Source organism: Clostridium sp. AF37-5 (genome assembly GCF_003477605.1).
Lineage (GTDB): Bacteria > Bacillota > Clostridia > Lachnospirales > Lachnospiraceae > Eubacterium_F.
This window is the reverse complement of the sequence record NZ_QUDR01000011.1, coordinates 1-103082: the sequence shown is the minus strand read 5'-3', so window position 1 is coordinate 103082 and position 103082 is coordinate 1. Positions and strand designations below refer to the sequence as shown.

At 40.6% G+C, this 103082-nt stretch carries 100 protein-coding genes and 2 tRNA genes; 71 read left to right on the top strand and 31 right to left on the bottom strand.

The features are described from left to right. Positions 1-327: 327 nt before the first annotated feature. From DW019_RS08725 to dnaA, 9 genes are all read right to left on the bottom strand, one after another. Positions 328-415: transfer RNA gene (locus DW019_RS08725), tRNA-Ser, on the bottom strand. 78 nt (positions 416-493) lie between these two features. Next, on the bottom strand, positions 494-1048 hold the full coding sequence (locus DW019_RS08720) for a Fe-S-containing hydro-lyase (protein ID WP_117479242.1): 555 nt from the start codon (positions 1046-1048) through the stop codon (positions 494-496). 16 nt (positions 1049-1064) lie between these two features. Next, positions 1065-1907 carry a fumarate hydratase gene (locus DW019_RS08715; RefSeq protein WP_118443128.1) on the bottom strand — a complete coding sequence of 281 codons (843 nt, stop codon included), beginning with the start codon at positions 1905-1907 and terminating at the stop codon, positions 1065-1067. A 2-nt stretch (positions 1908-1909) separates the two neighbouring features. Beyond that, on the bottom strand, positions 1910-4420 hold the full coding sequence (gene gyrA, locus DW019_RS08710) for a DNA gyrase subunit A (RefSeq protein ID WP_118443127.1): 2511 nt from the start codon (positions 4418-4420) through the stop codon (positions 1910-1912). 14 nt (positions 4421-4434) lie between these two features. After that, positions 4435-6360 (bottom strand): DNA topoisomerase (ATP-hydrolyzing) subunit B, encoded by a 1926-nt coding sequence (gyrB, locus tag DW019_RS08705; RefSeq protein WP_117479245.1) that lies wholly within the window; start codon positions 6358-6360, stop codon positions 4435-4437. 17 nt (positions 6361-6377) lie between these two features. Beyond that, entirely contained in the window at positions 6378-7460 is a 1083-nt protein-coding gene (gene recF / locus DW019_RS08700; protein WP_117479246.1) for a DNA replication/repair protein RecF, read from the bottom strand. Then, entirely contained in the window at positions 7457-7669 is a 213-nt protein-coding gene (locus DW019_RS08695) for an RNA-binding S4 domain-containing protein (RefSeq protein ID WP_022376211.1), read from the bottom strand. The genes recF and DW019_RS08695 overlap by 4 nt, the downstream gene beginning before the upstream one ends. A 13-nt stretch (positions 7670-7682) precedes the next feature. Further along, positions 7683-8783, bottom strand: a complete 1101-nt coding sequence (dnaN, locus tag DW019_RS08690; RefSeq protein ID WP_118443126.1) for a DNA polymerase III subunit beta — start codon at positions 8781-8783, stop codon at positions 7683-7685. 251 nt (positions 8784-9034) lie between these two features. Then, positions 9035-10411 carry a chromosomal replication initiator protein DnaA gene (gene dnaA / locus DW019_RS08685; RefSeq protein ID WP_022376209.1) on the bottom strand — a complete coding sequence of 459 codons (1377 nt, stop codon included), beginning with the start codon at positions 10409-10411 and terminating at the stop codon, positions 9035-9037. 214 nt (positions 10412-10625) lie between these two features. Here dnaA and rpmH point away from each other — a divergent pair, with 214 nt between their 5' ends. The 11 genes from rpmH (at position 10626) to DW019_RS08630 (ending at position 19496) form a co-directional block, all read left to right on the top strand. Then, positions 10626-10760, top strand: a complete 135-nt coding sequence (rpmH, locus tag DW019_RS08680) for a 50S ribosomal protein L34 (RefSeq protein WP_022376208.1) — start codon at positions 10626-10628, stop codon at positions 10758-10760. A gap of 47 nt (positions 10761-10807) precedes the next feature. Beyond that, positions 10808-11137 (top strand): ribonuclease P protein component, encoded by a 330-nt coding sequence (gene rnpA, locus DW019_RS08675; RefSeq protein ID WP_022376207.1) that lies wholly within the window; start codon positions 10808-10810, stop codon positions 11135-11137. Between the two features lie 9 nt (positions 11138-11146). Continuing rightward, the gene (gene yidD, locus DW019_RS08670) at positions 11147-11359 is read left to right on the top strand and encodes a membrane protein insertion efficiency factor YidD (protein WP_117479248.1); all 213 of its coding nucleotides are present in this window, start codon (positions 11147-11149) and stop codon (positions 11357-11359) included. A 19-nt stretch (positions 11360-11378) separates the two neighbouring features. Further along, positions 11379-12386 carry a YidC/Oxa1 family membrane protein insertase gene (locus DW019_RS08665; protein ID WP_118443125.1) on the top strand — a complete coding sequence of 336 codons (1008 nt, stop codon included), beginning with the start codon at positions 11379-11381 and terminating at the stop codon, positions 12384-12386. Positions 12387-12398: 12 nt separating this feature from the next. Next, complete coding sequence (jag, locus tag DW019_RS08660) at positions 12399-13121, top strand: RNA-binding cell elongation regulator Jag/EloR (protein ID WP_117479250.1); 723 nt, start codon at positions 12399-12401, stop codon at positions 13119-13121. Between the two features lie 63 nt (positions 13122-13184). Then, complete coding sequence (mnmE, locus tag DW019_RS08655; RefSeq protein ID WP_118443124.1) at positions 13185-14567, top strand: tRNA uridine-5-carboxymethylaminomethyl(34) synthesis GTPase MnmE; 1383 nt, start codon at positions 13185-13187, stop codon at positions 14565-14567. A gap of 13 nt (positions 14568-14580) precedes the next feature. After that, the gene (mnmG, locus tag DW019_RS08650; RefSeq protein ID WP_118443123.1) at positions 14581-16461 is read left to right on the top strand and encodes a tRNA uridine-5-carboxymethylaminomethyl(34) synthesis enzyme MnmG; all 1881 of its coding nucleotides are present in this window, start codon (positions 14581-14583) and stop codon (positions 16459-16461) included. After that, entirely contained in the window at positions 16462-17157 is a 696-nt protein-coding gene (gene rsmG / locus DW019_RS08645; protein ID WP_118443122.1) for a 16S rRNA (guanine(527)-N(7))-methyltransferase RsmG, read from the top strand. Positions 17158-17317: 160 nt separating this feature from the next. Then, on the top strand, positions 17318-18085 hold the full coding sequence (locus tag DW019_RS08640) for an AAA family ATPase (protein WP_118443121.1): 768 nt from the start codon (positions 17318-17320) through the stop codon (positions 18083-18085). Between the two features lie 2 nt (positions 18086-18087). Further along, on the top strand, positions 18088-18966 hold the full coding sequence (locus tag DW019_RS08635; RefSeq protein WP_117479255.1) for a ParB/RepB/Spo0J family partition protein: 879 nt from the start codon (positions 18088-18090) through the stop codon (positions 18964-18966). A 29-nt stretch (positions 18967-18995) separates the two neighbouring features. Beyond that, positions 18996-19496: a DUF4446 family protein gene (locus DW019_RS08630; RefSeq protein WP_117479256.1), complete on the top strand. Its 501-nt coding sequence runs from the start codon at positions 18996-18998 to the stop codon at positions 19494-19496. A 67-nt stretch (positions 19497-19563) separates the two neighbouring features. On the opposite strand, the gene DW019_RS08625 is transcribed toward DW019_RS08630, so the two are convergent. Beyond that, positions 19564-19636: transfer RNA gene (locus DW019_RS08625), tRNA-Lys, on the bottom strand. Between the two features lie 89 nt (positions 19637-19725). Here DW019_RS08625 and DW019_RS08620 point away from each other — a divergent pair. Continuing rightward, a complete protein-coding gene (locus tag DW019_RS08620) occupies positions 19726-20889 on the top strand; it encodes an AI-2E family transporter (protein WP_117479257.1) in 1164 nt (387 codons plus the stop codon). Between the two features lie 156 nt (positions 20890-21045). Here the strand turns inward: DW019_RS08620 and trmB are convergent, their stop codons facing one another. Continuing rightward, the gene (gene trmB / locus DW019_RS08615) at positions 21046-21684 is read right to left on the bottom strand and encodes a tRNA (guanosine(46)-N7)-methyltransferase TrmB (protein ID WP_118443120.1); all 639 of its coding nucleotides are present in this window, start codon (positions 21682-21684) and stop codon (positions 21046-21048) included. A 136-nt stretch (positions 21685-21820) separates the two neighbouring features. On the opposite strand from trmB, the gene DW019_RS08610 reads away from it, so the two are divergent. The 24 genes from DW019_RS08610 to DW019_RS08500 all read left to right on the top strand — a co-directional run bounded on the left by DW019_RS08610 (position 21821) and on the right by DW019_RS08500 (position 43950). Next, a complete protein-coding gene (locus tag DW019_RS08610; RefSeq protein ID WP_118443119.1) occupies positions 21821-23221 on the top strand; it encodes a D-alanyl-D-alanine carboxypeptidase family protein in 1401 nt (466 codons plus the stop codon). Positions 23222-23248: 27 nt separating this feature from the next. Then, on the top strand, positions 23249-24667 hold the full coding sequence (pyk, locus tag DW019_RS08605) for a pyruvate kinase (protein ID WP_182431081.1): 1419 nt from the start codon (positions 23249-23251) through the stop codon (positions 24665-24667). A 104-nt stretch (positions 24668-24771) separates the two neighbouring features. Continuing rightward, positions 24772-24966, top strand: coding sequence for a hypothetical protein (locus tag DW019_RS15465; protein WP_242989424.1), 195 nt, complete (start codon positions 24772-24774; stop codon positions 24964-24966). Further along, entirely contained in the window at positions 24930-25481 is a 552-nt protein-coding gene (locus tag DW019_RS15460; RefSeq protein ID WP_347474414.1) for an ImmA/IrrE family metallo-endopeptidase, read from the top strand. Before DW019_RS15465 ends, DW019_RS15460 begins: the two co-directional genes overlap by 37 nt. A 222-nt stretch (positions 25482-25703) precedes the next feature. Continuing rightward, positions 25704-25880: a hypothetical protein gene (locus DW019_RS15060; RefSeq protein ID WP_182431080.1), complete on the top strand. Its 177-nt coding sequence runs from the start codon at positions 25704-25706 to the stop codon at positions 25878-25880. A gap of 119 nt (positions 25881-25999) precedes the next feature. Continuing rightward, positions 26000-26623: a DUF6088 family protein gene (locus DW019_RS08590; protein ID WP_117479262.1), complete on the top strand. Its 624-nt coding sequence runs from the start codon at positions 26000-26002 to the stop codon at positions 26621-26623. Positions 26624-26824: 201 nt separating this feature from the next. Beyond that, a complete protein-coding gene (locus DW019_RS08585; protein WP_117479263.1) occupies positions 26825-27154 on the top strand; it encodes a cupin domain-containing protein in 330 nt (109 codons plus the stop codon). Between the two features lie 15 nt (positions 27155-27169). Continuing rightward, entirely contained in the window at positions 27170-28075 is a 906-nt protein-coding gene (locus DW019_RS08580) for a nucleoside hydrolase (protein WP_117479264.1), read from the top strand. 43 nt (positions 28076-28118) lie between these two features. Beyond that, entirely contained in the window at positions 28119-28772 is a 654-nt protein-coding gene (locus DW019_RS08575) for a response regulator transcription factor (protein WP_118443116.1), read from the top strand. A 1-nt stretch (position 28773) separates the two neighbouring features. Then, complete coding sequence (locus DW019_RS08570) at positions 28774-30195, top strand: HAMP domain-containing sensor histidine kinase (protein ID WP_118443115.1); 1422 nt, start codon at positions 28774-28776, stop codon at positions 30193-30195. Continuing rightward, positions 30192-31058: a hypothetical protein gene (locus tag DW019_RS08565; RefSeq protein WP_118443114.1), complete on the top strand. Its 867-nt coding sequence runs from the start codon at positions 30192-30194 to the stop codon at positions 31056-31058. Before DW019_RS08570 ends, DW019_RS08565 begins: the two co-directional genes overlap by 4 nt. A gap of 81 nt (positions 31059-31139) precedes the next feature. Next, a complete protein-coding gene (locus DW019_RS08560) occupies positions 31140-31892 on the top strand; it encodes a M15 family metallopeptidase (RefSeq protein ID WP_118443113.1) in 753 nt (250 codons plus the stop codon). Positions 31893-32100: 208 nt separating this feature from the next. After that, the gene (locus DW019_RS08555; protein WP_118443112.1) at positions 32101-33393 is read left to right on the top strand and encodes a histidine kinase; all 1293 of its coding nucleotides are present in this window, start codon (positions 32101-32103) and stop codon (positions 33391-33393) included. Beyond that, positions 33390-34127: a response regulator gene (locus tag DW019_RS08550; protein ID WP_118443111.1), complete on the top strand. Its 738-nt coding sequence runs from the start codon at positions 33390-33392 to the stop codon at positions 34125-34127. Before DW019_RS08555 ends, DW019_RS08550 begins: the two co-directional genes overlap by 4 nt. 19 nt (positions 34128-34146) lie before the next feature. After that, positions 34147-34854 carry an ABC transporter ATP-binding protein gene (locus DW019_RS08545; RefSeq protein ID WP_118443110.1) on the top strand — a complete coding sequence of 236 codons (708 nt, stop codon included), beginning with the start codon at positions 34147-34149 and terminating at the stop codon, positions 34852-34854. Beyond that, positions 34851-36461, top strand: a complete 1611-nt coding sequence (locus DW019_RS08540; protein ID WP_147353018.1) for a hypothetical protein — start codon at positions 34851-34853, stop codon at positions 36459-36461. The genes DW019_RS08545 and DW019_RS08540 overlap by 4 nt, the downstream gene beginning before the upstream one ends. Positions 36462-36480: 19 nt before the next feature. Continuing rightward, positions 36481-37257 carry an SDR family oxidoreductase gene (locus DW019_RS08535; RefSeq protein ID WP_118443131.1) on the top strand — a complete coding sequence of 259 codons (777 nt, stop codon included), beginning with the start codon at positions 36481-36483 and terminating at the stop codon, positions 37255-37257. Between the two features lie 507 nt (positions 37258-37764). After that, positions 37765-38631 carry a Rossmann-like and DUF2520 domain-containing protein gene (locus DW019_RS08530; protein WP_118443108.1) on the top strand — a complete coding sequence of 289 codons (867 nt, stop codon included), beginning with the start codon at positions 37765-37767 and terminating at the stop codon, positions 38629-38631. After that, a complete protein-coding gene (gene panB / locus DW019_RS08525) occupies positions 38632-39459 on the top strand; it encodes a 3-methyl-2-oxobutanoate hydroxymethyltransferase (protein WP_117478218.1) in 828 nt (275 codons plus the stop codon). Between the two features lie 12 nt (positions 39460-39471). Beyond that, on the top strand, positions 39472-40317 hold the full coding sequence (panC, locus tag DW019_RS08520; RefSeq protein WP_022376297.1) for a pantoate--beta-alanine ligase: 846 nt from the start codon (positions 39472-39474) through the stop codon (positions 40315-40317). Positions 40318-40335: 18 nt separating this feature from the next. After that, positions 40336-40722, top strand: coding sequence for an aspartate 1-decarboxylase (gene panD, locus DW019_RS08515; protein ID WP_118443107.1), 387 nt, complete (start codon positions 40336-40338; stop codon positions 40720-40722). 13 nt (positions 40723-40735) lie between these two features. Beyond that, a complete protein-coding gene (gene coaBC / locus DW019_RS08510) occupies positions 40736-41929 on the top strand; it encodes a bifunctional phosphopantothenoylcysteine decarboxylase/phosphopantothenate--cysteine ligase CoaBC (RefSeq protein WP_118443106.1) in 1194 nt (397 codons plus the stop codon). 125 nt (positions 41930-42054) lie between these two features. Then, positions 42055-42294 carry a Veg family protein gene (locus tag DW019_RS08505; protein ID WP_022376294.1) on the top strand — a complete coding sequence of 80 codons (240 nt, stop codon included), beginning with the start codon at positions 42055-42057 and terminating at the stop codon, positions 42292-42294. Between the two features lie 105 nt (positions 42295-42399). Beyond that, entirely contained in the window at positions 42400-43950 is a 1551-nt protein-coding gene (locus DW019_RS08500) for an SPOCS domain-containing protein (RefSeq protein ID WP_182431079.1), read from the top strand. Here the strand turns inward: DW019_RS08500 and DW019_RS15660 are convergent. The 3 genes from DW019_RS15660 to ispE form a co-directional block, all read right to left on the bottom strand. Further along, positions 43947-44081 carry a hypothetical protein gene (locus DW019_RS15660; RefSeq protein ID WP_278286499.1) on the bottom strand — a complete coding sequence of 45 codons (135 nt, stop codon included), beginning with the start codon at positions 44079-44081 and terminating at the stop codon, positions 43947-43949. The genes DW019_RS08500 and DW019_RS15660 overlap by 4 nt on opposite strands. Then, on the bottom strand, positions 44053-44634 hold the full coding sequence (locus tag DW019_RS08495; RefSeq protein ID WP_022376292.1) for a hypothetical protein: 582 nt from the start codon (positions 44632-44634) through the stop codon (positions 44053-44055). The genes DW019_RS15660 and DW019_RS08495 overlap by 29 nt, the downstream gene beginning before the upstream one ends. A gap of 98 nt (positions 44635-44732) precedes the next feature. Continuing rightward, positions 44733-45596, bottom strand: a complete 864-nt coding sequence (gene ispE, locus DW019_RS08490; RefSeq protein WP_022376291.1) for a 4-(cytidine 5'-diphospho)-2-C-methyl-D-erythritol kinase — start codon at positions 45594-45596, stop codon at positions 44733-44735. Between the two features lie 123 nt (positions 45597-45719). Here ispE and spoIIR point away from each other — a divergent pair, with 123 nt between their 5' ends. From spoIIR to DW019_RS08460, 6 genes are all read left to right on the top strand, one after another. Beyond that, on the top strand, positions 45720-46355 hold the full coding sequence (spoIIR, locus tag DW019_RS08485) for a stage II sporulation protein R (RefSeq protein WP_022376290.1): 636 nt from the start codon (positions 45720-45722) through the stop codon (positions 46353-46355). 101 nt (positions 46356-46456) lie between these two features. Further along, the gene (locus DW019_RS08480) at positions 46457-47506 is read left to right on the top strand and encodes a D-alanine--D-alanine ligase family protein (protein WP_118443104.1); all 1050 of its coding nucleotides are present in this window, start codon (positions 46457-46459) and stop codon (positions 47504-47506) included. 11 nt (positions 47507-47517) lie between these two features. Beyond that, the gene (locus tag DW019_RS08475; protein ID WP_022376288.1) at positions 47518-47952 is read left to right on the top strand and encodes a DUF1934 domain-containing protein; all 435 of its coding nucleotides are present in this window, start codon (positions 47518-47520) and stop codon (positions 47950-47952) included. A 12-nt stretch (positions 47953-47964) separates the two neighbouring features. Then, on the top strand, positions 47965-48810 hold the full coding sequence (gene dapF, locus DW019_RS08470; protein ID WP_147324411.1) for a diaminopimelate epimerase: 846 nt from the start codon (positions 47965-47967) through the stop codon (positions 48808-48810). Continuing rightward, positions 48807-49829 carry an HD-GYP domain-containing protein gene (locus tag DW019_RS08465; RefSeq protein WP_118443103.1) on the top strand — a complete coding sequence of 341 codons (1023 nt, stop codon included), beginning with the start codon at positions 48807-48809 and terminating at the stop codon, positions 49827-49829. The genes dapF and DW019_RS08465 overlap by 4 nt, the downstream gene beginning before the upstream one ends. Before the next feature lie 300 nt (positions 49830-50129). Continuing rightward, a complete protein-coding gene (locus tag DW019_RS08460; RefSeq protein ID WP_117478211.1) occupies positions 50130-51542 on the top strand; it encodes an ATP-binding protein in 1413 nt (470 codons plus the stop codon). A 42-nt stretch (positions 51543-51584) separates the two neighbouring features. On the opposite strand, the gene DW019_RS08455 is transcribed toward DW019_RS08460, so the two are convergent. From DW019_RS08455 to DW019_RS08430, 6 genes are all read right to left on the bottom strand, one after another. Further along, entirely contained in the window at positions 51585-52325 is a 741-nt protein-coding gene (locus DW019_RS08455; RefSeq protein WP_182431078.1) for a zinc ribbon domain-containing protein, read from the bottom strand. 241 nt (positions 52326-52566) lie between these two features. Continuing rightward, on the bottom strand, positions 52567-53025 hold the full coding sequence (locus tag DW019_RS08450) for a hypothetical protein (RefSeq protein ID WP_118443101.1): 459 nt from the start codon (positions 53023-53025) through the stop codon (positions 52567-52569). 75 nt (positions 53026-53100) lie between these two features. Beyond that, a complete protein-coding gene (locus DW019_RS08445) occupies positions 53101-53832 on the bottom strand; it encodes a lysophospholipid acyltransferase family protein (protein WP_117478208.1) in 732 nt (243 codons plus the stop codon). A 15-nt stretch (positions 53833-53847) separates the two neighbouring features. After that, positions 53848-54720, bottom strand: coding sequence for a M15 family metallopeptidase (locus DW019_RS08440; RefSeq protein WP_022376283.1), 873 nt, complete (start codon positions 54718-54720; stop codon positions 53848-53850). 111 nt (positions 54721-54831) lie between these two features. Then, positions 54832-55308 (bottom strand): QueT transporter family protein, encoded by a 477-nt coding sequence (locus tag DW019_RS08435; protein WP_118443100.1) that lies wholly within the window; start codon positions 55306-55308, stop codon positions 54832-54834. A gap of 71 nt (positions 55309-55379) precedes the next feature. Continuing rightward, positions 55380-55646 carry a TIGR03905 family TSCPD domain-containing protein gene (locus DW019_RS08430; protein WP_118443099.1) on the bottom strand — a complete coding sequence of 89 codons (267 nt, stop codon included), beginning with the start codon at positions 55644-55646 and terminating at the stop codon, positions 55380-55382. A 91-nt stretch (positions 55647-55737) separates the two neighbouring features. Between DW019_RS08430 and DW019_RS08425 the strand changes: the two genes are divergently transcribed. Both DW019_RS08425 and DW019_RS08420 read left to right on the top strand, forming a co-directional pair. Next, entirely contained in the window at positions 55738-57129 is a 1392-nt protein-coding gene (locus DW019_RS08425; RefSeq protein WP_242989351.1) for a CCA tRNA nucleotidyltransferase, read from the top strand. Between the two features lie 19 nt (positions 57130-57148). Then, positions 57149-59050, top strand: a complete 1902-nt coding sequence (locus DW019_RS08420; protein ID WP_118443098.1) for a GGDEF domain-containing protein — start codon at positions 57149-57151, stop codon at positions 59048-59050. Here DW019_RS08420 and hydF read toward each other — a convergent pair. Beyond that, on the bottom strand, positions 59042-60247 hold the full coding sequence (hydF, locus tag DW019_RS08415) for a [FeFe] hydrogenase H-cluster maturation GTPase HydF (RefSeq protein ID WP_117478204.1): 1206 nt from the start codon (positions 60245-60247) through the stop codon (positions 59042-59044). The genes DW019_RS08420 and hydF overlap by 9 nt on opposite strands. A gap of 73 nt (positions 60248-60320) precedes the next feature. Further along, positions 60321-60689 (bottom strand): hypothetical protein, encoded by a 369-nt coding sequence (locus DW019_RS08410; RefSeq protein ID WP_117478203.1) that lies wholly within the window; start codon positions 60687-60689, stop codon positions 60321-60323. Between the two features lie 713 nt (positions 60690-61402). On the opposite strand from DW019_RS08410, the gene DW019_RS15055 reads away from it, so the two are divergent. Beyond that, positions 61403-61555, top strand: a complete 153-nt coding sequence (locus DW019_RS15055) for a hypothetical protein (protein WP_022377772.1) — start codon at positions 61403-61405, stop codon at positions 61553-61555. A gap of 107 nt (positions 61556-61662) precedes the next feature. Then, positions 61663-63183 carry a carboxylesterase family protein gene (locus tag DW019_RS08400; protein WP_118443097.1) on the top strand — a complete coding sequence of 507 codons (1521 nt, stop codon included), beginning with the start codon at positions 61663-61665 and terminating at the stop codon, positions 63181-63183. A 217-nt stretch (positions 63184-63400) separates the two neighbouring features. Here the strand turns inward: DW019_RS08400 and DW019_RS08395 are convergent, their stop codons facing one another. From DW019_RS08395 to DW019_RS08385, 3 genes are all read right to left on the bottom strand, one after another. Further along, the gene (locus tag DW019_RS08395; protein ID WP_118443096.1) at positions 63401-63859 is read right to left on the bottom strand and encodes a hypothetical protein; all 459 of its coding nucleotides are present in this window, start codon (positions 63857-63859) and stop codon (positions 63401-63403) included. Between the two features lie 43 nt (positions 63860-63902). Further along, positions 63903-64754 carry a YIP1 family protein gene (locus tag DW019_RS15050; protein ID WP_182431077.1) on the bottom strand — a complete coding sequence of 284 codons (852 nt, stop codon included), beginning with the start codon at positions 64752-64754 and terminating at the stop codon, positions 63903-63905. 89 nt (positions 64755-64843) lie between these two features. Then, the gene (locus DW019_RS08385) at positions 64844-66571 is read right to left on the bottom strand and encodes a DUF885 domain-containing protein (protein ID WP_118443095.1); all 1728 of its coding nucleotides are present in this window, start codon (positions 66569-66571) and stop codon (positions 64844-64846) included. A gap of 125 nt (positions 66572-66696) precedes the next feature. On the opposite strand from DW019_RS08385, the gene DW019_RS08380 reads away from it, so the two are divergent. The 4 genes from DW019_RS08380 to glgB all read left to right on the top strand — a co-directional run bounded on the left by DW019_RS08380 (position 66697) and on the right by glgB (position 73200). Beyond that, on the top strand, positions 66697-67695 hold the full coding sequence (locus DW019_RS08380; RefSeq protein WP_117478197.1) for a hypothetical protein: 999 nt from the start codon (positions 66697-66699) through the stop codon (positions 67693-67695). A 71-nt stretch (positions 67696-67766) separates the two neighbouring features. Continuing rightward, positions 67767-69068 carry a PEGA domain-containing protein gene (locus DW019_RS08375; RefSeq protein WP_118443094.1) on the top strand — a complete coding sequence of 434 codons (1302 nt, stop codon included), beginning with the start codon at positions 67767-67769 and terminating at the stop codon, positions 69066-69068. A 90-nt stretch (positions 69069-69158) separates the two neighbouring features. Beyond that, complete coding sequence (locus DW019_RS08370; protein WP_347461395.1) at positions 69159-70898, top strand: phospho-sugar mutase; 1740 nt, start codon at positions 69159-69161, stop codon at positions 70896-70898. A gap of 22 nt (positions 70899-70920) precedes the next feature. After that, positions 70921-73200 (top strand): 1,4-alpha-glucan branching protein GlgB, encoded by a 2280-nt coding sequence (glgB, locus tag DW019_RS08365; RefSeq protein ID WP_243024133.1) that lies wholly within the window; start codon positions 70921-70923, stop codon positions 73198-73200. 315 nt (positions 73201-73515) lie between these two features. Here the strand turns inward: glgB and DW019_RS08360 are convergent, their stop codons facing one another. The 4 genes from DW019_RS08360 to DW019_RS08345 all read right to left on the bottom strand — a co-directional run bounded on the left by DW019_RS08360 (position 73516) and on the right by DW019_RS08345 (position 79723). Then, a complete protein-coding gene (locus tag DW019_RS08360; RefSeq protein WP_118443093.1) occupies positions 73516-75039 on the bottom strand; it encodes a L,D-transpeptidase family protein in 1524 nt (507 codons plus the stop codon). A 105-nt stretch (positions 75040-75144) separates the two neighbouring features. Further along, positions 75145-76683: an endo-1,4-beta-xylanase gene (locus DW019_RS08355; RefSeq protein ID WP_118443092.1), complete on the bottom strand. Its 1539-nt coding sequence runs from the start codon at positions 76681-76683 to the stop codon at positions 75145-75147. Between the two features lie 102 nt (positions 76684-76785). Beyond that, positions 76786-77484 (bottom strand): 5'-methylthioadenosine/adenosylhomocysteine nucleosidase, encoded by a 699-nt coding sequence (locus tag DW019_RS08350; protein ID WP_117478192.1) that lies wholly within the window; start codon positions 77482-77484, stop codon positions 76786-76788. Positions 77485-77560: 76 nt separating this feature from the next. After that, complete coding sequence (locus tag DW019_RS08345; protein ID WP_118443091.1) at positions 77561-79723, bottom strand: S8 family serine peptidase; 2163 nt, start codon at positions 79721-79723, stop codon at positions 77561-77563. Between the two features lie 126 nt (positions 79724-79849). Between DW019_RS08345 and DW019_RS08340 the strand changes: the two genes are divergently transcribed. The 4 genes from DW019_RS08340 (at position 79850) to DW019_RS08325 (ending at position 85773) form a co-directional block, all read left to right on the top strand. Beyond that, entirely contained in the window at positions 79850-80935 is a 1086-nt protein-coding gene (locus tag DW019_RS08340) for an HD domain-containing protein (protein ID WP_118443090.1), read from the top strand. Positions 80936-81075: 140 nt separating this feature from the next. Further along, positions 81076-83850, top strand: coding sequence for a DUF6240 domain-containing protein (locus tag DW019_RS08335; RefSeq protein ID WP_147353017.1), 2775 nt, complete (start codon positions 81076-81078; stop codon positions 83848-83850). Next, positions 83840-85264 carry a flagellin gene (locus DW019_RS08330; protein ID WP_181974926.1) on the top strand — a complete coding sequence of 475 codons (1425 nt, stop codon included), beginning with the start codon at positions 83840-83842 and terminating at the stop codon, positions 85262-85264. Before DW019_RS08335 ends, DW019_RS08330 begins: the two co-directional genes overlap by 11 nt. Before the next feature lie 29 nt (positions 85265-85293). Beyond that, the gene (locus DW019_RS08325) at positions 85294-85773 is read left to right on the top strand and encodes a flagellar protein FliS (RefSeq protein WP_118443088.1); all 480 of its coding nucleotides are present in this window, start codon (positions 85294-85296) and stop codon (positions 85771-85773) included. Here the strand turns inward: DW019_RS08325 and DW019_RS08320 are convergent. Further along, positions 85721-85987 (bottom strand): YaaL family protein, encoded by a 267-nt coding sequence (locus DW019_RS08320; protein ID WP_117478186.1) that lies wholly within the window; start codon positions 85985-85987, stop codon positions 85721-85723. The two genes, DW019_RS08325 and DW019_RS08320, sit on opposite strands and share 53 nt — an antisense overlap. Positions 85988-86155: 168 nt before the next feature. Between DW019_RS08320 and DW019_RS08315 the strand changes: the two genes are divergently transcribed. From DW019_RS08315 to DW019_RS08265, 11 genes are all read left to right on the top strand, one after another. After that, positions 86156-86662: a prepilin peptidase gene (locus tag DW019_RS08315; RefSeq protein WP_117478185.1), complete on the top strand. Its 507-nt coding sequence runs from the start codon at positions 86156-86158 to the stop codon at positions 86660-86662. Between the two features lie 51 nt (positions 86663-86713). After that, a complete protein-coding gene (locus DW019_RS08310; RefSeq protein ID WP_117478184.1) occupies positions 86714-87739 on the top strand; it encodes a hypothetical protein in 1026 nt (341 codons plus the stop codon). After that, complete coding sequence (locus DW019_RS08305; RefSeq protein ID WP_242989349.1) at positions 87711-88946, top strand: CpaF family protein; 1236 nt, start codon at positions 87711-87713, stop codon at positions 88944-88946. Before DW019_RS08310 ends, DW019_RS08305 begins: the two co-directional genes overlap by 29 nt. Before the next feature lie 5 nt (positions 88947-88951). Continuing rightward, positions 88952-89674, top strand: a complete 723-nt coding sequence (locus tag DW019_RS08300; RefSeq protein ID WP_242989352.1) for a type II secretion system F family protein — start codon at positions 88952-88954, stop codon at positions 89672-89674. Between the two features lie 13 nt (positions 89675-89687). Beyond that, the gene (locus DW019_RS08295; RefSeq protein WP_117478182.1) at positions 89688-91001 is read left to right on the top strand and encodes a hypothetical protein; all 1314 of its coding nucleotides are present in this window, start codon (positions 89688-89690) and stop codon (positions 90999-91001) included. 30 nt (positions 91002-91031) lie between these two features. After that, the gene (locus tag DW019_RS08290; RefSeq protein WP_117478181.1) at positions 91032-91208 is read left to right on the top strand and encodes a Flp1 family type IVb pilin; all 177 of its coding nucleotides are present in this window, start codon (positions 91032-91034) and stop codon (positions 91206-91208) included. Continuing rightward, the gene (locus DW019_RS08285) at positions 91201-93177 is read left to right on the top strand and encodes a DUF5702 domain-containing protein (RefSeq protein WP_118443087.1); all 1977 of its coding nucleotides are present in this window, start codon (positions 91201-91203) and stop codon (positions 93175-93177) included. The genes DW019_RS08290 and DW019_RS08285 overlap by 8 nt, the downstream gene beginning before the upstream one ends. A 160-nt stretch (positions 93178-93337) precedes the next feature. Then, positions 93338-94084 carry a TadE family protein gene (locus DW019_RS08280; protein ID WP_118443086.1) on the top strand — a complete coding sequence of 249 codons (747 nt, stop codon included), beginning with the start codon at positions 93338-93340 and terminating at the stop codon, positions 94082-94084. A 4-nt stretch (positions 94085-94088) separates the two neighbouring features. Further along, positions 94089-94505, top strand: a complete 417-nt coding sequence (locus DW019_RS08275) for a prepilin peptidase (RefSeq protein ID WP_022377798.1) — start codon at positions 94089-94091, stop codon at positions 94503-94505. Next, positions 94502-94933 carry a hypothetical protein gene (locus tag DW019_RS08270; protein ID WP_118443085.1) on the top strand — a complete coding sequence of 144 codons (432 nt, stop codon included), beginning with the start codon at positions 94502-94504 and terminating at the stop codon, positions 94931-94933. The genes DW019_RS08275 and DW019_RS08270 overlap by 4 nt, the downstream gene beginning before the upstream one ends. Next, positions 94930-96096 carry a DUF6382 domain-containing protein gene (locus tag DW019_RS08265; protein WP_022377800.1) on the top strand — a complete coding sequence of 389 codons (1167 nt, stop codon included), beginning with the start codon at positions 94930-94932 and terminating at the stop codon, positions 96094-96096. Before DW019_RS08270 ends, DW019_RS08265 begins: the two co-directional genes overlap by 4 nt. A gap of 15 nt (positions 96097-96111) precedes the next feature. Here the strand turns inward: DW019_RS08265 and DW019_RS08260 are convergent, their stop codons facing one another. Beyond that, positions 96112-97518 carry an ASKHA domain-containing protein gene (locus DW019_RS08260; protein ID WP_118443084.1) on the bottom strand — a complete coding sequence of 469 codons (1407 nt, stop codon included), beginning with the start codon at positions 97516-97518 and terminating at the stop codon, positions 96112-96114. Between the two features lie 98 nt (positions 97519-97616). Here DW019_RS08260 and DW019_RS08255 point away from each other — a divergent pair, with 98 nt between their 5' ends. The 6 genes from DW019_RS08255 to DW019_RS08230 all read left to right on the top strand — a co-directional run bounded on the left by DW019_RS08255 (position 97617) and on the right by DW019_RS08230 (position 102998). Further along, positions 97617-98225, top strand: coding sequence for a rhomboid family intramembrane serine protease (locus tag DW019_RS08255; protein ID WP_118443083.1), 609 nt, complete (start codon positions 97617-97619; stop codon positions 98223-98225). After that, complete coding sequence (locus tag DW019_RS08250) at positions 98215-99207, top strand: SCP2 sterol-binding domain-containing protein (RefSeq protein WP_022377803.1); 993 nt, start codon at positions 98215-98217, stop codon at positions 99205-99207. Before DW019_RS08255 ends, DW019_RS08250 begins: the two co-directional genes overlap by 11 nt. A gap of 17 nt (positions 99208-99224) precedes the next feature. Further along, on the top strand, positions 99225-99644 hold the full coding sequence (locus DW019_RS08245) for an HIT family protein (protein ID WP_182431076.1): 420 nt from the start codon (positions 99225-99227) through the stop codon (positions 99642-99644). 15 nt (positions 99645-99659) lie between these two features. After that, the gene (locus DW019_RS08240; RefSeq protein ID WP_022377805.1) at positions 99660-100724 is read left to right on the top strand and encodes an undecaprenyldiphospho-muramoylpentapeptide beta-N-acetylglucosaminyltransferase; all 1065 of its coding nucleotides are present in this window, start codon (positions 99660-99662) and stop codon (positions 100722-100724) included. Positions 100725-100857: 133 nt separating this feature from the next. After that, positions 100858-101562, top strand: coding sequence for a hypothetical protein (locus DW019_RS08235; protein WP_118443082.1), 705 nt, complete (start codon positions 100858-100860; stop codon positions 101560-101562). 83 nt (positions 101563-101645) lie between these two features. Then, positions 101646-102998 (top strand): glucose-6-phosphate isomerase, encoded by a 1353-nt coding sequence (locus tag DW019_RS08230; protein WP_117478174.1) that lies wholly within the window; start codon positions 101646-101648, stop codon positions 102996-102998. Positions 102999-103082: the final 84 nt, after the last annotated feature.

Here is a 103082-nt window from a genome sequence, read left to right as displayed (position 1 = left end):
AATCGGGTTTTGGTTTCATTCTTATCGAATGTCCTTGTCCGAAAAATTATTTTATAATTTTTCAAGGTTGTTTCACTGTTCAATTATCAAGGTTCTTGGAATCTTTTTTGATTCCGTTTGCTGTGCGCTTTACCGCGTCAGCGAATACTATCTTATCAAATATGTTTGTACTTGTCAACACTTTTTTTCAATTTTTTTTAAAAAATTACAAAATGTTTTTTTAGCACAATATCTTGATATTTTTTGTCTAATGAGACACAAGAAAACCAATTCTTAAATGTTCTCTCAGACACAAAGACAACCCTGTAAATAACAGGATTGTCTGAACGGAGAAGGAGGGATTTGAACCCTCGCGCCGCGCGAACGACCTACACCCTTAGCAGGGGCGCCTCTTCAGCCACTTGAGTACTTCTCCAGCTGAATATCAATGCAATATTCAATTCGCCGCACTTTTTCAGTGCAAGCAATATTTTATCAAAAAATATAATGTTTGTCAATGACTTCTTTTATATTTTTCAGGTGCTGTTTCATATAGGTTATTTCCGTCGCAGTCAATTACAGTGATAACCGGTAAATTTTCTACATACAATTTGCGGATTGCCTCTGTTCCTAAATCATCATAGGCAATTACTTCGCTTTTTTTGATGCACTTTGACAGAAGTGCTCCGGCACCTCCTACAGCTGCAAAATATACAGCTGTATTTTTTTTCATGGAATCAATAACCGCTTCACTTCTTTTTCCTTTTCCAATCATCCCGGTTAATCCTTCGTCAAGAAGAGTCGGCGCATATTTATCCATGCGGCTGCTAGTTGTCGGACCGGCAGAACCAATCACCTGGCCTTCTCTATTTGGAGTAGGTCCTAAATAATAGATAATCTGGTCTTTCATTATAAAAGGAAGTTCCATTCCCTGCTCTTTTTGTTCCACCATCCGTTTATGGGCAGCATCACGCGCTGTATATACTGTTCCCGTTATATACACGTAATCTCCTGCATGAAGTTCTTTTACCTTCTCCTTTGTCAGTGGTGTCTCTATATATTTATCCATGAAAACCTTCTCCTTTTTATAACACTCTTGTAATGTGGCGATTTACATGACAGCAAATGTTTACGGCAACCGGAAGTCCGGCAATATGTGTCGGATAGGTTTCGACATTTAATCCGATTGCTGTAACACGGCCTCCTAATCCACCCGGACCAATTCCAAGATTATTGATGGCTTCTAAAACCTCAATTTCAAAATCTTTCACATATGGAATTTCTGAATGGCTTCCTAATTCACGTGTCAGAGCTTTCTTTGCCAAAAGAGCACATTTTTCAAAAGTGCCGCCAATTCCTACACCAATTACCATAGGAGGACAGGCATTTGGACCGGCGTCTTTTACTGCCCGGATAACTGCCTGTTTGACACCTTCGATTCCATCTGCCGGTTTTAACATAAAGACACGACTCATATTCTCGCTGCCAAATCCTTTTGGAGCAACTGTAATTTCCAATCTGTCTCCCGGAACAATTTCATAATGAATAACACCCGGTGTATTATCCTTTGTATTTTCTCTTAAAATCGGGTCCGATACAACCGATTTGCGCAGATATCCCTCCGAATATCCCTGGCGGATTCCTTCATTCACCGCATCTTCCAGAAAATCTCCATCAATATGAACTTCCTGTCCGATACGTAAAAATACAACTGTCATACCGGTATCCTGACAAATCGGAATCTGGCTTTCTTTCGCAATTTCCAAGTTTTTCTCCAACTGCTCCAAAATCTGTTTTCCGATTGTCGATTCTTCTTTCTCTTTTCCGGCTAACAAAGCATCTTTTACATCCGGTGATAAATCTACATTTACCTGCATGCACATTTCTTTTATGCACTTTGTTATTTCATCTGTATGAATCGTCCTCATTTTTATTCCTCACTCTCTGATGACTCTTCTTCTGTTTCGTCCTCATCCGTCTCTTCCTCATGCACTCTGGCAATGCTGGCGATACGGATATCTTTGGAACTATCTAAATTCATCAGTTTAACGCCGGAAGTAACTCGTCCAAGCTGTGAAATATCATCCACGCCAATTCGGATAATAATTCCTTCCGTTGTAATTAACATAATTTCCGTTCCTGGTTCAACTGCTTTACAGCCAATTACATTTCCGGTTTTTTCTGTAATTTTATAACATTTTACACCTTTACCGCCTCTAAACTGCGGAGCAAATTCATCGATGCTTGTACGTTTACCCATACCAAACTCAGAAACCATTAAAAGGTTTGGTCCCTGTATATCCATCTGCATAGCAACTACTTCGTCGCCCTCATCAATCTTCATGCCTCGCACACCGATTGATGTACGGCCTGTTGTACGCACATCTTTTTCATTGAAACGGATACATTGTCCTCTCTTTGTTACAAGGAAAATGTCACGGTTGTTATCCGTTACTTTTACTTCAATCAATTCATTTCCATCGCGCAGAGTAATTGCCTGTAAACCGGTTTTACGGATATTTGCATACTCTAAAATCGGTGTTTTTTTGACTGTACCATCTTTTGTTGCCATGAAGAGATATTTATCCTCTTCAAATTCTTTGATGGAAATTACAGCCGAAATTTTTTCATCCGGAAGTAACTGCAAAAGATTAATAATTGCAGTACCTCTCGATGTCCGGCTCGCCTCCGGAATTTCATAGGCTTTCATACGGTACACTTTACCTAAATTGGTAAAGAACATCAGATAATGATGTGTTGTCGCCATAAACAGATTTTCAATATAATCTTCTTCTATGGTCTGCATTCCCTTGATACCTTTGCCGCCACGGTGCTGGTTTTTGAAATTGTCAATTGTCATTCTCTTAATATAACCAAGGTGTGACATGGCAATTACCGTATTTTCAACCGGAATTAAATCTTCCATGGAAATATCGAATTCATCGAATCCAATCGAAGTTCTTCTCTCATCACCGTACTTATCACGAATCAAAAGAATCTCTTTTTTGATTACTCCAAGTAACAGATTCTTGTCTGCAAGAATAGCCTTATATTCAGCAATTTTTTTCTGAAGTTCGGCATACTCACTCTCTAATTTTTCGCGCTCCAAACCGGTCAGTGCACGAAGACGCATATCAATAATTGCCTGCGCCTGCACATCATCCAGTCCAAATCTCTCAATTAAACGCTCTTTCGCTAAAGCAGCACTTTCCGAACCACGGATAATTTTGATTACTTCATCAATGTTATCAAGAGCAATCAATAATCCTTTTAAAATATGTGCTCTTTCTTCTGCCTTGTTCAAATCATATTTTGTTCTTCTTGTTACGACTTCTTCCTGATGTTTCAAATAATACTGAAGCATCTGCAAAAGATTCATGACAACCGGCTCGTTATTTACAAGTGCTAACATATTGACACCAAAGGTATCCTGCATTTGTGTATGTTTATAAAGCTGATTCAAAATTACATTTGCATTCACATCTTTTCGTAACTCAATACAAATACGCATTCCCTCACGGCTCGATTCGTCGCGGAGTTCTGTAATTCCATCAATTCGTTTATCTTTATGAAGTTCTGCAATCTTCTCAATCAGTCTTGCTTTGTTTACCATATAAGGAAGTTCCGTTACGATAATCCGGTTCTTGCCATTTGCCATAGGCTCAATGTCGGTAACCGCACGCACGCGGATTTTTCCGTGGCCGGTACGGTACGCTTCTTCGATTCCACGACGCCCGAGAATTGTGGCACCTGTTGGAAAATCCGGTCCTTTGATGATTTCCATAATTTCATCTAAATCGGTTTCTCTTCCTTCATCCACCTGATTATCAATGATTTTTACGACACCATTAATAACCTCCGTCAAATTGTGGGGAGGGATATTTGTCGCCATACCTACAGCAATACCAGAAGTTCCGTTTACTAATAAGTTTGGAAAACGGGATGGTAATACAACCGGCTCTTTTTCGGTCTCATCAAAGTTCGGCATGAAATCAACCGTATCTTTGTTGATATCGGAAAGCATTTCCATCGAAATTTTACTTAATCTTGCCTCGGTGTAACGCATGGCGGCAGCACCGTCACCATCGACGGAACCAAAGTTTCCGTGGCCGTCGACGAGCGGATAGCGAGTCGACCACTCCTGCGCCATATTAACCAAAGCACCGTAAATTGAGCTGTCACCATGTGGATGATATTTACCCATGGCATCACCGACGATACGGGCACACTTACGATGTGGCTTGTCCGGTCCGTTATTCAACTCAATCATTGCATACAAAATACGTCTTTGTACCGGTTTCAATCCGTCTCTGACATCCGGCAGTGCACGGGAAGCAATAACCGACATCGCATAATCGATATAGGAAGTTTCCATTGTTTCTTTCAAATCCACCGGTTTGATTGCATCAAAACTGTCTTTGTCGAAAATATTTTCGTCCATTTCATTACTCCTTCCTAAATATCGAGATTTCTAACATACTTCGCATTTTTCTCAATAAATTCTCTTCGTGGTTCTACTTTGTCTCCCATTAATACATTGAATGTTAAATCAATTTCTGAAGACTGTTCCTCATCCATTGTAACCTGAAGTAAAATACGTTTCTCCGGATCCATTGTTGTATCCCACAACTGCTCGGCATCCATCTCACCAAGACCTTTGTAACGCTGGATGCTGTTGTTTCCATCACGTCCGATTTCTTCAAGTGTTGCATTTAATTCTTCATCGCTGTATGCATAATAGGACTTTTTATTTTTATCAATTTTATACAAAGGCGGCTGTGCCAGATATACATAACCCTGACGAATCAGCTCCGGCATAAAGCGGTATAAAAATGTTAAAAGCAGCGTAGCAATATGTGCACCATCGACATCGGCATCGGTCATGATAATGATTTTATGATAACGCAGTTTGCTGATATCAAAATCTTCTGAAATTCCGGTACCAAATGCTGTAATCATTGCTTTAATTTCTGCATTCACCAAAATTTTATCAAGGCGTGCTTTTTCTACATTTAAGATTTTTCCACGAAGTGGAAGAATCGCTTGTGTTGCGCGGTCACGCGCCGTTTTTGCGCTGCCGCCGGCGGAATCTCCCTCTACGATGTAAATCTCGCAGTTTTCCGGATTTTTGTCGCTACAATCTGCTAACTTACCCGGAAGACTGGTTCCCTCTAACGCCGTTTTACGGCGTGTTAAATCGCGCGCTTTGCGCGCCGCGTCGCGGGCACGCTGAGCAAGTAATGCTTTATCACAAATCAATCTGGCAATTGTCGGGTTCTGCTCTAAGAAATATGTCAGCTGTTCACTCACAACATTGTCAACAGCTCCTCTTGCCTCAGAGTTTCCTAACTTTTGTTTTGTCTGTCCCTCAAACTGCGGCTCCGGAATCTTGATACTGATAATCGCCGTCAAACCTTCGCGGATATCTTCACCACTTAAGTTTGGATCCGCATCTTTTAAAATCTTCTGGCTTCTCGCATAGTCATTAAACGTTTTTGTAAGTGCATTTTTAAATCCTGCCAGATGCGTTCCACCTTCCGGCGTTGTGATATTATTTACAAAACTATAACATCCTTCATTAAAAGCCGAATTGTGCTGGAATGCTACTTCTACCACAACATTGCCCTTTTGTCCTTCGCAGTAAATGATATCTTCATACAAAGGTTCTTTGTTTTTGTTTAAGTACTGAACGTACTCTTTAATTCCGCCCTCATAATGATATGTTTCTGAATAAGGTTCTTCTTCTCTTAAATCTGTCAAAATAATTTTGATTCCCTTAGTCAAAAATGCCATTTCACGAAGTCTCTGCTTCAAAATGTTAAAACTATATTCTGTTGTTTCCGTAAAAATTGTTTCATCCGGCAAGAACGTAACTTTTGTTCCTCTCTGATCCGTCGTACCAATTTCTTTTAACGGATACATTGTTTTTCCTTTTTCATATCGCTGGATGTATTTTTTTCCATCCTGATAAATCTCAACTTCCAGCCAGTCAGACAATGCATTTACAACCGACGCACCTACACCGTGAAGTCCACCGGATACTTTGTATCCGCCACCGCCGAATTTACCACCGGCATGCAGCACGGTAAATACAACTTCGACCGCCGGTTTTCCCGCTTTATGATTAATTCCAACCGGGATTCCTCGTCCGTTGTCAATAACTGTAATCGAATTATCTTTGTTAATAAATACCTGGACTTCATCACAGTAACCGGCCAATGCCTCATCAATTGCATTATCGACAATCTCATATACCAAATGATGAAGACCTCTCTCCGATGTACTTCCAATGTACATACCCGGTCTTTTTCTTACTGCCTCAAGCCCCTCCAAAATCTGTATTTGGTCAGCTCCATATACTACTTCTTTTTCTTCACTCATGAAAAACCTCCATCTTCTCAATTGCCATTAATTTTTCCTTGAACAATTTCAAATGTCTGATTAATGTTTATTCCATTTTTTACAAACTCTTCTAATCCGGTACAAGTAATAATCGTCTGAATTCCTTTTATATTTTCCAATAAATAGTTTTGACGATTTCGGTCCAGTTCAGACAGAACATCATCCAATAAAAGAATTGGCTTTTCTCCGATTGTTTTCTCTACAATTTCGATTTCCGCCATCTTCAGCGACAAAGCCGAAGTTCTTTTTTGTCCCTGCGAACCGTAAACCTTTACTTCCTGTCCGTTAATAAAAAACTGCATGTCATCACGATGAGGTCCCACGGTAGTAGTACCAAGTAAAATATCTCTTTCACTCTCTATAAATAAGCGTGTGGCAAAATCATCTGCCTTGCAGTTTGGCTTATAAATTACTTCCATTTCTTCCAGACCACCTGTCAGGTTGAAATGTTTTTGTTTCATAATGGCTGCTACTTCTTCTACAAACTGTTCCCTGATTTGTATAATCCGGATTCCATTTTCTACCAGTTGTTTGTCCCAGATTTCCAGCGTATCTTTCAATTCACTGTTTTTCTGAATTTGCTTAAGCAGCGCATTTCTCTGTTTTAATATTTTTTTATACTGTGTCAGGTAATAAAGATATGCCTTATCTAACTGACACAATTCCATATCCATAAATCTTCGTCTCTGCTCCGGTCCATCCTTAATAATTCCTAAATCTTCCGGCGAAAAGAATATAATGTGGGATAATCCCATCAACTCTTTACTGCTTCCAATTGGCAGCCCGTCAATCGCAATTCCCTTTGTCTTTCCCCGACGCATGTGAATTTCGATTTTATAAGTACACTGCTTCTTTTCTACATAATATCGAATATGAGCTTCGTCTTTTCCTTTCATAATCATGTCCGAATCTTTGCTTCCCTTGTGCGACTTTGTCGTGCCTCCAAGGTAAATGGCTTCCAGCACATTCGTTTTTCCCTGTGCATTATCACCGTACAACACATTCGTTCCTTCATGAAAATGAAATTCTTCTCTTTCATAATTACGAAAATTACTCATTTCAATGGACTTTAATATCATACAGATGTTACCTTTACTTCATTTCCTTCAAATTCAAAACAGTCACCGGGATGTAATTTTCTTCCTCTTCTTACATCCACTTCACCATTTACTTTTACTTCACCATCCTGAATCACTACTTTTGCTTCCACCCCGGAACCGACAAGCCCCGCCAGTTTCAAAGCCTGACCCAGTTTGATAAACTCATCCTTAATCGTTATTTCCTGCATAACATCCTCATTTCTAATTCATATTTACCGGCAAAATCAGGTAAATATAGGATTCTTCTTCATTCTTGATAAAGCAAGGAGCATTTGCATTAAACAAATACAAAGTCACTTCCTCATCATCAATTACTTTTAATACATCATTAATATATTTTGGATTGAAAGCAATGACTAAATCTTTTCCTTCTTTTTCAGCCGTCACTTCTTCATCCATCGAACCGATTTTGGTATTCATCTCCATCTGAATTTCGTCTTCTTTGATGTGAAGAATCACCGGTTTTTTCTCTGCTTCACGAAGAAGGAGAGTAGCACGGTCGATACATCCGTATAATTCATTTTTATTGATTTTAACTTTTGTCTCATAATTTGTCTTTAACATCTGGTCGATGTTGTAGAAGTTTCCTTCAATCAGGCGGGATACAACAACCGTCTCATCAAACTCGAAAAGTACGTGGTTTTTGGAAAATGAAATTGAAACCTCATCATCCATTCCACCATTTAAAACTTTACTCACTTCACTCAATGTTTTACCCGGAATAACTACCTTTATCGGGTCATAACTTTCTTTCAGGTGAATCTTACGAATTGAAACTCTTACTAAATCAAGAGAAGCAATCTTAAATTCATCCCCATTAATCTCAAACAATTCACCGGTCAAAATCTTATTACTTTCATTATCGGAAATTGAGAAAATAGTCTGTCTTATCATTTCCTTTAAAGTAAACTGCGAAATGTGAATTGTCTTATCCGCTTCAATTTTTGGAAGCATCGGAAATTCATCATGAGGAATACCCGGAATATTAAACTTGGATTTTCCACAAAACAGGAGAATGTTATTATTCTCATCAACTTCAAAATTCACATCATCATCCGGAAGACGGCGAACAATTTCAGAAATCATTTTTGCATTAACAAGAATGATACCATCCTGTTCAATCTCTGCAGGTATTTTTGTCTCAATGCCAAGCTGCATATCGTTCGTAGTCAGCTTTACCATATCTCCTTTTGCTTCAATTACAACACATTCCAAAATTGGCATCGTTGTTTTTCCCGGTACTGCTTTCAGGGCAATGTTAATTCCATTGTTAAAATTCGTTTTGGTACAGGTAAACTTCATATTGTGAATAACTCCTTTCCTTCCGTAAACATAATAAATTAAAGTATTAGCTAGTAGTATATAGTATTAGGGGCTGTTTATTTGTGGACAAGTTTTACAAGCCCTTAATTTAAGTGGTTTAACCTTTATGTGTAAGTTTATATAACTTGTTTGTTACTGTGAATGAATGTCTATGAAAAAAATGACAATTTTCACAATTAACAGGTTATTAAATAGTTATTGACGTAAAAAATACAGTTATCAACAAGTTATCAAGAATTGAGCTTTTTCTTTAACACATTAATGGTTTCTTCTAACTCTTTATCAACGAGAATATCCTGTTCAATTTTGTGAACACCGTGGATAACTGTTGAATGGTTCGATCTTTTGAGCTTTACAGCAATTTCCGTAAGTGTAAGATTTGTTAATTCATTGCACAAATACATACATATCTGTCTCGGAATCGAAACAGTCTTGGTCCGCTTCTCAGAAAGAATCGCTTCCTTATCTAAGTTAAAGTGGTCGGCTACAATATCAATAATGTAATCTGCCGTAATTACCATATTTTCATTTGGCGAGATAAAATCCTTTAATGCTTCTTTTGCCATATTTAAGTCAATCTTGTTATCTTTTGGCTTTGTAAATCTTGCAAAAAGAAGAATTTTATTATAAGCACCCTCTAAGATACGAATATTGGATTTTATGTTTGTAGCGATATAATCAAGAATTTCTTCATTCAATTGAATATCAGAATTTTCTTGTTTGTTTCTTAAAATCGCCATACTCATCTCATAATCAGGTGGCTGAATATCAATTGTCATACCGGAAGTAAATCGGGAGCGGTAACGCATGTCCAAGTGCTCCATCTGACTTGGCGGCTTATCACTGGAAATAACTAACTGCTTTCCGGACTGGTACAAAGCTTCAAAGGTATTAAAGAACTCAATCTGTGTACTGTCTTTACCAATGATGAACTGAATATCATCGATGAGAAGTACATCAACGTTTCGGTAATTCTTTCGCAGGTTTGAAGTAGCAGCAGTATCCTGTGTCTTTCGATTCGTACGAATGGCATCGACAACATTGTTCATAAAATTCTCACTGGTTGTATACATAACGCTGTATTCCGGATGGTTCTCCAAAATGTATCTGGCAATCGAATGCATCAGGTGAGTTTTTCCAAGTCCCGGACCACTATATAAGAATAATGGATTATATAACTGGCCGTTTGGATTCTCGGCAACTGCTACAGCAGCATTATAAGCAATGTTGTTACTGTTACTTACGACAAATGTATCAAAGGAATGACCTTGTTTTAAGAATGGATATTTTTCTTCCAGCATTTCCTCTTTATTATAGGAAGAAACTCCTTTCGCATCCATCTCATTTTGATAAATAAAACGGACATCCAGTTGATGATTTGTAATAACTTCGATGGATACCTGAAAAGCAACTTTGTATTTTTTTTCGATTAAGCCAAGGATATCGCCCTGTTCTTTTTCATCAATTGCAAGGATAATTGTGTCATTATCACAAGAAACAATTGTAAGTGGATTAATCCATGTACGAAAAAGAACGCCGTTGATATTATAAGTATCCCTCATATATGTAATTATTTCGTTCCATTTGTCTTTAATTTCATTTTCCATTAAATTTCCTGCCTATCCTAATAAAAATTGAATTTGGGTAAAATCATACGTTTTTATTGTACTACAAATAAGAGGCAAAAGCAAATTTTATTGACATGATTTTAGAAAAAATTGTTGATAAACGCAAAGAACTGCTTGACTATTGGAATATATGATAATATAATTAGGCTTGATACGGATTTCGTTATTATTTTATAAAGGAGGTGTATGCAAAATGAAGATGACATATCAGCCAAAAAAGAGACAGCGTTCGAAAGTTCACGGTTTTCGTAAAAGAATGAGCACTTCAAATGGTAGAAAAGTGCTTGCCAAAAGAAGAGCTAAGGGAAGAAAGAAATTGTCTGCATAAGGTCAGAGTTTTACTGACCTTTTCTTCTCCCTGATGAGGAAAAGAAAATGTTTGAAAAATTAGGAAAGAATCCTGAATTTCAAAAGGTCTACAAGCAAGGTAGATCGAAAGCAAATAAGTATCTGGTTATGTATGTTAAAACAGGGGAGAGTGGTCCCAGTCGTTACGGCTTTTCTGTAAGTAAGAAAGTTGGTAACAGTGTTGTGCGTCATCACATCACCAGATTGTTAAGAGAATCCGTTCGTAAGAATGACGCATTGGTGAAAGAGGGTAATCGAATTATTATTGTTGCCCGAAAAGATGTAAAAAATAAGAATTTTAAAGAAGTAGACGGCGCAGTTTTTCATTTATTGAAAATACATGGAATATTGAAATGAAGTGATTGTGTGAAGAAAATTTTATTAGCTGTGATACACATCTATCAAAAATATATATCACCATTGAAAAGAACACCTTCCTGTATCTATACACCGTGTTGTTCTGAGTATGCTGCTCAGGCAATCAAAAAGTATGGTGCAGGAAAAGGTGGTTTTTTGGCTATAAAAAGAATTTTAAGATGCCACCCTTTTCACAAAGGTGGTTATGATCCTGTGCCGTAAACAGTATTAGGAGGAAAATATGTTCCCATTAGGTTGGTTGAATCAGTTATTGGGGTTGGCTATGAATGGCATCGACTGGTGTATGTACCATTTATTAGGAGTGCATAATGTTGGTTGGTGTATTGTAATATTTACATTATTTGTATATATTCTTATGTATCCTCTCAACGCAAAACAGCAGAAATCATCCCGGTTGATGAATAAGATTAACCCGGAGATTAAAGCAATTCAGAAGAAATACAAGAATAAAAAAGATCAGGCATCCCAGATGAAGATGAATCAGGAGACGCAGGATATTTATGCAAAATATGGAATTAGTCCGTTTGGTGGATGTCTTCCTCTTTTGATTACAATGCCAATTCTTTTTGCTTTGTATAATGTCATTCGTAACATTCCATATTATGTAAATGGAATTGGTTCGATGAAAGAAAATCCGGAAGCTTATAAATTTTTAGGACTTTTGGTTAATGAATCTCCGATGTCTTTATTTAAAGATAGAGCAAATTATCCATATGCCGGAATTTTGGTATTTTTGATTCCGATTTTGGCTATGGTTCTTCAGTTTATTAATACAAAACTGATTCAGGTAAAAACAGATGCTGGTGAGCAGGACCAGATGCAGAGTTCTATGAAGATGATGAACTACATGATGCCTGTTATGTCCGGATTTTTCTGTCTTTCCTTTGACGTAAGTATTGGTATTTACTGGATTATTGGTAGTTTGTTTAGAATTGTACAGGCTATTTTGATTAACCGCAAAGTAGACAGTATTTCTTTGGATGAATTGATTGAAAAGAATAAAGGTAAAGCAACGAAGAAAAGTGCAAAACGTGAAGCCATGAATCGTCAGATGGAAGAGTATGCGAAAAAGAAAACAGCAGGAATTAAATCTGCTTCCGCTTATCAAAATACCGCTGATTCATCTTCCAAAGAGGAAGAGGTTCAGACTCATGTAAACAAAGATTTTGATTCCGGCAGTATTGCGGGATATGCACACATGCTTTCTGGAAAGAAAGATAAAAAATAGGAGGAATTTAAGATGGAAGAGTGGAAAGAGTTTTCTGCAAAAACAGCAGATGAAGCTTTGACAAATGCTTTAATCCAGATGGAAACAACGAGTGACCAGATTGAATATGAAGTAGTTGAAGAAGAAAAAAGTGGAATTTTAGGTTTGTTTAGTAAACCGGCAGTTATCCGTGTTCGCAAAAAAGAGAATGTAGTTGATACGGTTAAGAACTTTTTAGCAAAAACATTCCAGGCTATGAAATTAGATGTAGAGATTGAAACAGAGTTTGATGAAGTGGAAAATGAAATCCGCATCGAGTTGAAGGGTACTGAGATGGGTATGTTAATCGGAAAACGCGGACAGACTTTGGATTCCCTTCAGTATTTGACTTCTCTTGTTGCAAATAAAAATAAAGATACTTATACGAAGATTAAGATTGATACGGAAAATTATCGTCAGAGAAGAAAAGAAACAATTGAAAATCTGGCGAGAAATGTGGCAAGCAAAGTTAAGAAGACAGGACGTCCTGCTTTCTTAGAGCCGATGAATCCATATGAGAGAAGAATTATTCATGCGGAATTACAGGCTGATAAATATGTGGATACACATAGCGAAGGTGAAGAGCCACATCGTAAGGTGGTTGTTACTTTAAATCGGGAATTTGCTTCGGAACTTCCAAGAAGAAATAATTATCGGAGAAGAAACAATAATTATTCCCGTGACCGCAAGAGACCATATCAGGAAAAGAAAGATTGAGAGAAAAGTGTGAAAGGCTGATTCTTAGGATTCAGCCTTTTTTGACAAAGAAAAGGAGTTTTTATGTTTGAGCAGGAGACAATTGCCGCAATTGCTACATCATCGAAAAATGGAAGTATTAGTGTAATTCGAGTGAGCGGAGAAAATTCTTTTTCCATTGTAAGCCGTATTTTTTGTAATGAAAAAGGAACTTTGATTGATTTAAATGAAAAGAAAAGCCACACGATTCAGTATGGTTTTATTTTTGACGGTTCGAAAAAAATAGATGAAGTTCTTGTACTTCTTATGAAGGCTCCAAAAAGTTATACGGCGGAAGATGTAGTAGAAATCCAGTGTCATGGCGGTCACTATATTTGTCAGGTGATTTTAGATTTGTTAGTCCGTCATGGTGTAAGAGTTGCAGAGCCGGGTGAGTTTACAAAACGTGCCTTTTTAAATGGGCGACTTGATTTGTCACAGGCAGAAGCTGTAATGGATGTAATTCAGTCGAAAAGTGAGTTAGCACTTTTTAATTCGATGAGTCAGTTGAGAGGAAGTATTAAGAATCGAATCCAAAAACTTCGTGAAGTAATATTAGAAGATGTTGCTTATTTGGAAGCTGCACTTGATGATCCGGAACATATTTCTTTGGATTCTTTTGATGAAACAATTGAAGGTCATGTGCGGGCACTGTTAAAGGATACCAATCATTTGCTTGAAAATTGTAACAATGGAAGAATTATGAAAGAAGGCATCCAGACGGTAATTGTTGGAAAACCAAATGTAGGAAAATCTTCTTTATTAAATTGTCTGCTACGGGAAAATCGTGCGATTGTAACGAATATTCCTGGTACAACAAGAGATACATTAGAAGAAGATATTGTGATAGGAAATATATTATTACATTTAATTGATACAGCCGGAATCCGAGAGACCGAAAATGAAATTGAGAGTATTGGTATCAAAAAGACAAAAGAGTCTCTTGAAAAAGCGGATTTTGTAATAATAGTCCTGGATAGTAGCAAAGAATTATCCAAGGAGGATTATGAAATTCTTGATTTATGCAAAAACAGTACAGGCGTTGTTTTAGTAAATAAATCGGATTTGCAACAGACATTGAGTATGCAGGAAATCCGTAATTTGTCAGGAAAAGACGTCATTTCATTTTCCGCTGCAAAGGGAGATGGATTGGATGAACTGGAATCCTATATTAAGAGACAATTTATTGAATCGAAAATAGAAGAAAAAGATGATTTATATATTACCAATGCCAGACAAAAAGAAGCTTTGGTTCAAACAAAAGACAGTCTGGAAAAAGTATTAGAAAGTATTGAACTTGGTATGCCGGAGGATTTGTATGCGATTGATTTAACAAATGCGTATGAGTCACTTGGTAAAATTATAGGAGAGACACTCGAAGAAGATATCATCAATAAAATCTTTAAAGATTTTTGTATGGGAAAATAAAGGAGAGAAAATTATGACAGAACAATTTGATGCCATCGTAATTGGAGCAGGTCATGCCGGATGCGAGGCTGCTCTTGCATTAGCTCGTCTTTCCTGCAAGACAGCATTGTTTACTGTCAGTGTTGACAGCATTGCAATGATGCCCTGCAATCCAAATGTTGGAGGAACGTCGAAAGGACATTTAGTCAGAGAAATTGATGCATTGGGTGGTGAGATGGGAAAAAATATTGACCGCACATTTATCCAGTCAAAAATGCTCAATCAGTCGAAAGGACCTGCCGTACATTCTTTGCGCGCACAGGCAGATAAAAAAGAGTACAGTTATGCAATGCGAAAAGTGATTGAGGAGACAGATGGTGTATCCATCAAGCAGGGTGAAATTACAGATATTATTGTAGAAGATGGAAAAGTATGTGGCGTTAAGTCTTATACCGGAACCATTTATCCTTGTAAAGTTGTTGTATTATGTACCGGTACTTATTTGAATGCGAGGTGTATTACAGGAGAGACTTCTGTTTATACCGGACCAAATGGACTTCAGTCAGCAACGCATCTTACCGATTCATTAAAAAAACTTGGTATTTCTATGCGTCGGTTTAAGACAGGAACACCTGCCCGTATGGATGGAAGAACGATTGATTACAGTAAAATGGAACCTCAATACGGTGATGAAAAAATAGTTCCTTTTTCCTTTGAAAATAAACCGGAAGATTTGGAAAGAGAACAGGTGAAGTGCTGGCTTACTTATACAAATGAAGAAACACATAAAGTAATAAGAGAAAATCTTGACCGCTCACCTTTGTATTCCGGTTATATCAAAGGAACCGGTCCGAGATATTGTCCGTCAATTGAAGATAAGGTTGTTCGGTTTGCAGATAAGAACAGACACCAAGTATTTATTGAGCCGGAAGGAAATTATACAAATGAAATGTATGTTGGCGGTATGTCAAGTTCTCTGCCGGAAGATGTTCAGGAGAAAATGTACCGCTCGGTACCGGGACTTGAACATGCAAAGATTGTAAGAAATGCGTATGCAATTGAATACGATTGTTTGGATTCTTTGGAACTTTTACCGACTTTAGAGTTAAAAAAAGTAAAAGGTCTTTTTAGTGCCGGACAGGCAAATGGAAGTTCCGGTTATGAAGAAGCTGCTGCACAAGGACTTGTTGCCGGTATCAATGCCGCAAGAAAATGTCTTGGAAAAGAGCCAATTATCATTGATCGTTCGCAGGGATATGTTGGTGTTTTGATTGATGACTTAGTTACTAAAGGAACAAATGAGCCATATCGTATGATGACTTCCCGTGCAGAGTACCGCCTTTTGCTTCGTCAGGATAATGCAGATGAACGTCTTACAAAACTCGGTTATGAGATTGGTTTAATTTCAGAGGAGAGATATCAGCATTTTGTAGAAAAAGAAGAACAAATTAAAAAGGAAATTAACCGTGTTCTTCATACGCATGTCGGAAATACCGAGGAAGTGCAGAAATTATTAGATGAGTATGAGAGTACCCGTTTGGTTAGTGGAATCAGTCTTGCAGAATTAATTCGAAGACCGGAATTATCTTATGATAAGTTAGCCCCGATTGACAAGGAGCGTCCGGAACTTTCGGAAGAAGTAAGAGAAGAAGTAAATATTAATTTGAAATATGAAGGATATATCAAGCGCCAGCAAAAACAAGTTGAGCAATTCCATAAGCTGGAGAGTAAGAAGATTCCTTCGGATATTGATTATGAAGATATTAAGAGTCTTCGATTGGAAGCAATTCAAAAGTTATCCGATATTCGCCCGAAATCAGTTGGACAGGCAGCGAGAATCAGTGGTGTTTCTCCATCCGATATTTCCGTGCTTACGGTATACTTAGAACAGTATCATCGAAAGAGGGTGGATTAAATGAGAGATATTTTTAAACAATTTGATATTGAATTGAGTGATCAGCAGGAAAATAAATTAAAAGAATATTACAAAATATTAGTGGAAGAAAATAAAAAAATGAATTTGACATCAATTACAGAATATGAAGATGTCGTTTGGAAACACTTTTTAGATTCCGCTTTAATTATGAAAGATTCTTTATGGAATGAAAAAAATAAAGTATTTGATGTTGGAACCGGTGCTGGTTTTCCGGGAATAGTGTTAGCTATTCTTAATCCGGAAAGTGAATTTGTTTTGCTTGATTCTTTAAACAAAAGAGTAGATTTTTTAAAACAGGTTTGTGATAAACTGAAAATCAACAATGTTACGGCAATTCACGGAAGAGCGGAAACTTACGGACAAAATGAAATGTATCGTAATCAATTTGATTTTGTTGTTTCACGCGCAGTAGCAGAACTTCCAATCCTTATGGAATACTGTGTTCCATTTGCTAAAGTTAATGGATACTTTGTTTCTTATAAAGGAAAGAAACAGGAAGAGGAAGTAAAACTTGCAGAGAATGCTTTTTGTGAATTATCAGCTAAGTTTGACCACTTGGACAAGTTTTCCTTAAGAGATAGAGAAGAACGATACTTGTTATTTATAAAAAAAGAAGAGAAGACAAATAGTAAGTATCCTAGAAAAGAAGGTAAACCAAAGAAAAAACCTTTATAAAAATGTTTCACGTGAAACATTTCACGGATAGGATTCACAGATGTTTCACGTGAAACATGAAAAAATATATAGCCAAACATTATACGAAATGATATAATGTTCTGTAGGATTGCGTGAGCGATAATAAAGATATAAGTTTTATGATTGGAGAAAGATAAGTATGAGCGAAATTATGGCAATTGCAAATCAGAAGGGTGGAGTTGGAAAAACAACGACAACGATAAATTTATCCGCTGCCCTTGCTGAACAAGGGAAAAAGGTTCTTATTATAGATATGGATCCACAGGGAAATACATCCAGTGGACTTGGTATTGATAAGGATGAATTAGAGACAACAGTGTATCAGTTGATGATTGGAGATAATTCATTTGATGAATGTGTTCAGAAAGATGTTTTTGAAAATTTGGATGTTTTAGCGGCTAACGTAAATTTGGCTGGTATTGAAATCGAGACAATGGATATGGAAGACAGAAACTATATTCTTCGCGATATTATTTTGGAAGTCGAAGATCGATATGATTTTATTATCATTGATTGTCCACCATCTTTGAATACATTGACAATTAACTCTATGACAACAGCAGATTCGGTACTGGTTCCGATTCAGTGTGAATACTATGCATTGGAGGGATTGAGCCAGCTTATTTATACAATCAATCTTGTAAAAGATCGATTGAATCCAAAACTTACGATTAATGGTGTTGTATTTACGATGTATGATGGAAGAACAAATTTGTCCATGCAGGTAATTGAAAATGTACGAAATAATTTGAATCAGACAATTTACGATACAATTATTCCGCGTGGTGTTCGTCTGGCAGAAGCACCAAGTCACGGACTTCCGATTACACAGTATGATAACCGCTCAACCGGAGCAAAGGCATATATGGCACTTGCAAAGGAAGTAATTGAAAGGAGTGCAAAATAATTATGGCAGTCAAGAGAACAGGTTTGGGTAAAGGACTGGATTCCATGATTCCTCCGAAAGCAACGCAAAGAGCTGTAAAAGAGGACAAGAATACGGTTTCAAAAACCGGAGAAACAATTTTGAAAATTAATGAAGTGGAGCCAAACAAAAAGCAGCCGCGTAAATTCTTTAATGAAGAAGCGTTACAGGAATTAAGTGATTCCATTAAGCAGCACGGAATTGTTCAGCCATTGGTAGTAGCAAAGAAAGATGATTATTTTGAAATTATTGCCGGAGAGAGAAGATGGCGTGCGGCAAAATTAGCGGGATTAAAGGAAGTTCCGGTTGTTATTAAAGATTATTCACCGCAGGAAATTATGGAAGTCGCGCTGATTGAAAATATTCAGCGTGAGGACTTGAATCCGGTGGAAGAAGCAAAAGCATATCAAAATTTGATTAAGGAATATAATTTGAAGCAGGAAGAAGTGGCAGAGAGAGTTTCTAAGAGTCGTTCTGCTATTACCAATTCACTTCGTCTGTTAAAATTAAGTGATGATGTGTTGACACTTTTAATGGAAGAAGAAATTTCAAGCGGACATGCAAGAGCACTGCTTGGTCTGGAAGATAGTGAAAAACAGCTTGAAATTGCCGAAAAGATTGCAAAAGATCACCTCAGTGTAAGAGAAGTTGAGAAATTAGTGAAAAATATCAATCAGCCGGCGAAGAAAACAAAGAAAAAAGAACTTTCTAATGACTTTTTGTACCATGATATGGAAGAAAAAGTGAAGTTGAAGACAGGAACAAAGGTAAAAATCAATCGAAAGTCCGAGAATAAAGGTAAAATAGAAATTGAGTATTATTCACAGGACGACTTAGAAAAGATTTTGGGATACTTCAAATAAAAGAACATATGTTCACAAGGAGGAAAAAAATGTTTCAGTTTAGTGATTATGGATTAAGTGTTGATGTTGTTTTACTGGGTGCGATTGCAGCAATCCTGATTTTATTGATTCTTTGCCTTATTTTAATAGGAAAGAACAGCTCACTGAGAAAACGATATGATGAGTTTATGCGTGATTCCGATGGAAAAAGTCTGGAAGAAGCATTTCAGAAGAAATTTGCCAATATGGATTATATCAATGGCAAAATCAAAGAAGTCGATGAGCATTTGGCTATAATTGACGAAAACCTTTTGAAGACTTATCAGAAGGTAGGCGTGGTAAAATATGATGCGTTTAAAGAAGTTGGCGGAACTTTGAGTTTTGTACTTACTCTTTTGACAAAAGAAAACGATGGATTCATTATGAATTCAATGCACAGTAACAAAGAGGGATGTTACATTTATATTAAGGAAGTAAAATCCGGAGAAGTGTTTGTAACATTGTCGGAAGAAGAACGTCAGTCTTTGGAACAGGCAATGACTGCTGAATAAAGAAAAATGAGGGCAAAAAAAAGCCCTCACCCAGCAGTTGCAGGTCTGCCAAACAAGGACTCGGGAGTACGCCATTGGGGGCTCGAACCCCAGACACCCTGATTAAGAGTCAGGTGCTCTACCAACTGAGCTAATGGCGCTTCATCAATCACGCAAGGAATATTATATAATATTCTATTTCAAAATGCAAGCAATAATTTAAAAAAATTGTATAAACTTGGAGGAATATATGGAGAAAAAAAATAAATGCCTGGAAATTCTGAAAACATTAGTATCGAATATGTGGTATATTGTAGCTTTGGTTGCTATTATTGCCATTATCTTTTTAATGATTGCTAACTGGGGAGTTGTATTAGCAGTTATTGGAAAATTTCTGACTATTTTGATGCCGTTTATATTGGGATTCTTTTTTGCCTGCTTTATTAATCCGCTTGTAAAAAGAGTCCATTCGCTGCTAAATCGAATGAAACCTGGTAAAGGGGCGAAAATTAAGAAAGCATTTAGTGTAATCATCAGTTATGTCGTAGTAATTGGCGTAATCACCGTTTTACTCATTTATATTATTCCTCAGATAAAGGCAAGTATTGGTGAACTCGGGAATACAATTCAAGATGGATATCAGTATATGATTACACACCAGAAGGAATTAAATGAAAAAATTCCGTTTATCGGGCTTGGTGGAGGAATTGAATACATCAAGGAATTTGCATATAAGAAAATTATGAGCAATGGCTCTGAGATTATTCCTTATGTTTATCATGTTTCGTCTTCTTTATTGACGACGTCGTATAATGTATTGATGGGACTTGTGATTTCCATTTACATTATTTTGGATATGAAAAAGTTGAAAAGAAGTGCAAGAAAAGTTGTATATGCCCTGTCTCCGAAAAAGAAAGAGCAGGAAGTTTGGGAGACAATGAAACAGTGCAGCCACATTTTTAATGGATTTTTGATTGGAAAAATGATTGATTCCCTGATTATCGGAATTCTCTGTCTGATTGCAATGTCCATTTTGAAACTGCCGTATGCACTGCTTCTCAGTCTGATTGTATGTATTACTAATATGATACCTTATTTCGGACCGATAATTGGTGCAATTCCTGGTGTTATGATTTATCTGTTTATTGATATTCGTTATGCCTTTATCTTTGCTCTTATGATTTTGATTTTGCAGCAGTTTGACGGTCTGTATCTTGGGCCAAAAATTTTGGGTGACCAGACGGGAATTAAGCCTCTTTGGGTTATCTTTGGAATTACAGTTGGCGGTGCCTATTTTGGCGTGATGGGAATGTTCCTTGGTGTACCGGTAGTAGCTGTTATTATGTATCTTTTGCAACTGTTTTTGGATAAAAAACTGAAAAAGAAAAATATTTCAACCTTTGATTCCAAGTAATCGTTTGATTTCTTCAATGGAGCAGAGGATGCAGTGTATCTTTTTTGAGCATTTTCCATGATTTAATTTTTGACATAATATACGTTTAAAACAAGACATAAAAATAGAACCTTTTTCTTTATTCTATGAAAAAGGTTCTATTATGTTACCAACTAATTAGCGGGAAAGAACAAATCGGCAGATTGGTTTTCCTTCTGCGACAAATTTGCTCTCGTACTCAGTCATAATATTGCCTTGCAAAAATTCACTGTGGTGTAAATCATAAGTAAGTTCTTTAATATTCCAAATTGGCGAATTTTCGGCTGTTTCAACTGAAAAATCAAACAAATCCCTATTATCGGTCTTAAACTGAATGTAACCATCCGGATTTAAAATCGTATGATAAAGATTTAAAAAGCCCTCGCTTGTCAGGCGGCGTTTTGCGTGGCGGTCTTTTGGCCATGGGTCGGAAAAATTCAAATAAATCCGGTCTACTTCGTGTTCGGCAAAAATATCAGCCAGATATTTTGCATCAAATCGCAGAAAATACAAATTTGGTTTTTCCTCTGCGGTTTGTTTTTCTAAAGCACGGTACAAAACACTTGAATACATTTCAATGCCGATATAGTTGATATCCGGATTTTCGGAAGCTAATGTATGAATAAATTGACCTTTTCCCATGCCGATTTCAATGTGCAAAGGATGATTATTGTGAAACAATTCTGACCATTTTCCTTTGTAATCTTCCGGATTCTGAACGACATAGGGACTTGCCGCAATCACTTCTTTTGAACCTTTGATATTTCGTAAACGCATAGTAATCCTCCATATAGTAAACATTTAAATTATAGCATCATAGTACCATAAATCGAAATTATGTCAAATAAGATGTTGGAAAAATTGGTAAAATCGTGTATGATAGAAGTAATAGTATGATTTTTGGAGGCATGAGATGAAAAAAAAATATGCGGCACTTATTTTTTGTGCAATTGGACTCTTATTAGGAAGCGTTACTTCAGAAGCAAAAAAGAAACCATCGGTTACTGCAGAATCTGCAATTGTAATGGATGTTCAGTCGGGTGCGATTTTATATGAAAAGAATATAGACAAGCGTGAGTATCCGGCGAGTATTACGAAAGTAATGACGGCTCTTGTTGCTATTGAAAATTCGTCGTTGTCGGAGACGGTTACTTATTCAAGAAATGCCGTGACAAATTTGGAGTCGGGTGCTTCTAATATTGAAATTCAGCCGGGTGAAAAATTGTCAATGGAAGACAGTTTATATGCCATTCTTCTTATGTCAGCGAATGAAGCTTGTAATGGTGTGGCGGAGCATGTCGCAGGAAGCATTGATAATTTTGTTGCGATGATGAATCAAAAGGCAAAAGAACTCGGATGTACAGGAACTAATTTTGCAAATGCAAACGGTTTGTGGATGTCAAATCATTATACGACGGCACACGATATGGCATTGATTTCACAGGAAGCCTATAAAAATCCTACATTTGCAAAAATTACCGGAACGAAACGCTATATCATTAATAAAACGAAAAAACACGCAAAACGTTATCTTCATAATCATCATGGTATGCTTTATCCAAGCACATTTACCCAATATTTGTATGAATACTGCGTGGGCGGCAAAACGGGATATACATCAAAGTGTCGTTATACGCTTGTAACTTATGCAAAGAAAAACGGAACAACATTGGTTTCTGTTATCATGCGTGCACCAAATTCCCCTTGGACGGCGCCGGATGCTAATGAGTATACCGATACGACAAGAATTTTGAATTATTGTTTTGAAAATTACAAACGCTATGAAATTGGAACAACGACAGATAATACGGTAAATACAAGTGATTTGTTTACCAAATACAGTTCCTATTATAACCAGCAGTCGGGTCCTTTATCTGTGGAACAGGGAGCCGGGGTTATGCTGCCAAAGGGTGTTACTTTGGACAAGGCACAGAAAAAAGTAATTTATTATGACACACCACAGCAGGTTAGTGCGACAAAGAAAGTAATTGGAAAAATTACATATACTTATAATGGAAAAGAAGCGGGTGGTGCTGAGATTTACTATGAAAATGCGAAAAATCCGACTTTAAATGACAGTATTGACATGTCCGAATGGTTTGTGGATGCGGTAGAAAAAGCGAATGAGGCACCTTTCCCATGGAAAAAGGTTTTAACAATCGGTATTCTTGTAGTTGCCGCTCTTGCAATTACTATTTTGATTCTGTGGTGGATGAGAACCCATAAAGAACAGCGCACACGCCGCAATCGATACAAGAGAGGAAAGAAAAATCGAAATATCAATGAAAGAGGATACTATTATCACAAAAAATAGATAGCAAAATAATATTATGGAGGCATCATGAGAAAGACAAAAATTATTTGCACACTTGGTCCGTCAACTGACAGAGATGGTATTTTGGAACAATGTATCGAAAGTGGTATGAATGTTGCACGCCTGAATTTTTCACATGGCAGCCATGAAGAACAGCAAAAAAGAATTGACAAGCTGTATGAATTAAGAAAGAAATATCAAAAGCCAATTGCTGCTTTGTTAGATACCAAAGGTCCGGAAATTAGACTTGGTGATTTCAAAGATGGTAAAGTCAATTTGAAACAGGGACAAAAGTTTTCTCTTGTAACAAATGAAGTATTGGGGGATGAGACAAAGGCATATGTCACATACAAACAACTTCCGGAAGACGTAGAGCCGGGAACCCGCATTTTGATGGATGATGGGCTGGTAGAAATGATTGTTGAGGCGGTTGACGAAACACAGATTGACTGCGTGGTTGTCGGTGACTGTGAATTGAAAAACCATAAAGGCGTTAATGTTCCGGGACTTCATTTGAATATGCCGTACATGAGTGAAAAAGATAAAAGTGATATTATCTTTGGAATCAATAACCACGTAGATTTTATTGCGGCTTCTTTTGTGCGCACTGTGAAAGATATTGAAGATATCCGTGCTTTTCTGCATGAAAATGGCGGTGATGGAATTCATATCATTGCCAAAATCGAAAACTGCGAGGGCGTTGAAAATATTGATGGAATTATTGCAGCGTCGGATGGCATTATGGTTGCACGTGGTGATATGGGTGTGGAACTGCCGGAAGAAGAAGTTCCTATTTTGCAGAAAATGATTATCGGAAAAGTATACGAAGCGGGCAAGCAGGTAATTACGGCAACGCAGATGCTCGATTCGATGATGAAAAACCCAAGACCGACAAGAGCAGAAGTTGCCGATGTGGCAAATGCAATTTACGATGGCACAAGTGCCATTATGCTTTCAGGTGAAACTGCTGCCGGAAAATATCCGGTGGAATCGGTTCAGACGATGGTGCGGATTGCGAATCGCACGGAAGCGGATATTGATTATGAAAAACGTTTTTATCATCGTGGCCGCCATGAAAAACCGGATGTTACAGAGGCTGTTTGTCATGCAACCTGTACAACGGCATACGATTTGAATGCTTCAGCCATCGTTGCGGTGACAAAATCCGGAAGAACCGCACGTATGATTTCCAGATACCGCCCGGCATGTCCGGTTCTCGGTGGAACGACGTCGAAAAGAGTCTGGCGTCAGATGGCAATGTCGTGGGGTGTATGTCCGATATTACTGGATGAGAAAACGGATGTATTTGCTTTGTTTGACCATGCGGTAGATAAAGGAAAATCTTCCGGACTTTTGAAATCAGGTGATTTGGCGGTGATTACATCGGGTGTTCCAATCGGAATATCCGGAACGACAAATATGCTTAAGGTTGTGAATGTAGAGTAAAACGAATCTTCTAAAAAAATATTTGATATGCTGGATTTATTTTATGCGAATAAGCATATGTGTGAAAAGATTCAGCACAAGATAAGTTTTAGGGGGTAAGTTTAATGCTGGATTCACGAAAGCGCGAAATTCGTATAAAAGCTGATTATTTTAGGGCAAATTGTAAAATTGGCAGATATGGTATCATTAATCTGTTCAAAGAATGTGAAAGAATGGGTTATAAATTAGTTAGGTATCCGCTGGGAGAAAATGCAGATCTTGGATTTATGATGAAAACACATTTATTGATGATAGTGTAACAGTAAATGGGAGAAGTACAGATGAAAAAGAACAGGAGGCAAACTATTTTGCCGCTTGTTTGTTAATGCCATCCGATGATGTTCATAGATTTATTGATTTGGAGATTCAAAATTTTCAGGAATGTGGATTATCGGCAATGGATATTGCCAGAATTATGTCTGAGTTTAATGTTAGTTTTGATATGGCATTAAATCGATTGGAAAGCCTAGGTGTGATTAATACAGACCAAAAGATGCGGCTTGATAATATTAAGACAGAGATGAAAGTTGGAAATTTACTTCGCGCGGTTGGTGGTAATAGCAAGCTGAATGAGCCTAGCGAAGTATTTGATATACCGCATGAGTATATTGATTATGTTATCTATAATTATAATCATAATGCAATTCCAAAAGAAACATTGGAACGCGTACTCGCTTATTATAAACTTGTCATAGATGATGTAAGTGACAAAATTGTTGAGTTCTCTGATGACGATGATGATTTAGATGATTTGATAGGAGGAATAGACGATTGAGAGCCTCTTTAGATACAAATGTTATTATTCATTTCTAAAAGGCTGGTCCTGAGAATATTTTGTTTGATTTCTTTGATGAAGGGGTATTTATCTACGAGCAGATTCGCAATATTGAATTATATACAGATCAGAAGTTGAAGGATTTACAGATATATAAGATTTTTGAATATAATTTTTCGGAAAATAGAAACCTGTATGGTACTGGTGATTTGGGTGAAGTATATGTCATTATTACAATTTGAAGATGAGGTAATGCCATTTACTTTTGCTGATGTTTTGATATTACGCTATTTGGTTGGCAATGCTGATGAAAATCAAACAGTGAATGACTTTAACATGATTAATAACTCATCAAGTTTGAATTGGTCTTTTAAGAGTCAAGTGAGTAAGTTATTGTGATTGATGTAAAATGCTATTCCTAACAAAGAAGTCACAAAACATATTTGACAAAATATAAAAATAATCATATACTAACGATAAGTAAAAAATGTATTTACTTCTTGAAAGTGGGTGACAATATGTTATATGATTATTTAGTTAACAATTATGAAAAAGGCGAACCAATTTTTCTCATGGATATTGTTATTAAGGGAATGACAGAGGAAAATATAAGGTATCATTTAAAAAAAATGACAGATGAAGGGATAATTGACCGATTTGATTCAGGAATTTACTATATTCCTAGGATTAATATTTTTGGTGAAAAATCTACTATTTCTGCTGAGACAGTTGCGCTTCATAAATATGTTTATCGTAGGGGAAAGAGAGTTGGTTTTTATTCAGGCTACACTCTTGCAAACCGGCTTGGATTATCAACTCAAGTACCAATTAAGGAGGAGATTACTAGTAATTACGCACCTGCACAGGTTAGAGAAGTTAGCATTAAAAATCAAAAATATTTGATTCGAAGACCTGCGGTTACAATTACGGAGGAAAATGCATATGTTCTTCAATTACTTGATTGTTTGAAGGATATTGATAAATCAGCAGAGGAAGATATGAAAAAATGTGGAAAGATTTTGACAAACTATGCTAATGAACACAGAATTACAAGAGAGCAGGTGGATAAGTTATTGGCATATTATCCATTGAAAATCTATAAAGCAATTTATGAAACAGGGGTGAAATATGTATCTGCATGAAGATAAAGAAATTATTATTTTTCAGACGATTATGTTGCATATGAAGATACGATAAAACAAATGAGAAAATTGGCAAAGATGATAAAGGAAGTCACTTGATAAATAAACTCCCCCTTCGTTGTCATAACAACGTATATTTTCCTATAATTATACTATATTAAATGGTATACTAATATCACAAATATACAGGAGGAAATAAAAATGACAGGAATAAAAAATATGGATATGTCGAAGGTTTTGGTTTTAAAGGATGAAGTAGCTTACCAGCCAGGACAAGTAGTATCAAAGACATTAGCACAGAATGAGCATTTGAGTGTAACTTTATTTGCATTTGATAAGGGCGAGGAAATCAGTACACATGAATCAGGCGGTGATGCCTTTGTTACTTGTCTTGATGGCGTTGGCAAAATCACAATTGATGGTGTTGATTATGAACTTCATGAAGGGGAGTCTATTGTTATGCCGGCAAAACACCCTCATGCTGTATTTGGAAAAGAGCAGTTTAAAATGTTGTTAGTTGTAGTTTTTTAATTAAGGAGATTTACCATGCCGTTTCAGTACAAGGTATCAGAAGATAAAAAAGTCCGTGTCATTATTGACACGGATGCTGCCTGTGAGGCAGATGACCCATTTGCAATTGCCCACGCGTTGATGTGCCAGAAGTTTGACGTGAGGGCAATTTTTGCTGAGCAGTTTAATCGAGAGGGAAGTACGCGACAGAGTTACGAAGAAATTTTGACGGTTTTGCGTGCAATGAAAAAAGAAGTTCCCGTTTTTATGGGAGAGGAAACAAAAATTTCTGAGAAAAAACAGGGCGAGGAAGTTTCACCTGCGGCTGACTTTTTGATTGAAGAAGCAATGAGGGTGGATGAAAAACCATTGTTTGTGCTATGCATTGGGGCGATTACCAATGTGGCGAGTGCGATGATGAAAAAGAAGGAAATTGCAAAACACATGACGATTGTGTGGATTGGTGGACAGGGGCATGCGTACAGCACGCCTGAAGTGCGTGAGTTCAATGCGGGAAATGATGTTGAGGCGATTAACTATGTGTTAAACAGTGGTGTGAATTTTTGGCAGATTCCAAATGATGTGTATGGAAAAATGAGAATTAGTCTTGCTGAGATTGAGAGACGGATTGCGCCATGCGGAGAAATTGGAAGACATTTATTTGAAAATATGGAAACATATAATCATTCGGAACATGCGGGATGGACAGCAGGGGAGAGCTGGACATTAGGTGATTCGCCGGCGGTTGGTGTGGTGCTTGATCCGGATTGTGGATTTTATCATGAAACCGAGGCGCCGATTATACTTGATGACACGACCAATAAATTTGAAAAAGGAAGACCGAAAATTCGGGTGTATACATCGGTGGATTCGCGGTTTATTCTGGAAGATTTTATTGCGAAACTGGAAGTTTTATATGGAAAGGGTTCCGATACAAAATAGATACAAAAAAGATGTATGATAGCAGGTGGTAAGGAGGATGTAAATGACAAAGATACTGATTGTGGAAGATGAAGAGGCAATTTCTGACTTGATTAAAATGAGCCTTACGAAGGCGGGATATCACTGTGAACAGGCGATGGACGGATTGGAAGCGGCAGATTGTATCGAGAATAATAATTATGATTTGATTCTTCTTGATATCATGCTTCCGGAAATTAATGGATATGAATTGCTGGAATACATAAAAACAAAAGAAACGCCCGTTATTTTTATTACGGCGATGGGCGAATTGAATGACCGTGTGAAAGGGCTTCGCGCAGGTGCTGATGATTACATTACAAAACCATTTGAAATGATTGAGCTTTTGGCGCGTGTGGAAACGGTTTTGCGGCGTTACCACAAAGTGGGTGGCACGTTTGAGATTTTTGATACGGTAATTGATGTTTCTTCGCGGACAGTTACGCAGAATGGAAAGCAGATTATGCTTACGCTCAAAGAGTTTGAACTGCTTTTGTTTTTTGTGCGCAATAAAAATATTGCTTTGTATCGTGAAACAATTTATGAAAATATATGGGAAAATGATTATATGGGTGACAGCCGTACCGTAGATTTACATGTGCAGAGGCTGCGGAAGAAAATGAACTGGGGAAATCGAATTAAATCGGTTTACAAAGTTGGATATCGGCTGGAGGTGTAACATGAAATTTTACTGGAAAATGTTTATTAGTTTTTTTATACTTATTTCCCTTACGTTTGCGGTCAGCGGAACATGGATGATTTCTGCTTCTTTCAAAACCTCTTTGCAGCGGGAAATTGAGATGGGGATGAGCCGGAATGAGCTGTATCGAACTGCTTTGCAAAATGCGGTGAGTGCCGTGCCGGCAGATTATTTTACAAAACAAAATCATTCTATGAAAGAAATTATAAGTTCACTGCAGGAAAGTCTCTTGGAAAAAGGCACTGATTTTTTTGTGTACAATAAAAAGAAGAAAACGATTTTTTCTTCGACGAAAAAAACAGAAGACGTTTCTTTGTTAGAAAATGTTGATAAGTCCCACAAAATTTATCAGGTCTGTCAAAAAGGTGAAAATTATTATCTGCGGACAGTCAGTTATTTATTTGTGACAGCGGATATGAATGGATATTATATTGAGACGCAAACGAATTTGCAGGAAATTTTTCAAAAGCGGGATGACATGACAAAGATGTATCATTACATCGTTTTGATTGTTTTGATATGCTGCGCGGTTTTGTCGTTTGTGATTTCGTATCTATTAACCTATCGGGTTCGAGCGCTGTCCGTGACGGCGTGGGCGTTTGCCGGCGGGCAGATGGAAGAACGTGCTAAAATCCGGGGAACGGATGAAATTGCAAAGCTTGCCATTGACTTTAACCAGATGGCAGATGAACTTCAGGAAAAAATGGAGCAGTTGGAGGAACACGTAAAGAGCCAGGAAGCGTTTACCGCTGCATTTGCCCACGAATTGAAAACACCACTGACGTCGATTATTGGTTATGCGGAATTGCTTCGCTCGATGTCTCTTTCAAAAGAGGAAGAACTGACGGCGGCAAACTATATTTTTTCACAGGGAAAACGGTTAGAATCACTCTCGTATAAATTGCTGGAATTGTTTGTTTTGCAAAAAGGTGAAATTTCATTTTTGCCGGTAAATGTAGGAGAGGCGATTGAAGAGGTCAAACAGATTACAGCACAGGGACTTCAAAAAAAGGAAGTTATTTTGGAGGCATCATTTGATGAGGCAGTGCTTTTGCTGGAAAAAGATTTATTTATTTCACTTTTAGTAAACTTGGTGGATAATGCTGCAAAGGCATCGCAGGCCGGCGGGCATATCCGGCTGACGGGTAAATGTGAAGAAAACCGCTATGCCATTACGGTAAGAGATGAAGGAAAAGGAATTCCGGAAAGCGAGATTAAAAATATTTTGGAGCCTTTTTATATGGTTGACAAATCTCGCTCCCGCAAAGAGGGGGGCGCAGGACTTGGTATGACGCTTTGTGCTGAAATTGTCCGTTTGCATCATGCAGAATGGAAAATTGAAAGCAAAGAAAATGAGGGAACAAAAATTACGATTTGGTTTTCTTTGGAGGGCGAAGAATGAAAAAAGGAATCAGAATTTTTTTGATGATTGTGGTGGTCGTTTTAGTTTTTGCCGGTGTACAGTGGGTGCCAAATATCGTGAATCAAATGCAGGAAAAAAAGGATTTAGGGCAGGCTGTGATTACGAAAGATTCAACATCGAAAAAGAATATAGGAATGCAATTATCGTATGCCGAAAAAATGGATATTTTGTCGGCATCGCCAAATCAGCTCTATTTGTTTAAAACGAAAAATAAAAATCAACTTTTGGAATACGATGGCAAATTTTTTGAAAAGCTGAATACACAATTGAAAAAATTTACGGAGTTAAAAATTATGGATTTTTCAAGGTTATCCAAAAATCTTGAAAAAAGTTTCAAACAGGCATCGTATTATTCGATTCAGCAGGAGTACGGAACCAATGGATTTCCAATTTGGATTTTATCTTTTTCATATAAAAATTCCGATTATTGGATTGGGTTTGATTTGGCACTTGAAAAGATTCTATATTTTAGTGCTGAGGGAGGAGAACCATTAAAATTTTTAACTAGAAATCATGTATCGGAGAAAGCAGGGGCGGCGAAATTTATAAAAAGAATTAAAAGGAAATTAGAAGAATATTATGGTGCAAAATGGGAAAAAGAAAGTTACAGCCATGATATGATTGCCAGGTTAATATTAGTTCAAAATATTGCCGTTTTTTCCAATAAGAACAATAGTGTTGTTCCTGTGAGAACCGTAATATGGGAAAATCCGACTGCCGGCAAATACAGTAATATAAAGATTAGTTTGGGTGGAATCGCATCGGAGGATGATTTCGATATGTCGGGTTCTTTATATTCCAATGGTTATGCGGATTCAAGCACGTCAAGCACGATGAAATGATACAAAAAAGATACCTTCTTTTGGGCAAAAAGATACAAGTTCATTTTATGATTGTATCGTAGTCTGAAAGGAGGTCTTTTTGTGAGTAAAAGAAGCAGACGATACTTAATTTTAATTCTGGTTTTTGTGCTTTTCTTTGACAGCATTTTAGTTGGTATGTATTTGATGATTGATGCAAAAGGAGATAAGACGGAAAACCAAAATAGGATGGGGATGGGGAAAGTGGAGCAGAAGGTAGAATCTGTAAAAGCAGCAAAGCAGAAAAAAGGGAATTCACTTTTGGTGTTAGTAAACAAAGACAACAAAATGCCGGAAGATTTTCATCTGCCTTTGGTTCGTCTGAAAAATGGAAAATTTGTCGCAGAAAAAATGTATGCCTCACTTAGGGCTATGTGGTTTGATTGTGAAAGGGAAAATCCGAGTTACTCAATTGTTGTTTCCAGTGCTTACCGCAGTCATGCAAAACAAAGCAAGCTTTTACAAGAGGAAATTCAAAAAAATGAGCGGCTGGGAATGAGCTCGAAAGCGGCAAAAAAGGATGCACTCCGCACGGTTGCGCCACCCGGATTTAGTGAACATCAAACAGGACTGTGTGTGGATATCACGGCAAAGAATTTTCAATTATTAAACCGCGCACAGGAGAATACGCCGGAGAACAAATGGTTACAAAAGCACTGTAAAGATTATGGATTTGTGCTTCGTTATCCAAAAGGGCGTGAAACAGTAACCGGTTATTCGTATGAGCCGTGGCATTTTCGTTATGTAGGAAAAAAAGCCGCAAAAGAAATTGCGCGGCGGGGCATTACGCTGGAAGAGTATGTCCGGGAGCAGTAGTTAAATATTTGTTGCCAGTTTTTTGGGATTGCAGTAATTTAATAGAAACCAAAAAAATACTAACAAACATTTTATCCCACCAACAATTTATGATATGATAAAAACAACCAAATCTATAAAATAGACACATTTACATAAAATATCCACCTATTACTTTTTTTCATGGCAGATTATAATTATTGTGTCGGGGGGTGAAAGAGTGCTTCGAATGGAAATTGCGCTTATTATCATTTTAGGATTTATTGCGTATATGTATTATTCGGCAGAGAGAAAACATACGAAACTGCACCGGACATTTTCTGTTTTGCTGCTGGTTGTAATCGTTCATCTTGTTTTTGATGCGGTAACGATTTATACGGTAAATCATTTGGAGCAGGTGCCAATCGCAGTAAACGATGCATTTCACCGGGTGTTTGTCGGAACGATGGCAGGTGTTTTGTACTTGTTTTACCGGTACATTGCTGCTGTTGTGGAGGAAGAGACCAAGAAGAAAATGATTTTTGACTGGCCGGCGAAAATCTTTTTGATTGTGTTGGAAATCATTGCACTTGTTTTTCCGATTGTATACATACAAACGCCAAATGGAAACTATTCGGCAGGTGCTTATGTGATTGCCAGTTATGGCGGAGTCGCGATTTATTTGGCACTGTGTGCAGGAATTTTAATCTGGAACCGGAAACAGATTCATCCGAAGAAAAAGTTTGCGATTGGAGTAGCACTTTGGGTTGAATTTTTGGTGTGCGGCTTGCAGGGGGCATACCCAACGTGGCTAATCAGTGGAATGGGAATTACATTGATGACGTTGTCCTTTTATCTGACTTTGGAAAATCCGGATATTTTAAAGGCGGAGCTGACCGAGCAGAAAATGTCAATGCTCTATTTAAAAAGTCAGGTGAATCCGCATTTTCTCTATAACACACTCGACACGATACGAATTCAGGCGCAGCTTAATGGGGATAATAAAGTAGCGGCTTTATTGATGCGATTGGTCGATTTTTTTCGCATCAGTGTGAAAGTGGACAGACAAATGGTAGCACTTGATGATGAGTTAGAGCTTTTGGGAGCTTACATGGATTTGATGTGTTACCGATATCCGAATCTTCGGTGTGAGTATGATGTTGACCCGGATTTGGGAGGATGTCTTGTTCCGAATTTTATTTTACAGCCACTTGTTGAAAATAGTTTGCTGCATGGTTTGAAAAACAAAGGGTACCGGGGGGAGGTTGTCATTACGGCAAAAAAAGAGGGGAATGCAATCGAAATCCTGATTCGCGGCAGCGGAAGTGGATTTACGGATGGCAGAAAAGATATCATTGATGAGATGCTTCTTCACTACGACAAGAAGCAGGCAAAACTAGAGGGAAACAGCATTGGTATTTTAAATGTGCAAAAAAGAATCAAATTGCTGTGTGGTCCAAAGTATGGACTCAGTTATATGGAAAATGAAACCGGCGGAGTGACGGCACGATTACTGCTGCCGCATGAGGAGGACGCAAAATGAAAAAACTGCGAGTGCTGTTGGTTGATGACGAGATAATGATTCGGGAAGGGTTTAAAAAGTTGTTTGACTGGGAAACCCATGAGTGTGTCGTTGTCGGCGAGGCAGCGGATGGAATGGAAGCAATTACAAAAATTGATGAGGAGCAGCCTGATATTGTGATTATGGATATTAATATTCCGATTATTAACGGACTGAAAGTGATTCAGTTAAGCCGGGTGAAATATCCGTCCATGGCTTTTGTGATTGTTTCCGGTTACGATGATTTTTCATATTGCAGGGAGGCTCTGCGGATGCAGATTACGGACTATATTTTGAAGCCGGTCAATTACGAGGAATTTGGCTCTTGTATTGACCGGTTGAAAATTAGTCTTTACAATAACGAAGTAAAGGAAAAACCGGTTGTGAAAAAAGAACGTGTCATAACCGGAATTACAAAATATATGCAGGAACATCTTTCGGAAGACGTTAGTTTGCATATTCTTTCGGAAGAATTTCATTTAAATTCGCAGTACATCAGTCAGTTATTTAAAAACGAAATAGGAGTAAATTTTCTGACATACCTTACAAACATTCGGATGGAGCACGCAAAAAAACTGCTGCTTTCATCCTCGCTTTCGATCGCGGAAGTTTCAGAGCAGTCCGGTTATGGTGATTACCGCGTGTTTACGAAAGTATTTAAGAAATCAGAGGGAATTACACCATCGCAGTACCGGCGTGACTTCCTTTCCCAATAATTATAAGGAGTGAAAGAAAATGTTAAGAATAGAGAATTTGACAAAAACGTATGGTGAAAAAAGGGCAGTAGATAATCTTTCCCTTCGTATTGCGCCGGGTGAAATTTATGGTTTTATCGGTCACAATGGAGCGGGAAAAACGACAACACTGAAAGCGGTTGTCGGGATTCTTCAATTTGATAAAGGCGAAGTTTTCATTAAAGGAGAATCCATCCGCAAAAATCCGCTTGCCTGCAAACAAAAAATTGCTTATATTCCGGATAATCCGGATTTGTATGAATTTATGACGGGAATCAAATTCTTAAATTTTATTGCGGATATTTTTGGCGTGCCGGAAGAAAAACGGCAGGAGAGAATCCGCAAATATGCTGATTTGTTTGAGATGACAGAAAATCTTGCGCAGCCGATTGCTTCCTACTCACATGGTATGAAGCAAAAACTTGCGATTATATCTGCATGGATTCATGAGCCAAAGTTAATTATAATGGATGAGCCGTTTGTCGGACTTGACCCGAAAGCAGCACACATTTTAAAACAGATGATGCGTGAGATATGTGATGAGGGAGGTGCTATCTTTTTCTCTACACACGTACTGGAAGTGGCAGAAAAATTGTGTGACAAAGTGGCGATTATCCGAAATGGACAATTGATTCAATCCGGTACCATGCAGGAAGTAAAGGGTGACGACAGCTTAGAAGAGGTATTTTTGGAATTGGAGGGAGAATGATGTTTCGTATACTTTTGAAAAAACAGATGACAGAAATTTTCCGTGCCTATTTTTATGATGCCAAAAAGAACAAAAAACGATCGGTTTTTTCTACCGTTTTGTTCTTTGGTTTTTTCATTATTCTTATGGTTGGTATTGTGGGGGGAATGTTTTTTTATTTGGCAGATTCTTTATGTAAGCCATTTGCCATGGTAAATATGAAATGGCTGTATTTTCTTATTATGGGAATGATTGCAATTGCACTTGGCACATTCGGAAGTGTGTTTAATACCTATTCCGGTTTGTATTTGTCAAAGGATAATGATTTATTGTTGTCCATGCCAATTCCTATCCGGAGTATTCTGACAATAAGGCTTGTCAGCGTGTACTTAATGGGACTCATGTATTCGGCAATTGTGATGCTGCCGGCAGTTATTGTTTATTGGATTGAAGTTGAGGCAACACCTTTAACCGTTGTTGGTCCGGTGCTGTTGATTTTGTTAATTTCTCTTTTGGTATTAATTTTATCCTGTGTGCTTGGCTGGTGCGTGGCAAAGATAAGCTTGAAGTTAAAGAATAAAAGTTTTATTACCGTGATTTTGTCACTATGTTTTTTTGCTCTGTATTATTTTGTTTATTTTAAGGCGCAGGATTTGATTCAAAATCTTCTTATAAATGCGGCTGTTTACGGGGAAAAGGTAAAGGGGAGTGCATATCCGTTTTATCTGTTTGGAAAAATCGGAGAGGGCGACCTTTTAGCAATGATTCTCTACACGGCTGTCATTGCCGTGTTATGTGCACTGACATTTGTTGTTTTGTCGCGGAGTTTTATTAAGATTGCGACTTCGAGCGGCAGTGTGAAAAAGATTGTTTACAAAGAGAAAAAAGAAAAGAGAAAAACGCCTTTTATGGCAATTTTGCAGAAGGAGTTTGGGCGGTTTTTATCGAGTCCGAATTATATGCTCAATTGCGGGCTTGGTGTGATTGCACTTCCAATTGTTGGTGTTGTCATGCTTTTTAAGGGAAATGACATTTTGGATTTCATGAATATGATTTCCGGAAGCGAAAGAGAGGGCATGCTGATTGTCCTTGTTGTGACTGCACTTAGTTTATTAGCGTCGATGAATGACATGGTTGTTCCGTCGGTATCGCTGGAAGGAAAAAATATTTGGATTGCACAGTCATTGCCGATGGATTTGTGGCAGATGCTTCGTGCCAAACTTAGCGTGCAGCTCTTGCTTACCATCGTGCCGCTTATTGTGTGCGAAATCTGTTTTGTATTTGTGATGCCAAGTCATGGGATAGAAACTATTCTTGGTTTGATAGTGCCGATTGTGTTTGCAATCTTCCTTACATTGTTTGGATTGTTTCTTGGATTGCAGATGCCAAATCTATCCTGGACAAATGAGCTGGCGCCGATTAAGCAGAGTCTTAGTGTTGTGATTTCGATGTTTGGTGGATGGGTTGTTTCCATAGTGCTGTCGGTGCTTTATTATACGACGGCGTATCCAATGGGAGTTTCTTTGTATTTTGCGGTGATTTTGGTTGCATTTGCGATAGCAAGTGTGGTACTTTGTATATGGTTGAAAAAGAAGGGAACAATTATTTTTGCCAATTTATCAGCGTAAAGTCAGAAAGGGAAGCATTATGAGCAATGGATTTGTTATGATAACGGGAGCAAGTTCCGGGATAGGAAAAGCGTTTGCTGCGCAGTTCGCAAAAAAAGGTTATGATTTGATTCTGGTGGCGAGACGGAAAGAGCGATTGCAGGAACTCGCAGAGGAATGGACGAAAAAGGGACGCAAATGCCTTGTTCTGACGGCTGACCTTGCGAAGAAAAAGGAATGCCGCAAGATAATGGAAGAAGTAGAAAAATTACCGGTAAAGGTATTTATTAATAATGCAGGTTTTGGCGACTGCGGCAGTTTTTTAGAGACGGATTTAAGTAAAGAAATGGAAATGATTCACGTCAATATTCGTGCGATGCATTTTCTTATGAAGCAGATGCTCTGCCAGATGGAAAAACAGGGAGAGGGCTCGATTCTAAATGTTGCATCTTCTGCGGGGCTTTTCCCCGCCGGGCCCTATATGGCGACTTATTATGCAACGAAATCTTACGTCACAAGTCTGACGCGTGCTGTGGCACTTGAATTAAAGGAAAAGAAAAGTAATGTGTATGTGGGTGCACTTTGTCCGGGACCGGTTGACACCGAATTTAATAAAGTGGCAAATGTAGAATTTGCGATACCATCTATCACACCAACATACTGCGCTTCTTATGCAATTCGTAAAATGGAAAAACGAAAAATTGTAATTGTCCCGAAAAATAAAATGAAAGTGCTTGCCTTTATCAGTAGAGTTCTGCCGCAGAGCCTGGTGATTCGCATGACGGCCCGGCAGCAGAAGAAGAAGAGGAACTGGTAGGAATTTTGGGGGGGTTGTAAGTCAGAAAAAAGCTTTGCGTCTTGTGGGCGCTTCCGCTCGTTGAGTGCGTAACGGTATGGGCACTGAAACTACCAGTGCCACATACCGACGTACTCAAAACCCACAAGTCACAAAGCTTTTTTCTGACTTATCAAAATCCCCAAAACCTACCAGCAACTGCTTGGGGAGAAATCAGGTGCTTGTGTATAAAGGTCCGATGCTAATCTTTTTAGAATTCCAGTAAATCAGTAGAAAAGGGTTGAATTTCGTGAGTACAAACACGTGAGTATCTGGCATGTGTATTTTACATGCCGATACCCCTACGCGTTTGTTTAGCGGGAGCGCTCACGAAATTCAACCCTTTTCTACTGACTTACGGAACCTAAAGATTATCACCGAACCCTTGACACAAACTATTAATTTGTGCTATTCTGTCTCGTATGAGCGGTATTCATAGGAAACTGCATCAGGTGATAATGTGTTGTCACGGACTACGGAGGTGATGACATGAAGATAGGAATTATAGGTGCCGGAAAGGTTGGCTGTTCGATTGGAAAATATCTGACAGAGCATGGTTTTTCGGTTGCCGGGTACTGTAGTAAATCAAAAAAAAGCGTGGAAGAGGCCGCGACTTTTACAAATACAAAAGCATATGATTCTCTGGCCGAACTAGTGGCAGAGAGCACGATTCTTTTTCTTACCACGCCGGATGGTGCGTTGAAAAGTGTGTGGAACGAACTGAAAAAAGAATCAATACAAAATAAAATAGTATGCCATTTTAGTGGCTCATTATCATCCGATTTATTTTCAAATCGAGAGGAATACGGAGTATCTGCCGCATCCTTTCATCCTATGTATGCGTTCAGCAGCAAATTCACATCGTATGAACAATTGAATCATGTAATATTTACCGCCGAAGGGGATTCTCATGCCCTATCCGTTGTCGGAGACATTTTCCGAAAAGCGGGAAATAAAGTATGCGTCATGGAATCGGCGAAGAAAACAAGGTACCATGCATCGGCATCGATGATAAGCAATTTGATGATTGGCTTGTATGAGATGTCCATTCAGATGCTTATGGACTGTGGATTTTCGAGGGAAGATGCGGTGGAATTGACAACGCCGCTTGTGCAAAATAACATCAAAGCACTGCTTCATTCATCGCCGGAAGAAGCCTTAACCGGGCCGATTGAGAGAGGCGATACCGAAACGGTGAAAAAGCATTTATCCGTGTTGACTGAGGCAGAAAAAGAAGTTTATCTAAGACTTGGTGAAATGGTGTTAGAGATTGCCGGACGGAAAAATCCCGAGAGAGATTATCAAACGATGATTCAGTTATTAAATGATATGTGCAGGAATAGGAGGACACAATAAATGAAAAACACAGTAGTAACGATTCAGCAGATGAAGGAAAAAGGGGAAAAAATTTCAATGCTGACCGCATATGATTATTCGACAGCAAAACTGGAAGACGAAGCCGGAGTAAATACAATTTTGGTTGGTGATTCCTTAGGAAATGTAATTCTTGGTTATGAGGATACGATTTCAGTGACGATGGAAGATATGATTCACCATGGAGCAGCTGTAGCAAGAGGTGCAAAAAACGCACTTGTTGTTGTGGACATGCCGTTTATGTCGTATCAGACATCCGTTTATGATGCGGTTGTCAATGCCGGACGGTTGATGAAAGAGGGACGCGCCGGAGCCGTGAAACTGGAAGGCGGAAAAGAAGTCTGTCCGCAGATTCAGGCAATTGTGGGTGCCGGAATTCCGGTCTGTGCACATCTTGGACTGACACCACAGTCGATTAACGCTTTTGGCGGATTTAAAGTTCAGGGTAAAACGGAAAAGGCAGCAAAGAAATTAATTGCGGATGCAATTGCTGTCGAAGAAGCCGGTGCATTTGCAGTTGTACTTGAGGGAATTCCAAGTAAACTTGCTAATCTTGTGACCGAGAAGTTAGATATTCCAACAATTGGAATCGGTGCCGGAAATGGATGTGACGGTCAGGTACTTGTTTACCAGGATATGCTTGGTATGTTCTCTGACTTTACACCAAAATTTGTAAAACGTTATGCAAACATTGGAGAAGTGATGAAAGAAGCATTCCAGAAATATATGGAAGAAATCCAGAGCGGCGCTTTCCCATCCAGTGAGCATGAATACAAAATAGATGATGACATTATTGAGAAGTTGTACTAGGAGGAAGAAAAAATGCAGATTGTATCAACCGTAGAAGAAGTAAGAAAACAGGTAAAGAAATGGAGAGAAGAAGGACTTTCCGTTGGTCTTGTTCCGACAATGGGTTATCTTCATGAGGGACATAAAAGTTTGATTGACAAGGCAGTTGAGCAGAATGACCGTGTTGTTGTCAGTGTTTTTGTAAATCCGATTCAGTTTGGACCAAATGAAGATTTGGCAACCTATCCGAGAGATTTGGAAAGAGATGCGGCGCTTTGTGAAAATGCCGGTGCAAATCTTATTTTCCATCCGGAACCGGAAAATATGTATGAAAGCGATTTTTGCAGTTTCATTGACATGGATGGACTTACGAAGGGATTGTGCGGTAAAACAAGACCGACACATTTCCGCGGTGTCTGCACAGTAGTTGGAAAATTATTTAACATTGTAGAGCCGGACCGCGCTTACTTTGGACAGAAGGACGCACAGCAGTTAGCAGTCATCCGCCGTATGGTAAGAGATTTGAATTTTAATCTCGAAGTCATTGGCTGCCCGATTATCCGTGAAGATGACGGTCTTGCAAAAAGTTCGAGAAACACTTATCTCTCAAAGGAGGAGAGAAAAGCCGCTGTTATTCTTCACAAAGGATTACTTCGAGGTGAGGAATTAGTGAAAGCCGGCGAAAAAAGTGCTGCCACTGTGAAACAGGCAATTACGGAAATCATTGAGTCGGAGCCGCTTGCCAAAATTGATTATGTGGAAATTGTAAACTTTGATAATATTGAAACAATAGAAACGATTGACGGTTCCATTTTGGCTGCCGTAGCCGTTTACATTGGAAAAACAAGACTTATTGATAACTTTATTTACGAATCATAAGATTGGAGGATAAGCGTCATGACAATTCAGATGTTAAAAGGGAAAATACACCGTGCCAAAGTGGTTCAGGCAGAATTAAATTATGTTGGCAGTATTACGGTTGACCCGGTTTTAATGGAGGCGGCCGGCATTTACGAATATGAAAAAGTGCAGATTGTCGATGTAGAAAATGGAAGCCGTTTTGAGACTTACACGATTGCCGGGGAGCCGGGAAGTGGTATGATTTGCTTAAATGGGGCAGCTGCGAGAATGGTTCAGGTAGAAGACCACATTATTATTATGAGTTATTGCGATTTGACGCCTGAGGAAGTATTCGACCATAAGCCAAAAGTCGTTTTTGTAGATGACAAAAACCAGATTAAACGTGTATCTTCTTATGAAAAACATGGTCAGTTGTCTGACTAAGAAGGGGGATTTTATGTTACAGGGAAAAACTATTGTGCTTGGTGTGACAGGCAGTATTGCCGCATACAAAATCGCAAATCTGACGAGTATGCTGACAAAACTTCACGCCGACGTACATGTTTTGATGACACAAAATGCAACCAATTTTATCAATCCGATTACGTTTGAGACGCTGACGAATCACAAATGCTTAGTCGATACGTTTGATAGAAACTTTAACTATAATATTGAGCATGTTTCGCTTGGTAACAAAGCGGATTTGGTTTTAGTTGCGCCGGCAAGTGCGAATATTATTGCGAAAATGGCAAATGGAATTGCAGATGACATGCTCAGTACAACGATTCTTGCGTGCCGCTGTAAAAAATTGGTGGCACCCGCGATGAATACCAATATGTATGAGAATCCGATTACGCAGGCAAACCTTCAGAAATTGAGAGATTTCGGAATGGAGGTTATTGAGCCGGCAACCGGACTTCTTGCGTGCAAAGCTGTCGGAAAAGGGAAAATGCCTTCAGAGGAAGTGCTGCTTTCCCACATTTTACAGGAAATCCAGTATGAACATGATATGGAAGGAAAACGGGTTTTAATTACAGCCGGACCGACGAGAGAGGCGATTGACCCGGTGCGTTATCTGACGAATCATTCGACCGGGAAGATGGGATATGCGCTTGCCAAAACGGCAGCAAGACGTGGAGCCAAGGTTACACTGGTGAGCGGTCCGTGTGAACTGCCGGCGCCGCTTCATGTGGATGTTGTGCCGGTTGAGAGCGCAGCGGATATGTTTGAGGCAGTGAAAACACGTGCCAAAGAGCAGGATATTATCATCAAGGCAGCAGCTGTTGCCGATTATACGCCGGTTACGGTAAATACAGAAAAGACGAAAAAGAAAGAGGGCGAAGCGTCGATTGCGCTGAAGCGGACAACGGATATTTTATCATGGCTCGGTGAACATAAAGAAAAAGGGCAGTTTTTATGTGGCTTTTCCATGGAAACCGAAAATATGTTAGAAAACTCGAAAAAGAAATTAGAGAAGAAACACGCCGATATGATTGTGGCGAACAATCTGAAAGTTGCCGGTGCCGGATTTGGAACGGATACAAATGTCGTTACTTTGATTACGAAAGAGGGGGAAAAAGAGCTTCCAATCCAGACAAAGGATGAGGTTTCTTACGAGATTTTGAATGAAATTATGAATAAAATGGCTTAAAACTGCATAAGATAGTAAGGACGGTATGTGATGACGAGGATACCATAAATTGACAACCACAATAAAATGTGGTATACTCATATGCGTATGCTATATATCGTGTTTTAAGAACGGAGGGATATCTTATGGTAAGAGCCAGTGTTGGCAGTGTCCGGCGTGCCGTAGCGGAGCATGTAGGAAGTAAAGTAAAGGTTCGGAGTAATCTGGGAAGACACAAATATGATGTAACCGAAGGTGTGATTACGGAAACATATCCCTGCATCTTTCTTGTGCAGGTGAAAAACGCGGAAGAGAATAGTTACCAAACGGTATCATACAGTTACACGGATGTCATTACAAAGGACGTACAATTAACTCTGTGCTAGTAGAGAGAGAACTAATAAATGGAGAAATCCGGTTTATTAGTTCTTTTTTTGTTTCATTGGAATATATATTGTAAGAGACAACTACGAAACAAGGAGGCCAAACGATTGAACCTGATTACAAAGCGAGTTCATATGAACCGGTGTAACGGCAGGGAAGTTAAGCAGCTTACACTTGACCGCGATTTCAATGTGCCGGATGCCAGACCGGATGCGTTACAGATAATGAAAGAACAGGGAGAGGTACAGATAGAGGAAGTTCATATGATGGAGGGAAAGGCAAGTGTAAAAGGACTTTTGCATTTCCAGATTTTATATGCATCGGATGGGGATATTCCGGTGAGTGAGATGACAGGGACAATTCCTTTTGAGGAAACTATTTTGCTGCCACAGGCAAAGGCCGAGGATGAAATTTCGGTGCAGGCGGAGATTGGCGACTTAAAAAGTGAGTTAATTAATTCCAGAAAATTAGGAATGAAAGCAATTGTTGTACTTAATGTGACGGCAGGAAGCGTTTGCGATTGTGAGGGAGCCATTGACATTGAAGGTGGAGAAGATATTTATACCAAAAAAAGAACGGCAGAAGTTTCCTATCTGATTTTTAGTAAAAAAGATACGCTGCGGGTACGGGATGAGTGGAAAATTCCCGGAACGAAAGATGCAATGCAGCGGATTTTGTACTCGGATGTTTGCATTGGGGAACTAAATACAAGGATGGAAGAAGAAAAACTTCTTGTCGAAGGGCAGGCAAATGTTTTCGTTATTTATCTGGGCGAGGGAGAAAATCCATCCATTAATTATTTTGAAAACACACTGCCAATTGAGGGGCATATTGACTGCCATGGATGCAATGCGGACATGGTCGAACAGGTGACTGCCTCCATTCACAGCAGGGATTTAGGTGTGAAAGAAGATGAAGATGGCGAATTCCGTGTGCTGGAAGTCGAAGTTGTATTCGCGTTTGATATGAAAGTGTACGGTCAGGAAAAAATTGACCTTCTCACGGATTTTTATTCGCTAAAAGAAAAGTGCAAACCGGTTTATGAGCCATCCTATTTTGAAAATCTGAAAATTCATAATAAAAGCAAATGCCGATTTACCGGTATGGTAACGGCGGGTGAATTTGCGCCGCTGCAAATTTGGAATGTAAGCGGTTCTCTGTTTATTGACCATAAAGAACAGAAAGAAGAAGGGCTATTGGTAAGAGGGGCACTTTTGGTAAGTGTGTTATACCAGACCGGGGATGAAAGGGTTCCGCTCGCAACGGCAAAGGGTACGATTCCATTTGAGCAGTTGTTAGAGGCAAACGGTCTTACGAACAATAGCCATATCAATCTCCATGGTATGTTAGAGCAGGTAAGTGCTTCTCTCACCGGAGAAAAAGAGATTGAAATTAAGGCAGTTGCCGCGCTGGATTTACTTGTATTTGACCGGATGGAAGAACCAATTGTTTCCGGATATGAAAGTGAGGAAGTGGACTGGGATGCCTTCCGCAGTGCGCCCGGTATGGTCGGTTATGTGGTACAGGAAAAAGAAACTCTCTGGGATATTGCGAAAAAGTTTTTTACAACCGTCGAGGCAATTATGGAAGTCAACCAAAAAGAAACCGAACAGGTACAAACAGGCGATATGATTTTAATTCTAAAAGAAGTATCTTAAAAGAAAGAAGCACCCATCAGCTCGTATTGTCCGGTATGCTCTGCATCCGGCGGACGAATTGGTGAGTGCTTCTTATCATAAGATATCAAAGATATCGGGTTTTTATGCATCTGTTTCGGAAGTTGTGCCATCGCGCCATGCTTCCATTTTTTTAACGGCAGCATCAATTGTCTTTTGACAAATGTCAGGGAGTTTATCACCCCATGCTTCGGTTGCTTCATCAAATCCCTTTTTGATGGCGGCAATCAAAGTATCTGCCTTGGATGTATCTCCACCGCTCAATGCCTGAGCCATGGAAACGAGACGATCACTCGTCTGTTCAACACCCCAGTAACCATCATCAGCAATGTCTTTCTGTGCCTGTTCAATGGTAGCAGGGTCTGCCTGAATGTCTTTGAACAAATCAGCAAGTTTGGTATACTTTCCTGCCTGTTTGCCAAGAAGTTTTGTTACCAGATTCTGAAGTTGTTCATTTTTCGTTGACAATTCTTTTTTCATCGTGGCAACAACAGAAGAATAATCTTTTATCTTGTTTGATTTGTCATCTGTTTTGCTTGAAGTTTCATATACAACACCAATGTCTTTTGCATCCGCAGTGTTTGTTGTCTGGGAAACTTTTGTTTTTGCTGTTGTCTGTGGCGTCGTATAAGAACTGTTTGCACTTGTAATTCCATTTACACTCATAAGGTTCCATCCTTTCTGTGCCTGTGGCACGCTGCATTCTATGTTCTCTACTTTACATATCGGCAGATTACAGAGAATAGTTTAGTGTATTCTAAAAATTATCGGTACAAATCCGTCACAAAGACAAAACACCGGTAAGGGAGTTCACGGCATTTCTCCTTGGCAGCCATTGCTTTGTCTTTATCATCAAAGATACCGAATACCGTTGGTCCGCTTCCGCTCATTAAGGAACCGAGTGCACCATTTTGCAGCATACACTCTTTGATGGCGGCAATCTGTGGATAGGCGGGAATCGTTACGGATTCCAAAACATTTCCAATCTGATTACTCAGTGAAAGAAGGTCGCGCTTTTTCATCGAAGCCAGCATGCCATCAATATCCGGATGATTTGTGTGCTCATCGAGTACAAGATTGGTATACACCCATTTTGTGGAAACGTGGATGTTTGGTTTGGCAATTAGAATATAGCAGGAAGGCATCGCCGGAATGGTCGATAACTTTTCACCGATTCCTTCGGAAAGAGCGGTTCCTTTTAAAATGCAGTAAGGAATATCTGCGCCCAATTTCACACCACGCTTCATTAGGTGTCGTTTGCTAAGTCCCAGTCCATATAAGTCATTGATGGCAAGCATACACGATGCGGCATCGGTACTTCCCCCTGCCATACCGGCGGCAACCGGAATCCGCTTGTCAAGTTTGATATCAAGTCCGCCCTCCAAATGGAATTCATCCATCAGACGTTTGGCGCTTTGATAGACAAGATTATCTTCATTTACCGGAAGATAGGAAAGGTTTGTTGTCAATTTAATCCCCGGCTCTTTCGTCTTTGTGAGTGTCAGCCGGTCAAACAGGCGGATGCTCTGCATAATCATTTTTACTTCGTGGTAGCCATCTTCGCGGCGTCTAATGACATCCAGCCCAATATTAATTTTTGCCGGTGCATTTATCCAAATCGAATCCATTTCATTTCTCCCTTCTGCTTTTGTAAAGAGTGTACCATAAATTCATTTTCCTGCAAAGTGTATAATATAGAAAAGATTCGTCAATGCTATGATTAGACAATATGAAATCAGGAGGAAATAGAAATGACAGGAAAGAAAAAGTGGATTGCGATTGCGGGATTGTTTGTGGTGACGTTTGTTCTCATGTTTTTTTATGCAAGACAGATGAGACAAAACCGGATGCAGAAAGATATTGCGAAGGAAATTCTGCGGCTTCACGTGGTTGCCAATAGCGACAGCAAAAAAGACCAGGCATTGAAAATGGAAGTAAAAGAGGCGGTTGTTACATATCTGCGCGGTGTAATGCAGGATGCAGAAAGTGTGGATGAGGCGCGTATACAAATTCAGAAAAGGCTTCCGGAGATTGAAGCGGTTGCGAAGGAGAAAATGCAGCAAAAGGGCTATTCTTATGATGCGGATGCCACGCTCTCGTCCTGCTACTTTCCGGTGAAAACATATGGCGATATGATTTTTCCGGCGGGCGAGTATGAGGCACTGAAAGTAAATTTGGGAAAAAGTGCGGGAAAAAACTGGTGGTGTGTGATGTATCCGACGCTGTGTTTTGTGGACTCCACATACCAGATTGTGCCGGGAGAATCCAAGGAAAAATTAAAGAAATGTTTGACGGAAGAGGAGTACAATTCACTGCTTGATGGGGAAAATGGTATCGAAACTTCTTCTTTGTTCATAGAATGGATTAGGAATATTCTTTTTTCTTGAAAAAAAAGGGGTTCCGTGATAAAGTATAGGAGGTGTCATATACTTTTATTAGGTATATGAAAAAGTTACCGGCAGGGTGAAATACCCGGAAAGGGGTTCCTATGAAAAAGAGGGTAGCAGTGATTTTTGGTGGACAGTCATCGGAGCATGATGTGTCCTGTGTTTCCGCAGCAAATGTAATCGATGGACTGCGGGAAGATAAATATGATATTTACCGAATTGGTATTACGAAAGAGGGCAAATGGCTTTTTGTGGAAGATACCGATTCGATTCGAGATGGTTCATGGGTAGAGGGTACGGTGACAGCAGTGATTTCACCGGATCATGGAAAGAAAGGAATCTGGAAAGTAACGGGAAATGATGTGGAAGTGATTCCGATTGATGTGGCTTTTCCGGTTCTGCATGGTAAGTTTGGAGAAGATGGAACGATTCAGGGTCTTTTTGAACTGGCGGGAATTCCGTATGTGGGATGTGATGTTTTAGCATCCGCTGCAAGTATGGATAAGATTTCAACAAAGATTTTTGCTGACCGCATCGGTGTCCGTCAGGCAGCTTATGTGGCAGATACTGCAAGAGATTTGAGTGAAAAAGAAGAGACAATTGCAAAGGTAGAAGAGAAACTGGGATATCCGGTTTTTGTAAAGCCATCCAATGCCGGTTCTTCACAGGGTGTCAGCAAGGCACATAACAGAGAAGAGTTAGAAAAAGCGCTGGCACTTGCGAAAAAACATGACCATCGTGTATTGATTGAGGAAACGATTATCGGACGAGAAGTGGAGTGTGCCATTTTAGGCGGACAAAATCCAAAAGCTTCGCCGGTTGGTGAGATTTTGGCGGCAGCAGAGTTTTATGATTTTGATGCCAAGTATAACAATGCGGAATCGAAGACGGTAATTGACCCGGATTTGCCGGATGAAGTGAAGGAGAAAATCCGGACAAATGCTGTAGCGGTATTTCGCGCCGTGGGCGGTTTTGGATTATCGCGTGTTGACTTCTTTGTGGAGCAGGGAACGAACGAAGTGATTTTTAATGAAATTAATACACTTCCGGGATTTACCAACATCAGTATGTATCCGATGCTTTGGAAGGCAGCAGGGTTTGAGAAAGAAGAATTGCTAGATCAGATTATTGCACTTGCATTTGAAAGATAAGGAGTCAGAACATGACAAAAGAGGTTAAACTTAGAATCTGCGGCATGCATATGCACGGCGAAGACGGCGACCGCGATGATGTGGAAGTGATTTCTGTTGGGCAGATGTGTGAGAGAGATGGATTTGCATGGATTACCTATGAGGAAGTTGTGGAAGAGGAAGAAAATGGACTTGTCTCCGTTGTGAAAAATCTGGTGAAATACAAAGACGACCAGTTAGAGATTATCAAGCATGGTCCGGCGGAAAGCCACATGGTGTTTGTGCCAAATGAGACGACGTATTCATATTATTCGACGCCGGTTGGGGAGCTGGAGATTGCGCTTAGCACGAAATCGCTCCAGAAGATACTCACCGAGCGGGGATTTCATTTGAAGTTAGATTATGATTTGGAACTGAACCAGACATTTTTGTCTAACTGCAATGTAGATATTTTCATTGAAGAATAAAGGAGGAGTTGTGTGAGTAAATTACATTTTACGAAAATGCACGGAACCGGCAATGATTATGTTTATGTAAATTTATTTACAGAACAAATAGACGATGCATCCAAACTGGCGGTTTTTGTGAGCGACAGACATTTTGGAATTGGCTCCGATGGCTTGATTCTGATTGCACCGTCTAAAACTGCGGACTGTCGTATGATTATGTATAATGCAGACGGCTCGGAAGGTGCGATGTGTGGAAACGGGATTCGCTGTGTCGCAAAGTATGCGTATGAGCATGGAATAGTTCATTCAGATGAGATTACGATTGAAACAAAGAGCGGCATAAAAGCATTAAAACTTACCGTGGAAAACGGATTGGTTACTTACATAACGGTAAATATGGGACAGGCGGTATTGGAACCTGCAAAGATTCCGGTATCAGCAGATGGCGATACATTTGTTGCTAGAAAACTTGTGGTTGATGGAAAAGAGTATGAAGCCACTTGTGTTTCAATGGGAAATCCGCATTGTGTGATTTTTACAGAGGGAATTGATGATTTAGATTTGGAAAAAATTGGACCATCTTTTGAAAACCACGAGCTATTTCCGGACCGGATTAACACAGAGTTTGTTGAGGTAATCGATGACCACACGATAAAGATGCGGGTGTGGGAACGCGGTTCCGGGGAGACGATTTCCTGCGGAACAGGCACATGTGCATCCGTTGTAGCGGCTGTTTTAAATGGCTTTTGCAAACGGGGAGAAGAAGTTGAGGTACAGATTCGTGGGGGTAAACTATATGACACGTATTTAGCTAATGGCGAAGTACAGATGAAAGGACCGGCAACGACGGTTTTTGATGGAGAGATTGACGTATGAGATATATCAGTATTGACAGTGCACAGCCCGAAATGATTGTTGGGAAATCCATTTACAATGAGCAGGGCAGCATTTTAGTGAATTACCGGGTCAAATTGACCGAACGGTTAATTTTAAGAATGCGTGATATAGGCTTGGCGGGGTTGTATATTGAAGATGAGATGTCATCAGATATTACAGTAGAAGATTTGATTAGTGACGAATTGGGGGTAAAGGCGACTAAGGCATTGACAAAACTTGATATTGATGCTGCACTTAAAGTGGCAAGTGACATCACAGAAGAGTTAAGTTTAAATGGTGATATTAATGTCAACTTAATCAGTATGCGGACAAACTCAGATTATACTTACAAACATTCGGTAAATGTAGCAGTTTTGTCGGTGCTCACAGGTATCGGAATCGGATTAAAAAAATCGATTCTGAAGGAACTTTCGGCAGCAGGGCTTTTGCATGATATCGGAAAACTTAATTTGCCGCTTGATTTATTGGAAAAGGCAGGTCCGCTTTCTGAGGAAGAGTATGAGACAATGAAAACGCACTCAGAGCTTGGCTATGAAAGACTCAAAGAGAACATTAACATCAGTTCCAAGACGAAAATGGGTGTTTATATGCACCATGAAAATGTAAATGGTTCCGGTTATCCGCTGGGACTGCGCGACGACCAGATTTATATGTTTGCAAAAATCATTCACATTGCGGATGTTTATGATGCGATTACAAGTGAGCGCCCGTATAAAAAAGCACAGTCACCAAAAGAGGCCATTGAGTTTTTGATGAACAATGCAGGAAAAATGTTCCAGCCCGAATATGTAAAGGCATTCATTACTTACATACCGGTTTATCCAAAGGGACGTAACGTGATATTGTCGGATGGTAACGTTGCGGTCGTGGTAGAGAATCGCCAGTACCATACGCTCTACCCGGTTGTGCGCCGGTTGTCCGATGGTGAAACGATTGATTTGGCAGAACAAAATGAGAATCTTAGTGAGCCACTTTCGATTTTGGATTTTGAGAGGTAATAAAAAAAGACCCGGGTTCAAAGCGGGATATTTGCGTGAGCAAATATAGCTTTGAACCCGGCTTCTTTTTTTATTTGAGAATGGAGAAGGGAGGGTATTTGAAAAGGGAGTTGACAATGTGCGAAATATGATGTATGTTATGTGCATGATAAAACATTAAAGACGGACTGGCATTGGGTAAATTATATAAAGATGCGATGCAGGTATTGCTGTCAGTGGCAGAAAATGAAACTTGAAGAATGGATTCATACAAAATGGACATAATGGGAAAGTATTGGTTTATAGAGGAGGTGGTTTTTAATGGATATAAAGCAGTTAATTGGTGAAACCACGTATTATGACAAGAAGCTTGCGCTAGAGACAAAAAGACCTAAAAGCTGGTGTAAAAGTATCAGTGCATTTGCAAATTGTTTTGGTGGCAAGCTGGTATTCGGTGTAGCAGATGATGATGAGTTGGTGGGGCTTGCTAATGCAGAAGAAGATGCAGAAAAAATTAGTGAGGCAATTAAAATACATTTAAATCCTATACCAGATGTTAAACTTTCTTTTCAAAAAGATGGAGCAAAGACGTTTATTATTGTAGAAGTAATGAAAGGACAGCAGACGCCATATTATTATGATGGAGATGGGCAGCTTGTTGCATTTATGCGCATAGGAAATGAAAGTGTTCCAGCTACACCGTCCCAGTTAAGAGAGTTAGTACTTCGTGGAAGTGGAGAAAGCTATGATAGTCTGAAATCAAGATATGATTTTAGTGATATGTCTTTTACAAAATTAAAATCGGTATATAAGAAGAGAACAGGAAATACATTTGATGATACAGATTATGAATCTTTTGGTTTGGTTGATGAAAATGGAAATCTTACCAATGCAGGTGCACTTTTGGCAGATGAATCTCCAGTGCGTCACTCTAGATTGTTTTGCACAAGATGGAATGGATTAACTAAGGCATCAGGAATAGTGGATGCACTTGATGATAAGGAATATTCAGGAAGCCTTGTAACTTTATTGCAGTCCGGAACGGAATTCATTAGAAATAATTCAAAGAAGGCATGGCGGAAGGTGGATGATGGCAGAATAGATATGCCTGATTATCCGGAGCGAGCAGTGCTTGAAGGTTTAGTAAATGCTCTGATTCATCGAAGTTATACGGATATAGGAAGTGAAGTTCATATAGATATGTTCGATGATAGAATAGAAATATATTCACCGGGAGGAATGGTAAGTGGTATATCTTTAAAAGGAAAAGATATGTTGAAGATTCCTTCAAAACGAAGGAATCCAATTTTAGCTGATATTTTCAGTCGTTTAAAATACATGGAACGTAGAGGCAGTGGTTTTAAGAAAATTTTGGCAGACTACGAGGAACAGGTAGAATTTGATGAGACGAAGATGCCAGTCTTTGAAGCAGATTATGATGATTTTACATTGACTTTGTATAATTTGAATTATGTCGCTAATTATTTGGCAGAGACTAATGGAGTTGAAGACGGCACTCAAGACGGCACTCAAGGTGGCACTCAAGGTGGCACTCAAGAAAATATACAGACCCAAATTTTTGATATGATAAAAGAAAACGAAAAAATTTCTACATCCGATATTGCCATAAAGCTTGGTATCAGCGTAAGAACAGTAAAAAGAAGAATAAAACAAATGCCAAATGTGTCATATATTGGAAGTGGTTACAGCGGTCACTGGGAGATAGAAAAATAATAAATGGAGGTCGTACTTATAAAGTATGACCTCCATAAAAATTTACCGCTCCTCTTTTTTTGAATCTATTTTTGTTTGAGCATCCGTTATATCTTCTAAATAGTTATCCATTTTTTCATCATATTCTTTGTAATTATACCCATAACTTTCTTCCATTTTATACATATTAGTAACCGTTTCATGTGTACTAGAAATTATTTTTTTTAACTCTAATATATTTTTGCTCTTGGACTTAATACGAGCTAGTTTTGCATATAAATCTTTTTCTTTTCCGACATCTTCTACACATTCATCTAATAAACTTTCAACATAACTGCTACTACTAAATTCTGAAAGTGCGTCATTGAAGTCACTATAAAAAGCCCCTTTTGAATCCTTTGTAAAATCATCTGTTTCATCCGATTCAATATTCCAAATGCAATTATACCACACTTTTCTTTTTTGACTTGTATAATCAAGCCAATATTCATGTATATCTCTTAATGCTTTGGAATAGGTATCACAATAATTATAGAATTGTTCCTCTTGCTTTTTTACTTGCTCTTTCATCAATTTTTCTTCTTTATTTGACTTAATTTGTTTTCCTATAAAAAAAGTTGCCAACCCTATAACCACAAGTATTAAGAAAATAATTAAACTAATTATAATGATTTTTTTTGAGCTTTTTCCTTTTCCTTTCTGCTGTTCTTTTATATGGTCTGTTATGGTTGCTCCACAATTGGGACAAAAAGATACAGTATCACTGATTTTCTTTTTGCATTCAGGACACTTAATTAAACTCATAAAACAATCTCCTTCCGTTATTTTATTTATAAATAATAGCATATGAGTAAAATATGTCAAACCTTGTTGGATTAAAGAATGGAGAAGGGAGGGGGGTGGAAAAGGGGAGATACGAAAAGTAACGTCCCTAATCTGCAAGCTTCTCTTTCCCTTATCCGCAAGCAGAAACATAGAAAAACAGCAAGCTATATTTGCGTGAGCAAATATCCCGCTTGCTGCTTTTTCTATCTTTCTGCGATATTTATCTTCCTGCCTTTTTCAATGCTTTCAATTTACTTCTTTGCCAGAATCCGAGTTTTTCTTCCGGATTGTCAAGCACGTTACGTCCTTTGACGCCCATAATGTAAATTCCGCTGATGACAACTTTTAATTCTTTCTTTACCGGGAGAACCGGGAAGATTTTTTCGTCACACATCAAAGACATTACTTTTGGTCCGATTTTAGCTTTGACAATCGGTACTTTTGAGCCACGGAGATATTTCGGTGTGTTTTCCAAAACCATCTTTGGAAGACCGGAATCTTTTAATTTCATCCGCTTTTTGTCAATGACAAGAATGGTTGCTGTCTGGGATGCAGCCTGCATCTGTGCCTGTGATTCGTCCTGCTTCTTCTGCATTTTTTTGCCTAAGAAGTAAAGAACGACCATGACAACAACTAATACAATGGCAACAATTGCTAAAATAGTTAAAAAAATATGCATGGTTTGCGATTCCTCCACTTCATAAAAATTTCAAACTGGAACTATTCTATCATGGAATGGGAAAAAAAGAAAGGTTTAGCTGATTTTTTTTCGATTTTCCTCATACATTTCCTCAATAATTCCACGCACGTAAACGCCGAGGTGTTTTTTTGTTTCCTTATCCAGCTCTTCCGGATAAATTGGTTTTCCGTATTCAATCAGGATTTTTCCCTTTTTAATCCAAGGCAGATTATTTTCAAAAATATTTTCGGTGTTGCATAAGCAGACCGGGATAATCGGACATTTTCCCTTGGTGGCAATCTTCATACTGCCTTCTTTAAATTCAAGCAGTGTATCGGTTGCATTTCGGGTTCCCTCCGGTGCAATGTAAATGGAATAGCCGTTTTTTACGAGTGTGATGGCAGATAAAATAACCTGCAGATTCTGTTTTACATCGCCGCGGTCCATAAACAGACAATTTAAAAAATACATCCACTGTGCGACACAAGGCATTTTCTTAATTTCCATTTTCGAAATAAAAGCGGTCTGATTCGGAACCGTTGCGTAAGCTAAAATGATGTCATAAAAGCTTCGGTGGTTGGCGGCATACATTACCGGTGTGTCTTTCGGAATATTTTCTACGCCAATAATGGTCTTTTTGCAGCCCGAAACAAACATTACAAGATTAAACGCTCCCTTAACAATGACTTGTGCGATGTGGGCTGCCGCACGTGGGCTGATAAGCCGCACAATTGCTTCAATCAGGTACATTGGAAGGCTTAAAATCGTAATAACAACATATAAAATTAAAATAATAATGGTTCTCATACAAGTACCCCTTTTCTATTGATTTGGTGCCGGAGACGGCGGTGAGGTTTCATATTCATCGGGATTCTCCACATCGACTTTCGGTGTATTTTCATCCGCTTTTTGGTTGACACCATATAATTCCTCAAGTGTCAGCTTATTCTTTTTTAAGTAACTGGCATAGCTGACGCCGACATAGCGAATGTGCCATGGTTCGTAAGAATAGCCGGTAAGTTTTGTTTTTCCTTTCGGATAGCGGATAATATAGCCGTATTTGTGAGCATTTTTGGCGAGCCATCTACCCTCTTTGGTAGAGCCAAAACGCTCGGTCAATAAGCAGCCTACCGAACTGGCGGAAACATCAATTGTAAGACCTGTTTGATGTTCACTGCTGCCGGGTTTTGCGGATAAAGAATCCGTCGCTTTTTTTCCATGCAGTGCAACGTTTCTTGAGTAAATGGATTTCTGGCGTTCATACGAACGGTAGCCCGAAACACCATATAAAATAATGCCCTTTTTCTCGGCGGCACGAAACATTTTTGACAGTGCTTTGGATGCAACACGCCGCATTTTTCGTTTGTCGTCGTGTGAGTTCGAACTGAATCGAACGGAAATCTCGACCAAATCTTTTGGTACATAGGTCGATGGCAGCAGATAGTCGCGGCTTACAAGTGCCGTGTAACTGCCGGGTACTACATCTAAGGGAACCGTAACATTGTTTGTTGTAATGCTCTCAAGGTTTGAGGGAAGTAAAGGTGGCTCAGTCGGTTCCGGTTTTGTCGCAGATGGTGTTGTCACACGGGGCGTGGAAATGGAATCGGACGTTGTTTGTAAGTGCGTCTGTCTCCAGTAATAAATTCCTGCCACGGTGACAAAGAATACTGCGAAAATCAAAAGTATTCGCTTCATAAGTGTCTCTATCCTCAAATAACTGAATATTATCGTGTAAGCACGAAATTTTTATCCTAATATTACGATTATACCCTTATAAAGCGTAAAAATCAATGCCCGAAAATATTTTTAGAACAGTGAATGGTTCATTTTTTTTAGTGCTCCATATAAAAGCATACCAAGTAAATAACAGGAAATAATTTCTCCTGCGCCAACGGTTGCTATCATAAAAGGAAATGCGTCTGTTGCACCATAGGCAAAACGAAGGACAAATGGCACGATAATCATATTGGAAACAATTGGCGGAATTGGCACCAGCCATGTATGGCGGCGAAGTGCATACGAGCCGAGTGCACCGATTAAGGTAGCAACGCTTCCGAAAATAATATCGAGAAGAACACACCCGGTCAGGGTATTGCTCAATAGACATCCGATGACAAGTCCCGGAATTGCTGCCGGTGTAAAGGCTGGCAGTATGGTTAATGCTTCAGAAACACGAACTTGAATAACGCCGCTTGCAAAGGCGCTGAATACATAAGTCAACACGACATAGAGGGCAGCGATAACGGCTGCCTGACAGATAAATACTAATTTTTTGCTTTTCATTTTTTCTCTCCTTAGTTTTGTTTAATGAGTGGATGGTTTCGAACACTCAGTCAAAGCAGACCAATGTCTTACTAGGCATTGGCTGCTTTCTCAGCCTCATAGGCTTCTCTGACTGCATGAGCCAGCTGGTCGCCGCAGGAAGTGCCTTTAAATCCACACTGGATGCCGGATAATTTGTTTGAAATTTCATCTACGGTTAATCCATTAACCAGTGCAGGAATGGCTTTCAAATTTCCATCACAGCCACCATAAAACTTTACATTTGTGATAACGTCACCATTAATTTCCAAATCAATCTGTTTGGAACAAGTACCTTTTGTATAATAGGTGTAATTCATTATCCTTCCCTCCTTTCCTTCGCTCTACATTGTAGCGAAAATATGCTTGTTTGTCAAAGGAAAAAGCGGTATAATATGTTTGGGTGATAACGTGAAAATTCCTGAACAGGTAAAATCGATTATTGAGACATTAGAAGAAAATGGTTACGAGGCATATGCCGTGGGAGGCTGTGTCCGCGACACACTTTTGGGGCGCGTACCGGATGACTGGGATATTACAACGTCTGCGAATCCGATACAGGTGAAAGCCCTTTTTCGGCGTACCATTGATACGGGAATCCAGCATGGAACCGTGACGGTTATGATTGGTGATGACGGTTATGAAGTGACAACCTACCGCATGGACGGCGAATATGAAGACCACCGTCACCCGAAAGAAGTTTTATTTACGCCCAATTTGAATGAAGATTTAAAACGCCGTGATTTTACAATTAATGCGATGGCGTATAATCCGCGTGTTGGAATCGTAGATTTATATGGAGGGCGTGAAGATTTAGAAAAAAAAGTAATCCGTTGTGTCGGTGAGGCAAATGAGCGGTTTGATGAAGATGCACTCCGAATGCTGCGAGGGATTCGGTTTGCCGGACAGCTTCAGTTTGAACTGGAAGAAAAAACATTTTTGGCAATAAAGGAAAAAGCACCGACTTTGGTAAATGTGAGTGCCGAGAGAATCCGCACCGAACTTACCAAGCTTATTGTTTCAAAGGGAAGTGACAAATTACTGCTTGCCGTAGAGACGGGATTAAGCGCATATTTTCTGCCGGAACTTGAAAAAATGCTTGCCACGACGCAGGAAAATCCACATCACTGTTTTGATGTCGGACATCATTCGTTAGCGGCCATTTCTCATATTAATGATTTGGGAGAGCAGGCGGGATTTCGCACAAAAGAGCGGGTAATGTTAGCTTATGCTGCGCTTCTTCATGATGTGGCAAAACCGGACTGCAAGCAGGTTGATGATGAAGGAATTGCCCATTTTTATAAACATCCGGAGTACGGAGCTAAGAAGGCGAGGGGAATTCTCCGCCGGTTAAAATTTGATAATGAAACCGTGGCAACGGTAACGACGTTAATTCGTTATCACGACAGACGTCATGAAAACTGCGTTTTGTCAGATGAGCCGCAGCCGAGAAAAGCAAAGCAGGCGATGCGGCGGTTGATGAATCAGGCAGGGACGGATTTAATGCCGCTTTTGTTTACTTTACAGCAGGCGGATTTGTTGTCACAGAGTGAATATAAACAGAAGGAAAAATTGATGCGCTTAGAGGCTGCGAAGCGCTGCTATCGGGAAATATGCGAGGCGGGCGAGGCAGTCTGTGTGAAAGATTTGACAATTGGTGGCCGTGAGTTGATACAGATGGGGATGACACCGGGACCGGCAATTGGCGAAATGTTGCAACAGTTATTGGAGCATGTGTTGGCGCATCCGGAAGATAACGAGAAAGAGAAACTGCTCTTTTTAGCGAAAGAGTGGAAAAAATAAACGGAGAGGGAGTGATTCGATGTTTCATAATAGTCGAAAAACGATTGGTGTGTTTTTGGAGCGTTCTGCGAGCGAATTTCAAAACCGTTTATGCCAGGGAATTATTACCGGGGCAAAGGAACTTGGTTATAATGTTGCTGTGTTTTCCAATTATGGTAATTATGGACAGAACCACCGCTATTTTATCGGAGATCAGACATTGTGGGAACTGCCGCCTTACGAAGAGTTAGACGGTGTTGTTTTAGCGCTTGATACGATGGAGGAAATCGTCAGCAGAGAGCACATTATTAAGAACATAAGAGAACGCTGTCACTGTCCGATTATCAGTATCCGCGAGCTTTTGGTCGGAGCAAATAATCTGCTTGTTGATAACAGCAGCTGTATGGAAGGGCTGCTTGATCATTTTGTCAAGGAACATGGGATGAAAAAACTGTGTTTTATGACAGGACCAGAAGACCACTGGGATGCACAGGAGAGACTTCTTTGTTTTAAGCGTAAAATGAATGAATATGGACTTTCCTGTGGGGAGCATCAGATTTTTTATGGAGATTTTTGGAAAAACAAAGGCAAAGAGGCGTGCGACTGGTTTTTGGCAGAAGGTGAACCGCAGCCGGAGGGAATTATCTGCGCCAATGATTATATGGCGACAGCCGTTGCCAGTGAACTTATTCGGCGTGGGTATCGTATTCCTCAGGATATTGCGGTGAGTGGGTACGACGGTATGCGCAGTTCTCTCGCATTTACACCATGTATTACGACGGCAACGGTTCCGTTTTTTGAAATGGGCAGGCGGGCAGTACAAATTATTGATAAAAAGCAGGATTGCCCGGAAAAAGTGGAGAATGTTTTTTTTGATGCTGTTTTGCAGCCGAGGGAATCATGTGGCTGTATGGCAAGTGAGGGACAGGAGATCATGACCATCCGTCGGCGTATGTATGAGACTGAAAACATTAGCCAGAACCGTGAAATGCAGTTTCATTTTATGTCGATTCATATGAGTGAATGTCATACGATTGATGAAGTCGGACAGAAAATCGGACGTTATATTTATAATATTGAAGGCTTTAAAGATTACTGCATGTGTTTGTGTGAGGGCTGGCTGGAAAAAAAAGAGTTCAAAGGCTTTACCGATAAAATGGAAATGCCGATTGCTATTCGTAATCGGGAAAATATCAGCCCAACGAGAGAACATTTTGACCGCAGAGAACTGATTCCTAAATGCATGAGCAGCGAAGAGCCGCAGATGTGGTTTTTGGCACCGCTTCATTTTCAGGATTTATGTTTTGGCTATGAGGCGCTGCAATTTATAGATGTCGAAACAACGGGACGGCTGTATATGTATTGGAACATTATTATCGGCAATCTTCTTCAGGACATTATGACATATCAGAAAATGCAGAAACTTGTTGTAAAACTGGAAGAAATGTATGACCGCGATGCGCTGACCGGGATGTACAACCGACGCGGTTTTGAGAATCGCGGGAATCCGATGTTCGAGCAGGCAAAAGAGGAGGGAAAGCAGATTTTCCTTGCGATTATCGATATGGATGGTATGAAGCAAATTAACGACAATTATGGTCACATAGAAGGCGATTATGCATTGAAAAAAGTGCATGAAGCGATTCATCATGCATGTCCGGATGCGGTGATTCAGGCACGTACCGGTGGTGATGAATTTGAAATTATTGCCGAAGATATTGCAGAAAATGAGGGGGTTCATTATCTGGAAGAATTGGTTGCTTATCTGGATGCGTTCAATGAGAGTGGCGGTAAAGAATATGATATTCACGCCAGTTATGGGTATGCCTGCCGCGTTCCTTCGCAGCAGGATACCATGGAAATTTTCATTAAAGAAAGTGATGAAATCATGTATCGGAATAAAGTAATTAATAAAATTAACCGTGGCGAGGCGTTACGATAACTCGTCAGCAAATGGGGCGATACTTCTTTTGAGTACGCCCTTTAATTGTGCAATCATCGTGCCATAGTTGACAATTGGGACATTCTGGTCTTTTGCTTCAGCGATGCGAAATGCCATTTCCCGCTTGCTTAAGGTGCATCCGCCACAGTGGACAATCAGCCGGTACGGACTCAAATTTTCCGGAAATCCACCGCCGCTTGATGTGGCAAAGTTTAATTTTTTACCGGTGTACTCGGAAATCCAGCGTGGAAGTTTTACCGTTCCAATGTCATCGCACTGTCTGTGGTGTGTGCATCCCTCTGCCATCAGAATCGTGTCGCCGTCTTTTAATTTATCAAGCATTTTTACTCCGTCAATCTGTGTCTGCAAATCTCCCTTATACCGGGAAAAAAGAATCGAGAAAGAAGTGAGCGGAATATTTTTTGGCGTGTCTTTTGATACACTTGCAAATGCCTGGGAGTCCGTAATGACAAGTTTTGGTGGCTGGCCCAGCTTTTTCAAAGTGTCTGCAAGTTCGGTATCCCGGCATACAATAGCGGTCGCTCCGGATTCCAGCACATCTCGAATTACCTGCTGCTGCGGCAGAATCAGACGTCCCTTTGGTGCCGCCGAGTCAATCGGAACGACAAGAACGACAAAATCGAGTGGGGAGAGCAAATCACCAACGATTTTTCCGGTCTGGTCATCTGTCGGCAGTTTTGTCGTCATAAGTTCTTTCAATTCATGAATGTGATACCCTGTTTTGGAACTAACACATAAATCTCCATATGCCTGAATTGCTGCTTCATTTTCAGCCCATAAATCCTGTTTGTTCAACACAACAATTGAAGGAATATTTTTCTTTTTCGTCAGGGCAAGAATCTGGTGCTCAAAAGAAAAATCTTTTGCTGCCTCGTTTCCATCGGCAACAATTAACGCTAAGTCCGTTTTATTTAAAACGCTTCGCGCCTTTTTGATGCGCTCTTCGCCCAACACGCCTTCATCGTCAAGTCCCGGTGTGTCGATTAGCATAACCGGACCAAGCGGTAAAATTTCCATTGCCTTGTAAACCGGGTCAGTTGTGGTTCCCAGTACATCGGATACAATGGCTAAGTCCTGTCCGGTTATGGCGTTAATGAGACTTGATTTTCCGGCATTTCGCCGTCCAAATAAAGCAATGTGGATTCGTTCTCCCTTTGGTGTTGTGTTCATTGACATAATCTGTCATCCTTTCTTAAAAAGGCGGTATCTTGTAAGATAACCGCCTTTGGTCTGCTATAATAACTGTTTATTATTTGTAAAGAGTGATATTTCCGATAATCGGAAGTTTCTTTGGCTCGCCGGAGCAGGCATTTACAATGCCGACAATAGCGAATGCTAAACAAACCAATCCAATCAGTCCGGTTATAAGTGTTCCCACAAAGGATAAGATTCCGAAGCTTGTAACAGAGATTACAAAGGAAATACCATTGCCGATTATGTTAAGTGCTACACTGAAAATAAAAAGCACAATTCCCTGATTTGTATGGAATCTTGCGTATTGTGAATCTTTTGCTGCAAGTAGCGGAATCAGGAAAAGAATTCCGAAATAAGCTAAAATCCCCATAACTTTGTTATTTTGTACATCCTCTGAATTAAAAACAATGTTTTCTTCGTTCATTTGATAAACTCCTTTCGTTTCTGTTTTAGCAGAAATTGGTTTCGCATGGTACTATCATAGCTTATGTGGGGGGGATTTTCAAGGGGTGTTATTTTTTTGTTTTCCGTAATTCAGTAGAAAAACTTTGCGTCTCGTGGGCGCTCTCGCTCGTTGAGTGCGTAGCGGTATGGGCACTGAAACTACCAGTGCCACATACCGACGTACTCAAAACCCACTTGTCACAAAGCTTTTCTACTGAATTACGGAAAACAAAAAAAGATAACGCATCATATGGGGAAGGCAGGGTTGGAGCCAATTAATCTTCGCAGAATAGAGGGTCCATCGAAACTTATGCAACCTAAATCTTTACAAAAGCAAAAAGAGTTGCATCCGTTTTAAAATGAAGCGAAAAAAAACAACCAAAAAGAAAAAATTAGCAGAAAGGGTTGCATATAACCTGCGATTTTCCTTGATTAGGCTTAATTATAAGGCAAAAATGCAACTCTATGAGGCAAAACAAGCAAAAAGAGTTGTCACAGAACCAATAAACACACCTAGAACAAAAAAGATTAATGGCAGTTTCTTCGGTTTCCGTAATCTAGGAGAAGGGCTTTGTGACGAGTGGGCACAAAGCCCTTCTCCTAGATTACGGAAACCAAAAAAAGTACCATCCCCCCCTTGTGAACCCCCCTCTTTTATGCTACAATAAATATATCAATAAAAGGAGGGGAATCATGGAACAGTTTTTGACGGATGATGATCTCCTTGGACTGTTAGAGGAACTCGATCAGGAGGACGCTGAGATTGAAGAATTAGAATTTGAGATGGAGATGGAAGCCTCTAACCGCAGATACGAGGAGATTATTCAGAAACACCGTATGGTTTAAAGAAGCACTTTCGATTATGAGAGTGCTTCTTTTTCGACACAGATCAATCGTGTATTCATAAAATTTCTAAGAGTTTGTTTTGGGGAAAGAAAAAAGGAGGTTTTTTGATGATACGAGAGGCAAAGACTGAAAACGGATGGGTGCGCGGAATTGAAGCAGCGGATCCTAGAATTACTGTATTTAAGGGAATCCCATTTGCGGCACCACCAATTAGAGAAAATCGCTGGCGTGCACCGCAGCCGGCGGCTGACTGGGAGGGAATCAGGGATGCATCTCGATTTGCACCGATTTCCATGCAGAGCATACCGGGACTTGGAACAGACGTGTATTGCAAAGAGTGGCATGTAGATCCGGAGATTCCTATGGACGAAGATTGTTTGTACCTGAATGTGTGGACAAGTGCAAAGACTGTAGATGAAAAACAGCCGGTTTTAGTATGGTATTTTGGCGGCGGGCTGCAGTGGGGTTATCCATCCGAAATGGAATTTGATGGAGAGCGGCTTGCTAAAAGAGGTGTCGTTGTTGTGACAGTAAATTACCGTATCAACTGTTTTGGATTTCTTGCTCATAAAGATTTGACCAAAGAGGCACCGGAAGCACCGACAAACTTTGGAAATCTTGACCAGCAGGCAGGGCTTCGCTGGGTTGTACGAAATATTGCGTCATTTGGCGGCGACCCAGAACAGATTACCATTGCCGGACAGTCGGCGGGGGCAGGGAGCGTACTGACACAGATGACCTGTCCGGATAACTTTGATTTGTTTCAGCGTGCAGTGATTATGAGCGGCATGATTCGAAGCCCATATGCTGAAGAGGGAATGGGAATTCCGCCATCGTTGGATGAGGCAGAGAAACTTGGTGAGAAATTTTTCGATTATCTTGGTGTGAAGACTCTGGCAGAGGCCAGGCAGCTGGATGCAAAATATATTCGTGATTGTTATGATAAATTTATGTATGAAAATGAAATTATGGTAACGTCAAGGGATAATAATATTTGTATCGGCGATCCGATTCGTTTGTTTGCGCAAGGGAAATATGCCGGTGTGCCTGTTCTTGCCGGAAATACGGAAGATGAGTTTCCATTTGTGATTGATGCGCAGAATGAAGAAGAACTTGAGAAGAAGGCAAGTGCTTGGTTTTGCAAAAAAGCGGAAGAGTTTCTTGCAATACCACAAGTGCATGAGCAAACGAAAGATGGTTATGCGCCCGTTAGCGGTATGGAACTTATGACAAAGGCCGCATTTCTTCTAAATGAAAAAAGTGTGAAGCCTGCAAACTGTTATTATTATCGTTTTGCGCCGGATATACCGGGAGAGGATCATCCGGGAACATTTCATTCCGTTGATTTGTGGTTTTTCTTTGAAACACTTGCCAAATGCTGGCGGCCATTTGTTGGCAGGCATTATGATTTAGCCAGACAAATGTGTAATTATTGGGCGAATTTTATCAAATACGGTGATCCAAATGGAACAGATGATGACGGAAAGGTTCTTCCAAAATGGAATCCGTATCAGGAAAATGACCGGGCAGAAATGGTGTTTACTGCACAAGGTGCAAAATCCGGAAATGAAAAAAATTCAAAGCTGATGGAGTTCCTTCTTAGTGACAGAATAGAACGAATGAAATAAAAAAGGCTGTCTGCTCTGACGATTGTTATATCGCAGAACAGGCAGTCTTTTTTTGGCATAAGCCACTTGATAAAATTTGAGTTTGAGAAACCTGTTTGCTATTATCGATGTTCAATATGATAAGCCCATGCTGTGATTGGACCGATAACAGCAATGCAAATAATTGTTTTAATTGCAAATATCATGGTTACGTCCTCCTTTCCCGACTTCTATGAAATCAGAAAAGGACCTGACGGTAGGTTTCTCCGTTTTGATTATGTATGTATCGTATCAAAAAATTTCTTAGATGATTGTCTTTTCTCTGCCGCCTGAGTCTTTGCAGAAAAACGAACTGCCAAAGGGCGAAACAAAGACCTAAAACGGAAAACCAAAGTTCCGGAATCGGTAGCCGAAAAGGAATCCGGTTTGATACACGAATTCTGGAAAGAAAGGATAATGGTTGTCCCTCTTTGCCGGCAGAAAGAACCCATCCGGAAAATGGGATGGAATCATTTGTGCCAATCTGTGTCTGCACCGGCTGCAATGACTGGTCTAATTCGTGGCTGCATGAGAAAATATTTCTGTCAAAAAGTGCCTTTTGAGGCAGAGACGATAAAAAAATGGCAAGGCAAAGGCTAAGCCACAGAAAAGTGGCATGTTTATGTAGATATCTGCCTTTTATACCTTGCTTAAACATATCAAAATCCTCACTTATTTTTTAAATTTTTTCACGCCGGCATTTAATTAAACCAATCACTCCATCGACTGTAGGAAGAGCCTTCAACAAACGTAAATATTTCTGTTGGCATTACAGCATTGAAAAGTGCTGCAAATATAACAAACAAAATATATAATACAACATATGTGCTGCCGACTATCAGGAAAGCACGGTTTGCGTTTACTTCAAAATTCTTCTCTACGGCAAGGATGCTTAAGAAAGCAGCAATGATTTCACCGAGGAAGAAGAAAAACATACCAATCTGTACGCTTGCCATGCCAAGTAAAAGACCGATAAAAGTCAGTGGCAGGCATACGAAACAGCGAATGGATGCTGTTGCCAGTGCGGATTTAAAAGTAACGTTAGCTTTCACTGCTTTTCCGATACCAAGATACATTCCCATTGCTGCTGCGGAGAGAGCAATCGAGAAGAAGAAGGTAAAGAAAAAGGAAATCACAAGGCTTATTGCGGAATTATGTTCAAGTCCTACACCGTAGTTTGTCAAAGCAAATAATCCGCTGAAAAGTGCCTGTGCGGCAATTAAAATCAATGCGGCAAGCCAGCTCTCTTTTTTTGCAAGAGCAGAAACAGCTTCTGCCGGGTTTTTCCAAATAGTTTTCAACGCAGTAACCAAATTTTCAAAGCCCTGTTTGATTTCACGTGAACTCTGACTTGGTGCAGCCTGTACCGGTGTAGGTGCCGGTGTAGGAGCCGGAGCCGGTGTTGGTGCAGCCTGTGGCGGTGTTACCGGATTCGGAGCAACGGGCGTTGGTGTTGGAGCAGCAGGTGCCGGATTTGGCGCTGCCTGTGCAGTGCAGTTACAAACTTCGCCTTCCTGAAGCGGACGGCCACATTGTGTACAAAAGTTTCCCATATAAATATTTCCTCCAATTTTTAATTGATTAGTTAGGTGAGATCTATAAAATAAATCTAATATCAATATATCATTGAACATCGGGAGTTTCAAGTTTTTTCTTTGAGCCAGCCGTTAATTTGCCTCTCTAAAACGGGAAAAGAAGTTGGTCCGGTATCCAATAAAAATGTGTGGAAGAGAAGCGGACTGTAATATTTTCCGGCTGCTTTTTGAAACGTATCACGAATCCGGCAGATTTCCAGATAACCAATCGTGTAAGGCAGGTAACTGCCGGGCGAGTCAATAATCGTTTCATAAATGGCTCTGGCATTATCTGTTGTTACAATCCCATGATTTGAAAGAAAATCGGAAAGTTTTTTCCGGTTCCAGTGTTTTGCATGAATGCCAATGTCGCAGAGCGCATACAGGCAGTGGGTGGAAATGGCATTGTTCTGCAAAATATCGATTTCCTCTTTCGTGGCATCTAAAAATTGGTAAGAATAGATTTCTGCATAGGTGGCGTAGCCTTCTGTGTATGCCGGAAAATTAAGGACATAACGCAGGGGATGCTTATTTTTTTCGCGAAAATAACAGTTCTGAAATAAGTGCCCCGGATAGCCCTCGTGTGCCAAGGTAGCATGCAAATTCTGGCGGCGGTACTTTGCCGCATGATTGATGTAAATCACATTGGTGGCAGGCTCGTCGATGGGCGGTGTGAGATAAAAGGCGGGACTTAAAAAGTTTTCTAACGAGGAATCGACGGCGCGGATGTGACAGGTCTGTTTTTTCAGTGCCGGAAAATCCGTGCGGATTTTTTTCTTTAAATGAGTAAGAATCGATTTTGGCTCTTCATATTTTGAAGTGTGCTTTTCGCAGGTCAAAAAGGACGAAGGTGACGTGGCGGCAAGGGTGGCAAGTTTTTGTTCGGATTCGCTTAGTTTTTTTGTCAGCATTTGAAATAAGGAATCCGGTGAAGATATTGTGCCGGTTTTTTCTTTTACCAGATATTCATAATAAGCACGGCCGCCTGTGTATGCGGCGAGGGCACCATCATTTGGAGCAAAGGGCAAAAGTTTACCTAATTCGGCAATTAGATTTTTATAGGCGGGGAAAAGCGAGTGAGAGAGAAGTTTCCTATGTTTTTCTAACCGCTCTTTCTTTTCGGAAGCAGAGAAAAAAGAGGCGGAATTTATGGATTTTTCAAAACTTTTCTCGATGGCATCTGTCCCTGATGAGTCGACAAATTCCTGACACTGTCTTATTGTGTGGCGAATGGTTGTGGCGGATGGCAGTGTGCCCTTTTTTTGCTTGGCTTTTTCTAAAGCGGTTAAAGAGTTAAAGTAGGCAGGGATGGACTTTAGTAAAGAAAAATACTGGTCATAATCCTGTTTGTCTGTAAGAATAAATTCACAGAGAAGAACCGGAAGCTGTGCCTGAATCCCACTCGAAGGGTCGAACGAATACGAATGAGCAAGCATGCGGATGTCCTCCTGTGACAGCGTAAGCGAGGCATCAAGTGTATCATAGAGAAGTCTGTCCTCGCGGGATAAATTTTTCGAGGCAAAGCTACGAAGTCTTGCAAGTGTATTTTCCGTCGAAGTCTGCATCTGCTTCAAATCGTGAAGGGAAAACGAAGAAAACCCATCAGGCAAATCCGTAATTCCGTATTTTTTCGGGGACATCAGCGTGTAATTGAGTGTTAAGGAGTCACTTGCGGCATAGGAGCGAAACGTTTCCATGCAAAAGGTGTTAAAGTCAGCGTTTGCATCCTGCCCGGTCTGACAGCCTGCAATGAAGAGGGAAAAAAGGAGAAAGAGCGCAAAAAATCTTTTTTTCATGAGGGCGCCTCCAAGACGTTTGTTCCCAGTGTATGAAAGCGGAAAAACATTTATGATATGGCATATTTTTCATTCTGATACATAAAATTTAAGGCAGACAAACGGAGACTGAGGAGGGGATATTTTTGGAAGACAGACGGGAATTAATTGAGAAAAAATACGGGTTTCAGGTGAAAAATCAATATCGGGCAAGGGGTGCCATCCTATTTGATACGAAAGACGGTCCTCTGCTGCTTCGTGAAAAAATGAAACTTACCGGACATTTTGAATGGGAAAATGAAGTGAAGGATCATTTGCGTAAAAACGGTATGACACTTTTAGATTTTGCCGTGAAAAATGTGGATGGAGAGTATTTGACAGAAGCGGAAGATGGGACAAAATATGTTTTGTACCGATGGTTTTTTGGAGAGGAATGTGACTGCAAAAATGTGACCACGATTCGCTTGATGGCAGAAAACTTAGGACAGCTCCACAGTAGTCTGCAAAACTTTTATGAGGAACCGGTTTTGCTTCAGCAGCCACTTTTATCCCGGTATGATAAACATAACAGGGAAATGAAACATGTGTATGGGTATATGCGTGGAAAGAAGAAAAAAACGGAATTTGAGCGGTATGCCATGCAGTGCTTTCCAAATTTCTATGAGCGTGCCATGCAGGTACGCAGCCAGCTATCCGAAAATCTCTATTACAAGGAACACAGTGGGCAGACCAAAGACGTCTGCCACGGGGAGTATAATTACCATAATCTGCTTTTAACCAAAAGCGGGCTCGCCACAACAAATTTTGAGCATGCCGCACCGGGAATGCAGCTTCTTGATATGGCGTATTTTATGAGAAAAGTCATGGAAAAGAATAAGTGGCAGGTGGAAAAAGGAGTAGTTTTGTGGAATGGTTACTGCGAGGGGGCAGGATGCAGTAAAAAAGAACTGGAATTTCTCATCACCATTTTGTCATATCCAATTAAATACTGGAAGCTTCTCAATCAGTACATCAACAGTAAAAAGACGTGGATTTCCAACAAAAACATGGAAAAATTAAAGGCTGTTTGTGAGCAGGAAGAGAGCAAAGATAAGTTTTTGCAGCAAATGCGAACATTTACGTTAGGGACTAGTCAGAAAGCCTAAAATGTGATACAATATAATTCTTAATATACGGAAGCATTTTGTCACGCAAAAAGAGTGTCAGGAGATAAAAAATGAAACAAGCGAAAATACAGATTTGTCTTTTTATTGTTTTGCTGGCTGGTCTGACCGGCTGCGGGTCAACTGCCAAAAAGGCGGAGGTGACGAACTCTCCGGAGCCGAGTGTCAGCTATGAGCAGGGGGCTGATTTTGTCGGCGCAGTTGGCGCTGTTGATGAAGAGCAGGGTACGATGGAATTTTATAATACAACATTCCAGACGATGGAGACGTATCCTTATACCGGTGGTACACAGATTTTGACAAAGAACAACAAACAAATGACGGCATCCGAAATTGAGCCGGGTGAAGTTTATGATGTGTATACAAGTGAAGATGGAAAAAAGGTTGAGAAGATGATACAGAACGCATCGGTTACCGAGCACGAGGGAGCTTCGCTCGAAATCAACCAGGACGAAAAACGGCTTACGGTGCGTGGTGTGAATTATGCCTATAACGATGACCTGCTTGTATTTTCAGATGGCAGACAGATTGACCCATTGGAGATTACGCCGGAGGATGAAGTGACTCTCCGCGGGATGAATGGACAAGCATTTTCTGTTGTTGTCACAAGGGGACATGGATATATCAAGCCGAATAATTTTAAGGATTTTACCGGCGGTACGGTTACGGTGCAGGGCGAGGCAATTCTCCCGGTCGCAAAGGATATGCTTTTGGTTGTGCCGGAGGGGCAGCAGCTTGTCACAATGAAAAATGGTGATTTGATGGCTGAAGTCACGGTAGAAGTAAAACGCGGACAGGTTACGAAAGTTGATATGGCGAAGTACCAGAATCAAGTGCCGGATACGGCGCGGGTTACATTTGATGTGAATCCACAGGGCGCAGAACTTTATGTAAACGGATCGATCACCGACCCGTCAAAACCTGTTTCTTTAAAATATGGTAATCATTCCGTGAAAGTTTCACTCGAGGGCTACGAAGATTACAGCGGTATTATTACCGTGAAGGATGCGAGTCTGACCGTTCACATTAATTTGGCAGAAGAAAGTGCGGATGTCGAGACCGATAGTTCCGAATCTTCCAGTTCAGTTTCCGATGATTCGTCCTCCTCTTCGAGTGAGAGCAGTGTCACTTATGATAACGACCATAAGGTTACGGTAAGTGCGCCGGTTGGTGCCGCCGTTTATGTCAACGGAACTTATAAGGGAGAGGTGCCCTGCAGTTTTACGAAAATGATAGGAAATGTAACACTTTCTCTTACAAAAGATGGTTATGAGACAAAAACCTATGCCGTTGAAATATCGGATGACAGCAAGGATATTTCCTGGAGTTTTCCGGATTTGACAAAAAATAGTTAAGTAAATTTCCCGAAAGGGTGAATATCACTTTTTAGAAAGTGAAATAAATTAAAAAAGCAGGCCACACATGGATGTGGCAGCAAGGAGGAAATTATGGACTACAAGAAAACATACGAAGCTTGGTTATCAAATCCATATTTTGATGACGACACAAAGAAAGAGCTTGAGAGTATTGCCGGGGATGAAAATGAAATCAAAGAGCGTTTTTATGCGGACCTTGAGTTTGGTACAGCCGGTCTCCGTGGTATTATCGGGGCAGGAACAAACCGTATGAATGTTTATACGGTACGCAAAGCGACACAGGGACTTGCCAACTACATCATCAAACAGAACGGACAGAAAAAGGGCGTGGCAATTGCTTTTGATTCCCGCCGGATGTCACCGGAATTTGCAGATGAAGCGGCTTGTTGTTTGGCAGCAAATGGAATTAAAGCTTATGTTTTTGAATCACTTCGACCGACACCGGAATTGTCCTTTGCCGTTCGTGAGTTAGGATGTATTTCCGGTATTAACATTACTGCCAGCCATAACCCGCCGGAATACAACGGCTACAAAGTATACTGGGAAGATGGTGCACAGATTACACCGCCTCATGATACCGGAATTATGGATGAGGTGAAAGCGGTAACCGATTATGCGGCCGTTAAGACAATGGACAAAGAAGAGGCAAAGAAAGCCGGTTTGTATGAGAATATCGGAAAAGCTGTTGATGACCGTTATATGGAGGAACTTAAGAAAAATGTTCTTCATCCGGATTGCATTAAGAAAGCGTCAGCAGATTTGAAAATTGTTTATACCCCACTTCACGGAACCGGAAATCTGCCGGTACGCCGTATTTTGAAAGAACTTGGTTTTAAAAATGTATTTGTTGTACCGGAGCAGGAACTGCCGGATGGTGAATTCCCTACCGTCAGTTATCCGAATCCGGAAGCACCGGAAGCATTCGAACTTGCTCTTAAACTGGCAAAAGAAAAAGATGCCGATTTAGTTCTGGCAACGGACCCGGATGCGGACCGCCTTGGTGTTTATGTAAAAGATACCAAATCCGGTGAGTATATCTGCTTAACCGGAAATATGTCGGGAAGTTTTCTTGCCGATTATGAAATTGGACAGAAACTTGCACTGGAAGGAAAACTTCCGGAAGATGGCGAGTTGATTAAGACGGTTGTTACTTCAAACCTCGTAGATGCGATGGCAAAATATTATGGTATCAAAGTGACCGAGTGCCTGACCGGATTTAAGTGGATTGGAAGAGAGATTCTCCGCATGGAGACAACCGGAAAAGGCCACTATCTGTTCGGCTTTGAGGAAAGTTATGGCTGCTTGATTGGAACGCATGCAAGAGATAAGGATGCGATTGTGGCATCGATGGCACTTTGCGAGGCGGCTGCTTATTATAAACTGCGAGGCAAAACAATTTGGGATGCTATGTTAGATATGTATGAGAAATACGGCTACTACAAAGATAATGTAATTGCCATTACGCATAAAGGTATTGAGGGACTGCAGAAGATTCAGTCGATTATGGATAATCTCCGTAAAAATCCGCCGATGAAATTTGGTAATTACGATGTGACGGCAGTAAGAGATTATTTGAAAGATGAAATCGTAAATGTTAAGACCGGCGAGAAGAAACCAACCGGTATTCCAAAGTCCAACGTACTCTATTTTGAATTGACCGAGGATGCATGGCTTTGTGTTCGTCCATCCGGTACGGAGCCAAAGATTAAACTTTACTTTGGTGTTGTTGGTAAAGATTTGGCAGATGCCGATGAAAAATCAGAAAAACTGGCTGTAATTGTAAAGGACTTGCTGAATCAGTTAGGATAAAATAAATGCAGGGGGTGAACATGTGAGCAATCCATATTTGGAACAGTGGACGAGCAAAGAGATGCTGAAGGAATTGGAAGAGGGAATTTTGAATGCACCTCAGGATTTGCTTGGCTGCCACATTTTCAAAGAGGAGGATGTGCAGATTTTTACCGCATATCGTCCGTGTGCAAAACGTATGTGGGTGCTGGATTCAAAAGGGGAGACCACTTACGAGATGGAACCAATGGAGCCGGAAGGATTTTTTGGCTATGTCATTGAGAAGAAATCGGAGCGACTGAAAAAATATCGATTCCGGGTGGAATATGGACCGGACGATGTGATTGAAATTGACGACCCTTATGCATTTCCGGGGATGTTTGGTGAACTTGACCGGTATTTATTCTCGGAGGGAAACCATTATAAAATTTATGAAAAATTAGGAGCACATCCGATGAAGCGCGATGGCGTGGAGGGCGTTCAGTTTGCTGTCTGGGCGCCACACGCCTGCAGCGTGAGTGTAATCGGCGAGTTTAATATGTGGGATGCAAGACTTCATAAGATGATTATGAGGGGGAGCAGCGGTATTTTTGAACTGTTCGTGCCGAGCGCGTGGGAAGGCGCTGCCTATAAGTATGAGATTACGGCAAAGAGCGGGGATAAGTTGTATAAGACGGACCCTTATGGAAATTATGCGGAGCTGCGTCCGGGAAATGCTTCCCGAATTACGTCGCTTGATGGCTACAAATGGCAGGATGGTTCTTATCAGAAGAAGCATCAGAAAAAGTCAAGAGATGTAAGAGACAAAGAGCCGATGAGTATTTATGAGGTTCATCTTGCTTCCTGGAAAAAACGGATTGAAGACGATGACAATGGCAATTTTTCATATCGTGAGTTAGCATCTATGCTTGGCGACTATGTGGTTGATATGGGTTATACTCATATTGAATTGATGGGAATTGCAGAGTATCCGTTTGATGGCTCATGGGGCTATCAGGTTGGCTGTTATTATGCGCCGACGAGCCGTTATGGTGAGCCAAAAGATTTTATGTATTTTGTGGATGAAATGCACAAGCGGGGGATTCAGGTAATTTTAGACTGGGTACCGGCGCATTTTCCGAAAGATGCTCACTGCCTTGGACGTTTTGACGGACAGCCGTTGTATGAACATCCGGACAGCAGACGTGGTGAACACCCAGACTGGGGAACATATATTTTTGATTACGGAAGAATGGAAGTGAAAAACTTCCTCGTTGCCAATGCACTGTTCTGGATAGAGAAGTTCCATATTGACGGACTTCGTGTGGATGCCGTTGCATCTATGCTGTATCTGGATTATGGAAAAAGCGATGGCGAGTGGCTTCCGAACAAAGATGGCGGAAATGAGCATTACGAGGCAATTCATTTCCTGCAGCATTTAAATTCCGAGGTGGAAAAGGAGCATCCGGGAGCTTATATCATTGCGGAAGAGTCGACGGCATGGCCGGGCGTTACGGCGCCGGTAGCAGATGGCGGACTTGGCTTTTCTTACAAATGGAATATGGGTTGGATGAATGACTTTTTGGAGTACATGAAATTAGATCCATATTTCAGAAAAGACCATCAGAGGCAGTTGTGTTTTAGTATTGATTATTACACCAGTGAGAAATACATTTTGGTTTTATCGCATGATGAGGTGGTTCATGGAAAATGTTCTCTGTTAAACAAGATGTCCGGTTTGGAAGGAGATAAGTTTGCTTCTCTTCGTGCCGCGTTTGGATTTATGTATGGTCATCCGGGCAAAAAGCTTTTGTTTATGGGGCAGGAATTTGCTCAGAAACGAGAATGGGCAGAGTTTCGAAGTCTGGACTGGTTTTTACTGGAAGAAGATGACAGACATAAGAAAATGCAGGATTACGTACGTGAATTAAATCACTTGTACCAAAAGTACGATGCCTTGTATTATCACGATTTTAATGTTATGGGCTTTGAGTGGATGGACTGCTGGCGTCCGGAATTAAGTACAGTAGCGTTTGTGCGCCGTGGCAGCTCAGTAAAAGACCAGTTGATGTTTATTGCAAACTTCACACCGATGGCATTGGAAGATTATCAGGTCAATGCACCTTGTGCCGGAACCTTTACGGAGATACTAAATTCCGACGAAGAGCGATTTGGTGGTGAAGGCCGTGTGAATAAAAAGCCGATTCAGGCAAAACCATGTAAGGCACCGGTAGTACCAAGACCGGGCGAAAAAATCCAGCCGGGAAAGAAATATTACGAACTGGAACTGTATGTTCCACCATTGTCGGTCGTAGTATTGCGGTATGATTATAAAGCGGAGTAAGTTTTCTAATTTCATATATGACTAAAAAAGTTTGTGTTTCATGGGCGCTGTCGCTTAGACAAACACGCGGAGATATGTCATGTGCTGAAAATGTGCATATTGAATCCGCGCGTTTGTACCCATGAAACACAAATCTTTTTTAGTAATATATAAAGTTAGAAAGCCACTTCGGCTTAAGTCGAAACACAGCAGCCAGCATTTTGGCGAGAGTTAGTATAACTTGCAGCCCTATCGCCGGTTGTTAAAATAAAAAAGGAAAGCTATATTTGCGAAGCAAATATCCCGCTTTCCCTTTTTTATTTCTAACAACCTATATTAATAATGTATAAACACCATCTCACGGTACTTTGTTAAGTCATAAATCTTTTTCGAATCCGATGGAGATAAGTTTAAGCATCCGTGTGAACCACGGCTTCTATAAAGTGTTTTACTCCAGCGGCTCCATGGCTGCCAAGGCGCACCGTGGAATCCGGTTCCGGTCCACATGATACGAACCCAGTTGTTTACCGGCGTTGCATAGTTATCGCCGCGGAGAGTACGGTGTGTCTGGTGTTCTTTGATGAAATAAGCACCGGTTCGTGTTTGACGGTCTTTTACTGGTTTTCCGCTGATTGTTCGACACTTAAAAGCAACTTTTCCGTTGCGCCATACATAAACCTTTTGAGCAGTAAGATCAATTTCAGTAAAGTTTTCTGTGTCCCAATCCTTTGTTTTGTCATCTATGTTCATTGTAAATGCCGTGTTGGCAAATTTTGTTTTCTTTTTGATCGTCAATGCTTTTTTCTGTGTGGCATCCGGATTTTCCATATAGGCTTTCTGCTTATTTGCATCCATTGTCTTTTTCAGAGCGCTTGTCAATTGCTTCAGCATTGTATCGTAAACAAGCTGCCAACCGTAGTCCCCACCGGTTACGGAAACAGTTTTGCCGTTGTGGCTTTTAAATGAGCGTGTCACGCCAATAGTTTTGTACTTAAAGCAGGTTTTTTCAACCCATTTTTCAATTGCCTGATTATCAAAAGTAACTTTTCCGTTTTTATAATTGCACCATTTATAAATCTGTTTTGGACCGATGGTTTCTTTAATGTCCTTTTGAATTGTCCAGGTTATCCAGCGCAGAATTACCGGATTGCAGGCATCCACTTTTTGCTGAAGCGAAGGGTCTGTGGAATAAATACTTGGCTTTTCGTATACATCTGGGTATTTTTTTTCATCCGTTAAGTTTACCTTTTCGTGTCCGGATTTCAGAGCTTTTCCAATCGCCGTTATCAATTCATCGTGATTAAGCGTATTTCCTAAATATTCTTTTTCAATAACCAAATATTTTTTCTCTGATGAAAAAGCGACCTTTGCGTTTTGCGGTTGTGTAACCGGATATGACTCACTTCCGGTTGAGAGATCAGACTGTCCCACGAGGGCATCCAGTTTTTTCTCATCATAAGAAGCCCCTAAGTCAATATCCACCTGCTTTCTTTTTCCTAGGGAAAAGAAAGGAAGAGAATCATGTTGCTCATCATATTTTTTCTGAAGCGAATCTTTGATGTCGACTTGATAATCAATGTCATCTTTTCCGATTGTCAAAGTTCCATTATTTCTTCCTGTTATTTTCAGTTGATACGTGGAAAATACCCGATTAATCAATTCCGCAGATTCCTCATAGGTCATACCCGAAACTTCTCGGTCTCCAATCCATGTATTTGAGTACCAGCGGTTCATATAATAAATATGTATACCCAAAACAATGCTTATCACTACAACAAGTGTTGCAATTGTAGCAATAAGCATTGCCTTTCCCTTTTTTGTACGAATCCAAGATGGTTTTTGTGTTTCTCGATTATCCACCCTTACATCCCTCTTTCCTAAATAATATTGTCTCACAATGGGATTATAAAATTTTGCGGTGAAGTTGTCAACACAAACACACACTTTTTTTACAATTACCGCAACTTACCAAATTTTTGCCGCCTCTAAAAAGGCTGTGTATGACAATTTTGGATCATAAATACTGGTATCAAACAAAAGAGGAGCACACTGGGAACGCCAGGATGTCGCATCACATAGGCCCCAGAGAGTGATACCGGTAATTCCTTTTGGATTTACACTCTGATTACGATTTTTTTGCTTGGTAATGATGGTCTGCATCAGTTTTTTTACGAATTTTGCCTGATCCGCATCGGTTTCATGCTCCGGTGTGTAAGCGTAGGAAGCATTAGTTCCTTCCGTGTCAAAGTTTATAGTAAAGTCAAGTTCGGTTATCTGAATTTCGTAACCTGCTGCTAAAAACTGCTCTAATGCACTGCCGTATTCAGCAACCGTAGGAACTTTTACATCTACGTGGCTCTGCATGCCGATACCCCCGCAAATTTTAGCAGTTTCGCCTTTGTTGATAAATTCTACCAGATTTAATGTGTCTTTTACACCGAAATAGGTGTTGTAATCATTATAAAATAACGTGACTTTATCCGTTGCCTGATAACTCTTTAACATATCGTAGGCAATTTCAAATGCTTTCTTAATATAAGAAGGAGAATTTCCCATATCGCCATATACACTCGTCCATGTTTTGAAAAATGCAAAAGACGGACGGTGGAGATATTCGTTTACAACATCCCATGCGTAAACAATGCTTCCGGCAGAACCGGTTAAAGCTTTTTCTTTATCCATTACATGCCCCATTACATTGTGAATGTAAAAATCAAGACGGGCATCCATAACAGCAGGAGTAACAACTTTTGAGCCATCGTAATTTTTTGTAAAGAACCAGGACGGTGTCTGGCTGTGCCATACCAAAGTATGGGCACGCATTTTCAAACCGTTGTTTTTTGCGGCCTCTAAAGATTTGTCAACGGTTGTAAATGCTAATTCCGGAACGGTTGATTCGGCATATCCTGCAGGAATGTAATATCCCTTTTTCTTTGCGTCAGCAACGGAAATGAGCTTGGCGGATGAGCCGAGAATAGCATCCGGTTTCATTTCATTTTCCAAAGTAAAGCTGTTGTACTGTTTTTTTACAAATTTCATTGTGGACGCGTTTTGCAGTTCTCGTGGATTAGAAGCACTTCCGTAGTTTAGGCAGGTACCCATGTATGGTACAATTTTTGCATAGGTATCCTTTAAGCTGGAAGCAACGACGGTTTTTTTTGCTTTCACCTTTACTTTGCAGGTAAGTTTATATGTCTTTTTCTTTCTTTTTACCGTGCAGGTGATTTTTGCGGTTCCTTTCGCTCTTGCCTTTAATTTGCAGGAGGTACGTTTCTTTTTTGAAATTGAAACGATCTTTTTCTTGCTTGTTTTCCAGGTGACCTTGCATTTTTTTGTGTTTTTTACCTTAAGAGTTTTTGATTTTCCCTTTGTCAGAGTCATTGATTTTTGGGAAAGTTTTGGTTTTTTTGCCTTTGCTTCGGTGGACGCCGTGTTTGTCAGAAATGAAGACAGACAAAGAACGGCAACCAGGCTGTGGGCAATTACCTTTTTGATTTGTTTCATATAGCTACACTCCTTTCATTGTAACCATATTTTAACCCCAAAAAAGGAATGCCACAATAAACTATTGTGACATTCCACTGTGTTATTCTCAAAGATAATTGTTTATAAATGTTGATAAAGTTCCTTAAGCAGAGAAACGGTGTGGATAATTGCCTGTTTTGCAAAAACCGGATAATCCATATGACCGGAATTATCTGCCTTGTCAGAAATGGCGCGGATAATTAAAAATGGGACGTTGTTTAAGTAAGCGGTGTGCGCCATGGCAGCACCTTCCATTTCGGCACAGTCACCATGGAATGTTTCAATTAAATAATTCTTTTTCTCCGCACTGGCGATAAACTGGTCGCCGCTCACCACTTTTCCAATGTGGCAGTGAATGTCCGGATTCGCTTTTTCACAGGCGGATTTTGCCAAAGAAACCAGTGTCTCATCTGCTGTAAAAATCGACTGTTCCATGCGTGGAATGATGCCGACCGGGTCTCCGAGTGGCGAGACATCCATATCGTGTTCCTGCGCACAACTCGATAAAACAATGTCACCGATATCAAGGGCGTTGTTCAAGGAGCCGGCAACGCCGGTGTTGATAACCATGGTTACATGAAAGTCATCACAGAGAATCTGGGTGCAGACTGCCATATTGACCTTGCCAATTCCACTTACAACGGCAACGGTTTTGATTCCGTAAAAATCTCCTTCCACAAAAGTCATGCCTGCTTTTGTCACTTCGTTTGTATTTGTCATTTCTTCTTTTATGATAGCCACTTCTTCATCCATGGCTCCGATTAATCCAATTTTTTTCATAATGCCTCCTCATAGTAAAACAATCCGTTTCGTCCTTAAGTGTAGTTGATTTGTGTAGAAAAAGTCAAGGGTATCTTTATTTATAAATGCGCACTTTGCAATAAGCCTTCTTTTTGGATTTATCTTTTGCCTTTGCATAAACCTTAACGGTATGGCCGATTCCCTTTTTCTTTGCACGGACAACACCTTTTTGCGTTACTTTGGCATATTTTTTATTGGAGACATACCATTTGACTTTTTTGTTTGTTGCATTTTTTGGTTTTACGGTGGCCTTTAATTTGAGTTTCTTTTTATAACGGAGTTTTGCTTTCTTTTTATTTAATGTTATTTTTGTCACCAGTTTGGTTGTTTTCTTTGTACTGCTTGTACCTTGTGCCGCAGTGGTGTTTGTCTTTGTTGTGGTCTGTAGACAGGCAGGGAGACCGGATGAGGCGGAACTGATTTTACTTAAATCCAAAATGCCGCCGGTCATGCAGTAGGAAGAAAGCCCTGAAACCTCACGCACACAGTTCAGCAGACGGTTGCGCCTTTGCACTGCGGAATCGTTTGGATATGCGGCAGCAAGAAGTGCTGTGGCAGCTGATACCTGAGGGGCAGCCATAGAAGTGCCGCTCATCGAATTGTACTTGATATAAAGGGCATTTGTCGGATTTGCTTTTGAAATGCCGATGTTATCAATGTAAATTTTATGTACGGAAGTAAAGTTGCCTGTTAAGGAAACAATTTCTGCGTAAGTGGTATTGTTCCTCTTTATAAAATATAATTTACTGCTGTAGTGTGACCATGAAATTTCGCCATTTCCTTCGATGCCCGTATCATAAGATACCTGGTGGTATGTGCCATCGGCTAAGTTCATGCCGTCAATATCCATGTAAAGGGTCAAAGTTGCAGAACTTCGCGCAGCATCAATGGAAATGCAGTAAGAGCCGCTGCCTGCCTGATTGTGCGAATCTTCTGCTGAATAAGACTTTTCATTGTATAAAATGCTGCCGTCTGATTCGCCGATTTCCGATGGGTGGTATAAAACGGTGTCGTTTGAGTTAAAAGAGGTGAAATACGAACACCGTGAACTTCGCATACTGTCTGTGTAAACGGAAGGGTAAAAAATGCCGGAATTTATTGTGGAAAAAATATTCCGACCCGGTGCAAAAAGGTGGACCGTCTTATTTCCGTAATCGGAAAAAGATGCTTTTTTATCGGTCTGGGTGGAGGCACCAACGGTTACCACATAAGGGCTGTCCAAGTCATAGGGGCATCCGTCGGAGATGGCATTATCGTGGTCTTCGCCCTCGTTTCCGGCAGCAAAAAGAAACAGACTGCCATTTTGCCCAATCTGGTTAATCAGCGTTTTCATAGAGGTTGAACTACCTCCACCGCCACCCCAGGAACAGTTGATGGCGGCAATATTTGCGCCGAGAGTCTGCGCTTTATAGATGTAATTAAAAGCCGCGATGATAGCGGAATCGTATGATGTGCCGGCAGAATTAAAAACTTTCAACGCCATTAGTTTTGCATTGCTGATGCCGCAGATTCCTTTATTATTGTCCGATACGGCACTGATGACACCGGCGCAGTGAGTACCGTGTCCGTCCTCATCTTCGTCCATAGGATCACTGTCGTAATCTCCGAAATCATAGCCATATGTACCCGGAAGCTCTAACTGGTCGTAAGGATTTTTCCACATGTGAGCGGCTAAATCTTCGTGGGTGTAGTCAATACCGGTATCAACGACTGCAACAATGGTATCGCTGTCGTTACTTGTTTGAATCCGGTTTTTGTACTGAATACCGGAGGAAGTAGTCTGATAGGCTCCGGTGCCGTCTAAATACCACTGTTCGTCGGCATAAGTATCGTTTGTCGTGGCTAATTTATAGCGGTAGTAATTTGGCTCGGCGGCAACTACATTATCCTGTTTTTTCAGTTTTTCAATAAGTTCTTTCGTTGAATAAGTATCAGAGTGAACCTCTGAAAGATAGAGATTTTTCCCCTTTTTCTTTTTGGCAGGACCAAAATCCCAGCTGTTTTCCACTTCAATATCGGAATCAAATGATGCGGTTCCCTCTTTGGCAAGTCCGGTTTCGGAAGAAGCGTTAAGTGTTACAATGGCTTCGCCCTCGACATAGTTATCAGAAGTTTTAGCGGTCTTAGCTTGTTCAGTTACAGCCTGAATTTTATGCGGTATGGTGCTGCTAAGCAAAAGAGATAAAATCAAAACTGAAATCAGTCCTCTTTTTCGCATAATTTCACGCTCCTTTCTCAAATAATCATTGCGTCAAATGGCAATAACTGCTATGATAGAAATAACGATTTATGATGATAAGTATACGAAAAAAATGTGAAAAAATTAAGTCGAGGAGGTAGCAGCATGTTATTTGTGAAAGTAGATGAACTCAAGCCCGGAATGCGCTTAGGAAAACCAATCTACAATAAAAATGGAGTTTTGTTGTATGACCGTGATACAAAACTTACGATGCAGGCGATTTACGGAATTAAAAATTTTAGGCTTTTAGGTCTGTACATACTTGAACCGGCAGAACCGGTTCCGCCGATGTCGGAGGATGATATTAACTTTGAGCGTTTTCAGACGATGGCGGTTTTTAGTATCCGCGAAGATTTGGATTTGATTGATTCCGGAAAAAAAGACAAAGGACTTGACTGGCTGTGCAGTCTTATCATAAAGAATTATGGAGACTTAAACCATAAGATTAATTTTGTGCAGAGTCTGCGAAGCAGTGAAGATTATATTTATAAACATGTTTTGAATGTTGCTATTTTGTCCGCCATTATTGCCGGTCAGATGGGCTTCCCGGTTGGACGGATTAATCTCCTTGTGAAGTCTGCTATTCTGCATGATATCGGTGCACTGAAATTACAGCAGTTACCGGATGCGGAAGATTTAGATGATGGCACGAAAGAAGTTGTTAAGAAAAACACACAGGAGACATTAGACCAATATGGTGATTTGGATGAGGAAGTTCTGCGCCTCATTACCCAGATGCAGGAGCTTTATACAAGAGAGAGCGATGCAGAAATTCCGGCAGGGTTAAAAGAGAGCGTGAATGCAAATATCCTCTATGTGGCAGATGCGTATGACCGTATGACAGCAATGAAGTCTTTTGAGGAGCCGACTTCGGAAGTGAAAGCGGTGCGAGAACTTCTTGCGGATGAGGAGCGTTACAATAAGAAAATAGTAAATGCTTTGATTCATGGTATTTCTATTTTGTATCCGGGTGTATGTGTTGAATTGTCAAATGGAGAAAAAGGATTGGTTATCACAGGAAATGAGGAAAATATTTTCGAGCCGACTGTCCTTGATTTCCGTAATAATAATTTGTACGATTTGTCGGATCCATCCGTGAAACAGACGGTTGAAATTGCCGATGTCATGAAAACGATGGATAACCGAATTAAACTGGATAAAAGTCTGTTAGAAGAGTATCAGGCAAATTAGGAAGAGATACTAAAGATTTCCGCCGGATTGTCCGAGATATAAGTATAAGGATTTAGAAAGTGAGCGTGAAATCTATGGATATTTCGACCAATCGGATTTCCCTTACCTTTGATGACGCGGAAAGAATGGAGAAAAAAAACGTGTCTGTACAAGACGCCAAGGATGGCGGCATCTCCCAGATTCAGGTGGGAGCGACAATGGATTGTTCCGTACAAGAGGCGGGGAAACACCACATTGTGTATACGGAAGCAGAAGCAAAACAATTACAGAAACAAAATATGGTGCCTTTAGACGATGCGCAGATGTCACCGGCAGATTTTATCAGCCGCTGTATGACCGGGAAAGATGCAAAAGCGGTTTCGGAAGATGGGACACCGTTAGAAGAATATACTTCATCTCAGCTTGAGCGGGCGGTCACAAGAATTAAGAAAGAACGTCATGAGAAGCAGGAGGCTGTCGAGCGTGAAGTGTCAAAACAGCGGGAAAAAGATGAGGCGGTAAGTAAAAATGCCGCTCAGTTAGCCGTGGACGGTAACGTCCCGGACGCTGTGATTGACCGGTTATTGGACAGTGACCTGCCGGTGACGGAAGAAAATGTGGCGAAGCTTTCGCATGCCGTAGATATGGCATCGGAAATCCGCTCTTTTTCGGACGCTGCGATGAAGTTTTTTATTGACAATGAAAATACAATTCTTACACCGGAAAGTGTTAATGCCGGTGTTCATGGGGCCGTGGAAGGTGAAGAGAATCCATCGTCCGAGGAAAATGATTTTTCACTTGTGGAGAATCAGGTTCGCAGCCGCTTAGAAGAGAGCGGGATGGAAGCAGATGACGAAAACATGGCAGCAGCGAAGTGGCTGTATGAAGAAGATTTACCGGTAACGGCAGAAAATGTGGCACTTTCTTCGCAGGTAAAAGAATTAAAAGAAACTAAAGATTCGGTTTTGGCGGCACGAATTGCCGACCAGATGGCGGAAGGTGTGCAGCCGGAAAAAGCGAATTTAGTGAAATTATCGGTGGCAGAGGCTGTTCGTTTTAAGAGAAGATTGGCGGAAACCCAGCTTACGATGACGGCGGATGCCATCCGCACGATGTCAGAAAAAGGAATTTCAATTGATGTCACGAAATTGGAAGATGTGGTTGAGAAACTTAGAGCAGCGGAAAAAGAGGCTTATCAGTCGGAACTTTTCAATGCGGATTTGCCGGTGACAGAAGAAAATATCAATACGCTGAAAGAAACTTCTCAGGCGGTAAAACAAGTGTTGTCTGCACCGGTTGAGTTTATGGGATATGCATTTACTCAGGGAGTAGAGGATACACTTTCTTCCCTGTCTTCTAAGGCAGAGGCGTTCACCGCTTCGTTTGATATGGTAGAAAATCGTTATGAGTCGGTGGGAACAGAAGTCCGCAGAGATTTAGGGGATTCGCTCACAAAAGCATTTTCCAATATCGATACGCTGCTTGAGGAAGCAGGTTTCGAGACAACAGCGAGAAATGAGCGGGCGGTTCGCGCTCTTGCTTATAATCAGATGCCTTTAACCGAGGAAAATCTGGTTTCTGTTAAAGAGTATGACGAGCGTGTTACGACGCTGATGAAAAGTATGAAACCGGAAGTTGTCTGTGAGCTCATACGCAAGGGCGAGAATCCGTTAGAAAAGACATTAGACGAATTGCAGAATGATGTGAATGAGATTTTAGCCCAAAATGATATAGAAGATATTTCTTTCCGAAAGTATTTGTGGAAGATGGACCACACGGATGGTCTTACGGAAGATGAGCGTGAAACGATGATTGGCGTTTACCGCCTTCTTCACCAGATTGAAAAAAGTGACGGAGCGGCAGCCGCTCAGGTATTAAATGAGGGAAAAGAATTATCGCTTTCTTCCCTTCTGTCGGCAGTCCGCACACGAAAAAAAGCCGGAATGGATGTCTCGGTGGATGATTCGTTTGGCATGGAAAAAGAAGTAATCGCTTCGAAAAATTCCATTTCCGAGCAGATTTATGCGGCATATGGACAAAATATTGCGGCAGATTTAACGGAAAAATTGTCACCACAGGTATTAAAAGAGGCAATGGGTGGAAATGAGGAAATTTCAGCAGAGGCATTATTGGAGCGGTGTGAAGAGGCAGCAATTGCAGAGGAAAATACCTTTTATGAGAATGAAGTGCGCTCTGTGCGTGAGGCGGCTGCAAAGAGTGAGTCAGAGGTGATAAATTTCTTAGAGGCGCTGGATTTACCGGCGACACTTTCCAATCTTTCACTGGTGCAGGAGTTTCGGCAGATGGGTGCCGGTAAATGGCGTGATTTGTGGAAAGAAGAGGATACCGATGCGGTTCTTGATGCGATGGAAGAGCCGGACTCTTTGGATGATGTATTTACAGAAATTGAAGAAAACATGCAAAAAGAACTAGTGGAAAGACGGGAATCAGACGATATAACATATGATGAAATTACATGGCAGAATCAGATGTCCCGCTTGTTTACATTCCATGGCGCAATGCGCCGCTGTCAGGTTTATGAAGTGCCGATATTGACGGAATTTGGAATTACGACTTGCAATATTACAATTAGGGAAGGCGTGGAAAAAGAAAAGGGCAGTATTGAGATTGCTATGAATTCTAAGGAATTTGGCAGGTTGCAGGCTAGTTTTAAGGTAAAAGAGAAAAAGGTAAACGGCTTTGTTACCGTAGAGGATGAAACGAGTGTTTCCTCCTGCCAAGAGCGCATGGATGCATTTGAAAAGGAATTGGAAGAGATTGGTTTTACAATGGATGGTAATACCCTGATTACGGGGCAAAGGACGTCTCTTTCCGTAGGAAATAAAAAAGAAGGTGCAAAAAATCAGGATTTGTACCGGATTGCCAGATTATTTGTGGTAACCATGAACAGAAAGGACGATGACAATGAAAATTAATACAAATATTTCGGCGCTTCGCGCAAATTTTAACTTGAACAGTGTACAGTCACAGTTGACAGCAAGTACAAACAAATTATCTTCCGGCTACCGGATTACAAAAGCGGCAGATGATGCGGCAGGAATGGCAATTTCCCAGAAAATGCACGCACAGATTCGAGGACTTCAGAGAGCGTCCAAAAACGGTTCAGATGGTGTTTCTTTTATTCAGACGACAGAAGGTGTTCTCTCTGAGATTGAAAATATGTTACAGCGCTGCCGTGAACTTTCGGTACAGGCGGCAAACGGCAGTGTGACAACGATTGAAGATAAACAGGCACTGCAAAATGAGATTGATTCTTTGATGGCGGAAATCGACCGTTTGTCAAAAGATACTGAGTATAATACGATGAGTGTGTTAGATGGTTCCTGCTGCCGTCAGTCCTCATCCAACAATGTTGGTGTGAAATTGATTGATGCCAGTGATGATGTGGCATTAACCGGTTATAAATTTAAGATTGTATCAGAGGCAACACAGGCAACTGCAAAAACAGGTGCACTTGGATTTGCACCAACAGATGTAGTTGATAAGGCGACTGCAGGACAGATTCAGATTAATGGTGAAGTGATTGATATTAAGGAAGGTCAGACTTTTGAAGATGTTTATGCAAACATTCGTGATTACTGTGAAATGATGAATGTCGATGTGGTTCCGGTAAATGCCGCCGGTGTGGAGTGTGAACTGGCTGCGGCGACAAATCTTTCCTTTACCTCAGTTATTTACGGTGCATCCCAGAAGTTAAATATCACAACGGATAATGCAAATCTGGCACAGAAACTTGGTATTAACGGTGTGCAGACTACAGAGGGTACCGATGCAAAAGTAACACTTGATACTACTTCCGGATTTTCAAATACGGCAACAGTATTTATCAATGGTGGACAGATGGAAGTGTCGGACCGCGACGGATTCCGCATGTTATTTGATATTTCAAATGCGAAAGCCGGTTCAGACGCTACCGTTACCATGTTGGATGCCGGTTATGTTGCAATCCAAATTGGAGCTAATGAGGGACAGAGCATTAACATTTCGATTCCTTGTGTGAATACAAAAACGCTGGATATTGAAAACTGTAACGTATGTACCGTGGCAGGAGCTTCTTCCTCAATTTCAGCTTTTGATGATGCGATTCAGCAGGTTTCTTCCATTCGTGCTAAACTTGGTGCTTACCAGAATCGCTTGGATTCTGCAATATCAAGTCTTGATGAGACTTCACAGAACTTGACGGAGGCATGCTCTCGTATTGAAGATGTGGATATGTCGGAAGAAATGACAAAATATACACAGTACAGCGTGTTGGTACAGGCAGGTACTTCGATGTTAGCACAGGCGAACAACCAGCCACAGACGATTTTACAGATTCTTCAGGGATAAAAAAATCCCGCGAATAGGAGGAAGATGGCATGGAAAAAGAACGGTTACAGGAATATGCAGCGCGTGTGACACAGGCAAACCGAAGTGAACTTGTTGTGATTATTTATGAGGCAACACTTGCCAGTATAGAAGAGGGAAAAAAATATTTAAAACAGGGAGAAATTGAAGCGGCGCGCCATGAAATTGAACGTGCGCGCAGTATGATTGCGGAGTTGATGGCAAGTTTAGATTTGCAGTATGAGATTTCCCATTATCTTCGCCAGTTATATGTGTTTGCGTACCGGGAACTTTGTCAGGGCATCGCAAACAGAGACCCGGAGCAGTTAAATCATGCAACGGATATTTTTGAAGCACTTCTTCCTTCTTTTAAAGAAGTTGCAAAACAGGATGACTCCGAAGCCGTTATGAAAAACGTGCAGACAATTTATGCCGGCCTCACATATGGGCGTGGAACGCTCAATGAGACGATTGATAGCGGGGCTGATGCAAATCGCGGATTTGAGGCGTAAATTCGGCGTTTGTCTGAATACTCTGCACTTGGCGCAGTAAATATTTATAACGGAAAGACAGCGCATTGATTTCATAGATATAGCTGTCAATTAAATCCGGGTCACATACATTTTCAAAATTGGAATGGGCGGTTTCAAGCGCCTGTTGTAAGGCCTCAATTTCCTGCATAAGCTCGGCTTTTGTCTGGCATGCAGGATTTTTTTTATTCTTCATTTCACACTCTCCTTTACGATGAAAAATCACAAATATTTAGTAACAGTATAGTCAAAAAATGGAAAGGTTATGCATATTATCTTGTGTCGTAAAACGCTTTCGAAAGTTGTTGACAAGGAGGTATGTGGCGTGTTAAATTTGTAGCACATCACAGATAGGAGGTGAGTGATGACCTTAGTTTACGAGTTGATTTTTCTTGTTCTCGTACCGGCATCCCTCTTCGATTTATGGCAGTACCGTGTGCCGAATGCACTATGTTTTGCCGCTCTTGTGATAAGCCTTATCGGCCATCTGGACAGGATATCGGCAGGCGGGATTTCTTTCTGGCTTGCAGGGATAATCATTCCGTTTTCTGTCAGTTTTATATTTTACGTTTGCCACGTATTCGGGGCATCCGATAGTAAATTAATTTCTGTTATAGGAGCATTCCTTGGTTTTAGGGCTGCACTCCGTATCCTTGTTTATTCTATTTTTGTTGGTGCCATTATGGCGCTGTTTAAGATGATTTGGCGGAAGAATATGTTTCGCCGGTTTCGCTATTTATTTCAATTTATAAAAAGTGATAAAAAAACACGAAATAAAAATCCCTATTATGACATGAGACGAGATGGTGAAGATGGTGTCATTCCTTTTTGTATTGCCATATCCATCGCTGCCTTATGGGAGATATTTTAGGGAAAGTGCCCTTTTATGTAAATGGAAGGCAACGGAAAAAGGAGGATTCGGATGAAAGAAACGATAATACTTTTATATTTTTTGCAGGCAGATTATGGAAGGCGGCTGCTCCGCTTTTTGACAAGGAAAAAGAATAAACAGATACGATTGGAGTTAATGACAGAGAGAGAACGAGTGATGTGGCGGACGGAGACAGAGAACCAGCGGATTGTTGTTTTGACCGATGATGAGGGACTTTATGCAGAGGCAAAAAAAGAGGTGATTCTGTTAGGAAAGGCAGATGACAGGCAGCAGAAGAAGATTTTACAGTATCAGCGTGCCGAGGGCATTTACGAGGATTTATTGAAAATTCTTGGTTATAGGCCTTTGGAAGAACAGAAAAAAATACAAAAAGGTGTGATTATGTTTTTTTCGCCGGAGGGAATGATTGTTACGGAGCCTGCGGTGATGACGGCACAGTATCTGGGGACAAAAGGGCGGTGTCTGTTTGTCAGCTTAAGCGGATTTCCGGTATATTTTGACGGTGAATTTTCGAAAGATCCGCATTGGCAAAAAAGAGATATTGGCGAGCTTCTTTTGTGTCCATCGGAGAAGTTGTTTTCAGCGCAGTTACCGCAGTATGTTTATCCGTTTGGCAGTGCTGATATGCTGACTCCGTTTGCCCATTATAAGGATTTGTTAGACTGTGGAATCGAAGACTTGAAAAAGTTATTTGAGAGGCTCTTGACAATAGGTGAATATGATTCGCTGGTTGTCGAGATGGGGGCTTTGTCGGAGTCTTTGATGGAGTTTATGGTGTGTGCCGACAGGCTGTTTGTTGTAGATAAAAGAGATGGTTTCGGTGATGTGCGTAAGAAGGTTTTTTTGCATTATTGTGAGATGGAGAAAAAGAATGATTTATTAGCACTTGCTGAGTTTATTCCGGAATGGGAAGAGATACAAAACTGGCGGGAAAATCTTTGCACTCTGCCACTTGTCGAGTGGTCACAAAATAATCAGTTGATGTCACGTATGGAGCACTTACTGGAAAAAGAAGGAGGCCCGGAGGATGGATGTGTATGGGAAGATATGGAATGAAAGACGGATGGTAATTCGGGAACGGGTACTGGAGGAGGTTCCACCCGGTGCAGAACTTGAGGATGAAACCCTGCAGGCGATGATTGACCGGACGATAACGGAGCTTTTTCCGGATGAGTATATCCGGCTGGAAGAAAAGCGAAAACTGCGCCACATGGTCTTTAATTCAATTCGCCGCATGGATGTTTTGCAGGATGTGTTAGAGGATGAGACGATTACGGAAATTATGGTAAACGGACCGCATCACATTTTCGTTGAGCAGGCGGGGCGTTTGTATGAGACGGGACTTTCGTTTGAGCATCAAACGAGGCTGGAAAACATTGTTCAGCAGATTGCTTCCCGGGGAAACCGCATTGTGAATGAGTCAAACCCGATTTTGGATGCCCGTTTGGAAGATGGTTCCCGCGTAAATATTGTTGTGCCGCCGATTGCACTGGAAGGACCGGTGATTACCATTCGTAAGTTTCCAAAAGAAGCAATGACGATGGAGAAACTTCTTTCTCTTGGTGCGTTGACAAAGGAGGCATGTGAGTTTTTACAGAAGCTTGTGATTGCCAAATACAATATTTTTATTTCCGGAGGAACCGGTGCCGGAAAAACCACATTTTTAAATGTGCTGTCTAATTTCATTCCGAAAGAAGAGCGTGTGATTACGATTGAGGATTCTGCGGAATTGCAGATTCAAAACATCGCAAATCTGGTTCGTCTGGAAGCCAGAAACCGCAATGTAGAGGGGAAGAATGAAGTTACCATCCGCGATTTGGTTAAGAGTGCATTGCGTATGCGTCCCGACCGGATTATTGTTGGGGAGATTCGAGATTCTGCGGCAATTGATTTGTTGACAGCGATGAATACCGGACATGACGGAAGCTTGTCTACCGGTCATGCAAACAGTCCGAAAGATATGCTGAATCGTTTGGAGACGCTCTTTCTGATGGGTTTAGAAATTCCGTTGGCAGCGATTCGACAGCAGATTGCTTCCGGGATTGATATTATGATTCATCTTGGGAGACTTAGAGATAAGTCGCGGCGTGTGCTGGAAATCAGCGAGGTAGGAAGTGTGGTGGACGGTAAGATAGAACTTCATCCGTTATTTGTTTTTGAGGAACAGGGGGAAATGAATGGAAGGGTGAAGGGGCATCTTGTGAGGACAAAGACCGTTTTTTCGACAACAGAAAAAGCGGAGAGAGCAGGGGTGATTTTGTGAAATGGATGAGAGAACGAAAGTGGTATTTGAAAACAATGGCAGTTGGGTTTATCGGAAGTTTTTTCCTGCTGTTTTTATTTTACCGCCAGGCAGCATTGTGTTTTTTGGGTGCGGTTTTAGGAAGCGTTTGTTATGTAAGATACCGGATAAAAGTTCAAAAGGAGCAGGAGAAGTGGCAGTTGATGGTGGAATTTAAGGAGGCAATGGATAGCATGGTTTCTGCACTGGCAGCAGGATACTCTATGGAAAACGCCATCACAGAAGCGTATCGCGATATGAAGTTGCTGCATTCGGAGGATACGAGGATGATGAGAGAACTTTGGGACATACAGCAAAAAATTTCTCTGCATCAGCCATTGGATGAAGTGTTGTCCGCATTCGCATCAAAAAGTGGTGTGGAAGATATTATCACTTTCGCACAAATTTATGCGACGGCAAGAAAAAGCGGAGGGAATTTGGTAAAAGTGATGAAGCGGACGGCACAGAATATCAGCGAGAAGATGGAGATACAGAGAGAAATTCAAACGATGATTGCCGGAAAAAAGATGGAAGCTAATTGTATGACGGCGATTCCCCTTTTTATTATCCTGTATTTGCAGATTTGTTCTCCCGGTTTTTTGGATCCTTTATATGAGGGATTTTTTGGACGGCTTTTTATGACCGGTGCATTTTTTGTGTATTTGGGTGCCGCAGCATGGAGCAGACACTTGATGAAAATTGAATGTTAGGAGGTAGAAAATCATGAAAATTAAAAAAGACTGGTTTGGCATGTTTTCGTCTACGAGGGAGTATGCCAGAAGCATTTATGTGAGAGAACCGACCGAAGAAGTTGAGAAGCGGATTTGGACAAAAAGGATAAAAACAGCAGGGGTGTTAATGGCCGCTCTATTACTCAGTTTTTTGTATTGTTTATTTCAGCCGTCAGATACGCAGGAAATTTTGGATGGCTATGTGGTGAGACGGCAGGAACAAGAGCAGTCTTTGGCGGTTACGGCTGAGAGTAATGATGGACAGAAACTCTGGAAGAAGGAGTTAGAACTTATCGTGTCAGACCGCGATTTTACGGAGAAGGAGAAGGAAAATCTGGATGGCAAGACAAAGAAGTATCTGGAGTCTGAACTTCTGGGAGAAAATCAATCGCTTCAGCATGTGGATAAACCGCTGCATTTGCCGGATTCCATGCCCTCTACGCAGATGGAGATTCACTGGACGGTAGAAGACACTTATTTAAATGAAGATGGAAGCCTTTGCAAAGAGCAGATTCCAAAGTCTGGTGTCGATACGGAGGTGACGGCAGAGGCTTCATGGAAAAACTGGAAGAAAATATATTCATTTCCCATTCACATTGCGCCTGTCAAGTGGAGTGAAAAGAGTTTGTGGGAGAAAAATGTGGAACAGGCAGTGGCAAAGCAAATGGAAGAGCAGGCAGAAAAAGAAGTTGTAAAACTGCCGGAAACCATTGACGGTAAGAAGGTGCGCTATATTTTGAAGTCGGACGAAAAAAGTTATGCACTTGTGTATCTGGTTCTTGCTCTGATAATTTGCCTGCCGGTATTTTGGAGAATGCAGCAAAAGAAGGAGCAGACGCTTCGCAGGGAGCAGCTCTTACTTGACCATCCGGCGGTGGTAAATCAGTTTATGCTGCTTTTAGGTGCCGGGTTAAGCGTGAGAAAAGTGATTGAACGACTGGTTAGCGAGTATGAGAAAAAGTGCCAAAGGGGAGGTAAAAAAAGGTATGTGTATGAGGAACTTGGTGTTGCGATGCGTCAGATGCACGATGGCGTATCGGAGACGAAAGCAGTGGAGTGTTTTGGCAGGCGCTGTCTGTTACAGCAGTATTTGCGATTTTGTTCTCTGATTACGCAGAATATGAAAAAGGGAGCGGAAGGAATGCTCGCAATTTTAGAGACGGAGGCGATGGATTCTTTAGAAAGGCGCAAAGAACACGCACTGCAGCTGGGGGAAAAGGCAGGTACGAGACTGCTTTTCCCGATGATGTTGATGTTATTGATTGTTATGGGAATTATTATGGTTCCGGCATTTATGACAATGTGAGTGCCGGCGGATGGAAAGGAAGGTACAGCTATGAGAAATGTAATGAAAAATTATTTTTTAGAAGAGGATGCGATTGGTGTTGTTGAAATTATTTTGATTCTGGTAATTTTGATTGCTTTAGTGCTGATATTCAAAACGAAAATTACCAGTGTTGTAACGAAGGCGTTTACGAATTTTACCAGAGATACGGGGAAAATTCTTGCGTAGGCTGACGGGCTCCATCACGGTGTTTCTCTCGTTGGTTTTTCTCTTGGTTTTTGCCTTGTTTGGCACACTGTTGGAAACGGCACGCTATACGGTATGTAAAAACCATGCGGCGAGAACACTGCGGACAGGAGCAGAAGGGCTTTTATCCGAGTACAATAGACCACTCTATGAGCATTACGGATTGTTTTTTATTGAGAAAGGCGGTACCCCATATGAGCAGGTGATTGGGCGTTATGCAGGAGATACAATTTCCGCGGCGGACAAAGGTGAAATGGATTTTTTAGATGGCGGAATTGATGACATTCAGGTGAAAAACAAAGTGTATCTGGGGGATAATCACGCAGAGGCACTGCAAAAGCAGATTCGCTCTTACATGGGACGTGTTGTCACGAAGGAACAGTTACAAAAGGTGTTACATTCATCAAACGATTTGAAAAAAGTGGAAAAGTCCGCAAAAAATATCGAGACGACGGTGGAAAATCAAAAAAAGGCTGCAGAATGTTATACGGATTTACTTGAGTTGATGCGGTTGGTGGATGGCATTACGGTGGCGGGCGGTACGATAATCTGCGAGCAGGAATTTGTAAAGATGTTCGTTACCGGAGAGTGCAAGGGGCAGAATTTTGGTGTCACTGAAGGCGCCGTGTGGAAACAGATGAAGAAAAATCTGGATCAATCAACGAAAGATTGGAATATAAAAAATAAGCTAAAGTTTTTGGCAAAGGTATCGAAGGTTAAAGGACGTATTAAACAGGCACAGAAAATTGGTGAGAAACTAAAAAATGGGTCAGCGTCAAAAGATGATACCATTTCGCGTGTGATTGCTGCTCTTCCGGTACTTAAGACAAACCTGGATATTCTTACAAAAACGGAAGAAATACTGCAAAAGGATAGTGTTAAAAACTGTAAAAAACGGCTGGAAAAGCTGTGGCAGGATTATGATACTTCATCCATTGTTTTTGATTATACCGGAGTGGAAGAAGATGGGGGAGGCGAAAATCCAAAAGATTCTTTGGAGGGTTCTTTTTCAAAAGGGATTCTTTCTCTTGTTGTAAAGTCGCCGTCCAAGTTGTCGAAAAAGTCCATTCAGTCGCCGGATTCTTTTGCTGAGTATTACAAAGAACAGGAAAAAGATAAGGAAGATTACGAAAAGAGAATATCGGATTTTATCTCGAGTGATACGGTGTCGCTTACAGGGATTCTTGGTGACATGGCAGATTATGGGATGGATGAATTTTGCCTCGATGAGTACATACAACATAAGTTTTTGGCATACGGAGAAAAAACGGACGCCAAGTGGAAACAGGCATTAGATTACGGACTTGAATATCTGGCTGCCGGAAAGGCATCGGATGAGGAAAATCTGGAATCTGTGCTAAATCGTATTTTGCTGATTCGGACAGTAACAAATTTTGTGGCGCTTGAGAGTGACTCCAAAAGACGAGGTGAGGCTCGAGCAGCCGCCATTGCGGCGGTTGGGTTTACCGGGCTTGCTCCGTTAATTACATTGACGCAGACGTTAATTCTTATTACGTGGAGTATATCGGAAAGCTTAACGGATGTTGCGGCTCTTTTGGATGGAAGAGATGTGCCACTTTGGAAAACGCCGAAAAGGTTTGTAACAAATTTTACGGAAATTGTTTTGATGAATCATGATTCACTGCAAAAAAGAGCAAAAAGATTTCCGAAGAGTAAAAAAAGCAGTTTCGGTTATCAGCAGTATCTGATGATGTTTCTGGCAATGACAAAACAGAGTACGAGAAGATACCGTGTGATGGATTTGATTCAGAATACAATGCAAAAAAACGGTTACAAGGGATTTAAACTGGGTAGCTGTGTTTACGAAATGAAAGTATGTGGCGGTTTTTTATTCCCCGGTCATTTCTTTCGTATGGCACCTCTTGAAAGCGTCCTTGGACGAGATGTGAAAAACTGCCGCATCAATGTTGAAATCTGTGCGGGGTATTAAAAAAAGAATCGAGGCGAGAAAGGGTATTCTATGAAAAATTTAATTGAGGAATGAACCAAATTTTACCTAAAACAAAAATATAAAACATTATTATAATGAAAACCGTGTAACAATAGGATACCCTTTCTCGCCTCGAGTTTATGTATGGGGAGGATGGAATGTGAAGAAAAAAGAAAATGGCTCTATGACGGTAGAAGCGTCAATTTGTTTACCTGTATTTCTGTTTGCTATGATTTTAATTGGTTATCTGGGGCAGATGATCCGGTGTCAGGATGAGGTACAGTCTGCGCTTTCGCGGGTGGCAAAAGAAGCCGCCGCAGAGTATGGCATGTCAAAAAGTAATACGATAAAAAGCCAGGCGTATTATTTAGCGAAAATGAGTTTGTATTTAGAAGGTTCGGCGGGGAAAATTACTTTTTTTCAATCCCGTCTTTTAAAAGAAAATGATGAGATCGATTTGATTGCCGGTTTCCGGGTGAAAACACCATTTTCTATTTTTTCTCTGGGCAGTTGCCAATTTCGCCAGCGCGTACATACAAGGGCTTTTACCGGTGTGGAGCGGCGGGAAAAGGAAAATGAAAAAGACTGTGTTGTTTATCTAACGGAGACCGGAACAGTTTATCACCGCTCGTTGGATTGCAGTTATTTAAAACTTACGATATCGAAAGTTTTGTATCGTGATTTAGTGAATCTTAGAAACAGCAGTGGCGGAAAGTATAAGATATGCGAAAGATGCTGCCATGGCATAACGCCGCAGGATGGAGAGGAAGTTTACATCACCATTTACGGAGACCGTTACCATAAATCGCGAACATGCAGTGGGCTTAAGCGGACAATTCGGGAAATTATGCTTTCGCAGGTGGGAAACCGTGCGCCGTGCAGCAAATGTGGCGGAAAGGAGAAGTGATAAGATGAATGTATTTATTTTTTTAATCACCGGTATTTATTTATCCGTGATGGCGGTAATTGACCATAGACTTCAAAAGATTCCGGTACTTCCCGGCGTGATTGGTATTCTTGTCATAGTGCTGGCGAGAGTGGTAGATGGCGATTTTTGGAAGTGGATGCCGGGAGTGGCAGTGGGTGTTTTTTTATATTTGATGAGCAAAGCGACAAGGGGTGCCGTCGGAGAAGGAGATGCCCTTGTTTATCTGATGACAGGAGTAACGCTTGGCTTTTTTGGCAACATAGAACTTTTGACATTAAGTTTGTTTTTTTCTGCTATTGTTTCGGTGTTTCTCCTTGTTTTCCGTAAAGTAGGGAAAAAGAAACGGATTCCGTTTGTTCCTTTTACGGCAATCGCTTACGGGGTGGTGATGGTTTTATGAAAGAAGCAAGTTATACGGTAGAGGCGGTGTTTGTCGGCTGCATTACGATATGGGTCATACTGGCGCTTCTGTACAGCAGTTTTTATATCCATGACCGCATGATATTAGGCTCTGAAATTGGAAACCGGATAGAATGTGGCAGTGAGCGGGGAGAATTGTCCGTTTCTGAAAAAGAAGAAAATAATCTTTGTCGTCTGCTCAATGAGAAATTATTTTTAATGAAAATCAATCAGCTGTCACTTACCAAAAAGATAGCATCTGTGCGTGCGGATGTCCGGTATTCACTGCCGATTTCTTTATCCGAAATAAAGGCACTTTTTGTAACGAGGGAAACCGGGCAGAATTTTGTATTTACAAAGGAACTGATTCGTCCCATGGAAATGAAGTGGGATTATGATTTGCTGAAAGGAAAAGGAGGGGGAAAATGAAGCAGGAATTTGTTCAGGAGGGCATGAGAACCTATTTAAAAATTGAGGGAGATGATTTGGAAAATGTCGGGGATAAAATGTTTTCTTATCAGACGATTCCCGGTTTTGTGCCGATGGAGATTGAATGGGTGGATGAGAAAAAACAATATGTGTATGATGTGACCGGTAAGTTGAATTTGAAACAATATCTGGAAAAGGATGGTATAGGAAAACATAAAGTGAAAAAGGTTATGGAATGTTTGTTATCCCTGCCGGAACGGTTAGAGTCATATTTACTGGATGGAAATGATGTGAGGATACTGCCGGATTGTATTTTTGTGGATAAACATTCGGAAGAAGTGTATGGCATATATTATCCGGGGAATGACTGTTATGGAATGACTGCTTATGCGGCAGTTGCCGAGTTTATAATTGACCATATGAATCAAAAGGATACTGAACTGGCATTTTTCGTGTATGGACTGCACAAAAGGTTTCTTGAAGAAGGGATGACACTTGTTGCTTTGCGGGAATATATGGATTCGGATTCCCATGTGGAAACAGATTTTGCAAAAGAGGAAGAGAAAAAAGATTCTTTGATTTATCAGGCAAAGTCAACTCCGGATAAAGAATTTTTACCGTTTAAAAAAGGGCAGATGGACACAGAAGTTTTGCGGCATGCGGTTCCGATTGGAGTTTTAATTTTAGGAGTTCTGGTGCCGGTTGTTTTGTATGCAGGCGGATGGTTTCGACTGGCGGTTTCCGGTGGAACAGACTGGGTAAAAGCAGCCGGAGCATTTATATTTTTTCTTGGCGTTTCTGTATATGGGGCTTGGAAATTGTGGCCGCAAAAGGAGATTGTTGCTTCTTGGGATGAGACGGATTTGCTATCGGTCTGTTTGATTCCCTGTCAGGGAAAAGAAGAACCGGTTCCGCTTTCGCATTTTCCGTTTTTGATAGGAAGTGAGAGAGAACGGGTCGATGGCGTGCTGTGCGCCAAAGGAGTGAGTGCCATTCATGCACAGTTTGTCCGGGAAGGAGATGTGGTATATCTGCTGGATGAAGAGTCCGGGCAGGGAACTTTTTATAATGATACACGATTAGTTCCGTGGCAGAAAACAAAGGTAAAGGACGGAGATATCCTGCGGTTTGGGACTGGCGAGTATGTGGTGGAAATCACTTAAAATAACGACACAAAATTAGCGGATGTCCGGAAAAGTCATGTGGTGCAGATAGGTTTTCTGAAAATCCGGGTGTTCCCCTAAATTCAAAGGGACGCAGTCGTTTTGAATCGCCGGTGTCCGTTCATAGACAGCCCATTGATACAATCCCTGAAGACAAGTGTTTCCCATTACTTTTATTTCAGAAATGCAAAGGTCTGAAAACAAGCCGATGCACTGACAGTCTTCAATTGACAGATGGAATCCAAAACCGCCGCCAAGATATAGTGTGAACGATTCCTTTTTTGATACACCGGATTCCGCTAGGAGAATATCGATACCGGCAGCAATGGCAGCAATGGCGAGCTGGATACTGCGTAAATCTTCGGGAAGGAAGGTGATTGATTTTCCATCAGGACTTTTTGACAAAACAATACCGTCTGTCTTAAATTTTTCAGTTAGAACACCGTCACTTGTCACATAGTGTTTACGAAGTAATTCGGCACACAGGCTGATGGCACCGGAACCGCAGATTCCGATTGGATGGGCATTGTTTATTGTCGTAAGGGAAGGGAAAAGATTTCTCAAAACGACATGTGAAATAGCCCCCGAAATGCCGGGACATCCACAGGAGAGGCCGTTTCCCTCAAAGGCGGGACCTGCCGCAGTTGCAGCGGTATAGAGTTTTCGCTTGTGGTTAAGAACCATCTCACCGTTGGTTCCCAAATCAAGAAACAAAGCATTTTCACCGGATGACGGTAAATGGCAGGAAAGAAGCCCTGCGGTAATATCGCCGCCGACAAAGGCAGAAATCCAAGGGGCGGTGTAGACGGTGCAGTTTCCAATGGAAAGTGGTTCCGGGGAAGGTACCTTGATCGTAAAAGGGCTGTGACCAAGGCTTGTACAGTCATAGCCAAACAGCAAATGTATCATGGTGGTGTTTCCGCCGATATAACAGAAGCGAATGGCAGAAATGTCATTATGTGTCATCTGGCAGAGGAGGGCGGTTTCCTTTTTTATATGTTTACGGATGCAATCCGTTAAATCGGAAAGATTTCCATGCGTCGCAGCCTGAATTCGGGAAATGACATCTGAACCAAAATGAGCTTGTGGATTTGCGGAAGTTTTACACTGGCGCAGAGCACCGGACTCTTTATCAATAAACGCCATGGCAATCGTTGTTGTACCAAGGTCAATTAAAAGGGTGTCGGCAGTGCCGTCGGATGTTTCCATTTTTTCTAAGGAGACACTTTGAATTTTGTCAGAAGTATCCGGAAGGGATACATCCATTGGCTTCTTTGGAATCAGGGAGCAGTCAAAGGAATACCGCGCACCATTACAGCGATGGGCACCGTGGCAGTTACAGGGAAGTGAAAATCCCTGCTCCTCAATCAGAGTCAATATATTTTTAGTATTCTGCGCATCCGCATGAATGTGAATGTTCATAAGAAATCCTTTCCTCGGCAGATTGACCGACCTTTCATTCTGTGTTACAATTCATCATAGCATAAAGTTTAAAAAAGAGGAAGAACAGGGAGAAAAATATGGAGACTAAAAACCGCATTCCGGTGATGACGCTTTTGCTGATTTTGATTAATGTTGTGGTGTATCTGTATGTGGAAATTCATGGTTCCAGTTATGATGCCGAATATATGATAAAAATGGGCGCTGTGTATGAGCCGTATATTGTACAGAGACATGAATATTACCGGCTTATTACGCATTTTTTCCTTCATTTTGGATTTGATCACCTGTTTAACAATATGATTTCTCTTTTGATACTTGGTTATTCACTGGAGAAAGTAACAGGGAAAATAAGATTTTTAATTTTATATTTTTTGTCTGGAATATTGGCGGGAATTGTTTCCTTAGCGTACAATCTGTCAATTGCACAGGAAAGTGTATCTTGTGGTGCATCGGGTGCCATATATGGTTTGATGGGTGCGCTGCTTGTGATGTTAGTTGTGGGGAACCGGGGAAGGTTGTCTTCGGAAGTACCCCGATATATTTTGTATCTTGCCATTAGTCTGTATAGCGGGATGCAGGATCCGACGATAGATAATGCCGCCCATATTGGCGGTTTTGTAGCAGGTGCTGTCATTTGTTTATGCATGACGCGGTTTATCCGAATGGAGGTTTCTTATGAGAGTTAATATTTATTATGGTGGACGAGGTCTGATTGACGACCCGACGTTGTATGTGTTAGAGAAAATTACAAAAGTGCTGGATGAATTGCGGGTTACTGTGGAACGCTATAATCTATATGAAGATAAGCGTGCGATTACCGTACTTCCAAAGACGTTAAAAGAGGCAGACGGTGTGATTTTGGCGGCTTCTTTGGAGTGGTTTGGATTTGGCGGTTTTCTGCATCAGTTTTTGGATGCATGCTGGCTGTATGGCGACAAAGAAAAACTTTCCCATATGTATATGATGCCGGTTGTGATGGCGACAACGTATGGGGAGAGAGAGGCAGAGTATTCTCTGATTCGCGCATGGGAAATGCTTGGCGGTGTGCCGGGCGAAGGTATCTGTGCATATGTAGATAATCATGTGGAATTCGAAATGAATGCACAGTTTGGCCTAATGATTGAAAAGAAAACAGAGAATTTTTACCGCATGATTTCAAAAAAGGCGGTTGCTTTCCCGAACAGCAGCGTTGCCGTAAAGAGAAATGTATTAAGAACCAGCAATCTTTCCCTGACGCCACAGGAGAGCGAGCAGTTATCAGAGTATGTTTCCAATGATAACTATGTAAAAAAACAAAAAGAAGATATTGAGGAATTAGCAAGTTTGTTCAAAGGGATGCTTGGTGAGGAAAAAGATGAAGACGATTATGTAGAGCGTCTGAAAAGCCACTTTTTCCCGATGGAAGGACTAAAAGCAGTTTTTCGTATTGATTTAGTGGAAGAAAAATCTTCTCTTATTATTGATATTAATGATTCAAAACTGAATTGTTACCGAGGAACGGTGGAGCAGGCAGATGTTACAGCGAAAGTGAAGACCGCAGTTTTCGAGCAGGTGCTTGATGGCACAAAAACTTTCCAGAGTGCATTTATGTCCGGCGAGTTATCGGCACAGGGAAATTTCAAAATCCTGCGCAATTTTGACACCATTTTCCGGTTTCAGAATATATAACATGGAGGAAATGAAGGATGAGTGTGGATAATTGTATTTTTTGTAAGATTCTTGCGGATGAGATTCCATCATCGGTTGTGTATGAGGATGATATGTTTCGTGCCATACTAGATGTGAATCCGGCTGCGAAAGGTCATGTTATTATTTTGCCGAAGAAGCATGCGGCAAACATATTTGAACTGCCGGATGAAGAGGCATCGAAGATTTTGATTGTAGCCCGCAAAATTGCGAAAGCTTTGAAAGAGGCTTATCACTGCGATGGAGTAAATATTTTGCAGAATAACGGAGAGGCAGCAGGACAGACCGTATTCCATCTGCATGTTCATGTGATTCCTCGTTTTGAGGGGGACACAGATCATATTAACATTGGCTGGAAACCGGGTGAAACACCGGCTGATTTACAGGAAATCGCAGAAGCAATTAAAGCAAATTTATAAGGAGAGGATTTTCCTATGAAACGAATTATTTTGACGGGCGGCGGCACCGCCGGACATGTAACGCCGAATATCGCGTTGATTCCGGAGCTTAAAAAAAGAGGATTTGAGATTCATTACATTGGTTCCAAAACAGGAATTGAAAAAGAATTGATTGGAAACTTTGATATTCCGTACTATGGAATTTCTTCCGGTAAACTGCGCCGCTATTTTGACGTAAAAAACTTTACGGACCCATTCCGTATTTTGAAGGGATATTCAGAGGCAAAGAAACTGATTAAGAAAATCAAACCGGATGTTATCTTTTCAAAGGGCGGTTTTGTAACGGTGCCGGTTGTAAAAGCAGCGAGCAGACAAAAAGTTCCATGTGTGCTGCATGAATCCGATATTTCACCGGGACTTGCCAATCGTCTCTGTATTCCGTCCGCTACGGCAATTTGTGCAAACTTTCCGGAAACGATTGCCAATCTGCCGGAGGATAAAGCATATCTGACAGGAACGCCAATCCGAAGCGAGCTGTTTTCCGGAAACCGTCTCAAAGGACTGGATTTTTGTGGATTTACGGCAAACAAACCGGTTATTCTTGTAATTGGCGGAAGTCTTGGCTCCGTTCGTGTGAATGAGGCAGTCCGGGAGATTTTGCCAAAGTTATTAGAAAAATATCAGGTCATTCATCTGTGTGGAAAAGACAAAGTGGATGAATCACTGAAACAGACAGAAGGCTATGTGCAGTTTGAGTATATTCAGAAAGAATTGTGCGATTTGCTGGATGCAGCAGATTTGGTGATTTCGCGTGCCGGCGCAAATGCAATTTGTGAATTGCTGGCCCTTCATAAACCGAACATTCTGATTCCGCTGTCGTTGGAAGCAAGTCGCGGTGACCAGATTTTGAATGCGGCTTCTTTTGAAAAACAGGGCTTTAGCTATGTGATTAAAGAAGAAGAATTAACGAGCGAAAAATTGTTGGCAGCCATTACATCGGTTGATGAGAATAAGGAAACTTATAAACAGGCAATGAGTCAAAGCAATCAGCAGGATGCTGTTGTGAAAGTTGCAGATATTATTGAAAAAGCTTGTAAATAGTTGGATGATGCCGAAAATTGGCAGATAATCCAAAATAATGTCATACGATTTTTGAATTTGATGGGATATCCTTCTAGGCAGAAGAATATCCCATTGTTATACTTGTCTTATCAAACAGGAAAGGAAGATGAATATGACAGAGTGGATTCAAAAACAGTATGTTGTGGCAGGTATTGCTGCTGTGTGTCTTGTATCAATGTTAGTTAAGTGCCTCATTCGCCACAAATACCGGGCGATGCTTAGAGAGGTACAGGATATGGGACATTCCAAACATAAACTTGTGAAGTCAATGGTGATGAAATTCGATGCCTGCTATAAGTTAAAAATGGGAGTTCCCAATGTTTCTCTTTTTGTGAAGAAATATTTGTGGCACTACCGCATGATGGGGCTTTATATGAAAACGTGGGAAAATATCAATGGGTTCTGTCTTGTAATCGTAATGGCGGGAAGTATGGCAAGCGGTATTTTTGCCATGATGCAGGGAATGTCTGCGGCAATTGTTTTTTCACAGCTGTTAGCAGGTGTTTTTGCAACCGGAGTTTTATTACTCATCGAATACATAGCAAATACATCGAATCTTTTTGACATGCTGCAGGTTGATATTACGGATTATCTGGAAAATATCTGCAAACCCCGCCTTGAAAATGAACTGTTTCATGCAGAGCATCTAAGTGAATATCAAAGAGAATATTTTGATGAGACACCGGAGCAGAAAGTTGTGGATTTGGATTTTTCGAAGAAAAAAACGGAACCTAAGAAATTAACATCAGAAGACCTTACGTTTACCAAAGAGGAAGAGAGTGTGATACGTGAAGTCATTCAAGAATATCTCGGTTAGTAGTTGACAGAGAGAAAATGGAAAGAGTATAATTTATGGTAAGTGGATTAATAGACTAATAACACAACAGGAGGAACAATTTGATGGGAAAACATGTTACGTTTGATTATTCGTTAGCGGATAAATTTATCCGTGAGGATGAAGTGGAATTGATGATGGCTTCGGTTCATGCGGCAAGAGAGACTTTGGAGTCAAAAAGCGGGGCAGGAAATGATTTCCTTGGCTGGATTGATTTGCCGGAAGATTATGACAAGGCTGAGTTTGAGCGGATTCAGGCAGCAGCGAAAAAGATTCAGTCAGATTCAGATGTATTGGTTGTAATTGGTATTGGTGGTTCTTATCTGGGTGCCCGTGCAGCAATTGAATTTTTGAGACACTGCTTCTATAACAGTGTGGACAAGTCTGTACGCAAGACACCGGAAATTTATTATGCAGGTAATAATATCAGTGGTACATATCTGGCACAGTTGATTGAGACAATCGGCGACCGTGATTTCTCGGTAAATGTCATTAGTAAATCGGGAACCACAACGGAACCTGCGATTGCTTTCCGCGTGATGAAAGAGATTCTTGAGAATAAATATGGAAAAGAAGAGGCTGCAAAACGAATTTATGCAACGACGGATAAAGCAAAAGGTGCGTTGAAGAGTCTTGCAACCGAAGAAGGATATGAAACATTTGTAGTACCGGATGATGTAGGCGGAAGATTTTCCGTATTAACAGCTGTTGGTCTTCTTCCGATTGCAGCAAGCGGTGCTGATATCACAAAACTTATGGAAGGTGCACAGAGCATGCGTAAGCTTTGCTTAGAGACACCAATTGAGAAAAACGATGCCATTTTATATGCAGCAGTTCGTAACCTTTTGTACCGTAAAGGCAAATCCGTTGAGGTACTCGCAAACTATGAACCGATTTTCCATTATGTAGGTGAATGGTGGAAGCAGCTTTATGGCGAGAGCGAAGGAAAAGACCAGAAAGGTATCTTCCCGGCTTCCGTTGATTTGACAACCGACCTTCACTCAATGGGGCAGTTTATTCAGGACGGTTCCCGTATTATGTATGAGACCGTAATGGAACTGGAAAAACCGGCACTTGACCTTACCGTGAAAAAAGAAGAAAATGATTTGGACGGCTTGAATTATCTGGCCGGAAAAACATTGGATTTTGTAAATAAGAGTGCGATGAAAGGAACACAGCTTGCTCATACGGATGGTAATGTTCCAAATCTGCAGATTCGTATTCCGGAGCAGAACGAGTTCTATCTTGGTGAGTTGTTCTACTTCTTTGAATATGCCTGCGGTATCAGTGGATATCTGCTTGGCGTGAATCCATTTAATCAGCCAGGCGTTGAGAGTTACAAGAAAAACATGTTTGCTCTGCTTGGTAAACCGGGTTATGAGGAATTAAGTAAAGAATTGCTTGCAAGATTATCGTAAGGAAAAAGACAAAACAAAAGGGACCGTCAAATGATATGCTCCCTTCTAGGTAGACAAGTGAAATAATTAAACTTGTTACTTAGG

Coding starts and splice junctions, on each gene's coding strand:
- DW019_RS08475 (WP_022376288.1), top strand. CDS start 47,518: ATGACAAAAGAGGTTAAACTTAGAATCTGCGGCATGCATATGCACGGC.
- DW019_RS15465 (WP_242989424.1), top strand. CDS start 24,772: ATGCTGGATTCACGAAAGCGCGAAATTCGTATAAAAGCTGATTATTTT.
- DW019_RS08230 (WP_117478174.1), top strand. CDS start 101,646: ATGGGAAAACATGTTACGTTTGATTATTCGTTAGCGGATAAATTTATC.
- DW019_RS08465 (WP_118443103.1), top strand. CDS start 48,807: ATGAGATATATCAGTATTGACAGTGCACAGCCCGAAATGATTGTTGGG.
- rsmG (WP_118443122.1), top strand. CDS start 16,462: ATGAGAGATATTTTTAAACAATTTGATATTGAATTGAGTGATCAGCAG.
- DW019_RS08410 (WP_117478203.1), bottom strand. CDS start 60,689: ATGAACGAAGAAAACATTGTTTTTAATTCAGAGGATGTACAAAATAAC.
- DW019_RS08555 (WP_118443112.1), top strand. CDS start 32,101: ATGGAAATTGCGCTTATTATCATTTTAGGATTTATTGCGTATATGTAT.
- DW019_RS08495 (WP_022376292.1), bottom strand. CDS start 44,634: ATGAGTGTAAATGGAATTACAAGTGCAAACAGTTCTTATACGACGCCA.
- DW019_RS15060 (WP_182431080.1), top strand. CDS start 25,704: ATGTCATTATTACAATTTGAAGATGAGGTAATGCCATTTACTTTTGCT.
- DW019_RS08630 (WP_117479256.1), top strand. CDS start 18,996: ATGTTTCAGTTTAGTGATTATGGATTAAGTGTTGATGTTGTTTTACTG.
- DW019_RS08275 (WP_022377798.1), top strand. CDS start 94,089: ATGAATGTATTTATTTTTTTAATCACCGGTATTTATTTATCCGTGATG.
- DW019_RS08235 (WP_118443082.1), top strand. CDS start 100,858: ATGACAGAGTGGATTCAAAAACAGTATGTTGTGGCAGGTATTGCTGCT.
- DW019_RS08435 (WP_118443100.1), bottom strand. CDS start 55,308: ATGAAAAGCAAAAAATTAGTATTTATCTGTCAGGCAGCCGTTATCGCT.
- DW019_RS08310 (WP_117478184.1), top strand. CDS start 86,714: ATGAAAGAAACGATAATACTTTTATATTTTTTGCAGGCAGATTATGGA.
- DW019_RS08535 (WP_118443131.1), top strand. CDS start 36,481: ATGAGCAATGGATTTGTTATGATAACGGGAGCAAGTTCCGGGATAGGA.
- ispE (WP_022376291.1), bottom strand. CDS start 45,596: ATGGATTCGATTTGGATAAATGCACCGGCAAAAATTAATATTGGGCTG.
- DW019_RS08250 (WP_022377803.1), top strand. CDS start 98,215: ATGAGAGTTAATATTTATTATGGTGGACGAGGTCTGATTGACGACCCG.
- DW019_RS08345 (WP_118443091.1), bottom strand. CDS start 79,723: ATGCGAAAAAGAGGACTGATTTCAGTTTTGATTTTATCTCTTTTGCTT.
- DW019_RS08545 (WP_118443110.1), top strand. CDS start 34,147: ATGTTAAGAATAGAGAATTTGACAAAAACGTATGGTGAAAAAAGGGCA.
- mnmG (WP_118443123.1), top strand. CDS start 14,581: ATGACAGAACAATTTGATGCCATCGTAATTGGAGCAGGTCATGCCGGA.
- recF (WP_117479246.1), bottom strand. CDS start 7,460: ATGATATTAAAGTCCATTGAAATGAGTAATTTTCGTAATTATGAAAGA.
- DW019_RS08350 (WP_117478192.1), bottom strand. CDS start 77,484: ATGAAAAAAATTGGATTAATCGGAGCCATGGATGAAGAAGTGGCTATC.
- DW019_RS08570 (WP_118443115.1), top strand. CDS start 28,774: ATGAAATTTTACTGGAAAATGTTTATTAGTTTTTTTATACTTATTTCC.
- coaBC (WP_118443106.1), top strand. CDS start 40,736: ATGTTACAGGGAAAAACTATTGTGCTTGGTGTGACAGGCAGTATTGCC.
- DW019_RS15660 (WP_278286499.1), bottom strand. CDS start 44,081: ATGGCACAACTTCCGAAACAGATGCATAAAAACCCGATATCTTTGATA.
- DW019_RS08320 (WP_117478186.1), bottom strand. CDS start 85,987: ATGAAGAATAAAAAAAATCCTGCATGCCAGACAAAAGCCGAGCTTATG.
- DW019_RS08665 (WP_118443125.1), top strand. CDS start 11,379: ATGTTCCCATTAGGTTGGTTGAATCAGTTATTGGGGTTGGCTATGAAT.
- dnaN (WP_118443126.1), bottom strand. CDS start 8,783: ATGAAGTTTACCTGTACCAAAACGAATTTTAACAATGGAATTAACATT.
- DW019_RS15055 (WP_022377772.1), top strand. CDS start 61,403: ATGGAACAGTTTTTGACGGATGATGATCTCCTTGGACTGTTAGAGGAA.
- DW019_RS08290 (WP_117478181.1), top strand. CDS start 91,032: ATGAGAAATGTAATGAAAAATTATTTTTTAGAAGAGGATGCGATTGGT.
- panC (WP_022376297.1), top strand. CDS start 39,472: ATGCAGATTGTATCAACCGTAGAAGAAGTAAGAAAACAGGTAAAGAAA.
- dnaA (WP_022376209.1), bottom strand. CDS start 10,411: ATGGAAAATGAAATTAAAGACAAATGGAACGAAATAATTACATATATG.
- DW019_RS08445 (WP_117478208.1), bottom strand. CDS start 53,832: ATGAGAACCATTATTATTTTAATTTTATATGTTGTTATTACGATTTTA.
- DW019_RS08550 (WP_118443111.1), top strand. CDS start 33,390: ATGAAAAAACTGCGAGTGCTGTTGGTTGATGACGAGATAATGATTCGG.
- DW019_RS08460 (WP_117478211.1), top strand. CDS start 50,130: ATGGATATAAAGCAGTTAATTGGTGAAACCACGTATTATGACAAGAAG.
- DW019_RS08305 (WP_242989349.1), top strand. CDS start 87,711: ATGGATGTGTATGGGAAGATATGGAATGAAAGACGGATGGTAATTCGG.
- DW019_RS08530 (WP_118443108.1), top strand. CDS start 37,765: ATGAAGATAGGAATTATAGGTGCCGGAAAGGTTGGCTGTTCGATTGGA.
- DW019_RS08330 (WP_181974926.1), top strand. CDS start 83,840: ATGAAAATTAATACAAATATTTCGGCGCTTCGCGCAAATTTTAACTTG.
- mnmE (WP_118443124.1), top strand. CDS start 13,185: ATGTTTGAGCAGGAGACAATTGCCGCAATTGCTACATCATCGAAAAAT.
- rpmH (WP_022376208.1), top strand. CDS start 10,626: ATGAAGATGACATATCAGCCAAAAAAGAGACAGCGTTCGAAAGTTCAC.
- DW019_RS08565 (WP_118443114.1), top strand. CDS start 30,192: ATGAAAAAAGGAATCAGAATTTTTTTGATGATTGTGGTGGTCGTTTTA.
- DW019_RS08295 (WP_117478182.1), top strand. CDS start 89,688: ATGAAAATTAAAAAAGACTGGTTTGGCATGTTTTCGTCTACGAGGGAG.
- DW019_RS08640 (WP_118443121.1), top strand. CDS start 17,318: ATGAGCGAAATTATGGCAATTGCAAATCAGAAGGGTGGAGTTGGAAAA.
- panB (WP_117478218.1), top strand. CDS start 38,632: ATGAAAAACACAGTAGTAACGATTCAGCAGATGAAGGAAAAAGGGGAA.
- DW019_RS08715 (WP_118443128.1), bottom strand. CDS start 1,907: ATGAGGACGATTCATACAGATGAAATAACAAAGTGCATAAAAGAAATG.
- rnpA (WP_022376207.1), top strand. CDS start 10,808: ATGTTTGAAAAATTAGGAAAGAATCCTGAATTTCAAAAGGTCTACAAG.
- DW019_RS08340 (WP_118443090.1), top strand. CDS start 79,850: ATGTTATTTGTGAAAGTAGATGAACTCAAGCCCGGAATGCGCTTAGGA.
- DW019_RS08430 (WP_118443099.1), bottom strand. CDS start 55,646: ATGAATTACACCTATTATACAAAAGGTACTTGTTCCAAACAGATTGAT.
- DW019_RS08315 (WP_117478185.1), top strand. CDS start 86,156: ATGACCTTAGTTTACGAGTTGATTTTTCTTGTTCTCGTACCGGCATCC.
- DW019_RS08400 (WP_118443097.1), top strand. CDS start 61,663: ATGATACGAGAGGCAAAGACTGAAAACGGATGGGTGCGCGGAATTGAA.
- DW019_RS08480 (WP_118443104.1), top strand. CDS start 46,457: ATGAAAAAGAGGGTAGCAGTGATTTTTGGTGGACAGTCATCGGAGCAT.
- DW019_RS15050 (WP_182431077.1), bottom strand. CDS start 64,754: ATGGGAAACTTTTGTACACAATGTGGCCGTCCGCTTCAGGAAGGCGAA.
- DW019_RS08610 (WP_118443119.1), top strand. CDS start 21,821: ATGAAAAAAAAATATGCGGCACTTATTTTTTGTGCAATTGGACTCTTA.
- DW019_RS08580 (WP_117479264.1), top strand. CDS start 27,170: ATGCCGTTTCAGTACAAGGTATCAGAAGATAAAAAAGTCCGTGTCATT.
- DW019_RS08450 (WP_118443101.1), bottom strand. CDS start 53,025: ATGCATATTTTTTTAACTATTTTAGCAATTGTTGCCATTGTATTAGTT.
- DW019_RS08355 (WP_118443092.1), bottom strand. CDS start 76,683: ATGAAACAAATCAAAAAGGTAATTGCCCACAGCCTGGTTGCCGTTCTT.
- DW019_RS08260 (WP_118443084.1), bottom strand. CDS start 97,518: ATGAACATTCACATTCATGCGGATGCGCAGAATACTAAAAATATATTG.
- DW019_RS08375 (WP_118443094.1), top strand. CDS start 67,767: ATGAAACAAGCGAAAATACAGATTTGTCTTTTTATTGTTTTGCTGGCT.
- DW019_RS08245 (WP_182431076.1), top strand. CDS start 99,225: ATGAGTGTGGATAATTGTATTTTTTGTAAGATTCTTGCGGATGAGATT.
- DW019_RS08635 (WP_117479255.1), top strand. CDS start 18,088: ATGGCAGTCAAGAGAACAGGTTTGGGTAAAGGACTGGATTCCATGATT.
- panD (WP_118443107.1), top strand. CDS start 40,336: ATGACAATTCAGATGTTAAAAGGGAAAATACACCGTGCCAAAGTGGTT.
- gyrA (WP_118443127.1), bottom strand. CDS start 4,420: ATGGACGAAAATATTTTCGACAAAGACAGTTTTGATGCAATCAAACCG.
- DW019_RS08455 (WP_182431078.1), bottom strand. CDS start 52,325: ATGAGTTTAATTAAGTGTCCTGAATGCAAAAAGAAAATCAGTGATACT.
- DW019_RS08420 (WP_118443098.1), top strand. CDS start 57,149: ATGTTTCATAATAGTCGAAAAACGATTGGTGTGTTTTTGGAGCGTTCT.
- DW019_RS08575 (WP_118443116.1), top strand. CDS start 28,119: ATGACAAAGATACTGATTGTGGAAGATGAAGAGGCAATTTCTGACTTG.
- DW019_RS08695 (WP_022376211.1), bottom strand. CDS start 7,669: ATGCAGGAAATAACGATTAAGGATGAGTTTATCAAACTGGGTCAGGCT.
- jag (WP_117479250.1), top strand. CDS start 12,399: ATGGAAGAGTGGAAAGAGTTTTCTGCAAAAACAGCAGATGAAGCTTTG.
- DW019_RS08620 (WP_117479257.1), top strand. CDS start 19,726: ATGGAGAAAAAAAATAAATGCCTGGAAATTCTGAAAACATTAGTATCG.
- DW019_RS08540 (WP_147353018.1), top strand. CDS start 34,851: ATGATGTTTCGTATACTTTTGAAAAAACAGATGACAGAAATTTTCCGT.
- DW019_RS08265 (WP_022377800.1), top strand. CDS start 94,930: ATGAAGCAGGAATTTGTTCAGGAGGGCATGAGAACCTATTTAAAAATT.
- DW019_RS08300 (WP_242989352.1), top strand. CDS start 88,952: ATGAGAGAACGAAAGTGGTATTTGAAAACAATGGCAGTTGGGTTTATC.
- DW019_RS08585 (WP_117479263.1), top strand. CDS start 26,825: ATGACAGGAATAAAAAATATGGATATGTCGAAGGTTTTGGTTTTAAAG.
- DW019_RS08240 (WP_022377805.1), top strand. CDS start 99,660: ATGAAACGAATTATTTTGACGGGCGGCGGCACCGCCGGACATGTAACG.
- DW019_RS08395 (WP_118443096.1), bottom strand. CDS start 63,859: ATGTTTAAGCAAGGTATAAAAGGCAGATATCTACATAAACATGCCACT.
- DW019_RS08255 (WP_118443083.1), top strand. CDS start 97,617: ATGGAGACTAAAAACCGCATTCCGGTGATGACGCTTTTGCTGATTTTG.
- DW019_RS08505 (WP_022376294.1), top strand. CDS start 42,055: ATGGTAAGAGCCAGTGTTGGCAGTGTCCGGCGTGCCGTAGCGGAGCAT.
- gyrB (WP_117479245.1), bottom strand. CDS start 6,360: ATGAGTGAAGAAAAAGAAGTAGTATATGGAGCTGACCAAATACAGATT.
- pyk (WP_182431081.1), top strand. CDS start 23,249: ATGAGAAAGACAAAAATTATTTGCACACTTGGTCCGTCAACTGACAGA.
- DW019_RS08720 (WP_117479242.1), bottom strand. CDS start 1,048: ATGGATAAATATATAGAGACACCACTGACAAAGGAGAAGGTAAAAGAA.
- DW019_RS08440 (WP_022376283.1), bottom strand. CDS start 54,720: ATGAAGCGAATACTTTTGATTTTCGCAGTATTCTTTGTCACCGTGGCA.
- trmB (WP_118443120.1), bottom strand. CDS start 21,684: ATGCGTTTACGAAATATCAAAGGTTCAAAAGAAGTGATTGCGGCAAGT.
- spoIIR (WP_022376290.1), top strand. CDS start 45,720: ATGACAGGAAAGAAAAAGTGGATTGCGATTGCGGGATTGTTTGTGGTG.
- hydF (WP_117478204.1), bottom strand. CDS start 60,247: ATGTCAATGAACACAACACCAAAGGGAGAACGAATCCACATTGCTTTA.
- DW019_RS08590 (WP_117479262.1), top strand. CDS start 26,000: ATGTTATATGATTATTTAGTTAACAATTATGAAAAAGGCGAACCAATT.
- DW019_RS08270 (WP_118443085.1), top strand. CDS start 94,502: ATGAAAGAAGCAAGTTATACGGTAGAGGCGGTGTTTGTCGGCTGCATT.
- DW019_RS08385 (WP_118443095.1), bottom strand. CDS start 66,571: ATGAAAAAAAGATTTTTTGCGCTCTTTCTCCTTTTTTCCCTCTTCATT.
- DW019_RS08325 (WP_118443088.1), top strand. CDS start 85,294: ATGGAAAAAGAACGGTTACAGGAATATGCAGCGCGTGTGACACAGGCA.